The sequence below is a fragment of the Siphonobacter sp. SORGH_AS_1065 genome, from assembly GCF_030818595.1.
GTDB lineage: Bacteria > Bacteroidota > Bacteroidia > Cytophagales > Spirosomataceae > Siphonobacter.
Window position 1 is genome coordinate 2,893,774 of sequence record NZ_JAUTAM010000004.1, and the last position, 115,343, is coordinate 3,009,116.

Consider the following 115,343-nt stretch of genomic DNA (forward strand, 5'->3'; position numbering starts at 1 on the left):
AGAGCGGAGCGGGCGATGGTGCCCAGTTCAGTGATCACGATTACCAGGAGGCTGGTGCCCGTATCGTGTATTCGCCCGAGGAAGCTTACGCGGCGGATGTCATTCTGAAGGTAGAACCCGTTACCGAAGCGGAATATAAATACCTGAAAGCGGGAAGTACCCTGATTTCGGCCCTGACCTTACCCAACCGTACGCAGGAATATTTTGCGGCTTTGAATGAGAAAAAAGTAACGGCCATCGCGTTTGAATACATTGAAGATAAGTCGGGAGCAAAGCCTATCATTCGTACCATGAGCGAAATTGCGGGGAGTACGGTGATGATGGTGGCGGCCGAGTACCTCAGCGGCGTTCATTCGGGAAAAGGAATTATTCTGGGCGGTATTACGGGTGTCCCCCCAACGAAGGTAGTGATCCTGGGAGCGGGGACAGTAGCTGAATACGCTACTCGAATGGCAATCGGGTTAGGGGCTCAGGTTCAGGTATTTGATAAAGATACCTACCGCTTGCAGCGATTACGATATGCCGTGGGTCAGCCGATTTATACGAGCATTATTCATTCGGATATTCTGTCAGATGCTATTCAGCGAGCGGACGTCGTGATCGGAGCGATTCGGAGCGAAGAAGGCCGTAGCCCGATGGTGGTAACCGAAGAAATGGTTGCCCGGATGCGACCAAATTCTGTCGTTATTGATGTATCGATTGATCAGGGCGGTAATTTTGAGACGTCAGAAATGACCAGTCATAAAAATCCGACGTATAAGAAACACGGGGTCATTCATTACTGTGTGCCGAATATTCCCAGTCGCGTAGCCCGCACGGCGAGTATGGCTCTGAGTAATGTATTTCTGCCTTTTCTGCTAAAGACCGGAACACTGGGTGGCATCGAAGAAATGATGTTTGCTAACAAATGGTTTATGCGGGGCGTATACGTACATAATGGATCGGTAACCAACGCCCACATCGCAAGACTTTTTAATTTAAGATACAAAGACCTAGGGCTACTACTAGCCGCGAGAAGATAAGACGAGTTTAGGGTTTTGTGTTTTGAGTTAATAATGAACCCTAAACACAAAACCCTAAACTCTAAACTTGAAGTAAAATGATCGACGAACCTGAAGCATTATCGAATGCCCCTAACTCGCCTGAGTTGAGCGGGAAATACCTGGGAAGTATCACCGCTGATTTCGTGAAAGTTTCTGAATTCATTCAGGAAGCCGCCCACCAGATTCGTCAGCGGGGCTTTTCAAATTACCCCATTTTTGTAGCCTGTCAACAAACGCAACCCATTGGCTCGGCTTTGATTGGTCGTGGCGAAATGAATGGGAACGAATGGTATTATTATGCCACGTTTCTGGAAGAGTTCTTACAGCGTGAAATCATTGGCGAAGACGGAGAAGAGCTTTTCAAGGAGAATTACAAAGACCCCGCCGAATTCGCTTGTCTTTTCATCATCGACCAAGAATTTACCAAGTTTATCTTCATTCCTTATCCTGAAGATTAATACTATCGTTTGAGGTTTGATGGGTTTGAGCAAAAAAGTTTGAGGTTTGAAAAGATGGTCTAGGATTAGTATACATTCGTTCAAACCTTTCAACAAAACCAAACCGCATCAAACCTCACCAAACTACTTTCCTAAACTCGCTTCCAGGGCTTCCGTTAAGGCTTCCAGATCCTGCGGTTCGTTATAGACGTGTACTGCAATTCTCAGGATTGTTCCCCGGGTTGAAATGAATACCTTTCGCTGACTTAATTCCTGCTTCAATCGTTCGTGATTCAGGACGTTGTGCCGCAGACCAAACAAATGCGAAGCTCGTTGAGACTCCTCGGCGAGTTGAAAACCAAGCTCCTGCCAGCGTTCTACAAAGGGATTAACCAGGGTACGGGAGTAATGCTGTACGGCTTGAGGAGTCCAGTCCAGAAGTTGCTGTAACGCGACTTTCTGCATAGGAATCTGAATGAAGTTACTCTGTTCGCCCATGGAATACCGGCTTGCTCCCGGACGAAATTCCTGCGTATAACTCATCAGCGACCGGAAATTATCGCTGCCTTTGCGATTAATCCAACTCTGTTCGATGGAACGACCTTCATCAAAGGCCGGGCCGTAGTAGGCCAGTCCCATTCCATAGGTGCCCAGCAGCCATTTATAACCCGCCACAATCACGGCATCTGCTTGAATCTCACCTAAATCAAAAGGTATGGCCCCAACGGCCTGTGTGCCATCGATCACTAGAAGCGTGCCCGTTTCCCGGCAACGCTGAGCAATATTTTTCAGATCAAATAACAGGCCATCCGACCAGTGTAACGGAGCTAATAATACCAAAGCAGTACGTTCGGATATGCCCTTCAGAATCGCTTCGTTCCAGCTAGGACCATCTTCGGTTCGATCAATGGTAATCAGTTCCAGTTGCTGCGTTTCGCAAACTTCCTCCCATGCGTATACATCGGAGGGGAATTCCCCTTCCACAAGCAGGATATGCTGACCCGGCTGGGCTTTCAGGTTCTTGGCTACGTTCGCCATTCCGTAGGAGACGGAAGGGATAATGGCGATGCGTTCCATAGGGGCCTGGATGAGCTGCCCAAAGAGCCTTCGAACGGTTTCTACATCCGTGAAATAATCATCCTGAACAATGGATTGGGGCTGCGATTTTCGGAGCAAGCCTTTAATGCCCGCTTCTTCTACACTTTTCAACAAGGGCGACATGGAGGCTCCATTCAGGTAATGAACGGAGTCGTCCAGTGAGAACAAATGCTTCTGACTGGTGAACATCGGCAAAAGGGGAATTATTAAAGGTTTTTCATGGTTGATTAATAAGGAGTTACCGGGCATTAGATCTCCCGAAAACAGGCTGTCTTCGCTTGGCGTTTCGAAAGACAGCAGAAATATAATTGAACACGATTTTCAGGTTTTCTACGTTATCCGTACCGGGTAATCCGTAATAAACTGGGCGAAAGGTACATGAATTTCGAGTTTCAGTTCTGGTCTTTTCAAATTCACCTGAAAGTCTTTGTTTTTTTGTGATTTTCTTTGAAAAAAAGGCCATTTTCTGGCTAAAAAATTGTATTTTTACCAAGTTTATTTCGAATGGAGGGGCGATTATAATAGTTTGCCTAATAGTCTAAAAACCAAGTATTTATGACCAACGAAGTTTTGGAAGAAGATAAGGTCGTAACGGCCCGCAATGACTATGGTGCCGATAATATTCAGGTGTTGGAAGGGCTCGAAGCCGTGCGGAAACGTCCTTCCATGTACATTGGAGATGTAGGGGCAAAAGGGCTTCACCACTTAATCTGGGAAGTAGTAGATAACTCGATTGACGAAGCTCTGGCGGGTCATTGTGATACCATTCGGGTTACCATCAACGAAGACAATTCGATTACCGTTGAAGATAATGGCCGGGGTATTCCTACGGGAATGCACTCGAAAGAGAAAAAGTCGGCTCTTGAGGTAGTAATGACCGTTTTGCACGCCGGTGGTAAGTTCGATAAAGGATCTTACAAAGTATCCGGTGGTTTGCACGGGGTGGGGGTTTCCTGCGTGAACGCCCTGTCAACGGACCTGAAAGTGAACGTCTACCGCGAAGGTAAAATCTTCGAGCAGGAGTATAAAATCGGGGTTCCTCAATATCCCGTTCGCGTGATAGGTGAAGCTGGGGATCGCACCGGTACCACGGTTCGTTTCCAGCCAGATGCTACCATTTTTACGGTTACGGAATACAAATTTGAAACCGTTGCCCAACGTCTGCGGGAATTAGCGTACCTTAATAAAGGAATCCGCATTTACCTGACGGATATGCGGGATAAAAACGAAGCCGAAGAACCCCTGACCGAGGAGTTTTACTCAGAAGGTGGTCTGATCGAATTCGTTAAATACCTGGATGGAACGCGTGAAGCTCTGTTAGCTGATCCCATTTACATGGAATCATCAGAGAAAGCTTCGATTCCGGTTCAGGTATCCATGGTTTACAATACCTCTTATTCAGAGAACGTATTCAGTTATGTAAATAACATTAACACAATTGAAGGCGGTACTCACGTAGCTGGTTTCCGGGGTGCATTAACGCGTACACTGAAAAACTACGCGGATAAGAACGGAATGCTGGCGAAGGAAAAAATTGAAATTTCCGGCGAAGATTTCCGCGAAGGTCTGACGGCAGTTATTTCAGTGAAAGTAGCCGAGCCTCAGTTTGAAGGCCAGACAAAAACGAAATTAGGAAATGGCGAGGTAGCGGGTGCGGTTTCTCAGGTGGTAGCGGATATGTTACAAACCTGGCTGGAAGAACATCCGAAAGAAGCCAAAGTCATTGTTGATAAAGTAATCATTGCGGCCAAGGCCCGGATTGCCGCTCGCAAAGCTCGTGAAGCCGTTCAGCGTAAAACGGTTCTTGGGGGCGGTGGCTTACCTGGTAAGCTGGCCGACTGCTCAGAATCGGATGCGGAACTGTGTGAGTTATTCCTCGTTGAGGGGGACTCGGCAGGGGGAACGGCTAAGCAGGGTCGTAACCGGAATTTCCAGGCCATTCTTCCATTACGTGGTAAAATCCTGAACGTAGAAAAAGCTCAGGAATACAAAATCTACGAAAACGAAGAGATTAAGAACATGATTACCGCCCTGGGCGTACAGTTTGGAAAAGAAGGCGATGAAAGAGCCCTCAATCTGGACAAGCTGCGTTACCACAAGATCGTAATCATGACCGATGCCGACGTCGATGGGAGTCACATTCGTACACTGATTCTGACCTTCTTCTTCCGTTATATGAAAGATCTGGTCGATCAGGGATACGTGTACATTGCTCAGCCGCCGCTGTATCAGGTGAAAAAAGGTCAGCAATTCCGTTATTGCTGGACGGAGCAGCAACGCGAGCGGGCTACGCTGGAAATTGGTGGAGATCGCCCGGATTCAGTAAGTGTGCAACGCTATAAAGGTTTGGGTGAAATGAACGCTGAACAGTTGTGGGAAACAACCATGAACCCCGACACCCGTACGCTGAAGCAGGTAACGATTGAAAGTGCGGCTGATGCTGATCATGTGTTCTCGATGCTGATGGGTGACGAAGTTGCTCCCCGTCGGGAATTCATCGAACGCAATGCGAAGTACGCGAAGATTGATATCTAGTCCATAAACGGATGATTCATAAGGGTGGTGGGTGATGAAAACATCCACCACTTTTTTTATTCTTTTCGTAGAGATGTCGATTTATCGCGTCTGGGTAAAAGGTATTTTTGTTACTTGAAAAGTACGCCGTGGTTGGTGAGACACCAACCACGCAACCACGGTTTGCGTACAAATGGCTGGTAAGACACCAGCCATGGCAGGGAAAGCTAGACGCGATGAAGTCGCTTCTCTACGTGGGAAAGTGCTTTTGAATTTATATTCCAGCAGTCGGATCGACGTATGCAACAGCGTATGTGTCAAATGAAGATGAAAACTTAAACGACTCGAACCATCAAACCTTATACAAGCATGACCTACGATTTTAAATCCTACCATATTCGTTCCATTAAGGCTGAAAATGAGGCCGAAAGAGCCGTTATTAATCAGGAATTGAAGGATTTATATGCCTCGCTTTCGGTGGAAGAAAAGGCCGTTTTTAACGAACAATTGCAGACTTTTCTGGTTAAGGAAATGGCGACAATTGGCTCAGAATATGCCGCAGTCAAGTCTCAGTTGAATAATAATAACTGAGTAAAAAACTCCGTTTCTGATAAGTAAGTATTCTGATCATGCGAATCGCTTATTTGTTAACAAAAGGATAATATTGTTTAAAATAAGCTCAGCGATAAAATAGGTTTGTTTTGTGTCTAGAAGAAACACCATAGTGCACCGTTTATCGAAAGGCTCGCGATCTTCGGGCCTTTTGTCGTTTTTTCGGCGACTGATCCGTTTTCGTAATTTTATGGAAGACCAAAAACGTCTGGCTCGTAGTCAGGAAAAAGTAAGTTCTACTATCGGGCAATCCGCCTATATAAGCCGGGATTTAAGCTGGCTGGCTTTTAATGAACGCGTACTTGACCAGGTTCGTGATTCGCAGCGTACCTTATTTGACCGATTGAAATTTCTGGCTATTACCGCTTCAAACCTGGATGAATTCTTTTCCATCCGGGTAGGAAGTTTATATAACTATCTGGATTATAAGAAAGAACGGGTAGATTACTCGGGTCTTCGGGAATGGCCTTTCCGTCAGACGCTACTTTCGGCTATTCAGCGTTTTCACGAAGAACGTAGCCGCATTTTCCGGGACGAGTTATTACCTCAGTTCCCAGAGCATGAATTACGATTAGCCCAGTGGGAAGATTTAACCGAAGAAGAAGCCGAATCAGCCATCCGTCACTTTGATCGGACGATTTTTCCGATGCTGACGCCAATGGTGTATGACCAGACGCACACCTTTCCCAGTCTTATTCCCAAGACGCTGACGTTTACGGTTGTTACCAAAAACCAGAACGTTACTAAGAAAGATCAGGCCGAGAAGAAACTTTCTTTCATCCAGATTCCACAAAATCTACCCCGTTTTTATGTCATTGACCGGGGTGAGGAAGTGGTTTTCTTACCGATGGAAGAAATCGTTCGTCACGAAATTTATAAGCTTTACCGCAATATTGAAATTCTGAATGTCAGCTTATTACGAATCATTCGTAACGGCGATTTTTCAGTAGAAGATATTGACGACGTAGAAGACGATATCATTGATGAAATTCGTCAGAAAGTAAAAAACCGTCGGTTAGGTCGGGTGGTGAAAATTGCCGTTGAGCCAAACTGTTCCGAATGGGTTATTAATATCTTCAAGAAGAAATGGGAAATTGATGACCTGAACATTTTCTACGCGGATCGGCTCATTGACTTTTCGTCCATGTGGCAAATCATTCGCCATCCCGAGTTCCGCGACGAGTTACCGAAATCGCCCATGCCCGTGGCTCCGTTGGGTATGCCTCGGGGAGGGGTGGACGGAATCTTCTCATCGCTGAAAGACCGTGATGTGTTTTTGCATCACCCCTATAATAATTTCGAACCGGTTCTTCAGTTACTCGAACAGGCGGCAGAAGATCCCAATGTGCTTAGTATTAAGCTGACGATTTACCGGGTTGCAAAAAATTCCCGGGTAACGGCAGCCTTACTGAAAGCCGCTGAAAATGGCAAAAACGTAGCCGTATTATTTGAAGTAAAGGCTCGTTTCGACGAAGAGAATAACATCCGTGAAGCAGAGCGTCTGCAAAAGGCGGGTTGCTTTGTGATTCACGGTATTGGTCGTTTCAAAACCCACACGAAACTATTACTCATCGTACGGGCTGAAGGGGATGGCGTGAAACGTTATGCTCACTTGTCGAGTGGTAACTATAATGAAGACACCGCCAAATTGTATACTGACGTGGGGTTATTAACTTCCAACGAAAAGTATACAAGCGATGTAGCCGAATTCTTTAACGTGATTACCGGGCATTCACTGCCCAGTAGTTATCAAAACCTGATTACGGCTCCCGGCGATATGCGGAATAACCTCATTGAGTTAATTCGAGCCGAGGCGGCGAACGCTAAGGAAGGAAAAACGGCAGGGATCTGTTTGAAAATTAACTCGCTGGAAGATCGGGAAACCATTGATGAGTTATACCTGGCTTCGCAAGCGGGTGTTCCCATCAAATTGATTGTTCGGGGTATTTGCTGTTTACGACCCGGTCGGGAAGGGTTATCGGAAAACATTACGGTTCGTTCGATTGTCGGGGAATACCTGGAACATACCCGTCTCTTCTATTTCCATAATGATGGCCAGCCTAAAATTTACGGTGGCAGTGCAGACTTGATGGTTCGGAGTTTTGACAAACGGATTGAATCTTTATTCCGCTTAATCGATCCGAAAGTTCAGCAGCAGGCCGTTCTGATTCTGGATTATAACCTGAAGGACAATGTAAATGCCTACACCTTGAAAGAGGATGGCAGTTATAAAAAATGTCCCCGGAAAGCGGATGAAGAACCTTTCAATATTCACCAGAAGTTTTACGAGGTAACGGAAGAAAGTCTGTCGGATCAATTGCTTTTTTAGGTACCCCTCAAGCATAGCATACGAGCGATTAGGATTGTTTAAGCAGATATTCAGAAGGGCTTAAACAATCCTAATCGCTTTTTAGTAAGTATAGGTAATCCAAAATTAAACGACCTATGCGATTAATATTTGCTCTCGGCCTTCTGCTATTCTCTCTCACCAGCTACTCGCAAAATATGCGATACAGCTACGTGGCTCATCCTGATTCGGTGCTTAATGTATTGGTAGGACAACGCGGAACTTTGTATAAAAAATGGGCTCAGGATCAAAAGGAACGTAATGCTTTTTTCGGCGGACAGTCGAAGAAAGATTTACGCAACATCATTGAAACACTGGAGAATATTCTGGCGAAAGACAACGAAATTCTGGCAGAACTGAATCGGATGAAGCAGGGGGAGGTCGCCGAGTTACGTCGCCGGAATTCCGATGTGGCTCAGAAAGCGAACTCTTATTTAGGCGAAAGCGGAGCCTTAATGGAAGAAAATAAATTGCTGCGGCGTGATCTGGAAAATTACCGGAAACGGGTTAAAGAACTGGACGAGCAGCACAATTTACCTTTGCAGATAACCATTGCCCTGCTCGTCCTTTCCTGGATTTTATTCTTCTTTCTGCGAAAAAAACGCACTAGTTCGGAGCTACGCTAGAGTTCTGATTAACAATGGGCCAAACGCCGGGCCGGGGAACGCTGACGCCTTTTGTGCTCCCGCGTTGGCTATTGTCTGGTCCGAAGTAATAAAGGGGCCAGCCCTTGTAAGTTAATTGCGTACGACCAAAGACAGTAATCGTTTTAAAATCATCTGCACTTACCAAAGAAGGAACATTTTTAGCCGAAAACTCAGCCAGTGGCCAGGTGGCGTTATTACTAAAGTCTGATTTAGTGTAGGTGTTTTTTCCGTTTTTATCGGGGGCAAAGGCATATAAGGTGTGTCCTACGCTATCAACCAGATAGATGGTCTGGCCTGTTCCTTCGGCGTAGGCACTAGTATAATTCTTCCCGTCATTACCCAGTAATTGCCCGGCCCCAATCATGAGGCTAAAATGCGGCTTGGCCACAAACCAAACCGATTCTACTTTATCGCCCTTGGTATCTCCGCTGGCTGCATCGCCCTGGAAGTAATACAAAGGCCAGCCTTTATACGTCGTTTGTTTAGCTCCATCCGAGCGGGTAATAGTGGCGAAATCAGCAGCGGCTAATCCATTTCCCAGCGTAGGGTTTTCCCGGTAGAAAGCGGGCCAGGCGGTCAGACAGCCGCCGGTACAGGTAGAAGGCCCGGCTACATCTTTGGCAAAGAGATAAAGCGTTTTTCCCTGCTTATCCACCAGCACGTCTCCCAGACCGGTTTGCTGGATGGAAACGTCCATACGAGGCGTTTCTTCCGATGATTTTTTACAAGCTGACATTCCCCCCATTCCAGCCAGGAACAGCACAGAGAGCATAATTTTTCTGAATAGCATACAAAAAGGAGTCTTGAAGTTTGAAATAGTACCGACTCCTTACTCGTAGAGAAGGGCAGAAAAGTTGCCTGTGCCCTTGGAAAATTCTGAAACGTAAGGAAAATTAAAGAAGCGGTTAACTCACTAATTCGTTTGGTATCAGAGCCAGAATCGGTTATTTTCGCAGGGTTTCATCACACTTAAGCATTATATTTTTCCCCTTACCACATGGATCGATTCACCGGCTTGATTGGCATTGCCGTAATTTTAGGCCTTGCCTTTGCCCTTTCCAATAACCGTAAAGCCATTAATTACCGAACTGTAGGCGTGGGTCTGGCTCTACAAATTGGTCTGGCCGTTTTCATTTTGAAGACATCTTTGGGCCAGCAAGTTTTTGGATTCGTAGGTGAACTGGTTAAAAAATTACTGGATAAAGCCAGCGAAGGAGCCACTTTCGTGTTTGGCCCTTTAGTCAATTCTCCCTTATTGACGAGCGTTTTTGGTGCGTCCAATAACTTCATTTTCTTTTTTCAGATTGTCCCCACCATCATTTTTGTGGCAGTACTGGTAAACATGCTTTATCACCTTGGACTGATGCAGCGGATTATTTCGGTATTAGCCCGGGGAATGTACTGGCTAATGGGCGTGAGTGGAGCCGAGGCTCTTTCGAACGTTTCCAGTGCTTTCGTAGGGCAGGTTGAGGCTCAGATCATGGTGAAGCCTTACCTGAAAGACATGACTAAGTCGGAGTTAATGGCTTCCATGACGGGTAGTTTTGCCTGTATTGCCGGGGGCGTTATGGCAACGTATATCAAGTTGGGCGTAGAAGCTTCGTACTTACTGGCCGCTAGCTTAATGGCGGCTCCCGGAGCTTTGGTGATCTCAAAAATCGTATTTCCTGAAACGGAAGAATCCGCTACCAAAGGTGTAGTAAAGCTGGAAGTGAAAAAGCACCACGCCAACTTGCTGGATGCCATTGCGGCGGGTGCGGGCGAGGGTCTGAAAGTGGCTTTCAACGTGGTGGCGATGCTGATCGGTTTCATTGCTCTGATTGCTCTGGTCGATTCGATTTTCTGGAGAATTGGTTACTATATCTTTGGCATGGGTGACTTGAGCCTGAACTGGTTTTTAGGAAAAATCTTCTCCGTTTTTGCCTGGTGTATGGGGGTGCCGAGTCAGGATATTGAACAAGCGGGTGCGTTGATGGGTACTAAAATGGTAGTGAATGAATTCGTGGCTTACCTGGATCTGATTAAAATGAAAGGCGAGCTGGACCCCAAAACGATTGCAATTACCAGTTTCGCTTTGTGTGGATTTGCAAACTTCAGTTCCATTGCTATTCAGGTAGGGGGAATTGGAGAGTTAGCTCCCACCCGTCGTTCGGATTTAGCTAAATTGGGCTTTAAAGCTCTTATTTGCGGAACGCTGGCTAGTTACATGAGTGCAACCATCGCCGGATTACTTCTATAATCCCTGATTAATTATGATACGTAGAAGGCTGGTTTTGACCGGCCTTCGCTGTTTAATATCCTTTCTATGCATCAGTTTCTCGAGACATTTAACTTCCAGCCGAACGAAAAAATAGGTAGCTTAGGTTGCGGCGGGGGAATCTGGGAAATTGGCTTGGGAGTACTGCTAGGGAACCTGAACTTCGTTTTGATGGATATTAATCCTGAAATTCTTAATGAAGAAGAAGTGCAGGCGGCGGTTGGTTATTGGGAAAAGCATTACTCGAAACTCAATACGAGTCGCTTTCAGGTTATAATCAACACCCCGCAGAAAATTCCATTACCCGACCAAAGTTTAGATAAACTCATCCTGAGTAATGCCTTTCATGAGTTCTCCGAACAGGCAGCGATGCTTCAGGAAATCAGACGGGTTATGAAGGAAAATGGTTCTGTTTTTGTCGAGGAACAAATCGCTCAGTTTTCGGGCGAACGGCATGAAGGCTGTGGTAAGCCCTTGTTTACCGCATCAGAACTAAAGCAAGTGTTTGAAAAGGCTGGATTTACGTTGACTCAGGCCGTACCTTCCTCAGAAATTGCTCAATTATTTACATTTTCAGTAGCTATGATTATAGTTCGTTCTCCTCAGACTCCCGAAGAGTGGAAAGCTTATTACCAACTGCGATTTGACGTCCTTCGCGATCCCTGGAATCAGCCGCCGGGCAGTGAAAGGTTAGCCGACGAAGATCAGGTCATTCACGCCGCTGCTTTTGGTGAAGGCGGAAAAATACTAGGTGTAGCCCGCTTACAAACCAACGAACCCGGTGTAGGGCAGGTACGCTGTGTAGCGGTGTCAACGGCTGCCCAGGGTAAAGGGGTTGGAAAAAAGCTAATGAGTTACCTGGAGGCATTGGCTTTAGGGCAGGGGTTAACCGAGATCATTCTGGAAGCCCGCGAAAATGCCGTGCCTTTCTACCAATCCATCGGTTACGAAATCACAAAAACGAGTTACCTGCTTTTCAACGAAATTCAGCACTATACCATGCGGAAGGCTTTGGTTTGAGGAGGTTAGATCAGGTTTGAGGAGATTAGATCAGGTTTGAATCGGTTTGAGAAAGTGTGATCTGGTCATTAATAAACTACCCTCACTGTTCTTTCGAAGGTAGAGAGAGCTGCTGTAGATTAGGGGAGTAAAGCTTTGTTAAAGCCGAGTACGTTCGCAAAAGGAATAGGTTCCTTCGCTTCGCTCTGGATGACAGACTTGGAGTGGGAACGGCAGGTTCTACCTGCCGTTGGGGTAGGAACGAGATGGAATTTCGCTCCAGTAGTCAGGGTTTGAATTAGTTTGAGCAAGTATGATCTAGTAGGGTAAGACTCTCTAATTGGCCCAAACGTTTTCAAATGCTCAAACGACAATCAAACTTTCAAACTAACTCAAACATATCCAACCCCATCACTCCCATACTGGCACATTTATTTTTTGGGGATGTTTTGAATTAATCAAAACATCCCATGATAAACCGATTTCATTCCAGCTTTTCAGCCTTAACGATAATAGTCACGGGTTTCTTCATTATTACCTGTGTGCAGTGTGCTCAGAAATCTTCGAACGATAAAGCCGAAGCCGATTCTACCCAGACGGTGGCAACGGAAGAGGTGCCGCAAAAAGTAAATTTACCGGAGCCATCCAAGCCTAAAAATAAATACAGTAATATCATTGGCTGGTCTGATGGGCAGATGCCCAAGGCTCCCGAAGGCTTTGTGGTAACCGAATACGCTGGTAACCTCAAAAGCCCACGCTGGGCCTATCAGTTACCCAACGGAGATGTACTGATTGTAGAATCTAATACCGAAACCAAAGGTGCCAAACGCGTACAGGAGCAGGTTTCCGGCAAGATTAAATCCCGTTCGGATGACGGACTGAGTGCTAACCGCATTACCCTGCTCCGCGATACTAATAAAGACGGCCAACCGGATGTGCGTGAAATTTTCCTGAAAGACCTCAATCAGCCATTTGGGATGTTGTTAATCAAAAATGATTTTTACGTAGCTAATACCGACGGCATTCTGAAGTTTCCTTACAAAGAAGGAGATACCAAGATTACAGCTAAAGGGCAAAAAATCCTGGATTTACCCGCGGGTGGTTATAACAACCACTGGACGCGTAACCTGCTAGCCAATAGTGACGGCTCGAAAATCTATGTTTCTGTAGGTTCAGGAAGTAACGTAGCTGAACACGGCATGGAAAACGAAGTGCGTCGGGCTAGTATCCTGGAAATTAATCCCGATGGTTCCGGCGAAAAAATATACGTGAGCGGCATTCGTAACCCCGTTGGCATGGATTGGGAACCTAACACGAAAAAACTCTGGTCGGCAGTAAATGAGCGGGATGAACTGGGCGACGAACTCGTGCCTGATTACTTGACTCAGGTAAAAGAAGGTGCTTTCTACGGTTGGCCTTTTGCCTATTGGGGCCCGCACGAAGATCCCCGCCGCAAAGGTGAAAATCCCGAAGCCGTGAAGAAAACGGTTGTGCCCGACGTAGATTTGGGTTCGCACACGGCCTCGCTGGGCCTGGCGTTCTACAAAGGAGATAAATTCCCGGCGGCCTTCCGTCAGGGAGCCTATGTAGGGCAACATGGTTCCTGGAATCGCTCGGAACTGGTGGGTTATAAGGTGGTATTTGTACCCTTTAAGAATGGAAAGCCTGCTGGAAAACCCCAGGATTTCCTAACCGGATTTATTGCTAATCCTGAATCAGGAGAAGTGTACGGTCGTCCGGTAGGAACGTTCTACTTGAAAGACGGTTCTATGCTGGTAACTGACGATGGGGGTGGTAAAGTCTGGCGGGTAGCAACCAAGTAATGTTCACATAAAAGGACGATTGGCAAAAGCTAATCGTCCTTTTAGTTTTATGAAATCAGAACGTATAGTTAATCGTTAACAGCGAATTGGACGGAGCACCGGGGAAGAGGCGAATATAGTCGTAACCACCTACCCAATACGTCTTATTGGTAATATTATTCAGGTTGTACTGAAGCTGAACCCTACCCACATTGTAATACACGGCTGCGTTGAACAACAGATACGAAGGAATCGTCTGCGTGAGGTTAATGGAAAGATTACGCTTGTCCACAAAATTGGCTCCTAAACCAACACCCAAGCCTTTGAAGTCACCGTTTGCGATGGAATAACGCGTCCAGAAGTTAGCCAGATTGCGGGGAGCATTTGGCTTCTGAATATTACGTTCGGCTTCGATTAATGTCTCTGTAATTTGGGCTTTGTTATAGGCATACGAAGCAATGACACTCCAGTTCGGCAGAATTCGTCCGATTACGTCAAATTCAATGCCACGAGACACTTCTGCTCCGACCTGACGTAATAACTCTGGATTTTGAGTGTCATTGGCGTTGTAAAGCGTATTCGTTTGTCTGATCTGATAAACCGCGAAAGAAGCCGTTAGCCGATCTTCCAGCCAACTGGATTTTGCTCCGGCTTCGATCATATTACTTTCCATGGGTTTAAACGGTCCGCCAGCGTTCGGATTGGCAATGGATGAAGCAGTCTGTGGATTATATCCCTGAACGTAAGTAGCATACAGGTTAACGTTTGCATTCGCGGTAAACACTAAACCAAAACGAGGTAACCATACCGACTGGTTGGTCTTCTTCTGGCTGGAAGTTTTATACTTATCAAAGTCCGTGTAGTTTTCATAACGAACACCTAACAAAGCCTGAAAACGACCAAATTTGAGTTGTTCCTGAATGTAAGCGGCGTTGAGGTAATAGTACGTGGGATCAAATAACTTTTGTAAGTAGAATAATTTACTATCATCCTGTATTCGTTGAGAATTAAGAATATTTGATAAATCAAAGTGAGGAACATTAGGCACTGGATTTCCCTTTGCATCTAGCAAATACTTTGATTTTTCAGCAGGAATATACGATCCAATAAAACCATTATTAGCTGAATTGCGATAACCACTAGCTGTTAACTGAGAACCTCCCACAGGTAATTTTTCACTTCCATAATCATAACCTACTATTAGACGGTGTTCAATAAGACCGGTGGTGGTTTCGACGTTAAAATAGCCAGAAAAATTGTCAATAAACCGAGTTCGTTTACGGTTGAAAACTTGCATGGCAACCTTAGCAGGAAGGCTAGCTCCAGTTGCGTCTACTCCATATCCACTGGCCGAACGATGTTCGAAAAGATCTTCTGCATAGCCCGTTTTCATGTAAGCTGCGTTGAAGCTTAGCCAATTAGTGAGCTTACGACTTAAGGATAACGAAACATTATACGTCTGTTCGTTCAAATAATCACTAGGTGTAGCAAGAGATAGAGAGGTTGGCGTAGAATATAAATCACTGTTACCAAACACCGACTGTCCGCGATCCAGACGACTTCTTGAATCATTATACACCAGATCAAAATTGATACGGGTCTTATCATTGGGCAGGAAAGAGAAGGATGGGGCAATGATCAGGTTTTTGTCAAACTGTAAATCACGGAAAGACTGGGCATTCTCATATCCCAAATTCAGACGATACAACAAGGTACTATCCTTGCTGGCGGGGCCGGTAAAGTCGGCTAAAGCCCGGAAATTATTAAAACTTCCTAAGGATAGACTCAGTGATTTACGATTTTCATCCAATGGCTTTTTAGTGACACGGTTGACCGTACCGCCGGGGCTGGCGTTTCCAAATAGAGCAGAAGAAGGGCCTTTCAGTACCTCTACACGTTCCAGGTAATTGACCAGGGGTTGTTTCCAAAATCCCGTGCTGGTGCGTAGACCGTTGATTAACTGAGTATTAGACTGTCCATTGATTCGAAAACCACGAATGGTTAAGTCGTCATAAAAGGTAAATTGAGTAACGCCGCTGAAGTTCTTGACCACTTCACCCACTCGTATCGCCCCCTGATCAGCGATGAGTTCTTTACTGGCGTAGGAAACCGATTGAGGCAGATCCTTGAGGTTGGTAGCGGATTTACTACCAATGAAGGTGGTCGAAGTTTTGTACGTCGTCTCTTTCCGACCAATGATTTCTACCTGTTGCAAAGCAGTACTGCCAGAATTCAGTGTGAACGTATATGCTACGCCGCCTGAAGTTGAGGTTTTAATGTGATGAACAGCAGATTCATACCCTACGATGGAAAGATGTAGCGTATAGGATTTGCCGGGTTCCAGCGATAACTGAAAATGACCCGTTTCGTCAGTAGTCGTTCCTGTTTTAGAAGCAGAAACCATGACGTGAACGCCTTCCAAACCTTCGCCAGCGGCAGTTTTAATGACTCCGTGAATCGTTCCGGGAGCCAAGTCCATTTGCTTTTGCTGCGAAAAGGCGGCTTGAGTCAGAAGCACTAATAATAAGCTGAAGTAGACAAATGGGAGATATATTTTTTTGACCATAGAGTTTAATTAATTTAGATTAATTAAAAACAAAGGTATGTCAGCTCATTTCTACTAAAGATAAGTTGGCTTATTAACTGCTAGTTTTTAATCTGTTTTTAATAATTGAATAGGATTACTTAATAAAAAAGGGTCGTGCATGAGGAATGCACGACCCTTTTGATTGGTGAAAATTTTTAGTCTTAACGAATATTGATTTCGTAAGGCAAACGAGCCTGTAAACCATTCATGGTCTGTAATTTTTTCAGTTTCTGAACGTAAGGAACTAGATCACCAAAAGTTGAATTCATAAGGCGGGCTTCCTGCTCGGCATCTACGGTATCAAATAAGGTTTCGAAGAATTCCTTCTTAGCAGGGTAACGAACCCGGTATTCACCCGATTTCAGTTTTGCCTCCGAAGCTGCCAGTGAGATAGCTTTGTCCAGACCTCCTAATTCGTCAACCAATCCGTTTTGTTTGCCTTCCAAACCAGACCACACGCGGCCACCCGCAAGAGCTCTGAGTTTTTCAACGGGCATTTTACGGCCTTGAGCTGCTTTGTTGGTGAATACCTCGTAAAAGCGATCCGTTGAACGCTGGAAATGAGCTTTCTCGAAATCGTCCATTTCGCGAGTCAGCGTAGGGTAATCCGAGTGAGCGTTCGTATTAACGCGGTCGAAAGTGATTCCTAACTTATTCTTCGTGAATTCGTCCACGCGGAAAAACAGCGAGAATACGCCGATGGAACCCGTAATCGTCGTGGGCTGAGCTACGATTTTGTTACAACCCATGGCCAGGTAATAACCACCGGAAGCTGCATAATTAGACATCGACGCAATGACTGGTTTTTTCTCACGAGCCAGTTGAATCTCCCGCCACATTACTTCTGACGCCAGACCAGAACCACCGGGGGAATTGATTCGTAAAACAATGGCTTTCACGTTTTTATCCTTACGAGCCTTACGGATTTCAGCGGCTGTTTTCTCGGAAGCAATTTGTCCGTCGCTGTCGTCGCTCCCGTCTACGATGCTACCTTCGGCAACGATAACGGCAATTTTATTATCTGTATTCGGAGCGTCTTTATCCGCAGAAATCGTTTTCTGGTATTTGTCCAGATTAACGTAATTAACCTTCTGGTCTTCGTTAATTTTCAGGGCTTTACGAATGGCGGTATCAAACTCATCGTAGTAACCTACGTTAGTGACGATCTTGTTCTTCAGAGCGTCCGTTGGTTCGTAAGCTTTCAGAGAATCGGCAATGGTTTTCAATTCTGCCACGGACACGCCACGACTTTTGGACACTTCATCCAAAACCTGATTGTAAATGGAGTTCAGGAAAGACTTGGTCTGCTCGCGGTTTTCTTCACTCATGTTTTCACGAAGGAAAGGCTCCACGGCACTTTTATAGTTACCCACACGGAAAACTACAGGTTTGATATCAAGCTTATCGAAGGTGCCTTTGTAGAATTCGTATTCGGCATTCAATCCGTTAAAATCAATTCCCCCGGATGGATTCAGGTAAATTTTGTCGGCTACGGAAGAAAGGTAATAACCCTGCTCGGTGTATGTTTCGCCGTAGGAGTAAACAAATTTTCCGGATTTCTTGAAGTCAATTAAGGCATTACGAACTTCTTCAAGAACGGCCCATCCTGTGCTGGGGGAGTTGGCCTTCAGGTAAATACCCTTGATTTTTGAATCCGTTTTAGCGTAGGCTAAGGCTTGCTTTAATTGGACTACGCCCACCTGACTTTTGTTGCTGATGAAAGGGCCACTAAAATCAGATAAGGGATTCGATACGTTATCGTGTTCGGTAAAGCTTTTGTTCAGGTCTAGTTTTAAAACAGAATTATCATCCAGCGTTACGCTTTCGCTAGCCGAGCCAACAACCGAGGCAATGCCAATAATTAAGAAAAACGCAACGACCGAAAAGAGTAACAGGCCCACAATGGTAGCAAGTACATATTTCAGAAATTGTAGCATAAGGTGTGTTATAGAATGTTTTGGAAAAGTAGTAATGAGCTATTGTTATTCTATAAAAATAACAAGCCCGTCTTGCAACGGGCTTGAAATAAGTCTGAGCGGGATTTCCCGCGGATGAAAGGACGTGAGAACGGTTATCCTTAAATAAGGGCCGTTTTCGAAGTCAGGGTTTGGTAATCCTGACGGCTCTTACGAATTACTTCGTGAGCCACATCACGACCATATACCGTATCAATTTCGATTACAGCTTTGGCTTCGCCCGGAATATTTTTGTACGTCAGGAAGTAGTGAACCAGACGATTTAATACGCTTTTAGGGCAATCGTTTAGGTCAGTCCAGCTACCATAAACGGCATCATTTTTCAGAACGGCGATGATTTTATCGTCCGCTTCGCCTTTGTCGATCAGACGAATACCGCCGATGGGAATGGCCTGAAGGATGATATTACCGTGAGGGATGGTTTTTTCTGCCCATACACAAATGTCCAGCGGATCTCCATCACCTTCAGGAATGTTACGACCTGACTGCTCTGTAGCGTACTGAGCGATGGCATCGCCGCAGTAGGTTTGGGGCAGGAAGCCATACAAACAAGGCATATAGTTAGAGAAAAGCTGAGGACGGTCAATTTTCAAAAAGCCCGTTTCTTTGTCAATTTCATATTTAACCGTATCCGTGGGTACAATCTCAATGAAGGCGGTAACAACTTCAGGGGCATTTTCCCCGATGGGAACCCCGTGCCAGGGGTGTGCAATTTGGGTCGAAAAACTCATAGGATAATAACCGATTTAATGCGGTTTGACAGACAATAGTCGCTAAAAATAATCAAATATGTTTTATAAATAACTCAGCACTAGAACACTTATACTTTTTCTTCCATTCCTACTTTTTCCCGAATCTTGTATTCGGTAGTTCGTTCAGCATTGGAAGCCATTAACTCACCGAGAAAGCCGGCCAGAAATAATTGTGAGCCTACAATAATAGCTGTTAAGGCCAAGAAAAACTTCGGATCGTCAGTCAGGTTGCGAAATTTATGCCCTGCAGCAACGCTGTAAATCTTATCAATACCCAGCCAAGTCGTAGCGACAAACCCAAGTAAAAACGAAATTACTCCAAAAGTACCAAATAAATGCATGGGTCGCTTCCCAAAACGATTGACGAACACAATCGTGAGCATATCCAGCAATCCGTATATAAAACGCTCTAACCCGAATTTGGTTTTGCCATATTTCCGGGCCCGGTGCTGCACTACCTTTTCTCCAATTTTTGAAAAGCCATTCCATTTGGCAAGAATGGGAATATTGCGGTGCATTTCGCCGTACAAACGTACGGATTTCGCCACAGGAGCGTCATAGGCTTTCAGTCCACAATTGAAGTCATGCAACTGAACACCCGAAACCCAGCGGGAAACGGCATTGAATAATTTAGTTGGAAGCGTCTTGGAAAGTGGATCGTAACGCTTCTGCTTCCAGCCCGAGATAAGATCGTATTCTTCGACAGTAATGAGGCGATACAGTTCAGGAATTTCCTCGGGACTGTCCTGTAGGTCAGCATCCATTGTGATGATTACCTGACCTAAAGCGGCCTGAAAACCCGTATATAAAGCGGCTGATTTCCCATAATTGCGGCTAAAACGCATGCCCCGAATGTGCGGATTCTGGAGGGAAAGCTGGCGAATCACCCGCCAGGAGTGATCGTTACTACCGTCATCCACCAGAATGATTTCATACGTAAACTGATGTTCATTCATTACCCGCTCAATCCAGGCACAAAGTTCAGGAAGTGATTCCTCTTCATTGTACAGGGGGATGACAATGGATAACTGATAAAGGTATGGTGGCATTCTCGTAATATCCTGTGAATGAAAGTTTTCTAAATAAACTCAGCGAAAATTCAGATGTAGAGTAACGTGAACAGGTACAAATTTGATCTACTCTGAGGGTTTATTTAGAAAATCAGGTAATAATCTTTTAGCAAATTTACGAATTCCGGCGTGTACTCGTCCGCTTCATTGCGGATACAAAGCGTTTCTGTTGGAATTTCCTTCCGATTTTGACTTTTGCTAAAGGTTGAGACCAGTCGGAAGGGAGCTTTAGCCGGGGAATTTTTCAAAACTAGCTGTTCCTGTAGATAAAAATTCAAAGGGGCTAATTCTTTACTTAACAATTCAGTTTCGAAAACGGGTAATAAAACCGTAAATCTTCCTGAGGGTAATAAATGCCGATGAACCGCCTGAGCTAATTCCGCAAAACTTAAACGTTCGTCGTGAGCGGCTCGATTACGTCCTTCTTTCGGTGAGCGTAAGGAATTTTGAAAAAAAGGAGGATTTGAAATGATTAATTCATACTTCCGGTCTACTTCTAGTGTCTGAATTGCCGATTCAATGACAGTAATCTGCGAGGGAAAGGGACTCAAAGCAATATTTTGTCGAGCCTGTTCGGCTGAGTTTGCATCAATTTCTACGGCATCAATCCGATATTCTGCTTCATGAATGCGTTGAGCCAGCATGAGCGGTAAAAGGCCGGTGCCGGTGCCAATATCCAGAATGGAATGTGTGTTCGTAACTTTTGTCCAGGCTCCTAACACGCAGGCATCCGTACAGACTTTCATCGAAGTCTGGTCCTGATGAATGGTAAATTGCTTGAATGTAAAGAAAGAGTTACGGGCCATGACGTAAGTGCGTACAATGAAAAGGGAATTATTTACGTCCGAAATCGGCGGGATTTTCACCCCAGTATTCGGTTTCCCATTTGAGTACTCTGGTTGAATACGTATTATTTTTCAACCAGGTTTCAGCCCGATCAATTAATTCAAACAGGATTTTGTTGGCTTCCGTTTCTGGAAGTTTGGTATTGGCGACTTTGTTACGAACCCAGCTAATGGCCGTTCTGGAGTCGGAGTATATCGGCAGCTGACTGTTTACTTTTTTGAGGTAAGCCAATCCGTGGACAATCGCCAGAAATTCGCCGACATTATTCGTGCCGTCGGCAAAAGGTCCCATTCTAAAAATCAGCGTGCCGGAAGGGTATTCAACGCCCTGATATTCCATAACGCCAGTAGCCGTATTCCAGGCCGCATCGACGGCTAGGGAAGGGGTAATGGGCTTTCCGACCAGGGCCGAATTCTTGGGGGTTGACTCGACTTTTTTAGCCGTACCGATGTACTTCCGGGGATTTTCCCGAAAGGCCATAACGGCCTGTTGTTTGTCTTCAAAGGATTTATACTGAGCTCCATTAAAGCCCTCAATCTGAGCTTTAGCGTCTTCCCAGTTATCAAAAATCCCCGGATGCCGTCCCTGCCAGACTACGTAATATTTGGTTTTCTTACTCACGAACGCAAAAATACGATAGAGTTTGGAGTTTTCAGTGTAAAACGCTAACCCCGGCAGTGTTGATTTATTGGTAGCTCTGTTCTGGATACATCCGAGTGACCATGCAGAAAGACAGGGGTAGTAATAATCTACTTGTGTAAAAACTAACGTTTTGTCCTATTTACAGTTACCCCAGATTAGCATCCGGGGCTATTCGTATTTAACCCCGCTGGGGTTGTTTTCAAAGCCATGGCTGGTGTCTTCACCAGCCATTTTTGTAGTTAGGCAAGGATTGTTATGAGAAGGAGTGATGGTTGGTGGTGACACCAACCATGGCGAAAAAACTAACGTTTTGTCCTATCTACAGTTACCCCGGATTAGCATCCGGGGCTATTCGTATTTAACCCCGCTGGGGTTATTTTCAAAGCCATGGCTGGTGTCTTCACCAGCCATTTTTGTAGTTAGGTAAGGCTTGTTATGAGAAGGAGTAATGGTTGGTGGTGACACCAACCATGGCGACAGAAACGTTTACAAAAAGCTATGGCTGGTGTATTCACCAGCCATAACATAAACCCCTAACTCAAAACCCTACACTAATTCCTTATACTGCATCCGGTGCAAGTTCGCATAATGCCCCTCTTTTTCCAGTAACTCTTCGTGATTACCTGCCTCGACGATCTTACCTTTTTCCAACACCAGAATCTGATCAGCGTTTTGAATCGTGCTCAGTCGGTGGGCAATAACGATAGCCGTTCGGCCTTTCATCAATTTCGTGATGGCATTCTGAATCAGTTCTTCGGTTTCGGTATCGACAGAAGCGGTGGCTTCGTCCAGAATCAGGATGCGGGGGTTACGAACCAGTGCCCGAACGAACGAAATGAGTTGACGCTGACCCACCGAAAGCGTGGCTCCGCGTTCCATAACGTTATAGCTGTAGGTACCGGGTAACTTCTGAATAAATTCATCAGCTCCGACCAGCTTGGCAGCCTCAATCACCTGTTCCCGGGTAATGCTCGGATCGCCGAGGGTAATGTTACGTTCAATGGTATCCGAAAACAGGAAAACGTCCTGCAAGACCACGCCAATCCGGCTTCTGAGCCAGCCTAGTTCATAATTTTTCAGATCGACATTATCAATGAGAATCTGCCCCTTCTGAATTTCGTAAAAACGGCTTAAGAGGTTAATCGTTGAAGACTTACCCGCTCCCGTAGCCCCGACTAAAGCGATGGTTTTACCCGCTTCAACGGTAAAACTAATGTCTTTCAAAACAAATTCCGGTTCATTATAAGCAAACCATACGTTTCGGAATTCTACTCTACCGTGCAGTTCTTCGGGTGTATAGGTACCTTCGTTCTGGGTATACTCATCCGAATCCAGCAGTTTCAGAATCCGGTCGGTACTGACTACGCCCATTTGAAGGGTGTTGAAGCGATCGGCCAGCATGCGAATGGGGCGAAAAAACAGGTTAATGAACATGATAAAGGCCGTAATTGTACCATAACTTGTCGTCAGGCCAATAACCTCTTTCGCTCCGTACCAGACAATTAAACCCGTCGCCATGGCCGAGATGACTTCTGCAACCGGATAATACACCGAGTAATAAAGAATGGACTTAATGTTGGCATCTTTATGCTCTTTGTTGAGAGCTTCAAACTTCTGGTGTTCAATGGGCTCAGCACTGAAAATCTGCACGATACTCATGCCCGTAATGTGCTCCTGAACAAACGAGTTTAGATTAGAAACGGCTGTCCGAACAATATTGAAGGACTTCTTGACTTTTTCTTTGAAGATATAAGTGGATACCAGCATCAGAGGAACGGTACTCAAACTGATCAACGAAAGCCGCCAATCGGTGTAGAACATAACGCTGATAATCAGGATCAACTGAAGAATATCACCGGCAATATTGGCCAGGCCTTCCGAGAAAACGTCGGCCAGGGTTTCAATATCAGAAATGGTGCGGGTGACGAGCCGACCAATGGGGGTATCGTCAAAAAACTTTAAACGCAGGTAAAGGATTTTTTCATAAAGTTGTACCCGAATGTCTCGAATAATGGTCTGGCCTAACCAGCCGGATAAATAACTGTTGGCAAACTGAGTAATACCCTGAACCACCAATACAGCAATCATGAGGGCCATCATGGTAGTTAAGCCCGCGTGATCGTCTGTAGTGATGTGATGATCAATGGTATAACGAATCAATAGTGGGGTTAAAGGAGCCAGAATTGCTCCCAATAATATCAGAGCCACCAGGCTGATAAATCTCCTTTGGTAAGGCTTGATAAACTGAAACAATCGTTTGATGATGTCCCAGTCTACGATCTTACCACTAACTTTTTCTTCCGTCACGTTGAGAAAAGATTATTTTTACTCAAATTAATACTGGCGATACCGGCAAAAGTACTTTGTTAGATCAATAACTAGGGCCGTGAAGCGGGCGGAAGAGACCGACCGCTCTGTATGATTTTTTATGTATGCAACCAGGGATATAGCTACAATCACATTGTCCTCATAAAAGTTTCAGCGAATGAATTCCAATTGGGTTTTGATCATCAGTAGTAGTCTGATATTGATTTCTTATCTGTTCAATTTTATTACAAAGAAAACTAATATTCCGTCGGTATTATTGCTGATTGGCCTGGGAATAGGCATGCGTTTGTTTGCCGATAGCAAAGGGTTTACGCTAGGCCGAATCAATGATATTTTACCCGTGTTGGGAACAGTTGGACTGATTCTGATTGTGCTCGAAGGAGCCATGGAGCTAGAACTCGACCGGAAAAAAAGTAAGTTAATCTGGCAGTCGCTGGCGGCGGCTCTGGGCATTTTGCTGGCTACCGCTTTTACCATGGCCACTCCGCTGGCCATAGCCTACGGGGATTTTCATCGGGGCTTACTCAATGCCGTGCCACTGGCCGTAATCAGCAGTGCCATTGCCATTCCCAGTGTAGCTCATTTGGCAGATCCGCATAAGAAGGAGTTTATTACCTATGAAAGTTCTTTCTCGGATATTCTGGGGATCATGCTGTTCAATTTTGTCTTGGTTAACGACGATTTCACCTGGGGGTCTTTAGGACACTTTTTGGGTGAAGTCGTTTTAATTCTGGTCATGTGTACGCTGGGCTGCATTGTTCTGGTGTACCTCACGAGTCGCATTACCCAGCACGTTAAATTCTTTTTGATTATTGCTCTGTTAATTCTGGTTTATTCACTGGCCAAGCTCTTTCACCTTTCACCATTGTTACTGATTTTGGCTTTTGGTCTGATGATGAACAATATAAATCTGGTGATTCCATCGTTCCTACAGAAATACCTGGCTCAGGAAAAACTGGAGGAAGAGTTACCGATTTTTAAATCCATTACGGCGGAAAGTGCCTTTCTGATTCGAACTTATTTTTTCGTTCTCTTTGGCTTCTCTATTGATCTGGCTTCGCTGACCAACCCCAAAGTCTGGCTGATTGGCGGTATTATGGTAGTGTGTTTGTACGCCATGCGGGCCATGTATCTGAAGTGGATACTTAATATTCCTCTGTTACCAGAAGTATTCATTGCACCCCGGGGTTTGATTACGGTATTAATATTCTTCGGTATTCCGGCAACAATGGTGTTACCGGATTTCAGCGGCGTATTATTATTTACGATCATAGCCACAAACGTTATCATGTCTGGCGGACTTATCTGGTATGGTCGGCAAACGGGCAAAATCATTGCACCGCCCGAATTATCAGATACCAGCGATTTGCCCGCAGTAGGGGAATCATGATCCTTACCGTTTCATAAAAAGCCCCCGGTTACTTCAAATAACCGGGGGCTTTTTGTTTTGGACAGGACTATTCGCTCAGGTAATTACCATAACCTACAATCATGACGGAAAGAATAATAACGCCAATGCCCGTCAGAATGGTGCGGAACGTAGCCGGACGAACGCCTTTCCATTCTTTTAGGTATAGGCCCCAAAGATTAGAGATAATGATGATACTGGCCGTATGCAAAATCCAGGAACTGGCTCCGTTACCCAGTTTACTTTCCCCCATTCCATAGAAGAAGAACTGTAAAAACCAGGTGATACCAGCCAGAGCTGAGAAGATATAGTTGTTTAGTAAAGGCGTTTTTGAATCAGTATAGTTACCGTACGTTTTGTTGCGAATATTCAGCAAAACAGACCAGATGAGGTTAGTCGTCAGACCGCCCCAGAGTACGACAACGAAAATGACGTTATTTTGAAATAAAGGATTACAACCCGCCGCAACGGCCTTGACGGCCATGGGTTTTCCGGCTTCAATCCCGAAGTTAAAACAGGCACTTAGGATACCAGAGAAGGTAGCAACGACGAGGCCCGTCCAGAGGTTAAATTCCTGAATACTGGCTTTCTTTTCTTCCTCAGAAAGTTCACTTTCCTTCATCACCCCTGCTTTGCCACAAATCACAATACCGATTACGCAAACTACCACGCCCAATAATACCACCTGGCCACCCGTAGCGTTCATCATTTGAGTGATAGTGCCCTCGGTAGTGGAAGTGAACAGGTCACGGTAAATGGGAGGAATCAAAGCCCCGAAAACGGAACAGAAGCCTAATACTACGGACTGCCCCAAGGATAAACCCAGGTAACGAACAGATAAGCCAAAAGTAAGTCCGCCAATTCCCCAGAGTAACCCCATCACATACGTCCACAAAAGCGTATCCGAATCAGTACTTTTAATAATCGACATGAAATCTGGGATAGTCAGCCAGGCAGCTACGTAAGGAGCGATCAACCAGGAAAATAAACCGCCAATAATCCAGTAACTTTCCCAGGCCCAAGCTTTCACCCGTTTGAAAGGAATATAAAAACTACCGGAAGCGAAACCGCCAATGAAGTGAAAAATAACACCTAAGAGAGCCTGCATAAATTAAGATGTAGAGGTATACTTAATGCTCAAAGCTAGGGAAGTTCCGGGGTTTTCACCATCCCGTACTGTCAGGGGAATAGGGTTTTTCGTGTGTTTGGTTGAATTTTTCGAGTAATAAAAAATGCCACCTGTCATGAACAAGTGGCATTCCAACGAACCTTCAACCTTTTTCTATACTTCACGCAAAACGAATACGTGTATCTGCACCCGAAAAGAATGCTGTGCAAACTGTAGTAAGAACGCGTAGAAAGGCACGAAGTAATACTTGTGGCTAAAGAGAGTAGATAGAGACGCAGCAAAAAGGGATGAATAACCGCAAAATGTAGAATTTTATACAGTTTCTAAGGTAGAGACGCGATTCATCGCGTCTGGGTTAGAAATGGAGATCGCGAAGGGATAACCTATCGGTTTCATTTTTTCCTCGCAGTCGATCGACTTCAGCCGAGTGACGATAAAACTTGGTAGGCCTCTGACCGATGGTTACAAGCCTGGTTTTGTTGGGAGAAGGGTATTTTCTAAGCAGCCAGGGGTTCGCATTCTGCCGGCCAGAGGCCTATAGCTAGGTAGTCACTCGGCTAGAGCCGAGCGACTGCGGTGGTAGAGACGCGATTGATCGCGTCTGGGTGAGAAACGGAGATGGCTATTCAAACAAAAACTGATAGTTATGTTTTTCCGAGGCAATCGCTCCTAAGTTTTTCTTGAATCGGATTAACCCTTCGTTACGAACACCATTTTCGGTAGAAATACCCAAATCCAGAATCTGATATTGATTAGTAAGGCAATACTGATACAGTCCGGCGTTGACCAAAATTAAAGGACTTAAATCCAGAAATTCAGCAGCGTCGGCTGGGTATAAGGTGTAAAGAATTCTTTCATTAATCCGAACGGTGACCACCAGGGCAGCAAGTTTTCCCTGAAAGCGAGCCGTAAAAACCTGAAAAACGTTTGGTAACTGAGTTACAGATGCGAACAAAGTTTCCAGCGACATGGTCATGGGACGCTGCTTCCGTTCGCGGGCGGCGGTAATAAAAGCGTGAACGATGGCCCAGTCCGGGTTCAGCCATTCTTCAAAATGCAACCCTTCCCGAAGGCTTTTCTTCAAACGACGATGCGTAGAATTGTGTAGAAGGTGGTCAATAGATGGTTCGTTAACGGGAAGATGCTGATTTAGCTCAGTCGTGATGACCGTAAAACCCGCCTGAAGGTAAGTACGGTGTAAGAGAGTGGCTAATTCAGGATTTAATCCATCGGGTAAAGACCTGATCAATAGACGAGTCAGGCCTTGTTTTTTTAAATGATCGAGAACTCCCTGAATAAAAAATAGAAGCGTTTCCGAAGGAATTTCCGGGTAACTTTCAATCCCGCCGAAAGTAGCTCGTCGGGGGCTCATGCCCTTGTCATTAACTATGAAAATGACTAGTCGGGCGTGTGTAAAACCGTCTCCTTTTAATAAAAAAGTAAGCACCTGATCGCCGGGTTGGGCCTGAGTTTTTAGGTGGGATGTTTCGTTAAAAAGAAATCGTTCGAAGAGTGGTTGCGAAACGGTTTCTGGAAATGGATATACATGAATGGAGTAGGTGGAATTCATGGTAGCAAGATAAAAACAAGCTATCCTTTTTTACTAACGAAAGCATTATTTCTGATGTAAAACCGATAGGGCAACTCTACGCCAACCTTAATACCGATACGGGTCGTTTGCACGACTTCAAAATCATGAAGAATCGCTGGTTCGATACGAAGTGGACTGTCCTGAATCATCCAGTAATTCATTTCCTTATGTATGCCCATGGCGTGTACCAGACTGGCCGGGCCTTTGCATAACTGCGTGGGTTTCAACGTTCGTTCGGCGTAAGTTTTTCCGAAAAATTGTTGAATACGCTGCTGGGCAGCAATGCGGCGATGAGCCATCAACTCCAGTCCTTCGGTAGGTTGCAAAGCCCGAATCAATACCGCTTCGCCTATGCCTTCTCCACCACTGGAAATATTTACGCAATAATACTGACCGTAAATCTGATAAACGTAAATCATGCCCACGGGACCAAACATAGGAGCATTCCGGGTGGTTTTGTTACGATAGGCGTGGCAGGCTGGATCACCCGTAAGATAAGCTTCTGTTTCAACAATAATACCCGCCGTACGGCCCTCTGGACTTTCATGGACCAGTACACATCCTAATAAATTTCGGGCTAAATCCAGCGAGGGTTGTTCATAAAATTCGGTTGACAGCGGCATAAGAAGTACTTTAAAAAGGCTAAAAGAAAACGCGGAGTAAGGAATAAAATTCCGTACCCCGCGTTTCTGTAAATCGGCTTATAATACGTTTGCCGTCTGTTCTTTTATCTTTTCGAGATCATCTTTCATTCCCACTACTAAATGCTGAATCGTAGCGTCGTTGGCCTTTGAACCGATGGTATTAATCTCTCGGCCAATCTCCTGAGCCATGAAGCCAAGCTTTTTGCCGTTACCTTCTTTCAGTACTTCCCGGAAGTAATTGAGGTGGGTCTGAAGGCGAACTTTTTCTTCGGCGATGTCGTATTTTTCAACGTAATACACCAATTCCTGTTCAAAGCGATTTTTATCGAAACCATCTTCGCCGAGCAGGTCGGTGATACTCTTGAGTAACCGCTCCCGAACAGCCGGAATTCGCAGGCTATCCTGCTCAGCTACCTGCTTCAAACCATTTTCAATGCCATTGATGCAATCCCCAAAAATGGTTGTTAATACCTGACCTTCCCGGTTTCTGAATTCCTGGCATTCAGTCAGAGCAACGCGAACGGCCTGTAAAACCGTCTGCCACTCGTCATCAGAGGATTCCGTCACGGTTTCCGTATTTAACGCATTGGGCCAGGTCATGGCAATTTTGAACATTTCCAGATCATCGAACGACTCCGTTACGTGGTAAAAACTTTCTCGCAAATCCTGAAAGTAAGTCTTGACCAGAGGGCGGTTCACCGAAACCGAAGCTTCTGCCTGAGCCGTCTTGACGACCTGTACGGAAAGTTCAATTTTACCGCGTTCCAGTTCCGTAGATAACAGGTTACGTAATTCAATTTCCCGGCTGGATAAGCTACGGGGTAATCGACAAAAAATATCTAAACCTTTGGAATTTAGAGTTTTAATTTCGGCAGTAACCTGTAAGCCATCTGCTTCAAGCACGCCCCGACCAAAGCCGGTCATGGATTTTAACATAACAAAACGGATAATAACGGGAACGGCTTATGCTTCAGGGTTCTCGTCTGTTTTAGGTTTAGAGGGCGTTTTTGCAAATAGTAACGACTGCGAGATTTCCAGCAGTTTTCGCTGGGTTTCTTCGGGTGTTTCCTGATTTCGCTGGTAACCCGGTTTGGGTTGACGAGGAGTTTCCCGGCGTTCCTGACGGCTTTGCGGTTCTTCCCGTTTTTCCTGGTTATTCGTATTACGCTGGAAGCGATTTGCACGATTCTGGTTCTGGCGATCTTCCCGACGGGGACGCTCGCGGGGTTGTTGAGAATCTTCCGAATTCGTAGCCGCTGGTGGCGTGGGTTGCTCCGAACGATTCTGACGATCGTTTTGCCGTTCCTGATTCGTATTACGCTGGAAACGATTGTTCCGGTTCTGACGATCTTCCCGGCGGGGGCGATCATTCTGACGTTCCTCCCGACGTGGCTGTTGGGCCTGCGAAGGTGGTTCCGTAACGGGCGTTTCCGCTAGGGTAGGTAAGGTACTTTCGATTACCTCATCAGTCGTAGGCTGAGTTACTTCGATAATCACTTCTTCTGAAGCAGCGATTACCTGTTCTTCGCGAGGCTGACGATCTTCCCGTTTTTGACGCTCTTCGCGGGCAGGGCGATTATCTCGTTTCCGCTCCTCCCGCTGCGGACGCTCTTCCCGACTTTGCGGACGCTCGCGAGGGATCTCATCGTCCAATTTGGGATCGCGTTCTTCTTGGGTCGGGATTTCGATTAGGGGAGGAGTCGCATTAGCCCGTTCGGCCTTATCTGCTTCAATTTCATCCCACTGTTTCCGGTTACGCACGATGTCAAGGGCCGTATAAATGGCATGTAACATCGAGCTGTGATCCGCCAGATTTTTTCCGGCAATGTCATAAGCCGTGCCGTGATCGGGGCTGGTGCGAACGATGGATAAACCCGAAGTAAAGTTAACGCCATCTTCAAAGGCCAGCATCTTGAAAGGCATAAGCCCCTGATCGTGATACATGGCCAGAATGGCATCGAATTTCTTCCAGTTGCTCGCTCCAAAGAAGCCATCGGCGGGGAAAGGTCCGTACACCAGATGGTTATTTTTGCGGTATTGTTCAATAACCGGAATAATGACTTCTTTTTCTTCATTCCCCAGCAGTCCGTCTTCTCCTGCGTGTGGGTTCAGGCCCAGGACGGCAATACGAGGTTTGTTGATTCCAAAATCTTTATGTAAAGACTTGATAATCTGATTGAGTTTCTTGGAAACGGCCTCCTGACTAATGTTGGAACGAACCCTCCCCAGTGGAACGTGACCCGTAACTACACCAATTTTCAGACGTTCTGAAACCATGAACATCAGGTATTCAGAGGACTGAAAAGCTTCCGCCAGATACTCCGTATGGCCGGGGAACTTAAACTCCTCGGACTGGATATTATACTTGTTGATCGGAGCCGTGACCAGAGCCGAAATCAGACCAGCTTTGAGGTCTTCTACCGCTTTGGACAAACTTTGAAAGGCTGCCTGTCCGGCCTCCGGCTGCACCTTACCCGGTTCGACATTGGTCTGACTGTCATCAAAGCAGGTAATCACGTTTACCATTTTATGATTCAACTGATCGGCTGTAGGAGCCGGGTTCAGTTGCCAGTCTTTCATATCGTACAAGTGCTTGTAACGATTCAGAACCCGCATCGATCCGTAAATCACGGGCGTGAAGTGTTTATTGAGGTGATTTCCATGCAAGGCCTTGAGAATTACCTCGGGGCCAATGCCGTTATAATCACCCATACTGATGCCGATTATCGGCTTTTGTGCTTGCTCGCTCATATCATTTCATCCGGTCAGATTATTCCATTTTCTGACGTAAATAAGCAGTTCGTAAAGCGAAGTTACACCATCCACCTAAGAATTAGACCAGTTCGCGGATTTTTCGGAAATTCTAAGCCGAATAAAGGGAGATTGATGTAGTTTGAAAAGGTTTAAACGTTTGAGGTAGTTTGAAAGTTTGAGGAAGTTTGACTGAGCGTTTGATAACTCATTGAAAAGGTTTGAAAGCTACTGAGGACCAGGTTTCACTGAGTATCCAATCAATAGCTAGAGGACACAACGCTCACTTATCTGACGTTCAAAAGCTAATCAAATCACTCAAACAATGATCAAACTTTCAAACTTTACTCAAAACTAAATCAAATCTCCTCAAGCAATACTCAAACCTTCAAACTAGATCAAACCATTCAAACCCAACCCCGATTGCTGGTTTTTTTATAAAATCGAGCGAACTTTGGAGATTGCTATTGAGGTTATCCTAAGCAGGCACTTTACTTTTTGAATGTTATGAAAGCTCAGCTCAACGACTGAGCCCCTTTACCATGAAGAAAATTTTCATTTGTGATGAAATGCACCCCAGTCTGTTTGAAATGCTCGAAACGGCGGGGTTTGACTATAGCTATCAACCTAAAGCCAAACGAGAAGAGATTCTGGAGCAGATTGGCTCCTACGAAGGACTGATGATCCGTAATAAAACGCGGGTGGACGAAGCCTTTTTGCAGGCTGCTTCCAGACTGGAATTCATTGGTAGAGCGGGAGCTGGGTTGGATTTGATTGACAAAGAAGCGTGTGACCGTCATCAGGTTCGTCTCTTTGCTGCCAATGCGGGTAATATGGATGCTGTGGGCGAGCATGCCATGGGCATGTTACTGGCTCTGATGAACCACATTCACACGGCTGACCGGGAAGTACGTCAGAAAATCTGGTTACGCGAAGCCAATCGTGGGACCGAGCTGGGCGGTAAAACGGTGGGGTTGATTGGCTATGGACATAACGGTTCGGCCTTTGCCAAACGCCTGAGTAGCTTTAATGTGAAGGTGCTGGCGTACGACAAATACCGCGACAACTATTCCGATGCCTACGCCGAGCAGGCTACGATGGAGCAGATTTTTGAAGAAGCCGACGTATTGAGTCTGCACATCCCGCTGACGGAAGAGACGAATTATCTGGTGAAGGAAGAATTCATTGCTCAATTCAAAAAGCCATTCTACCTGATCAACTGCTCGCGGGGCGAAATTGTGAAACTGGCGGCGGTTTTGAAAGGTTTACAATCAGGAGCGGTGTTAGGGGCGTGTCTGGATGTGTTGGAAAATGAAAAACTGCACCAGTTACCTGCCGGACCGGATGAAGTTTTTGATACCTTAGTCCAGTTACCCAACGTCATTTTTACCCCCCACGTAGCCGGATGGACACATGAAAGTTACGTGAGAATCAACGAAGTGCTGGTACGGCAAATTGCTGATTCAGTTTTGAATAATTGAGTGAGAGAATGATTGAATAAAATAACTACTTAAGCGATGCTTCATTCCTTAGAAATTAAAAACTACCGAAACCTACGCCATCTGGTTATTCCGAAATTAGGACGGGTTAATCTGGTGATTGGAAAGAATAATACGGGGAAGAGTAGTTTGTTGGAGGCGGTAGCCATTTCAAGATCAAATCACATATTAAATACTCTTACTGGAATACTAGCATCAAGAGGAGAAGAAATTAACTTGAATGATATTGAAAGAGATAGTAAGGTTGAGAAAGTATACTCTTCATTATTTTATAATTCAAATGTTTCGTATTGGGATTATGAATCAGCTATTAAACTGTCTTCAAAAGTTGATGATTATTCGTTGATGATTAGAATAGGATATATGCTGGGTGATTCCAGAACAGGATTTAGTGTTGCTACTAATGAAGAAGATTTAATAAAATACCCGTCAAGAGAAAAGATAATTATTTTTGAAGGTAAAAAGGACAGGAGAACTTATTCATTGACAACTAATAATATATTACGTAATCATTCATTAAATGAAATAGCAACGGATGAGTATAAATATATAGGACCATCACTATCCACTGTCATAAATTCTTTTCTATGGGATATTATATCATTGACAAGTTATAAGCAGCAAGTTATTAATGCATTAGGTATAATTGAGCCTAAGATTTTAGATCTAGATTTTAATAGTAATGGCGAGGTGTTCATTCTGCATGATGAATTAGGTAAGCTACCCCTTAAAAGAATGGGTGATGGTATTAATCGTATCCTTACTATTATTCTAAAAATGGTTACCTGCGAAAATGGCTGCCTATTAATCGACGAATTCGAAAACGGGCTACATTATTCTGTTCAGGAAAAATTATGGGATATTATTTTTCAATTAGCTGACAAATTAAATATTCAGATTTTTGCTACTACGCATAGTGATGATACGATTAAAGCGTTTGAGTCTATTATGAATAGTAATGAAAGCTATAAGGATAGCCAGTTGATTAAATTGATAAACATAGATGGAGATATCAAACAGGAAACCGCCGATGCAGAAGATTTGGAAATAATTGTTGACGGTAATATCGATCCTCGTTAATGAAAATAGAAGAGAAATTTAATCAGAAATTATTAGTTGAAGGGAACGATGATCAACATGTAATCTGGTCTATCTGTGATAAAAATAAAGTTACTGAAAGTTTTGATATTATCGATTGCGGAAGTGATTCTCAATTATTAAGACAATTATCAAGAAGAATTAGATTTAACGCTGATAAGGTCAAAGCGATTGGTATATTACTCGATGCAGATACAAGTTTGCAGAAAAGATGGAATGAGATAAAAAAACAAGTCAAGGATTTAGGTTATGCTTTACCTGATGTTCCAGACGCAAATGGCACCATTATTGAATCTTCCAGTTACTATCCACGTTTAGGTATATGGCTGATGCCTGATAACTTACAAAGTTCGGGGATGCTTGAAGATTTCGCTAAAGTATTAATACCTGAACAGGATCAATTATTAGTGGAAGTAGAAAGAGTATTATCTGAAATAGAAGCAATTCCCCGAAAAGCTATCTATAAAGATGTTCACAAAGCAAAGGCTTTAATACATACCTGGTTAGCCTGGCAGGAAGATCCCGGAACGCCAATGGGTTTGGCTATTACTAAATCGTATCTGAATCACAACCACGAATTAGCCATTCGTTTTGTAACCTGGCTAAATGCCCTTTTTAATCCAACAACAAACAACCAGTAACAAACAACTCAACTACGTTGCTTTATCCTAAAAACATAGAAGAAAAACTCGGATTCGACCGGATTCGTCAGATGCTTAGCGAGGCTTGTCTGTCTTCGCTGGGGCGGTCGTTTGTGGAGAAAATACGCTTTTCTGACCGCTTTGACCAGATTCAGAAGATGGTCGGGCAGGTAGCAGAAATGAAGGAAGTCGTGGCTCACGAGCCCGATTTTCCGCAGTCAAATTACATTGATGTTAACCAGCAAATTGCCAAAGCTCGTATTGAAGGGGCTTTTTTAACCGAAGAAGAATTCTTTGATCTTAAATTATCGCTGCGAACGATTCAGAGCATTCAGCGATTTTTTGAGACTAAAGAAGAACCCAGTTTTCCGCATTTACGGGAGCTGACCACGCAGGCTTTTCAGGAGCGTAAAACAGACGATGACGACAAACCCCGTCGCAGCAAAAGCGATGAATTGTCGCAGTTACTGAAAGAGATTGACCGGATTATCGATGATCGCGGTCGCCTGCGGGATAATGCTTCGGCGGAGTTGCAGCACATTCGCCGGGAGTTAATTGCCGAACAGAGCCGTCTGCGGCGAACGCTCGACTCCATGCTTCGGACAGCTCAGCAAAACGGCTGGGTGCCCGAAGGGGCTACCATGACGGTGCGGAATGGCCGGATGGTAATTCCACTGGTGGCGGAGCATAAACGCAAAATTCGTGGTTTCGTGCAGGATGAATCCGATTCAGGAAAAACGGTCTTTCTGGAGCCTGCCGATGCCTTAGAATCGAATAACGAAATCCGGGAACTGGAATCGCGGGAACGTCGGGAAATTGTGCGGATTTTAATGGAGTTAACTTCTAAAGTCCGGCCCTATACCGAAGAACTCAAGCGGGCCTACACCTTCCTCGGGATTGTTGATTTTATCCGGGCCAAAGCAAAACTGGCTTTGGAAATGGACGCGAATGCCCCGCATTTCGTGCAGAAACCGCTGGTTGACTGGCACGGAGCCCGGCATCCTTTGCTACTGATGAGTTATCAGAAACAGGGCCGGAACGTAGTGCCTTTGCACGTAAAACTGGATCACGAAGAACGGATTTTGCTGGTTTCCGGCCCCAATGCCGGGGGTAAATCAGTAATGCTGAAAACCATTGGTCTGATTCAATACATGTTCCAATGCGGATTACTGGTTCCCGTAGATGATTTCTCTACGATTGGACTCTTCCGCAATCTATTCATGGACATCGGTGATGAGCAGAGTCTGGAAAATGACCTCTCGACGTACTCGTCACACTTAACCAATATGAAGCATTTTCTGCTTCATTCGGATAAGAAAACGTTGTTCCTGATCGATGAATTTGGAACGGGAACCGAGCCGAGCCTGGGCGGAGCCATTGCTGAAAGTATTCTAAACGAAATCAATCGTTCGGGAGCCTATGGCGTGATTAACACGCACTATTCCAACCTGAAAACCTTCGCAGACCGGACGGATGGCCTAGTGAATGGAGCCATGCGTTTTGATGCCGAACACCTGGAACCTCTTTATCAACTGGAGACGGGCAAGCCCGGCAGTTCGTTTGCCTTTGAAATTGGTCGGAAAATTGGATTACCCAAGCCTGTACTTGATGCGGCCCGCCAGAAGCTGGATCGGCATCAGGTTAATTTCGAGAAACTTTCGAAAGAGCTGGAGATCGAGAAAAAGGTATTTCAGGATCGAAATGCTCAGAATTTACAGCGGCAAAACGAACTGGATAAGTTAACCGAACAATACCAGACGCTGAAGAATTACCTCGATACCGAGAAAAAACGTTTACTCAACGAGGCTAAGGCTCAGGCGAAGGAGTTGCTGCGAGAAGCTAATGCAAAGATCGAAAACACGATTCGTGAAATTCGGGAACAGGGAGCTGAAAAACTGGCTACGAAAGAAATTCGTCAGCAGTTAACGGATTTCTCCAGCAAACAGCTCAAGGAAGAAGTGATCGTTCCCCCGAAAGTGGCTCCGGTGAATGAAGTGGAAGTAGTGGGTGGAGTCATTACGACGGGTTCGCTGGTTCGAGTGAAAGGGCAGAATACCGTGGGTGAAGTACTGGAGCTGAAAGGCAAAGATGCCGTCGTAGCGATTGGTGATTTACGAACTACGCTCAAGGTTAATCGCCTCGAAAAAGTGAGCCGTAAAGAATTCAAGGCCGCTACGGGTGAGGAAAAACCCCGGGCCAAGCTGACCGGCGTTGACCTCAATGAAAAAGCAGTAAACTTCTCGTTTAATCTGGACATTCGCGGACGACGTGGCGAAGAGGCCATGGTTGAAGTTGATAATTTCATGGATGATGCCATCATGCTGGGTTATCCTGAGTTACGAATCGTTCACGGAAAAGGAGATGGTATTTTACGCCAGCTCATCCGCAATCACTTGCGTACGTATTCGCAGGTAGGCCGCATGACCGACGAGCACCCGGATCGGGGTGGAGCAGGGGTTACCATTGTTGAAATGAAGTAAGAAGGTCATTACAAGGACAAAATTGTAATGACAATAGTTACGCAGGCTTGTTTGGCTAACCACCTCGAAGCAGTTAACTGGTTAGCCAACTCTGGGTAAAACTAGGGCCACTTGTTTAAGAGAGGGCGGGGTTATTTCGACTCAGAAATAACTTCGCCCCCTTTTATTTGGCACAACCCAGAAGATTCACAGGAAAGTGCTATTTTGCAGCTTTACAAGTGGAAATACTGGTTCAGCGTTTTTAAGTAACCAGACGATCATACAAAGAGAATGATGCATTTTTAACCAAAGCGATTCATTTTAGTTACTTACACTGGAAGTAGAACCTACGCCGGTCGGTAATGCTATCTTTTTCATCCCAAAGATTCGTTTATTCATTTGCAGCCCATCCTTATGGCGAAGTCAAACACTAAACCTCAACCTCAGGAGATTATTCCCGAAGTTTCGGCAGAAATACCTGTAACTTTCAAACCAGTAGAACCCATCAGTCGGTTTACGGAATTTGATATTCATCTGTTTGCTTCAGGCAAACACTTTAAACTCTACGAAAAATTCGGCTCACACGTAATGGAGCATGAGGGCGTAACGGGAACGTATTTCGCCGTTTGGGCACCCAACGCCCGTTACGTATCAGTCATTGGGAATTTCAATTACTGGGATCGCGGAACGCATCGCTTATATGTTCGTCTTGATAGCTCAGGAATTTGGGAGGGATGGATTCCAAACGTAGGCAATGGCGAAGTATATAAGTATTTCATTGTAGCCAACTCGGGCGAAGAAATGGAAAAAGGCGATCCCTACGCCCTGCGTTGGGAAGAGCCACCCTCTACCGCCAGTGTGGTTTGGGATACCTGGTATGAATGGAAGGACTACCAATGGCTGGAAGAACGGGGAGAAAAGAATAAACTGAATGCCCCGATGTCCGTGTATGAGGTGCATTTAGGTTCCTGGCTTCGGGACCCGAACGAACCCGATCGTCGTTTACGCATTCCTGAATTTGCCGATCGTCTGGTGGAGCATGTTAAGGAATGTGGATTCACGCACGTGGAGTTCATGCCCATCATGCAACACCCCTACGAACCTTCGTGGGGTTACCAGATTACGGGGTATTACGCAGCAAATACCAAATACGGTTCTCCGCAGGAAATCATGATGCTAATTGAAAAACTGCATCAGAACGGAATCGGCGTATTGCTTGACTGGGTACCAAGTCACTTCCCCGGCGATTTGACGGGTCTGTATCGATTTGACGGGTCACACTTGTACGAGCACGCAGATCCTCGTCAGGGGTATCATCCCGACTGGAAATCGTATATTTTCAACTATGGAAGAAACGAAATTCGAAGTTTCCTGCTTTCAAACGCCATTTTCTGGCTGGACCGTTACCATGTCGATGGCTTGCGGGTTGATGCAGTAGCTTCGATGTTATACCTGGATTACTCACGGAATGCGGGCGAGTGGATTCCCAATGTCTTTGGTGGAAGAGAGAACCTGGAAGCGATTTCGTTATTCAAGGAACTAAATACTATCATCTACCGGGAGTATCCTGACACTCAAACCATTGCTGAAGAATCAACTGCTTTCCCTGGGGTTTCACGTCCTACTTATACCGGCGGGTTAGGTTTTGGAATGAAATGGATGATGGGCTGGATGAACGATACCCTTAAATACTTCGAAAAAGATCCCGCTTACCGGAAGTACCACCAGGATCAGTTTACGTTCAGCACGGTGTATGGCTTTACAGAAAACTTCATGTTACCGCTTTCGCACGATGAAGTGGTGTATGGGAAAAAAGCTCTGGTTTCTAAAATGCCCGGCGATGAATGGCAGCGTTTTGCAAACCTTCGGTTGCTGTATACGTACATGTTCACGCACTCTGGCACGAAGCTGATTTTCATGGGTGGAGAATTCGGACAAACCAGCGAATGGAATTTCACGCAATCGCTTGACTGGCATTTATTGCAATATGCTCCGCATCAGGGCATGAAAAACCTGATTTCGGAAATTAATGCTCTCTATAAAAAAGAGCCAGCCTTATACGAGAAAAGCTTTACTGCCGACGGCTTTGAATGGATAGATACGCAGGATAAAGAAAACACAGTAGTAGTCTATTCGCGTAAAGGCAATAGCCCGAAAGAAACGCTGGTAATAGCCCTCAACATGACGCCCATTCCGCGTACGAACTACCGGGTGGGTGTACCCATGCAAGGAATGTATACCGAAATCTTCAACTCAGATTCAGTTCGTTTCTGGGGTACGGGTCAGTATGAAAATGGAACGTATATGGCCGAAGAAATTGCTTGGCAGGGTAAAGCTTATTCCATCGGTATCAACATCCCTCCTTTATCAGGCGTAGTGTTTAAAGTATGGTAATGGAGTGTTAATGTTTTGAGTTTTTTGCTTTGAGTTGAATAAGAGAGAGGCTCGGTTCAAGAACCGAGCCTCTCTCTTTAATGCCGCTGCCAGCCTTTTTGCTGGCAGCAATGACTTGGTTACCTTCCACTAGCTTATGCTGCCAGCGAAAAAGCTGGCAGCGGCCACGTTGGCAGCGGCTAGGCCGAGAGGTTATAGCAAAGAAATCGAGAACAGACAAACAGAAAACGAGCTTAAAATCAAGTCTATCTCTTCGCTGCCGCTGCCAGCTTTTTTGCTGGCAGCAATGACTTGCTTACCTTCCAGCTTATGCTGCCAGCGAAAAGCTGGCCGGGCCACGTTGGCAGCGGATAGGCCGAGAGGTTATAGCAAAGAAATCGAGAACAGACAAACAGAAAACGAGCTTAAAATCAAGTCTCTCTCTTCGCTGCCGCTGCCAGCCTTTTTGCTGGCAGCAGTTACTTAGTTATCCAGCTTATACTGCCAGCGGTCAGGTCAAGTGTTCAGGGTAAAGAAAGCCGAAGACGAACAACTATAATGGATTTTGCTTCAGATTCGGGTTCAATACGATTTCTGATTCAGGAATTAAGTGCACGACTTGTTTATCCGTGGGAGGAATCGTTTGCTGGCCGGTTTGGGTGTTGTGATACCCTGGATAATTCCGCACCAAACTTCGGTTATTGCGATACAAATCAAAAGCCCGATGTCCTTCAAAAGCAAGTTCTAACCGACGTTCCTGCAATACGACGTCCAGAACGGTAGCTAAGCCTTTCAGATTACCTGTCGTAAAAAGCTCATTACCCGTCAGCCCCGCCCGCGTGCGGATTTTATTAACGTCTGCAATGGCCTGTTCATTCTGCCCTTTTTTTGCGTACGCTTCGGCTCGATTGAGATACATTTCCGATAAACGTAACACTACGGGAGAACTTAAAGTCGGAATGCCGCCCTGATTGGAAAACTTGGTAATGTAAACCTTATCAATCCCATTTCGCTTTTCCTGAGCACCCGTAGAAGTTAACTTCCGAACCAGAAATGAACGACGTTTATCATTAGAAAATTGATTAATCAAATCCTGATACGCCTGTGAGGCATATACCTCTCCCCAGCCTACGCCGCCCGGCGAGGTATAATACATCGAACCGATGGCACTCCAGGTTCGATCGTCTTTCAGCGTATGCGTTATCGCAAAAATAGTTTCTGGATTTTGCTGATTTTCAAGGGTATAATAATCAGGAACCTGCGTGGGCGTAGCCAAGGTATATCGTCCGCTGTTAATGACTAAATCCGCTTCCTGAATAGCCAGATCGTTTTGGTTTTGATACAAATAAACCCTTGATAATAAGGCGTGAGCTACTGCTGCCGAAGCATAACTACTGGTTTTATCAACCGTCATCAGCGTTGCCGCTTTCTTGAGGTCCGTTACAATAAAGTCGTATACTTCCTTTACCGTAGCCCGGCTGGCGTTATCATCCGGCGTTAAATCCGTTTTGATAATAACTCCGGGATTACTTTCGGGACTTTGGGTATAAGGTCTTCCGAAAAGCCGTACCAGATCGAAATGAATCATGGCCCGCAGGAAAAGATTCTCCCCAAGAATTTGATCCGTTTCCGTCGATTGCCCTTCGCGAACCGCTGTGATCACTTTATTGCAGCCAATAATGGCGGCATAGGCTTTCCGGTAAATCTGTAAGGCATTCGCCTGATCAGAAGTATGGCGATACGTGTAAGTCAGAAACAAAGGATCCGTCGTCGTTCCGCTGAGCGTAATATTATCCCCCTGATACTCATTCATGATGTACAGGTTTCGGGTATAATCCTGTTGCTTGATGATGGAATAGTTACCATCCGTAGCGGCCCGCAAGCCTTGGGTGTTGGTTAATAACTCCGACTCTGAAAGGCCGTCGTAAGGCTTTTTGTCAATGCTGCATGAACTCAGCAGGACCAGACAAAGAGGGAAGATTCGTAAGGTATGAAAAGTCTTCATCGCTGAATTAAAAACTAAGTTGAACACCAAAGACAAACTTTTTGCTGAAGGGATATTTCGTCCCTACTTCGCCCGTGCCGGGAACGTCAGGATCAATTCCTGAAAATTTCGTGAGGGTAAATAAGTTATCCGCCGAGGCCGTCAGGCGAATACCCGCCAGTTTGGCCTTCTGCATGAGTTCTGACGGGAAATCGTAACTCAGGCTAATGTTACGTAACCGCAGGTAATTACCACTTTCAATAAACCGCGAAGAAGGTCGCTGCGAGTTATTATTACCACCCAGCACGTATTTAGGATGCGTGGCGACATCGCCTGGTTGTTGCCAGCGGGACCATCCGTTCGATAAAGCCATCAGGCTGTACCGATCATAAGCTCCGTCACTGTCAAATAACTGGCGGTCGCCGTTGTAAATCATGGCTCCGGTTGAGTAAGTAAAGAAGACGTTCAGCTCCAGGTTTTTCCAGGTAAGAACTTCCCGAATCCCGCCAAATAGTTTGGGGTTCGCATTCGTACCAATGAATTGCAGGGTGGCTTCGTTATAGTTTGTGGTAGAGCTGGTACTACCGTCCGTATTTCGTTTTTCCCAGGTGGGGCTACCCGTTTGTGAATCCACGCCGAGCCAGCGACGGGTGTACCAGCTATTCAGCGGCTGATGCAGAGCAAAGGGGCGTAAGCCATTCGCAACGAACGTGCGATCGCCGTAAAGCTCTGTTAACTCATTGCGATTCATGCCTGCGTTTACTTCCATGAGCCATTTAAAATCCTTTTTCTGGATAATGTCGCCCGAAAGAACGAGCTCCAGACCCCGGTTACGAACGGCTCCGATGTTTTCGGTGATGTAGGCATAACCACTGGTTCCCTGCAAAGGCCGATTAAATAAAAGATTATTGGTCAGTCGGTTATAGACATCGGCGGTGATCGAAAGGCGTTTCCATAGCGTTAGATCTACCCCCAGGTTAGCGTTATTGGAGACTTCCCAGGAAAGATTCGGATTTTCGATGCGAATAGGATAAGCTGAAGGAACGCCCGCGTATTGATCCGTCAGATCATACAAACCCTGAGCGGCATAGTCACTGATACCGTCGGCGTTACCCGTGGTTCCATAACTTGCCCGAAATTTCAGTAAGCTAATGGTTTGATTATTACTTAGAAAAGCCTCGTTACTGGCGTTCCAGGTTAAGCCGACGGCGTAGAAATTCCCGAATTTCTTACTTCGGCCAAACTTGGAAGAGCCGTCCCGCCGGAAAGAAGTCGTTACGATATATTTGTCGTTGTACCCGTAATTAGCCTGAAAAAGATAGGAGGAAAAGGCGTTATCGGTCTTAGTTCCTTCGATGCTTTCGGGCTGGGAGGTGGCATCTAGAATGTCGAGACCCGAGTAAATACCCTTACCCGTTGCTCCGAGCGATTGGTAATAATAGGTTTGGTATTCATAACCCGCCAGTCCGTCGAGGCTGTGACCACCCGCAAACTCATGTTTGAAGCGTAATAAATTAGAGGTTAATAACGTGTAATTCCGACTATTGAACTGACTCAGACGGCCTTGCACGTCAGCCGCACTATTGCCACGGGCATCCTGGCTACTTTCACTGTAATAAATGCTGGTCTGGGCCCGATTGGTTGTAGAAAGCGTTAGCCAGGGTAATAATTCATATTCAGCTTTGAAAAGCAGATCGCCTGCCAGAGTGTTTTCATTGAATTTTTCAAACTGCTGGTTATAAATGAAGTTAGCGTTGTCGCGTCCGTACCAGCGTTTGGCCCCGGTGATAGGATTATAAGGCTGACCTTCGTAATAAGGATCGTCGTAAGGCAAATACGTGTATGCTCCGTACAGCGAACCACCGCTGTTGTCGTACCCACGGGTATACGTTCCGGCGGCATTAACGGTGAAATGCAGTTTATGGGTTACGTCATGGTTGAAGTTCAGCCGTGCTCCGAAACGATCCAGACCCGTTTCTTTCAGAATACCTTCTTCCTGATAATAGTTACCACTCACAAAAAATCGACTTTTTTCTGATCCGCCCGAGGCGTTGAGTTCGGCTAACGTATTAGAAGCCGTCCGAAAAGCCTGATCAAACCAGTTGGTATTCGCATTGGCTTCGGGAGTAGGCAAGAAGTCATTCACATTCTGACCGGGGCGGTCGCGTTCAAAAGCCTGTTTTTGTAGAGCATATAATTCCGGGCCATTCATCAACCGGAAATTTCCCAGACTCAACTGGCCCACGCCTTTATTGAAGCGGGCGGTTACTTTTGTTTTTCCCGCTGCCCCGCGACGGGTAGTTACAACAATGACGCCATTGGAAGCTCTTGCTCCGTACAAAGCGGTGGCGGAGGCATCTTTCAGGACCGTAATGGATTCAATATCACTCGGGTTCGGAATGCCACCGATAACGCCGTCTACCACGTATAAGGGGTCAGAGCTGGCCGTAAGCGTCCCCACCCCGCGGATGATGATCTTGGGAGCACTTCGTGGATCCCCCGAGTTAGTTCCCACCTGCACTCCCGCGGCTTTTCCCTGTAGCATCTGTGAAACGCTGTTGGCCGTTACATCTTTCAGGTTCTTGGGCGTGATCGCCTGAGCCGAACCCGTCATGTTTTTCTGCGTCGTGGAGCTATACCCCATTACCACAACTTCATTCAGTTGCGTATCTGATTTTTGCAGGGAAATGTCCAGCGAAGTGCGATTTTCGACTGCTACAGACAACGTCTGGTAACCCACCGAGCTGAATTCCAGCGTAGCTACCGGACTGACCTGAAGCGTAAACTGACCGTTGGCGTTAGTTGTTGTACCCTGCGTGGTGCCCCGAACCAGAATATTTACACCCGGTAAAGGCTGTCCGGTATCGTCACGAACGGTTCCTGAGAGTGATAACTGCTGAGCGTAACTGCACAGACTTATCATCAGCCCAAGTAAAACAAGGGAGAATTGTTTCATGGTTTTAAGTAGATCAGTGAATAGAACAATCAGAAAAATTGGGATATAATCTTCCCTTAAGCACACTTCTGGATGGGCTTGGTAATGGTACATTTCAAGTACGGAGGCGTGAATGCTGCAGACAGTCAGCACCAGGGTGAAAGCGGAGATACCCATCAGAGCAAAGTTCTATGTGTATCTCCGGTACTAATTAAATAAGGTTTAGAGTAGAGTAATTTCCCGCATTAGTTTTATTAATAACAAAGCAAATGAATGGCAATTGTCAGGTGTTTCTGCTATGAAATTACGAAGCAAAAGACGGAATGCAATAGGCCCTGAGAGCTCAGAAACGGCGAAAAGCAGCTTCGATGAATGTGCAAACGTTTGTTATGGGATGAACAACCGTTTGCACAAATAATAATAATTTTTCGATGCCTACGCTAAGTACAAAGTAGGACTTGGTTATAATCTGGCTGTTTAAGAACTTCCTGAAATAATAGATCTGTTTTAAGAAGATAATGCAGAATAATATTTGGTATCAGTGATTTAAAATAGGTTTTAGAAGGGTTAATGAATGGGCTTTTTATAAATAGGTTCTATTTGATATTAATTTGACTGAATCAAAGTGGATAAGGTCTTTTCTTTAGGCGAATGACTATTCCTGAAAAACTTTACCGAACTTTGCCGGCCCCTGACGCGTTTGGGGGTTTGGAAACAATACACACGAATGTTCCTGACTATTATGAAATCAAAGCTTCACCGCGTTCGGGTAACGCAGGCGGAGCTGAATTACGTAGGTAGCATTACCATTGACCAGGATTTAATGGAGGCTGCTAACCTGCTGGAAAACGAAAAAGTACAGATTGTTAATAACAACAATGGCGAGCGTTTTGAGACATACGTCATTGTTGGCGAACGAGGAAGTGGGACCATTTGTCTCAACGGAGCCGCTGCTCGACGGGCCCAGGTGGGAGATATTATTATCATCATGGCTTATGCTCTGATGACGCCCGAAGAAGCAAAAGTGCATAAGCCAACGGTGGTATTCCCAGATGCTAACAATCGTTTGGTTAAATAAAAAGGAGCTTTTCAGCGAAGAATCTTTTCTTCTGATCATGAAAAGACCGCAAGAGTTTTAGGGCGAGGTGATTCGGAAACGGGTCACCTCGTTTATTTTTGCCGGAAACCTGTCGATAGTAATTAAGAACAATGAAGAAAGCACTTCAATATTTAGTATTTGTAGGCCTGGCTGTGGGCTTGATCTGGTTTGCCATTCACTCCGGCACCATTAACCCGCAGCAGCTTTGGGCGGATGTTTCGCAGGCCGATTTTCGCTGGGTTGGATTAATGATTCTACTAACCTTTGTGGCCCACGGTAGCCGGGCTGCCCGTTGGCGTATTCTGCTGGAACCCATGGGATATACACCTTCGTTCTTTCACACCAATACGGCTGTCTGGCTGGGGTATTTTGCGAATAACCTCGTCCCTCGTCTGGGTGAAGTAACCCGTTGCAGTTCGCTCTACAAAAGCGATGGTATTCCCATTGAAAAGTCTTTGGGAACGGTCGTTACCGAACGGATTTTCGACGTGGTTTCTCTCTTTTTATTACTAGGCCTGAATCTCCTGCTGGACTTTAACCGATTACTGACATTCATTCAGGGGGCAACTTCGTCTACTCCAGAATCGGATTCGGGCGTGCCGGTGTTGATCTGGATTGTATTAGGAATCGTTGTGATGGGAGGAATAGCCGTCTTCTTTCTTTGGGAGCGTCTGCTTCAACTGGCTGTTGTTCAGAAACTTGCCAAGGCAGGCCAAGGGCTGTTATCGGGGTTATTGAGCATCCGCAATCTCCGTCAGCCGGGCTGGTTTCTGTTCTATACCTGCATGATCTGGGGCATGTACTGGCTGATGGGTTACGTTTTGTTTTTCGCCATTCCCAAGTTTGCTGATCTGTCGCCGATGGTCGCCCTAACTACGTTAACGACCGGAGCCTTAGCCATGATTTTGCCTACACCCGGCGGCGTGGGTTCGTTTAATGCGTTTGTAGCTTTTGCCTTGCATTCCATCTATCAAATACCCGAAGCTGACAGCGGTACTTTGGCTACCTTTATCCAAAGTTCGCAAATGATCAGCACCCTGGCGATTGGCTTAGTGTTCCTGGTTGTATCGCTTTTAACGCGGTCTAGCTCGAAAACAATTGCTGAGGAATAGTTATTATAGAGTTACTTAAGGAATCAGAATCGTGATTTAATCCACGAGTATTGTCCATAGAAAGCAAGCCTTATGAATACCGCTTCCAAGATTAAAACCGTTGCCGAAGCCATTCCCCAGTTAGTAGAATGGAAAACGAGCGGACAGAAAATTGTTTTTACTAACGGTTGCTTCGATATCGTTCATTTGGGTCATGTGGATTACCTGGAAAAAGCCCGCAACCTGGGGGATCGTCTGGTACTGGGGTTAAACACCGATGCATCGGTTTCCCGAATCAAGGGACCACTTCGACCAGTAGTTAATGAGTATGCCCGTGCCCGGTTGATTGCTTCTCTGGCTTTTGTGGATACTGTCATTTTGTTTGATGAACCCACGCCAAAAGAGCTGATTGAGGCCATTAATCCTGACATTTTGGTCAAAGGCGACGATTACAGCGTAGAAACTATCGTTGGTTCGGATTTTGTGTTAAGTAATGGAGGAGAAGTGAAAACGATACCTCTAGTACAAGGTTTTTCGACTTCTTCGTTAATTGAGAAAATCAAGAATAACTTTTGATGAGTTTGAAGAAGTTTGATTGAACCCCGGGTTTGATATAGTTGGAGAAAGTATAATCTAGTTGGCTAACTTTCTGTGATTGATTCAAACGTTGTTACATTAGACTCAAACTTCAACCAAAATCAAACCCTCAAACTCAAGCAAAGCAAGTTAATAAATCACTATAACTATGGCAGGAGCATATTTAATTGGTATAGTCGTGATGATTGTCAGTTCGTTAGTGAGTTGGCGACTGCGAAGTAAATTCACGGAATACTCTCAGGTAGGATTGGCTAATGGCCTTTCAGGAAAAGAAATTGCTGAAAAAATGCTGCATGATAACGGCATTTACGATGTTCGGGTGTTGTCCGTAGAAGGGCAGTTGACGGATCACTACAACCCCGCCGATAAAACGGTAAATTTGAGTAATGACGTTTATTACGGAAGAAGCGTTTCTGCCGCCGCCGTAGCTGCTCACGAATGCGGTCATGCTGTACAGCACGCAACGGCTTATAGTTGGCTTCAATTCCGAAGTTCAATGGTACCTTTTCTGAGTATTGCTTCCAGTTGGATGCAATGGATCATTTTGGCGGGTATTTTTTTACTCAATACCACACCCATCCCGTTGGCTATTGGGGTAGCTTTATTCGCAGCCACCACGCTGTTTAGCTTCATTACTCTTCCCGTTGAGTACGATGCATCGAACCGGGCTCTGGCCTGGATTGAACGCACCGGGACTGTAACTCCTCGGGAACACACGATGGCGGCGGATGCCCTGAAATGGGCGGCTCGCACCTATGTAGTAGCTGCCATTGGTTCTTTGGCCACTTTACTGTACTATGTTAGCTTATTAATGGGTGGTCGCCGTAATGATTAATCCCTGAGGTAGCTATCACAAAAAAGTCTGACTCGCGAGAGTCAGACTTTTTTTTATGGTTTTTCGTCGATAAAAAGAGCTTTGGCATAGTATTTTAGTTATGTGAAGAATACTATCAGACGAGCTAAAGACGTTCATTGATATTATAACCATTCAATACCGTAAAAGCCATGAATTATTCCTTCGCTACTCGTCGCTTATTTATCAAACTTGGTTTAGTTTTTAAACCAGTTCGAAACACCAAGGTTCTTCGTAAGCCCAGCTTACCGATGAGTGTTTCGGGAGATAAGTTCTTTAACGACTGGAAACTTCTTAACGGTTAGGAGAGGCTTTTGGCCTTAGCCGAAAGAAAGAAACTTATAAATTATAAAAAAGACGACTGGGTAGATTCCAGCCGTCTTTTTTTGTGACCTCTTTTATTTCATTCGGGCAGCGATAACCGTAATTTCTACATTTGCTCCGGCAGGTAAATCAGACACACCGACGGTGGTACGAGCGGGATAATTACTTTGAAAATACTTTCCGTAAAGCGTGTTAATTCGTTGGAAATCGGACAAATCTTTGACGTAGATGGTCGTATTAACAATGTTTGTATAATCCAGGTGGGCGGCTTTCAGAATGGCTAAAATGTTCTCCATAATCTGAGGAACTTCGGCTTCTACGCCACCCGTTACCAGCTTTTTAGTGTTCGGGTGGATTCCGATTTGTCCGGCAACGAACACCAAACCATTGGCTTCCACGGCCTGGCTGTAAGGACCGATGGGGGCAGGGGCCATTTCTGAATGATGAATTTTCTTTTGAGCCCAGGCAAAGCTGGAATACCCAAGAATAGACGTAATCAGAAGCAAGCGACGAATCATACGTTCAGCGTTATAGGGAAAGAATAAAACTTACTTCGCCAGTTTTGAATGCTGACGGCCATAACTAAAGTAAATCACCAGACCAATAATAAGCCAGGCCACAAACGCTCCCCAGTTCAGAATGCCGAGTTCGGTCATCAGGTAGAGGTTGGTAAGAATGCCTAAAACGGGAAGTAATGAAAAGTTATAACGGTAACTCATCACCGAAAGCGTAGCAAAAACCAGCCAGAATACGAATAACAGCGGTTTCTCTTCCATCGCCAGTACAAAATGACCCGAGTAAATGGCAAAGGCCAGGGCCATTACAAAGCCAATTCCTACGATAAATTTCCCGTTCACGTAAGGCACTCGAAACTTGGAATACGTGCTTAAGCCCTGATAATCCATGTACAATACCCCGCCACAAACCAGGATAAACGCGAAGAACGTACCCACGCTGGTCAGGTCAATGAAGAAACCCATGTCGAAAAACATGGAAGGAATGGCAACCACAAAACCGGTTACAATCGTAGCAAACGAAGGCGTATGAAATTTGGGGTGAATTCTGGAGAACATGGGCCATAACAGTCCATCGCGGCTCATCGTCATCCAGATACGGGGCTGACCTAACTGATACACTAATAATGCACTGGTAATGGCAATTACTGCTGATACGGAGATAACCCCGGCGATGAAATCAAAACCTACTTTATGGAAAACATACGCCAGCGGATCGTCAACGTTCAATTCTTTATAATGCACCATTCCCGTTAACACCAGCGTAATCAGGACGTACATAATCGTACAGATAATCAGACAGTAAATCATCGCCCGCGGCATGTCGCGTTGGGGATTTTTACATTCTTCGGCGGTGGTCGAGATCGAGTCAAATCCGATGAAAGCGAAGAAAACGGCGGCTACTCCGCTAAGCACACCACCCACGCCGTTCGGGGCAAAGGGCGACCAGTTTTCGGGTTTTACGTAAAAAGCTCCGGCTCCGATGACCAGTAGAATAACCGCCATTTTCAGAGCTACAAGCATATTACTCACGTTCTTGGATTCCTTAATACCGATGTAAACCAGAGCGGTAACCAAGACGGTAATCAGACCAGCGGGAAGGTCCAGAATCAGCTTTATGCCGCCCAGGGTAGGGGCCGAAGCCTGAGCTGCCTCGCTGGCCGAGAAGGGATTAGAGGTTAACCAGTCGGGAAGATGAAGACCGAAGCCCGCCAGCATGGAAGTAAAATATTCCGACCAGGAAATGGCAACTACCATGTTGGAAACGGCGTATTCCAGAATCAACGCCCAGCCGATAATCCAGGCGAAAATTTCACCGAAAGACACATAAGCGTACGTATAAGCACTGCCCGAAACCGGAACGGTCGAGGCAAACTGAGCGTAACTTAAAGCCGTAAAAACGCAGGCAATCGCGGTAAAGACGAAAAGTAAGGAAACGGCAGGGCCGCCGTCAAAACTGGCTCGACCGATGGTACTGAAAATCCCGGCTCCGATGATAGCCGCAATACCCAGCGAGGTTAAATCCCGGACACCGAGGATTTTGGTCAAGCCGTGTGACTCGCCCGTGGCGTCGTTGTTCAGAACTTGTTGAATTGATTTTTTACGAAAAAGGGAGTCGTTGGCCACGGCTGCTAAAGGTGTTTCGTGATAAGGTATATGGGAGCACTCGACTGTTTCAATGCCTTAGGGTCTGAAAATGAACCTATTCTTTCCAGAAAAAGTAGAAAATTGCTCGCGACGAAGTGAATATTCAGGTAAAAATAGGTAATCCCGTTAAGCATTCAAGACTGGAGGTCGACGAAATGCCGAGATTCTGGGAATTGTGGAAAGATATATCAGTTTTTACAGGCTTCGCGTTTTACTTTGCATCCTTAATTGATTTAGAGAACATTTCATTTACTAGAGCCTTCTCGCGTGTCTATTCTTGTCAAAGATCTAACCAAAATATACGGTCCGCAAAAAGCAGTGGATCAGCTCAGTTTTGAAGTGAAGCCGGGCGAAATCGTCGGTTTTCTGGGCCCTAACGGAGCTGGAAAATCCACGACTATGAAAATTGCTACGGGTTATCTGCACCCTACCAGTGGAACGGTGGAAGTGGCGGGCTATGACGTTACGCAGCATTCCATGGACGTTCGGAAGCATTTGGGATACCTGCCCGAGCATAATCCGCTGTACCTGGACATGTACGTAAAAGAGTTTCTGCGGTTTGTTGGCGAAATGTACGGATTGAAAGGGGAGGTACTGACGCACCGGGTAAAAGACGTAATTGAGCAGGTAGGCCTGGGGCAGGAGCAGCATAAACGCATCGGGCAGCTCTCAAAAGGCTATCGACAACGGGTAGGGTTGGCTCAGGCTCTGGTACACAATCCGCAGGTATTGATTCTGGATGAGCCCACGACGGGGCTAGACCCGAATCAGCTCGTGGAGATCAGGTCGGTTATCAAGGCCATCGGTCAGGAAAAAACGGTATTATTTTCAACGCATATCATGCAGGAAGTAGAAGCCATCTGTGACCGGGCCATTATCCTGAAACGCGGAAAACTAGTGGCGAACGATACCATTGAATCGTTGAAACAAACGGGAAAATCGCTGGAAGCACTGTTCCGTGAATTAACTGTATGATACAATAACTATTTACTACGTGGAAAGCCTTTCTAAGCCAGAAAGGCTTTTTTTGTTGTTTATGGGTTTTGATTGTTAGGTTTCAATAAGCCTATATTAATGCTAGTAATTTTAAAAATGGCTTTAGAGTGGTTTTTAAATGATGCATATGTTTAAATAATTATACAATTATTCTAAAAAGAGGTTTAAAAATATAAATTAATGGATTGGAATAATATGAAAGTGTATGTGGTTATTTTGAATTTTTATTCTGTATAATGGTATTTATGGTGTGCTATATGTGGCAAAAGTCAATATTTACTGAAATATTATTTGAAAATAGATGACGTTGTCGTAATATTGGCTTGCGTTTTGAGGTATTTGTAGTCAGAACGCCTTTCTTCCATTCAGTTTTAACCAAAATTATGCAACAATTTTATATTAATTCTCTGCCTCTTCTAAGTTAGGCTTCTTCTCTTTTTCTGCTTTGATTTTCTGATTCTGCTTCTCAGGTGAGAAGCGGGCTGACTCCTTATTTTCCACTTAAAACGAGTAGCATATACTTATGAAGAAACGTTTATCTTTTTTATTATTTCTGCTGACTAATCTCTGGTTGCAAGTATCCGCTCAGGATCGGCAACTGACCGGGCTGGTTACTTCGATAGAAGATGGTCAGCCGTTGCCCGGAGTTTCCATCTCGGTAAAGGGAACGAATAAAGGCACTACGACCAATGGAAGCGGAACTTATCAGCTCAACGTGGGATCTGGTAGTGTACTGATTTTTAGCTATGTGGGTTTTGTTACGAAAGAAGTTAATCTGGGTAACGAAAGCGAGCTAAATGTCTCGCTGCAAATGAATGCCAGCAGTTTAAGTGAGGTAGTGGTAACCGCTTTGGGTATTGAGCGAGATAAAAAGGCCTTAGGCTATAATGTTCAGGATTTAAAGAACTCAGAAATTACGCAGGCCCGGCCTACCAACCTGGTCAATGCTCTTTCGGGGAAAATTGCGGGTATTCAGGTTACAAACTCGAATGGCCAGCCTGGAGCCTCCTCCCGGATTATGATACGCGGAGCGAACTCCATTGGTGGTAATAACCAGCCTTTGTTTGTGGTGGATGGTATTCCCATTGATAATGGAAGCTACAATACAGCCGCTAATGCTTCAGCTACGAATACGAATAACGTAACGGTAGACTACGGAAACGGAGCTTCTGCCATTAACCCTGATGACATTGATAATATTTCTGTACTGAAAGGTGCCAATGCGGCGGCTTTGTATGGATCGCGGGCTGCGAATGGAGTTATTTTGATTACTACCAAATCAGGAAAAGGCTCCAAAGGAATTGGTATCTCAGTAAATTCCAACGTGACATTTGATCGTCCGTTTCGCCTCCCGGACTGGCAAAATGAGTATGGACAGGGATTTGGTAAATTAAATTCCGATGGAACTTACGGCGGCGGCGTTTTTGAATATGTAGACGGCAAAGGTGGTGGAATAAATGATGGCGTAGATGAAAGCTGGGGTCCTAAAATGGACGGTCGACTCATTGCTCAGTTTAATTCACCCATTGATCCGGCAACGGGTAAACGTATTCCAACTCCCTGGGTAGCTCATCCTGATAACGTAAAGAATTTCCATGAAACGGGTTTAACCACAACCAATAACGTAGCCATCACAGGTGGCAGCGATAAAGGGGATTTTCGCTTATCCTTTACCAATTTGTATCAAAAGGGGATGTACCCCAACACCAATTACAAGCGGAAAAACCTGTCATTTAACGCGGGCTATAACCTGACTCCGAAACTACACGCCAGAGCTGCGGTAAACTACATCAAAGACGGTTCGGATAACCGTCAGAACCTCAATCTCTACTGGATCTGGTTTGGGCGTCAGGTAGATCTGGAAGACCTGAAACAGGATGTGGTGCCGGGAACAGATCCCAGCCAATGGCCTGTACAACGAAACTGGAACTCCAATTACTGGAATAACCCCTACTACGTTTTAAATCGTCAGACGTATGCCAACGATAAGGATCGAGTGGTAGGGAACGTGCAGTTAACGTATCAGTTATTGCCCTGGCTTAAAGTAATGGGTCGTTCGGGTACTGATTTTGGGATGGATCGACGCATCACTAAACGTGCGAAGGGAGTAGGACTGGTTAACGGTGAATTTGCGGAGGATAATGTATACGTTCAGGAAACGAACACGGATTTCTTGGTGACGGGTGATCGTAAATTCGGTGATTTTCAGGCTACGGTCAGTGTCGGAGGGAACCATCGTTACAATTATTTCCAGCGGGATTATTTACAGGCTCCTGAGTTAAGAATTCCTAACCTGTACAACATTGCCAACTCTGCGGTACGTCCAAACGTTTACAATCGTAACACGAAGAAAGTGGTTAACTCTGTCTACGGACAAGCTAGTTTCTCCTTCCGCGATTACCTGTTTATGGATCTGACGGCCCGTAATGACTGGTCTTCCACATTACCCGCCAATCCTAGCTATTTCTATCCTTCCATTTCTGGAAGTGCGGTCCTGACGGATGCTCTCAATTTGCAGTCTCCAGTGTTGTCTTATCTGAAGGCTCGTGCCGGTTGGGCTCAGGTAGGAAACGACACAGATCCTTATGCAACCCAGCAGGTATACCAGGCTGAAGACGCCTGGGGTTCAGTTACTACTTTCTCGGAAAACAACTTAATCTATAACAGTAATCTTAAGCCGGAAATGACGAAGGCTTTTGAGGCTGGGATTGAAACCCGTTTGTTTAAGAACTTAATCAACCTGGAGATTACCTATTACGATAAGTCTACGTCTGACCAGATTTTACGGGCGAACGTTCCTCAAAGCTCTGGCTACTACAACACGGTAATTAACGGTGGAAAGATTCGTAACTCAGGTATTGAAGTTGAACTCTCTGCTTCACCGATTAAGCTGGACAACGGTTTTCGCTGGGATGTAACGGTGAACTACGCCCGTAACCGCTCTGAAGTAGTGGATTTAGGGGGGCTTAGCAGCTACCAAATCAACACCGGATCTTTGTTGCGTAATGTCATTCTGGAAGCTCGTCCTGGGTATGCATACGGAAATTTCTACGGTACCTATACACGTCGTGCTCCTGACGGACAGGCCATTATCGATGCTAGTGGTTATCCTGTTATGTCTTCCGACCGCAAAGTAATTGGCAACATTATGCCTAAATGGACGGGAGGTCTTCAAACGGCCATTACTTACAAAAACTTCTCGGTTAGCACCCTGTTCGACATGCGTTTCGGCGGTCAGATTTTCTCGCAGGGAATTAACATTGGTCGTTACACAGGTGTGCTGAAAGAAACCTTACCCGGCAGAGAAACAGGTAATATCGTAGCTCCTGGGGTTACTGAAACCAAGAATGCAGACGGCTCAACCACTTATACCAAGAATACGAAGGCAGTCGTACTTCCCGAAAACTATTACCACAATTTCTATAATCGCAATAATAACGAGAACTACATGTTTGACGCCAGTTACGTAAAGTGGCGTGAACTGCGGATAAGCTACACCATTCCTAGCCGTTGGGTTAGCAAAACACCCTTCCGTAACATTACAGTATCGGCAGTAGGACGAAATCTCGCTCTGTTGTACAGTAACGTACCACACATTGATCCTGAAACCAGCTATTACGGAGACGGAAACGTTCAGGGCTTTGAGAATGGTAACCTGCCTTCAGCCCGGAGCATTGGATTCAATGTCGGATTCGGTTTGTAAAAGGGAGAAAACGTATTTCAAAATCAGGAAATACTGGGAACTTATTCGAATTAACAGTACTCGAAACATCGTATTTATATGAAATTTTTCCATAAACTTTCGTACTCAGCGGCCTTAATAGCAGGGTTATTTCTGGCAAGCAGTTGCGAAAAAAACTTTGATGTAATCAATACCAACCCTAATGATCCTACTTCTTTACCCCCCGAATTGTTGATGCCACACGGGATTCGCGTAGGCGTGAATACGATTTGGGGTGGATCACTCGGACAGGACGTAGGATCGGGATGGTCTCAGCACTGGGCTCGTATTCAGTATACGGAAATTGATCAGTACAACTTCACTACGGACGTACAAGACACGCCCTGGCAAAACCTGTATATTGAAGCGAATGCTGATTTCGAGAAGATTATTGACTTGGGTAAAGCGGGTGGGAATGAAAATTATCAGGCCATTGGTTTAATCATGCGGTCATATTTCTTTTCCCAGTTAACGGATATTTACGGCGACATTCCTTACTCGGAAGCATTGAAAGGCACCAAGGGTACCACTTACCCTAAATACGATGCTCAGAAAGATGTCTACGCGGGATTAGTGAAAGATTTAAAAACCGCCAGTGAGTTAATTAATACCAAAACGGTGAATACCGCCGCAGATTTAATCTACGCAGGAGACATGACCAAATGGAAAAAATTTGCCAACTCCCTGAGCTTGCGTTTATTGAACCGAATGCTTGCCAAGTCGGATGCTCCTATTGATGTAAAAGCTGAAATGACCCGCATCTTGAGTGACCCCACGAAGTATCCGGTGATGACTGCGGTGAGTGATAATGCGAAACTGGTGTATCTAACGGATGCTCCCAACAACAACCCGATCAATCAGAACCGTAAAACCAGAGATGATCATCGGGTTTCGAAAACACTCACGGATAAACTGCAAGCTCTGAATGATCCTCGTCTGGCGGTTTACGCCAATAAAGTCAACGGAGCTTATGTGGGCGTTCCGAATGGCTTATCTAATACGGAAGCCGGTGCCCTTGGGTTAGCCAAAACTTCTAAAGTAGGGGATTATTTTGTAGCGGCCACTTCGCCTTCGGTTCTCATGACCTTTGCTGAATTAAATTTCATCAAGGCCGAAGCGGCCCTGCGGGGAGTGACGGCTGCCGGAACTGCTGAAACAAACTATGCGGCGGGAATCAAAGCCTCTATGGATCAGTATGGGTTGAGCATCCCTTCCACCTATACTACTACCTTGAGCTCTGATACTAATCAGGCAATCAATCAGGTTTTAGAGCAAAAGTGGATTGCTTTGTTCGGTCAGGGTATAGAAGCCTGGACGGAATTTCGCCGAACGGGCGTTCCAGCTCTCAAGGCTCCTGCCATTAATTATAACAGCAACATGATCCCTACACGTTTACCTTATCCTTCTTCGGAAGAGAACCTAAACGGTGCCAATATGAAAGCGGCTTTAGCTAGCATGGGAGGAGGTAATACCATGCAACTTAAACTCTGGTTTGCGAAGTAATTTTAAAAAGAGTTCTGTTTAAAAATCAAAGCCCGGCACTTTTGTGAAGTGCCGGGCTTACTTAGTATTATGCATTCACTAATACATTATCAATCAGCCGAACTTTCCCCAAGTGTGCTGCCAGACACAACGCAGCGGGTTGTCCGGGAGTATAAACTTCCAGCGGAAGTAAGTTTTCGATATTGGCTACTTCAAAATATTCCAGACTAAATGCGGGCTGCTCGGTAAAAGCGTGAAGTAAGGCTGCTTTTACCTGGGATACGCTCAGTCCGGCCTCCAGGGCACGTTTGGCGTTTTGTAATTCCGCCTGAATGAACGGAGCCAAAGCCCTTTCTTCTTGCGTTAAGTTGCGGTTGCGGGAGGACATGGCCAATCCGTCAGCTTCCCGAACGGTAGGAGCAATGATTAACTCAATCGGAAAACTCAGGTCATTAATCAGCCGACGAACGATGAGACATTGCTGCAAATCCTTCTGCCCAAAATACGCCCGCGTAGGTTGCACCAGGTGGAAAAGTTTGGAAACCACAATGCCTACGCCATTGAAGTGACCGGGGCGAAAGGCCCCTTCCAGCACTCGTTCCAGCGGACCAAAGTCAAAAGTCATAACGGGAGCGGAGGGATACATTTCCTCGGCTGAGGGAGCGAAAATGACGTCGCATCCAGCGGCTTCCAGCAAGGCAGAATCCTGCTCCAGAGTACGGGGGTAACGGGCTAAATCCTCAGCGTTATTAAACTGAATGGGGTTTACAAAAATGCTACAAACCACCCGTTCATTTTCCGCCCGGGCTTTTCGGATTAATTGTAAATGTCCTTCGTGTAAAGCTCCCATGGTGGGCACAAATCCGATGGATTGGGGCTGCTGGGCGAGAAAGGAACGTAACTCGGCAATAGTAGTAAAGAGATGCATGGACTGCAATAAATTTCAAAAGTGCGTATGCCTGAAGTCCTGAGAGTCAGGTTTAATGAAGAAGTGAACTTATGAACAGGGTACAAAAGTTCAGCTCGTCAAAAACTTGCAAGTATAGTTTTTTATAAATTAATTCATGGATTTTAGGCGTTTTTTTTATATTTTTGCAAGCGAATTTGGAATATCCTTACCCATTTCGTAAACTCTTGAAGCCCCATGAGTAAACTCCGGATTTTGTACGTTGCCAGTGAGATCAATCCCTTTCTTCAAATCACAGACGTTGCCGAATACGTGCGAAAACTTCCCCAGGCTATGCAGGAGCGGGGCATGGAAATCCGAATACTGGTTCCTCGTTTTGGACTGATCAATGAGCGTAAAAATCGCCTTCATGAAGTCGTTCGTCTCTCCGGGATCAATATTTCGGTAGGCGACGATGAAAAACCACTGGTGATCAAAGTAGCGTCCGTACCAAGTGCCAAGTTGCAGGTCTACTTTATTGATAACGAAGACTATTTCCACCGGAAATCAGTGTTCTTCGATAAAGATGAGAAATTCTACGAAGATAACGACGAACGTGCCATTTTCTTTTGCAAAGGCGTCATTGAAACGGTTCGTAAATTAGGCTGGTCACCCGATATTGTTCACTGTAATGACTGGATGACGGCTCTGATTCCCCTGTATCTGAAAACAACGTATCGAAAAGATCCGATGTTCAAAGATACCAAGTCAGTGTTCTCGGTTTATAATAATTCATTCAATTATAAATTTACCGAAGAATTACTCGACAAAGTAAAAGCACTCGACATTAATGACGACATGCTTTTAAGTCTTAGTTCTTTAGATTACGATGGCTTTATTAAAATCGGAGTTCAATACGCTGATGTAGTAATTAAAGCCGTTGAAGATTACAGCGAAAGCGTTAATCAAATCCTGAACGATAATCCTGAGAAGAAGGTAGAGTTACCCGAAGAACAGGAAGAAATGTCAGACAAGTTTTATTCACTCTATACGGAGTTGATGAACTAGAAAGAAGGGTTGATCTCCTATACAGGCAAAGCCGCCCGTCGTCACGAACGACGGGCGGCTTTTTTATGCCCCAAACCTAGTACTTCGGCTATATGCGGGGCTTTTTGTATCTTGCCTCTTCCGCTTTGTTTAGATTTCCACTCAAGCACTTTATCACGCATGATTAAAAAAATCGTTGGGCTGTTCAGCTGCGTTCTTTCGCTGACGGCTTCCGCCCAGATTCCTGAATCTATTTTAAATGATCTTTCCAGTGTTGATTCCAACCGGATTAAAGCTCACGTCGCCTACTTAGCTAACGATCAATTGCTGGGCCGGAAGGCCGGTTCGCCGGGGTATAAAATGGCCGTTGATTATGTCGTAGAGCAGTATAAAAAGATGGGTTTACAGCCCGCTGGAGAGAAAGGCGGATATCTTCAGGAAGTGTACCTGCGAAACTCAAAAATTAACCCTGCCACGGCGGCCTTAACCCTGACTTTGCCTTCGGGCGAGGAGAAACAATGGCAATGGGGCGTTGATTATGTGTTCACGCCACATCCCGAAAAAGAATCCGTAGACTTCAATGCTCCACTGGTTTTCGTTGGGGCGGGTTTTGATACACCACAAATCAATTTTGAAGATTACCGGAATATTGATGTGAAAGGAAAAATCGTCGTCGTTTTGCGTAAAATTCCGGAAGATGCGGCGGCCAACGTGAAACTTCACCTGAATTATCCGGCTACGGCTCAGGCCTTTGCAGCCAAACACGGAGCTATTGGTGTGCTGGTTTGTAACTACACGAACAACCCGGTCGTTTTTAAAACGTCAGCAACGAATTATAGCCTGAATGGCATCAATGCATCGGTTTCAAAATCCGGCGAACGGGTAAGTTCGGCGGCGGCTTTGGGAGGAAAAATTCAGGTAGCAGGGGGCCTTTCCGTGCAGGCTTTGCAGCAACTCATGCAGGCCGAAAACATTGCTCTGGATGAACTCTGGCTAAAATTGGAACGGGGCGAATACGTAAGTCGACCGCTAAAAAGTAAAGTGAAAGGGCATTATGAGAACAAATTTACTAATCTGCTGAGTTACAATGTCATCGGGAAAATTGAAGGTTCTGACGCGAAGTTGAAGAAAGAATATGTCATTCATTCTGCCCACCTGGATCACCTTGGGGTAGGAAAACCCGTTAACGGCGATTCCATTTACAATGGGGCTCACGACAATGCTTCGGGCGTAGCCTGTGCCCTGGAAATTGCCCGAATATATGCGAATCTGAAGGAAAAGCCCAAGCGTTCATTGTTGTTTTTGATGGTAACCGCCGAAGAAATGGGCTTGCTGGGCTCGGGGTATTTTACGGCTTTTCCAACTGTTCCCCAAAAACAAATCGTAGCAGATATTAACACCGATATGCCTACGCTATTAGCTCCACTGGAATCGGTTGCTCCGTTGGGAGCTGAACATAGTAGCCTGTTAACAACTGTAGAAAACGCCGCCCAGGCTCTGCATTTACAGGTAGAAACCGATCCTGATCCCAGCGAGGGTCGCTTTGTGCGGAGTGATCAGTATAATTTTGTGAAAGCAGGTATTCCGGCTTTGCACATTAAATATGGTTATGCGAAAGCAAATCCGGCTTTGAATCTGGCTGAGAAGGTGAGAATCTGGCGGGATGCCCATTACCACAAAGTTTCTGACAATCTAAACGATTCGTTTGTATGGTCAGCCGGAGTTACATACGTGCAGGTTAATTTTCTGGTTAGTTACCAAATTGCTCAAAACCCAGTCCGACCAACCTGGAATAAGGGCGACTTTTTTGAAGTCAGAAAGTAATATTAAGTTTAATAGTTCCCCTATGCCCGCTGCCAGCACTAGTTTCTAAGGGAGTTGAACTTGGTTAACATTTCATTCATTGTCATAGGTATCTTAAGTGGGGTTACATTAAAAGACAAGCGTAGCCTAGCCAGCTTTTCCACCGGCAGCACTAGCGTCTGGGAAACATGAACCTTTTCTACTCAATTGGGATAATCCAGTAAAGCTAAGCCATTACTGGTCTGATCTTTTCCGTTCTTTCTGTAAAATCAGAGCTATTATGATCGAATGGACAACTGTAGTTACACGCATTGCCGTGGCAGCTTTGTGTGGTGGATTGGTAGGAATTGAACGCGAACGCAAAGAATGGACCGCTGGCCTACGCACCCATATGATGGTTTGCGTAGGTTCCTGTCTGGCGATGATGGTATCTACGTATGGTTTTGAGGATGTTCGGGGTGTTGAACACGTTTCGCTGGACCCTTCGCGGGTGGCGGCTCAGGTCGTGAGTGGGATTGGCTTCATTGGAGCAGGTACAATTCTGTTTTTAAGAAACGAAATTATACGGGGGCTAACTACTGCGGCTGGCTTATGGACCGTTTCGGCGGTAGGGTTAGCTGCGGGAGGAGGCATGTATTTCGCGGCTTTTCTAACTACTATTACCATACTGTTTATTTTATTGGGATTAAAGCCTCTGCAAAAACTATTCTTCACCAAACATCACCAGCAGGTGATCAAAATAAAAGCAGAAGCTGGGCCAGCAGTACTAGATCAACTGCAACAGCTACTAACGGATCAGGGAGTTACGATCTCTTACCTAAGCACTGAGAAAAAATCAAAAGAGGTAATTATTTATTTGAAAATCAAAACCTTGGCTTCCGGTCAGGAAATGTTTGGGTTGATTCGTCAGATTCAGACTTCTCCACTGGTTAAAGATATCGTCTGGCATGAAAACGGATAAGGAAATTCAGAAAAAGCGAGTTGAACCAACAAATCGCAAGTTTCGTACGTTGAACTTATACCGAACATACCTTCCTTGACTACATGAAAATACATTCATTAGCCTTATTTATTTTATTAGGAGTAACTCCCCGCGTTGATACCTGTACGAATTCTTCCGAGCAAACTACGCAGTATACAGCGGCTACTTTTCAGCCCGTCAATGCCCTGCGGTTGACGAAACTAAGTTTGTCCGAAATTCCTGATTTCGAAATGCCCAAAGGTTCTTTCTGGGCTGCCATGAAACTCTCGCCGGATAAAATCGACCAACAAAGGGCGTTTGTATTAAAAGGAAATACCTTTTTTCCCATTCGGACACTGGTTGAAAAGGAGGCGTATCAGCAGATTACGAATGCTCAGGGCAGAGCGTTTCTGAAGACCCTCCCACCGGGAACGGGATTGTATGAAATGCTAGGCGATGATGATTTATGCAAAAGCCAGGGGGCTTTACACGGGTTATGGACGAATCCAGTAACGGTGACGCCCGTTGATGTGAAAAACTACCTCATGGGCTGGTGGTATTCAAGGGCGGAAAATTATGGTTGGGGAAACGCCAGAATCATGTTCGATCTTGATTTAGAGGGTTTTCCAGCAGCCTGGAAAAACAATCAGGTGTTGGCGGAAGGAGTGAAACTATTACGTCAGGAACATCCTAACGTTGAATTTGGAATGTATGCTTCAGGGATGGGTAATCTGTACCCGGAAGGGAATGGCGGCCCTGCTAATCCTTACGGCCAAATCGGCGGCACTTCCCGTTATAATCTGTATAAGCAAAATGGATTTACCTACTTCGAGATGATGCCTTATGCCCATTACGAGGAAGTATTAATTGGGCAGGGAAAACCCTATGCTAATTTTCAGGATTACGCTAAACGCAGCAGTCTGCACATAAAAAAATGTCTGGAATGGCTTGATCCCAGAGCTCCTTATGCTGCTGATAAAAATTACCGGGGTTTCAGTTGGGTAATGACGCGTTACGAAGGGGGAGGATTGGAAATGATTGCTCCCCACATCTGTGAATCTTTACCATTATTGATGTTAGTAAGCGGAGCTGCTCGCTCGGGTGGAGGGCTATGTAACTGGAATCCAGGCGTAGACTTAAATGCCGCTGATTATGCTCTGGAAGCAGGAAAGTGGCGGGCTTCGCAGTTTAACAAGTTCTGGGAAAATCCGAAAACAGAGTATAACCTACACATCGAATTTTCGCTGGACAACGGTGAAACCTGGACCAACGATATTGAAAACTGGCAGGCAAAAGCTCAGAAACTAGGCATCAGTTGGTTTGATTATATGTATAAAGATCCCAATCCGATGGGTGTTCGGGCCGCAGTGCTGGATAATAAGTTAGTAGTAGTAGCCGCCCATCGTCCTGGTCTGGAAGAAGGGAAAGTCCAGAACATCCTGTGTCGTTATAAAAACAAAACCTGGAAAATGAGCCTGCCGTATCATCAGGTCGTGGCTGGAACGGTTACGCTTTAGGGTTTGGAGTTTTGGGTTTGGAGCGGCCGCCGCTGCGGTTTGGAGTTTGGAGTTTGGAGTTTGGAGTTTGGAGTTTGGAGTTTGGAGTTTGGAGTTTGGAGTTTGGAGTTTGGAGTTTGGAGTTTGGAGTTTGGAGTTTGGAGTTTGGAGTTTGGAGTTTGGAGTTTGGAGTTTGGAAAGGTAAAAACCGGTAAAGTTAGGGGAAAGGTTTTGAAATGGGAGATATAACCCCGGAGGGGTTGAATATGGATAGCCCTGGATGCTAATCCGGGGTAAACGTTGGACTGGCCCATACGCCAATCTCCCGCCCTGGCTGGTGTCCTCACCAGCCCTTACTAAAAGCATAATGGTTGGTGGGGACACCAACCAGGGCGGAGTTTTTGAGTTTACAACCCCAATAGCAGATGATCATTCAAGTAGAGACGCGACTACATTGCGTCTGAGTAAAAGACGGTTAGTGTTACTTTAAGGATTACAAATCCCTTACAGACGGCTTTCGGATTACAAATCCGAAAGAGCGTAGGTTTTGGGTTTTGAGTTGAAAAGAGAAAAGCATAAAGGTAGGGGAGGTGTTGGAAATGAGAATCATAACCCCGGAGGGGTTGAATATGGGTAGCCCCGGGTAAAACCCGGGGTAAACGTTGGAAGGGCCCATACGCCAATCTTCTGCCTTGGCTGGTGTCCTCACCAGCCATTACTAAAAGCATAATGGTTGGTGTCCCCACCAACCATGACGGAGTTTTGAGTTTACAATCCCCAATAACAGGCGATTATTCAGGTAGAGATGCGATGAAGTCGCATCTGGGTAATAGACAATTAGTGTTACTTTAGGGATTATAAATCCCTTACAGAAGGCTTTCGGATTACAAATCCTAAAGAGCGTAGACCTCTTTAGGGTAAGGTTTCCTTTTCAACGATATGCCTACTTGTATTTCTCTAGAATCTGCAAATGGAGGTTATCAATCTGAAAAGCATACCTCATCAACCCAATTATTCTCACCAGTTTACATTGACAGTGCAGGCCAGCTTTGATAATTGTATCAATTTATACTAAGGTTACTCTGCCAGCATTTAGGTCTGTTTCTTTAGACCACAATAAAAAGTAGTAAAGTAAAAAACATGCGGAACTTTCAGGTGACGACAGGTCTTGTATAAATAGCCTTCCAATAGTTTATACCTTCAGATTACCTTTTGTTTCCATGGAGATACTTGAACCTATCTTAATCTTAATGGCTATCCTGGCGGGTCTGTCAGCTCTGGCTCCCAAACTGAAAGTCCCTTACCCAATTGTGCTGGTTATTGGTGGACTATTAGTCGGAATTACACCTAGTTTGCCTAACGTTCGCCTTGAGCCGGACGTCGTCTTTCTAATCTTCCTGCCACCTTTACTATACGAAGCCAGCTGGAAAATTTCCTGGCAGGAACTGAAAACCCACCGAAAACCCGTTTCCAGATTAGCCATCGGGTTAGTTTTTTTAACAACCTCGGTTATTGCCGTTGTGGCTCATTACTGCATTCCCGGCTTTAGCTGGCCGCTGGCTTTTGTGCTCGGAGCCATCGTCTCGCCACCCGATGCGGTAGCCGCTACCAGTGCCACCAAGGGATTAGGATTACCTCGCCGAACTACAACAATTCTGGAAGGCGAAAGTCTGGTAAACGACGCGTCTGCCCTAATTGCGTATAGATATGCCGTGGTAGCTGTTGCTAGTGGAACCTTCGTGCTCTGGCAGGCCAGTATTCAGTTTTTTATACTAGCCATTGGTGGCGTTCTGGCCGGTTTGGCCATTGGTTACGCCTTCGTCTGGGTTTTTCGGAAAGTACAGGGCAACGCCACAGTTGAGGCCAGCCTGAACATCATGATTCCCTTTGTATCCTACCTTTTTGCCGAACACATTAAGGTATCAGGCGTATTATCTGTTGTGGCGACGGGCTTGTTTGTTTCTTGGCGTTCGTCGGAAGTGTTCTCTTTTCAGGGACGTATTCTGAGTAATAACTTCTGGGAATTGCTGGGCTTTCTGCTCAATGGATTCGTTTTCATTTTAATTGGGCTACAGCTCCCCTGGATTTTACAAGACATTCCCAATCAATCGCTAGGTACCCTGATTCTTTATGGCTTATTAGTAAGTGCTGCGGCCATTTTTATTCGTATGGCCTGGCTGTTTGTTATCGCCAAATTTCCCTTTGAGTTTGGTTATCGAAACGGAGCCAAGCAAAGCAAGGGCGAGTTATTCATCATTGGCTGGGCTGGCATGCGGGGCGTGGTTTCTCTAGCAACGGCCCTGGCTTTGCCGTTAACCCTGGCAAATGGGGAGCCCTTTCCCAATCGGAATATTATCCTCTTCATTACCTTCATCGTAATTCTGGTAACGCTCGTTTTACAGGGACTTACCTTGCCTTATTTTGTGAAGCGACTGAAAGTCAGTGAAGACCCTGATAAGGAAGCTGCTCTGGAGCGAAAACTTCGTCTGTATATGGCTCGCTCGTCCATCCAATTTATTGAGCAGGAGCTGCCAAAACTCATTGATCAGGAGGAAATTGGTGCTGGACTACGGAATCGTTTTGAACAGCAAATTCGTTATTTATACGGGTCCATTCCGACGGATGGCGTAGAACCTTCGCTGAAAGAAAAACGGGAGAAATTCAAAAAGTATATTTTTGGAGAACTGGAGGTGATCAACTTCCAGCGAAATCAAATGGTCGAGTTAATCAAAGAAAATAAATTTCCCGAAGAGTTAGTTCGGAAACTGGAAGGTGAACTTGACGTCTGGAATGTTTCGGTACAGAGTCGATTGAAGATTATGAAGTAGTGAGTGATGACCATCAGAATTGATGTTTTCATCTCCGTTAGCTTCCCCAAAGTTTTAAAACTTTGGGGAAGTTTTTTATGTATAGACTAGTAATCTATGAATTTAGGAAGCTATCAGATTAAACTCAGAGAACAGTCTTTGGCAGGGTTGAATGATAGTGGAAGAATCAATGGACAGGTAAAAAGGAAAGTAACACCCCCTGGCCTGTCATCTCGACCGAAGGGAGAGAGCTTCTGTCGAATGAGATAGTGCCAAGGTTAGTAAATTTTCCTTATGACCGCTATAAGTTCGCAAAGTCGTATGAGATTCTTCGTTCGCTCTGAATGACAGAAAAGTAGTAAGAAAAAAAACGCTCTGACCTACTAAATGCCAGGTAGATAAGGTATTACTTTCCCAGAACTTAGTACCAACAGTAAACGCCCCCAGCACAGCCGGAGGCGTTTGACGTCAAACTCTATGTATAAAAAAACGACTATCGTTTAGGGGTAGAAACGGGAGGTTTGTTACCCGCGGGAGCACCGCCCGCAGGAGCTGCTCCGCTACTGCCTGAGCCCTGAGTATTGTTCATGTCGGCACCACCGCCGTCACTTTTAATGTCATCGTTTTGAATCGACTTCGTTTTCTTACGGGGAGCCTGGATATTCATTTTTCCAATTTTATAACTGAAGGTTAAGCGAACGCCACGATTGTACATGTACATATCGCTAACCTGAGTAAACTGAGGCGATGTAAGTTCCGTACGCATCCGAATGTTGGAGGTCAGGAAGTTCTCGGCTGCAATACCAATACTTCCTTTCTTGTTCGCGAAGTCTTTTTTCACACCTAAAGAGTAAAATCCAAAACCAGCCATTCGACCTTGTAGCTGTACCTGAGGACCTTTCATCATCCCGAAGGCCTGTAGGCCCCAGCCATTTTTGAAGGTACTCTGAATACGACCTCCCACGTCGAAGTTAACTCCTGAATTCTTCACGTCAAGGGATAATCCGTCTACGCCTGTGGTAGTGCCTTTCAGTTGAGTATAGAACGTATTAGTGAATAAGTCAAAGCTGAAGCTGGAGCTCACGTCGTATTTGGCGAAAAGGTTGATTCCGGCAGCGTGTTCCGAACCAATATTCTGATACGTCGTCAGGATGGCACCGGCAAGTGTATCCAGTGGCGTCCGAACCTGGGTAATGGAGTTGTTCGTTACCCGTCCAAACAGAGCTGCATTAATGTAAGCTTTGTGAATGGTTTTACTTAAAGCTAACTCCACGTTATCCGTTAATTCCGGACGGAGCAAAGGGTTACCCATCGTGATATTCTGGGGGTTTGCTGCGTTGAAGTTAGGGTTCAACTGCTGAATACCTGGACGCTGAATCCGGCGGTTGTAAGCCAGTTTAATCATCGAGTTATCTTTCAGCATTTTCGAAAGATTTAAACTCGGTACGAAGTTATTGTAGTTGGGAATGGCAATGCTGGAACTGGTATTCGATTGAGCATCAATGACGGTATGCTCGAAACGGGTACCCGCTTTAATCGTGATTTTATTTTTTGTCGTATACGTGTAAGAAGCGTAACCAGCAGCGATATTCTGACTATAATCAAGGAAGCCAGAGGGATTATTTTCCTGTTGATAATAACCACCCGTTGGGCCCGCCAGGAGGTATTCATAGTTACTGTTCACCTTCCGCATGATGCCTTTCAACCCAAATTCCAGCATCTGATTTTTCTTAATTGGCGTCTGGTAATCCGTTTGCAGAGTAAACTCCTGGTTCAGGTTATCGTTCAGGTTTCGTTGACGACCCGTTAATTCATTGACATTTAATAAATTAGCATCGAAGTTATTAATCAGGTCATTACGGCTATACAGAGCAGAAATACTCCATTCCTGTTGAGGCTTGAACGTATGGATGTAATCCAGGTTCATATCAATCGTGCCGGAGTTATTTTTAGAAGTTACGTCTCGATTCTTTACGGTTCCTGCTACACCGTTGGTAAAGATTTGAGTCATATAATCCTGGTCAGTCGTTCGGTTGCGAACGCCGTAATTAATGCCCGCCGAAAGGCTCTGGTTTTTCGAGATATCAAAATCCCAACCCAGACTATAACGGCCCATTAACCCCCGGTTCATACCATCACCCGTCTGACGGGTAAGGATTGAATTATTATCAATGATGCTAGTCTGATCCAACGAAGAGCGGGTTTTTACATTATATTCTGCCCGACCAAAACCACCGAGTGTAAAGCCCATTTTGCCCGTCCGGTAATTCCCACGTAAACCCAGCATGGAGCCCCGGTTACCCACGCCCGTATCGAGGTTCAGGTTAAAGCCCTGAAGGTTATTTTTCTTGGTAATGATGTTAATAATCCCGCCAGAGCCTTCGGCATCATATTTGGCGGAGGGAGAAGTAATCACTTCCACCGTAGCAATTTCGTCGGAAGGAATTTGCTTGAGAGCGTCGGCTACGCTACCAGCCACGATGGTGGAAGGCTTATTGTTAATCAACACCCGAATGTTACTACTTCCCCGCATTGAAACATTACCATCCAGATCGACGGATAGCATAGGGACTTTCCGCAGAATGTCGGAAGCATCGCCACCTTTGGAAGTAATATCTTTTTCAGCGTTATAAACGAGACGGTCTACCTTCTCTTCAATCAGAGCTTTTTGCCCGGTAACGGTTACTTCCTGTAAAGTCTTCGAATCAGATTTTAACCTGATAACTCCCAGTGCCAGCGGACCGCTTACGGTAACTGGGTCAATCCGTTTGCTTTCGTAGCCTACAAAGGTTACTTCTAAGCGATACCGTCCGGGAGTAACGTTACCAATGGCAAACTGGCCTTTGCCATCGGCTACAGTTCCGGTAATAAGTTGATTGGTTTGTCTGTTATACAGAGCGATGCTGGCGAATTCAACGGGTTTACCAGAAGTAGAATCTACGAGAGAACCCGTTACCGTAGGGTTTGTCGCAACTAGTGGAGCGGGTGTTGCCGTTTGTGCCGAATCCTGAGCAGTGGTTTTCAACGAATCAGGGGCTGGTGTCACCACCTGAGCGGAACTCTGACTGAAACTGGCAAGTCCAAGCAGAGCCGAAAGTAAGATTGAAGAAATATAGTATCGTTTCATCGCTTTTGTCGTACGGGAAATAGAACGATACAAAGGTGCCACGAAGCCGGATACTGACGAAATGAAACTTACCGAGTGCCCAATAACTAGCGACGAATGACGGGTTTTGGGTTTGGAGCGGCCGCCGCTGCGGTTTGGGGTTTGGGGTTTGGGGTTTGGGGTTTGGGGTTTGGGGTTTGGGGTTTGGGGTTTGGGGTTTGGGGTTTGGGGTTTGGGGTTTGGGGTTTGGGGTTTGGGGTTTGGGGTTTGGGGTTTGGGGTTTGGGGTTTGGGGTTTGGGGTTTGGGGTTTGGGGTTTGGGGTTTGGGGTTTGGGGTTTGGGGTTTGGAAAAGAGAAAACCCGTAAAGATAGAGAAGACGTTTTGAAATGGGAGATATAACCCCGGAGGGGTTGAACCTGAATAGCCCCAGGCTGGATAGCCCCGGATGTCAATTTGGGGTAAACGTTGGACGGGCCCATACGCTAATCTCCTGCCCTGGCTGGTGTCTTCACCAGCCATTCATATAAAGCATAGTGTTTGGTGAGGACACCAACCACGGTGGAAACCTGGGCGAATGATTGCCAATCCGGAAAAGCATACCAATCAAGCATTTTAGGTAGATACGCGACTTCATCGCGTCTGGGTAAGAGGCGGTTAGCGTTGCTTTAGGGATTATAAATCCGAAAGAGCGTAGTTGTTTATCGCTAATCATTATTTCCAATAGTTCATTAAATAGTCTTTAATTTGGATTTTGTCTGTTAAGTCTATTAATTCAGAACTGTTCCAATTAATCAGAACCATTTCACAACTTTCACCTAATTCGTAAAGTGCTTCTTCAATTTTGCTAAACCAATCTGCTGAAGTAATTAGAGAAGTAGAAATCCAAATATTTTTTACAAACTCGTCTTTGCAGTCGTAAAAAAAATTGAAGCAAGGTAAACTGAACGCATTAAAAGTAGTAGAAGAACAGCTAATTATCGTATATCCATCATAATGAATTTGTTTAGCTTTTTCAAATCTTTTTTCCGTTAGAAAATTTTCAAAAAAGTCAATTCTTAATTCTTTATTTACCGTTGGAAAAGGTAAGTCTTCTCTTATAAAAATGTCAGTAACCCCATATTCAGTTCTTGTCTTTTCAGTGAAATCGCCTATGTTTAATTGGGTTTATAGTATTTTCAATATTCTTTCTTGGAACTATTTCAATTTGACAATAATCGTCTTCCCAAAATGAAGGCAAATTTTCTTCATTCATTTTGGTATTTGTTTTTCGTTTAAATATTTTGTCAAATAATTCCATTGTCATTTGAAATATGTCGCTCTATAATAGTAGGTAACGGTTTAAATATTCCCGAAGGCGGGGATTTTTAGTACAAAAGTAGAATCGAAGAACGAATGTTGAACTTGGCACAAATGCCCAATCGAAGCCGTTCAGCCTCGCTTTTGACCATACCTTGTTGGCAGTAGAGTAGTTATTTTTATTTCATTTTTAAAGTCCATCTTCTCGTTCTGATAGCCATTGTCTATACTTGTTCTTATAATTCTCTTTTGTTGTAATATCTTTAAGGATAAAGTCAACGCCACCATCATACGGTGCAACAATTACATTCTTGTCAAACGAAATGAAGAACGCCCTGATATTGTCATTGGTGATTTCTCTTAAAAGGTTGTCATGATACTTTGGTTTCCAAATTGTCAGTGCAAAGGCAGGTCTGTAAATGTCTGGCTCGTCATATTCTTCAGAGTCGATTTTATTCAATTCAATATTGTCAAGCCGTACAAAAGAAAACGGTTTGAATATGTCTTCTTCGTCAGTAATGTGTATTTGTCTGTTGTCGCCACAATTATATTCTCCTGCTACAATTAAAATTGGCGTTTCAAGCCCAAATAAATCTGTAATTATTTCGTTTTGTCGTGAAAGTAGAATTTGCCATTCGCTTTCGTCTTCTGCATAACGTTTAGAATTGGGTAAATTATGAATTCTAAACCATCTTTCAGAATAGTCGTGTTTAAACAGATACGAAATCGGTACAGTGTCTGGGTAATTTAAAGTCCATAATTTTTGAAAACCTTCTTTCGTCATCGGGTCGTTTTACGATTACTGCTAACTCCCAAATATACGCAAGTTTTTGTCTTGATTTTTGAATTTATTGTTTATCCCGATATAGATAATTACTACCCTTAGGGGGGCAGTCTTATATGCCTATTATTCCTTGATCTGTTTTATGCTTAAATCATTAAAAGGGCTTTTGACTTATTCTAAAGAGCGACGGCTCACGTCGGTATATGGTAGGGTTGTCTTTAAGTTGTTGTGACCCAATAACTCCTGAATGAGCTTAATATCAGTTTCTCTTTCGTGTAGATGGGTCGCATAGCTATGCCTAAGACTGTGAAAGGTGACCCTTGTCGAATTGCAGCTATTGTCTTCGCTCGATGAAAAATCTGTTGCAAACTTCGAGTACTATAGGGTTGGTTCCCATATTGTCCTTCAAAAGCCATTCTTTGGGTTGATAGGTACGGTAATACTTTCGAAGAAGCCTAAAAGGCCTTCTGATAAGGTTACCATTCTATCCTTTTTACCTTTAGCTACCCGAATGGTTTACCATTCACTCTGATCTGAATGGATGGACGTCTTCACTCCCTGGCTGGTGTCTTCACCAGCCAATTGTAGGGATGTGGTTGGTGAAGACACCAACCACGGCGGAAAATCGAAGATGGCTGGAACTAGGAATTGTAAATCCGAAAGAGCGTAGGTTGGTGAAGACCTCCGCCCCGGCAGGTGTCTCACCAGCTGATTGTCAGAAAGAAGTGTTTGGTGAGGACACCAACCACGGTGGAAGCTCGGGCTAGGGCGTGAATCGATGCGTTACTCGACTTAGCCCCTTCTACCGCTGCTTTTTTAAAGGCATAACTATACTTCTTTTTCTTTCCCATTGCTCCTTTCAATTATTGTCTAACTTTTCGGGGGCAATCCATTGATCGCGTCTGGGTTAAAAGGCGTTCCCCTATCTTTTCACGCCACGGCTGGTGTCTCACCAGCCGATTGTAAAAGAATGTGTTGCATGAGAACACCGACCACGGCGGAAGCGGCTTCACAGAATCATTGAAAACAGCCAACTAAAAACCGAAAATCAAACTGACAGAATTTAGACAGAATTGTTTTTTTACTTCGTCCTTTAGAAATTGAATGATTATGAAAATTTTACTGGTTGAGGACGAAAAGTTGCTTTCCGACAGCATTCGCTCGGCTTTGGTTCAGGAAGGTTTTTCCTGCGAAACGGCTTTGTCCTTCTTGGAGGCCCGCGAAAAACTGACGGATAAGATTTATGACGTAGTCGTCCTGGATATCAACCTGCCCGGTGGCCTGGGCTTCGACCTCTTCGCCGATATTCAGAGCATGGATTCGCACCCCGGCGTGCTCATTATTTCGGTGCGTAACAGTCTTGATGATAAACTCAAAGGACTCAATCTGGGGGCGGATGATTACCTCGTGAAACCCTTTCATCTGGATGAATTAATCGCCCGAATTCGAAGCATCATTCGTCGTCGGCATCCGCAGGAAGAAGAGGAAATGATGTACTATAACCTGTCCTACGATCTGATGAATAACCAGGTGAAAGTCAATGGGCAGGAATTGAAATTAACCCACAGCCAGCTTCGGATTCTGTATTACTTACTGATGAACAAAAACCGCACGGTTTCCAAAGAATCGCTGTCGGACTATGTATTAAAGGATAATATCGACATGGTTGATTCATTCGATTTCATTTATACCCACATCAAAAATCTCCGGCAAAAACTGAAGAAAGAAGGCTGCGAAGTCAGTATCGTCACAATGTACGGAATGGGTTATACCTTAAAGAAAGCAGATGGCAACCAGTCAGTATAGCAAGCGTTTTATCACGAAAATCAAAAAGGTTTACATCGTAGCCTTACCCATTCTGCTGGTATTAACCATCTTGTTTAATAACTACGTTATCGATGTTTATTACCGGGTTTTTTATCGAATTCGATTTAAAAATCAGGTCGAAGAAATTGCTTCTGTGGTTAAGAAAACCGGGAAACTGCCCATTCGGGATGGCGTTGCGTATCAGTTATTACCCCCGGATGCCAAGCCGTATTCCTACTTTACCTATCAGTTTTACGACCTGGAAGACGTAAACAGTTCGTTTAATTTCTGGACGATTTTTTCGCTGAATCAACACCTGAATAATAAACGGATAAAAGAATACATCCGCACTGTTCCGGTCAAAAACCGATTGTATGAAGTAACGGTTACGGAAGTAACCATGAATGAGCCGGGAGGGCCAGAGAGTGAGGCCGTAATTTTTGCGGTGGTCTTTAGCTTAGTGCTGTTTTTTATTCTGAACTGGGCCTTTTTTCAGATCAACCTGAATCGCGTTTCGTATAACCTCTGGCGACCGTTTTATAATAATTTACGCCGGATCAAGTCCTATAATATTCGCAATAAAGAACCTCTGCTTTTACAGAAAACCAGCGTTCGCGAGTTTGAATTATTCAATCAGGCCGTGCTTGATTTTACGAATAAAACGCAATCTGCTTATAATGAGCTACGGGAATTTACCGAAAATACGGCCCACGAACTGCAAACGCCGCTAAGCATATTGCTGGCTAAGGTAGAATTGATTTTGAAGCAAACTGAGCTGAAATCCGAAGAAAGAAAAGAATTACTGGACATTAAGAAAACCATCGTCCGGCTTTCGGGCATTCATAAAGGATTGAACCTGCTTTCCCGCATTCGCAGCATTCAGTATGCCGGAAAAATTGCCAAAACGGAGCTGGAGGTCAATGACATCATCAGCGAGAGTCTGGAAACTTATGAAGAGTTAATTGAATACAGAAACCTCGAAGTCCAGCACAACAACGGCATCCAAAACCGAATCTCCTCCAATGAAGAACTGGTGCGAATCATGGTTGATAACCTGATCCGAAATGCCGTTCAGCATAATGTGAATGAAGGGAAAATTTCAATTACCCATCAGAAACAGGGCTTCGAAATCAGTAATACAGGCGTAGTCAACGAACCTATGGGGGAAGACATTTTTTCCAGATATCATACAAAATCTACCGATGATGGCCGACTGGGTCTGGGACTGGCTATTGTCGAGGCCATTTGCGAAACGCTGGAGTTTTCCTGTGTTTATGAATATCGGCATTTGCAGCATTGCATCCGTATTAGTTGGGGATAATAAAATTATAGTCTCCTGAAAATTAATAAGTAAGCAAAATCTGTCGAGAAGCGGCAAAATCCGTCAGAATCTCGACAGATTTTGTTTTTTTATTTGAACGCTGAAATCAGTGAAAACTAGTTTTAGCCGACCTGGCGAAACAAATTTTAAAGACGCTCGGTTGTAAGTCACAGAATAATACAAGTTTAATAGCCGAAGAGTAATGCATTTTATCCCATTTCGATCGCCATTTGCAAACCGTAGGATTGCCGCAGGCATTGGTCTGTTTATGTTGATTTTTGCTTTTTCCTGTGGGAAAAAAGATGAAAAACAGCAAGCGGCTCAACAGCCAGCCGCTCCTAAAGAATACCCGGTCATGACCATTGAGGCTCGTGCCACGGATATTTATACAGATTATCCGGCCACCTTGCAAGGCCAGGAGAACGTAGAAATTCGTCCCAGAATTGACGGATATATTGAACGTATTTTCGTAGATGAAGGAGCATTAGTTCGGAAAGGTCAGGTGCTGTTTCAAATCAGTGCTCCCCAATATGAACAAGATTTGCGTACGGCTCAGGCCAGCATCAAAATTGCCGAAGCTGACGTAAACGCCGCTCAGATGCAGGTAAATAAAGTAAAGCCGCTGGTAGAAAAAGATATCATCAGCCATTACGAACTGGAATCGGCGGAGTATACCCTTCAATCCAGACAGGCTGCACTGGCTCAGGCAAAAGCTACACTCGCTAATGCTAGAATTAACCTTGGCTACACGCGAGTAACCAGCCCTGTCGATGGCGTAATTGGTCTGTTGCCCCTGAAGTTAGGAAGTCTGGTAAGTCAGTCTACCACAACGCCCTTAACGACCGTAGCCAACATTGGTAACGTTTACGCTTATTTCTCGCTTAACGAAAAACAATTACTTGATTTTTTCCGGGATACCAAAGGCAACACGCTTCAGCAGAAACTGGCGACTTTACCTAGTGTGTCACTTGTGCTTTCCGATGGTTCGGTATACTCAAAGCCAGGTCGCGTAGAAACGGCCAGTGGTTTGATCAGTACTGAAACGGGTTCGGCCAATTTCCGGGCAACGTTCCCTAATACAGATGGTTTTCTACGGAGTGGGAGCACGGGTCAGGTTCGGGTTACTTCCCACATTGAAAACGCCTTGATTATTCCTCAGAAAGCTACTTACGAGTTACAGGGTAAACGTTTGGCCTATCTGGTAGCGGAGGGTAACAAAGTAAAGAGCGTGGAGATTCAGGTGAAACCAACCACCGACGGGAAGTCATTCATTGTTACGCAAGGAGTGAAAGCGGGCGACAAGATCGTAGTAGAAGGAATTACGGCTCTCCGGGATGACATGGAAATTAAACCGGGAGCAGTGAAGGCAGACACCACTGCCAACGCTCAGTAGGTTAGGAGGTAAAGGGATTCCCTGGCTAACAAGCCCAAAATCAACATTTTTATGCTTAAGAGATTTATTGAACGGCCGGTATTATCCACCGTTATATCCATCATTATTGTCATGCTGGGGATATTGGGGCTGGTAACCTTACCCGTTTCTCAATATCCTGAAATTGCTCCGCCAACGGTTCAGGTGCAGGCAACCTACACTGGGGCTAACGCGAGTGTAGTATTAAGTAGTGTGATTGTACCGCTCGAAGAGCAGATCAACGGGGTAGAAGACATGACTTACATGACTTCTACGGCTGCCAACGACGGTACCGCTACGATTACCATCTTCTTCAAACTAGGAACGAACCCTGACCTGGCGGCAGTAAACGTGCAGAACCGGGTGTCGCGGGCAACGAGTTTGCTGCCTCAGGAAGTAACCCGGGCGGGGGTTATTACCAGCAAGCGTCAAAGTAGTAACGTGTTGATTTTCACACTTTACAGCGAAAACAAAGCCTACGAACAGACGTTCCTGCAAAACTACGCCAACATTAACATTGTGCCTCAACTCAAACGGGTAACTGGGGTAGGGGATGCCAGTGCATTTGGTTTACGCGATTACGCCATGCGGATCTGGCTGAAACCTGATGTGATGGCAACGTACGGTCTGATTCCTGACGACGTTTCGGCGGCTCTGGCGGAACAAAACGTGGAAGCAGCTCCGGGGCAGTTTGGCGAAAGCAGCGATCAGTCTTTCCAGTATATTATCAAATATCCCGGTCGTTTGAAAGATCCGGCTCAGTTTGAGAATATGATTATCCGTTCAACGTCCGGCGGCCAGGTCTTGCGTTTACGGGACATCGCCCGGGTTGAACTCGGTGCTCAGAGTTACGCCAGTATTACAACGTCACAGGGGTATCCATCGGTAGCGTTGGCGATTAACCAAACGGCGGGTTCAAATGCTCAGGAGGTAATCGAAAACTCACTGAAAGTAATCAAGGAAGCAGAAAAGTCATTCCCTCCCGGGGTACATTATGCCGAGCTGCTGAATGCCAATAACTTCCTGGACGCCTCGATTGAGAAAGTAATTCACACGCTGATCGAAGCCTTTATTCTGGTATTTATTGTCGTATTTATCTTCCTTCAGGACTTCCGTTCGACGCTGATTCCCGCTATTGCGGTGCCGGTAGCGATTGTCGGTACATTTTTCTTCCTGAACCTGTTCGGATTTACGATTAACCTGCTGACGCTATTCGCATTAGTATTGGCGATTGGTATCGTAGTGGATGATGCCATCGTAGTAGTAGAGGCGGTGCACGCCAAGCTGGATGAGGGCTATACTTCCGCTCGCAAAGCATCCATTGATGCGATGAGTGAAATCAGTGGTGCCATCGTTTCGATTACGTTGGTGATGGCGGCAGTATTCGTTCCGGTAAGTTTCATCAGTGGTTCAACCGGGGTGTTTTATAAACAGTTTGGTCTGACGCTGGCGATTTCCATCATCCTTTCGGCCATTAACGCCCTGACGCTGAGTCCGGCTCTTTGTGCTATGTTCCTCAAACCGCACGATAAAGAGCATAAAAAAGGATTCATGCAGCGGTTTTATACGGCCTTCAACACGGGTTTTGATGCTGTAACTACTAAATACGCCCGTTCGGTCACTTTCCTTTCCGGTAAGAAATGGGTGGCTCTGGGTGCTATTGCGGTGTTTGCCGGAATTTTCGTCTGGTTACTTCGCACCACGCCTTCCGGTTTCGTTCCGAACGAAGATCAGGGAACCATCTTTGCTAACATCACTTTACCCCCTGCTTCTTCCGTAGAACGGACAACGGCCATTGCTAATGAAGTAGATAAGATTGCCCGGGAAATGCCCGCCGTTCGATTCACGACGCGTCTGGCTGGTCGGAGTATCATCAGTGGTAACGGGAGTTCGTATGGGATGGTAATCATCGGTTTGAAGGACTGGAAAGAACGTCCCGACCAGGATATTAACGCCGTAATCCGGGATCTTTTTGCCAAAACCAGCCATATCCGTGGGGCCGAAATCGTATTCTTCTCGCCCCCAACCATTCAGGGTTTTGGTACCAGTAACGGTTTTGAGTTACAGTTACAGGATCGAACCGGTGGAACCATTGACCGACTTTTTGAAGTGGAAAAAGACTTCATGACGGCCTTACTGAAACGTCCTGAAATTCAGTTTGCTACCACGACTTTCAACCCAACATTCCCGCAATACATGGTGAATGTAAACGTGGCCCGGACGAAAGAAGCCGGACTGACGGTGAACGCAGTATTGAGTGCCTTGCAGGGATATTTCGGTGGGGTGTATGCGTCTAACTTTAACCAGTTTGGTAAGCAATATCGGGTCATGATTCAGGCCGATCCTGCGTACCGGGCTAGCCCGTCCAGTCTGAACTCCGTTTACATTCGGAATGCGAATGGAACGATGGCTCCCATCTCGGAATTCGTAACGATGGATCGGGTTTATGGTCCAGAAACAATTACGCGATTTAACCTCTTTACTTCGGTTTCCATCACGGGTACGCCCAAAGCTGGTTTCAGTTCCGGGGATGCAATTAAAGCCATTCAGGAAGTGGCGGCTGAGAAGTTACCCGCCGGTTATGGCTACGAATTCTCGGGTATGACGCGGGAAGAAATCCAGAGTGGCGGACAGACGATTTACATCTTTATGCTTTGTCTGGCCTTCGTTTACTTCCTGTTGAGTGCTCAGTATGAGAGTTATATTCTGCCCTGGGCGGTATTGCTTTCACTGCCCGTCGGTCTGGCCGGAACGTTCATCTTTGCCCGCATTTTTGGCATTGATAACAACATTTACCTTCAGATTACAATCATCATGTTGATTGGTCTGCTGGCGAAAAATGCCATTCTGATCGTAGAATACGCCGTTGAACGCCGACGACACGGGATGGACATTGTGACGGCCGCCGTGGATGGGGCCGAAGCTCGTCTCCGACCCATTTTGATGACTTCGTTTGCCTTTATTCTGGGTCTGGTGCCTTTGATGCTGGCTTCTGGTGCGGGTGCCCTGGGGAACCGTTCCATTGGTACAGGAGCCGTTGGCGGGATGTTAATTGGTACCTTACTCGGGGTATTTATTATCCCGGTGCTGTTTATCATCTTCCAGACCTTGCAGGAAAAAATCAGCGGTTCTCCCAAGCAACTGCAAACCGAGGAAAAATCACACGCGGATCTGATGGCCGGTCAGGGACGTTAATAAGAATGAAAAAGCAGGCGAGGCGATACGTGAAAAAGGAACCTGCTTTTTCGGTCAACCATTGACATTTTAATAGATATGAATAGGAAACTTTTGTGGCAGTCGTTCGCGGTCTTCATTCTTCTGCAAGGGCTTGCTGCCTGCAAAATAACGCAGAATTATAACCGGCCTAATGTAAGTACAGAGGGCCTGTATCGGGACGGAGGCACGGATACTACCAGCATGGCAAATATGCCCTGGCGAAACATGTTTTCCGATACTACGTTACAAAACCTGATTCAGGAAGGTTTGAATAATAACCTGAACTTAAAGTCAGCAATTACCCGGATTGAAGTAGCGGAAGCAAACCTATACCAAAGCCGGATGAATTTTTTCCCGAACGTGACGGGGAATGGAACGGGGGTTTTTGCTAAGGTACCTAACGTACCCAGTTCAGCGACAGGTTTTGCCAGACGCCAGTTTCAGTTATATGCCAACGCCAGTTGGGAAGCAGATGCCTGGGGTAAATTGAGAAGTGCCAAACGTTCAAACCTGGCTTTATTACTGCAAAGCGAGGCTACGAAACGTGCGGTGCAGACACAGTTAATTGCGGACATTGCCAACGCCTATTATTCGCTTTTGGCCCTGGATGCCCAGCTCGCCATTACGCAGAGAAACGTGGACATCTGGGTATCGAACGTAGAGACGATGAAGGATTTGAAAGAGGCCGCCGTAGTAACCGGAGCCGCCGTCGTGCAAAGTGAAGCCAGCCAGTATGCGGCGGAAGTAACGATTCCTACCCTGAAGCAAACCATTCGGGAAACTGAAAATGCATTGAGCGTATTGCTGGCTCGGGCTCCCGGTGCCATTACCCGCACCACGCTGGAAGCTCAGGTACCCATGGAAACGTTAAATACGGGCGTTTCGGCTCAGTTGCTGGGTAATCGTCCGGATGTACAGGCGGCGGAATATTCGTATCGGAGTGCCTTTGAAATAACGAACGTAGCCCGGACGTACTTCTATCCATCATTAACCCTGACAGCCAACGGAGGTCTTTCGGCTCTTTCACTGGGCGGTTTATTCTCAACAACATCCATCTTTGGTAACCTCGCGGCGGGTATAGCTCAGCCTATTTTTGCCCGGGGAACCAACAAAGTGCGTTTACGGACAGCCAAGGCCGATCAGGAAAACGCTTTGCTGAACTTTCAGGGAACCTTATTAACCGCAGGTCAGGAAGTATCTAATGCATTATTTGCCTATCAAACGGCTACGGAGCGTGCTATGATTCGCGGTCGTCAGTTGAATTCCCTGCAAAAGTCAGTGGATTATACGAAAGAGTTATTAAAATACAGCTCAGCCAACTATACCGAAGTTCTGGTAGCTCAGCAAAGCCTGCTGTCGGCAGAATTGAGTAGCGTCAGTGATCGGCTACAGCAATTGCAATCAGTAGTGTCGCTATATCGGGCACTGGGCGGTGGCTGGAAATAGAACTATTAGTTTTATAGGTGTATAGTTAAAAAGTCTGGTGGTTTTCCGCCGGACTTTTTTGTTGAAAAGGCCTAATAACAACCAGGTAGAGATGCGATTCATCGCGTCTGGGCAGCAAACAGTTTTGCTAATTATGGGCAGTTCGTGATTAGTTAGTCCACGTTTCCAACGCGGATCCTGAGAAAAGCGTCTGCGACGTCTCCAGCATCCTACGGTTAAACCCATTCACTTTTCAGCTTCGAGTAAACCACAATATCCACGTATTGCCCGTGGAGAAATTCTGCTTGTCGGGAAATGCCTTCTTTGGTGAACCCTAAACGCTCAGGAACGGCCTGACTTTTAGTGTTCCCTATCGCACACTTAATCTCGATTCTATTTAATGGTAACTCCTCAAAACCGAACTTCAACAAACGCTGGGTAGCCTGAGTAATGAGGCCCTTACCCTGGCTGGAGGGGGCAATCCAGTACCCGATTTCTCCACTATGGTTTTGTGTATCAATCTTATAAATCCCGATTCTTCCGACTACTGTATCGTTTTCTTTAATAACAAAGGCAAATTCTCCTCCGTGTTTGCTTCGTAGCTGGGAAGCGTCTGCGTAGTTATCAAAAAAGGAAGGAGCCCGGACCAAGCCGACCCAGGGTAACCAGGGACTGAGATAGTTTTTGTTTTCCGTTACCAGTTGAAAAATAGATGAGCTATGAACCCTATCGAGTGACTCAAGGGTAAGGTCTTGATTAATTTGAAGAATCATCGATAGTGTTTTCAAAAATGAAAAAAGAATGTAAAATAAAAAGTTGCGATAACGTCTCAATGTAACAAATATTGGAAGTAATCGCTATACTTGTTAAGTATCAAATACGGTAAAAGGTGTTTGTCTATTGAACGAATAAGACGTAGCAGATTATGGCAAAGACAGATCAAAAATTAACCTTTATTATAAGGAAATCATGTCTGGAAGATAGTATGGAAATAGTAAGCCTATACAAAAATGTAGCACGAAATAAAGGAGGATTAGCTCGAGAAGAAGATGAGATAACGCAAGCTTACGTAGAAAATTTTACGAGGAAATCGATTGAAGATGGGTTACAATTTGTGGTGATAGACCAATCGAAAGAAAACCGGGTGGTTGGAGAAATTCATTGTTACAAGCCAGAACCTAAGGTATTTAAACACATTTTAAGTGATCTCACAATTGCGATAGATCCTGATTATCAGGGTATGGGGTTAGGTAAAAAGCTATTTGAAACCTTATTGGAGTTTGTATCTAACTATAAACGAGATATACTAAGAGTAGAACTATTTGCCAGAGAGTCTAACTCGAAAGCTATTGATATGTATACGAAAATAGGGTTTGTCAGGGAAGGACGTTTGAGAAACAGAATAAGGATAGACACTCATACTTTTGAATGTGACATCGTAATGGGGTGGACCAATCCTAAATTTGAATGAAAAATTAGGTAAGGGGATTTCAAATTTGAAAAATTGCTTTGCTGTAAAAGCTTTCGGGTTACGAATGATTACTAGCAAAATCTACTGTTTTTCTGGCCTTGTCTGCTAAGTAATCAACAGATTATGGATGGATTGATAAGTGATCTTTTATAACATACATAGCTGTTATACACTATTCTGTCTGATAGGACGTGCCTGGTTAATTCCTTGAATGGAGGTATTTTATCGCCCCAGCCAATTCTTAAAATCAGTAATGCGGTCACCGCTCACAAATACTTCTGCCCGTGCTTCGGGTTTTAACTCCAGTTTTAGTTTGCCCGCTGAGTAGGTATGAATGGAGTCAATGGATTGAAAGGCTACCAAAAACTGCCGATTCACCCGAAAAAAACGAGACGGGTCCGTTACCTGTGTCAGTTTGTCGAGACTCAGTTCCAGCGGTAACTTTTGTCCGTCGTGGGTAACCAGAAACGTGATTTTTTCTTCTGAAAAAAAGTAAGCAATCTGATTGATCTCAATACTATGAATTTTCGTACCGATGGACACCATGAAGCGGGTTTTATATTCCGTTTCCTGGGGTTTCTGAATCAGTTGAAGAATGTTCTTCAGATCGGGGGCGGGCTGGCGTAGCGATTTAAACTTATCCAAAGCCGCTCTTAGCTCCTCAAAATCAATAGGTTTTAATAAATAATCTACACTGTTTACCTTAAAGGCCTGAATGGTATATTCGTCGTAAGCCGTGGTAAAAATGACCGGGACTTTCAGCGAAATCTGATCAAAAATGGCAAAAGCCAGCCCATCTTCCAGGTGAATATCCATGAAAGCCAGATCGGGAGCAGGGTTTTCACTAAACCACTCTACCGCCTCTGAAACCGAAGGAAGTTTCGTGATAATTTGAATCGACGAATCGTATTTATGGATGAGATTTTCCAGCCGATCAGCGGTCAGATACTCGTCTTCAATAATGACTACGTTCATGCTAATAAGGGAATTTTAACGACAAATGAATCTCCAATATGTCCGTACCAGACCGCGTGGGTTGTTAGCAGGCTATAACGAGCCGTAATGTTTTTTAGCCCTAACCCGGTAGATACTTCCGGCTGTAGGCGAGGGCGATAGCCATTTTCAACGATCAACTCCTGATTTTCAATTTTGATAGAAACCGTTAACGGCTCTTTGCTGGACATGCGAGTATGCTTGACGGCATTCTCAATCAGTAATTGCAAGGTCAAGGGAGCAATTTTATAGAGTTGCTGAGCGGATTCCGGCACGTCAATCTGGACGCTAAACTTCTCCCGAAAACGGATTTCCAGTAAGAAAGCATACGACTGAATGAACTCAAGTTCGGTCTTCAAAGACACCAAATCGTTATCCTTCTGCTCCAGAATATAGCGGTACGATTTGGAGAGCTGGGCAATGAATTTCTCTGATAAGTTGGCATCAATGTGTACCACTGAAGACAGAATACTCAGGCTATTGAAGAGAAAGTGAGGATTAACCTGATTTTTCAGAGCTGCAAACTGAGCCTGCACGTGTTCTTTTTCCAATCTCTCGGAACGAAGCTGTATTTCCTGCACCCGCTGAGTAGCCCGCACTGCCGCGATAAGGTAAAAAGCAGTAAGCATAATCATCACCGAAAGCCCGTTGTTTGCCCGAACTACCAAGGCCCACATTTCGGCAGAACGTTTGGGCATGGGTGTGTTTTGTGGAGGGAAGACATGAAAAATGGCTTCCATCGCGATGCGAAGACTTTTATGGAGGAAAAAATTAAAAAGGAAGGCTAGCACCAGCGACACCAGCAACGAAATGATTTGGGGCTGAAGCTTAAATTCCAGTAGGTAATTTTCACCAAAATAATTAAAAAATTTGAGCTGAAGCCAATCGGTAATGCTCAGCCAAATATAGAAGAGACCGAAAGAGATCGTGAAAAAAGGAAGAGCGAACCGTAGTTCATGATAGAACCGATCCATGGTTAACAGTGGGTCGGTCGTAGTCGCGTAAATCACGGTTAATGTATAGATTAACGCGAGACTCAGCGATAGCTGCCACTTTTGGATGGATGTCAAACGATTCGCCATGGGGTTGCTTTCAAAGTTTTGGGAGATTAGAGGAAGTCCGACCTTACTCCCCTACAAAAATCAGGTACAGCAGATGTATTTGAAAATCATAACCGACGAATGACGAGTTGAGTCGGATGAATCGGGAATTTAGAGGGTTCGGAGTTTAGCGTTTTGAGCGGCCGCCGCTGCGGTTTTGAGTTTTGAGTTTTGTGTTTTGTGTTTTCAGTTTTCAGTTTTCAGTTTTCAGTTTTCAGTTTTCAGTTTTCAGTTTTCAGTTTTCAGTTTTCAGTTTGGGAAGAAAAACCTGTAAAGGTAGGGAAGAGGTTTGTAAATGAGAATCATAACCCCGGAGGGGTTCAACATGAGTAGCCCCGGATGTAATCCGGGGTAAACGTTGGAAGGGCCCGTACGCCAATCTCCCACCGTGGCTGGTGTCCTCTCCAGCCACGGTGGAGGTAGGGGAGTTGATTGAAAAGGGAGCCAAAACCCCAGAGGGGCTCAACCTGAATAGCCCCGGATGTAAGCCGGGGTTACCTACGGATTGACACGGTCTGATCCTGAGAAAAAAGCCTAGTGGTCGGTGAGGACACCCCCCTCGGCGGAAGATTGCCAATCCGAAAAAGCCTAGCAATCCAACGATCCAGTAGAGACGCGACTTTATCGCGTCTGGGTAAGAGGCTGTTTTTCTTGAGCAGAGGTGACTTTTCTTGTGATTTAAATGACCGACCATTGCAAACAAAAAGCCCCTGAGTGTATGATTACTCAGGGGCTTTTTGCGGGTGATTCCTAGATTTTCTTATTCAGTACTTTATCCAGGCTAAAATCGCCAGGGCCAAGAATCAGGATGACAACATAGGCAATCAGGTAATGAAAGGCCATCTCTGCTTCACCGAAAATATCACCCCCGTGGACCATGAAAGCTGCTACCAGCATGGTAATAATCAGAGGAATAGTAGCTATCCGAGTAAAAAGGCCCAGAGCAAGCAAGATCGAGCAGAAAAATTCAGCAAAAATGGCCAGAGCTGCTGACGTAGGAGCTCCAAGACCCAGGAAATTCATAAATTTTTGACTCATCTGGTCATAATTCGACAGCTTTTGATACCCGTGCGGTAGCATGGCCAGAGAAAATCCTACGCGAAGAATCAGCGTAGCCCAGTTGATGGAAGAGAGTGTGTACGAAATAGAGAAAAGTCTTCTCATAAACGATTATGATTTCAGTAGAATGAAAGTTGAGATGAGTTGGGTGTCAGGAATTTTAATTGAAGCTTCGCCGTAGCAAACGGCCCGTTTTTCAACAACAATCCTGACTGGAAACTAAACTCTTTCTAAATAAGAATAATCAAATATAAAATGGAATGATTACTTATCCTTAAAATCATACGTATAGATTACCGCTTATTACTTTGAAAATTGCACAGCAATTAATCTGAACTAATTATAGAGTATTGATTTATAGATACTTAATACTTATGGATTGCGTAGGTAATCGTAAATTTTTATAAATATTTATTGATCTACTTGTTTGATAGATTAATAAATATTTATTTTGTCTATAGAAATAATAGTCTATTTGAAGCCATGAATTACTGTGTACCTTTTTTGCTTTCCGTATCCCGATCGAGTCTACTAAAAAAAGTAATTCTTTCGTACTGGTGTTAGGGGACTTTGTTATTAAAAGTCTGACTAACCGTTAGTTAATTGACTGGCCTTTTGAGCTTTCGCGTTCATTAACTCCTTTCTTCATTCTATACTTTATTACTTTTTATGCAACAACTTTTAAAAGTGCTGTTGCCAGTACTCTTATGGGTACAGGTACAGGCTGCTTTAGCCCAACAAATAACGGGCACAATACGGTCGCAAGCTGATAATCAGCCTTTAACGGGAGTCACTGTGCAGGTGAAAGGCACAACCCGCGGAACAGTTTCCAACGCAGAAGGAAACTATACCGTTACTGCTCAATCGGGCGAAACCCTTCGTTTTTCATTTATTGGCTATAAAGCCGTCGAACTGGCGGTACCGGCTTCTGGTGTATTGAACGTTACGCTGGACGCAGAAGAATCGGCCTTAAAAGAAGTCGTGGTTACCGCTTTGGGGATTGCCAAAGAGAAAAAATCACTGGGTTATTCCGTTCAGGAATTAAAAAGTAACGACGTAGCTCAGGCTCGCGAACCTAACCTGGTCAATGCTTTATCTGGTAAAATTGCCGGGGTTAACATCACCAATAGCCAGGGTAACATGGGTTCTTCCCGGATCGTCATTCGTGGAGAAACGTCTATTGCAGGTAATAACCAGCCCTTATTCATTGTCGATGGAATTCCGGTTGATAACTCACAGTTTGGAAGCACCGGCACGAACCGCGATTATGCCAATGCCATCGCGGATATTAACCCTGATAACATTGAAAGCATCAGCGTACTGAAAGGCCCCAACGCGGCGGCTCTGTATGGTTCTCGAGCGGCTAACGGTGTGATTCTGATCAAAACTAAAATCGGTCGCAGTGGTCAGCAAAAAGGCTTAGGAGTTACCCTGAACGCTGGTCATACGGTAGAAAGTTTATTAGTATTGCCTGATTACCAGAACGTATACGGACAGGGAACGGGCGGTTTGTTTTCGTACAAAGACGGAAAAGGCGGCGGGCTGAATGACGGTACCGACGAAAGCTGGGGGCCAAAAATGGATGGTCGTTTATTACCGCAGTTTTTTTCGAAAGGGCAGGCAGTACCCTTCGTCGCTCACCCCGATAACGTAAAGAACTTCTTCGTGAAAGGGCATACGACGAACTTAGGCGTATCCGTAGCGGGATCTGATGAGAAGTTTGATTACCGCTTTTCGTTCAATAATACCCGTCAAACCGGGGTGATTCCAAACACGGATATTACCAAGAATAACTTCGCGGTTAATGCGTCCTATCGGTTAAATGATCGACTTACCATTAATACCAGTGCGAACTTCATTCGTTCAGAATCGGATAACCTTTCGGCTTTGGGTGGACGTGGTTCCAGCGTAATGCTGCAATTCCTGTGGTTCGGTCGTCAGGTTGATACAGAGTTACTCAAAGATTACCGGGCCAATGGAGAGCGTGATTTTAACTGGAACCACAGTTATTACAGTAACCCATATTTGTTACTTTACGAAAACACCAACGGACAGCGTCGGGACCGTTTCTTCGGAAATGTGAACGTTACTTATAAAATCAACGACTGGCTTTCAGCACTGGTGCGGACGGGTAATGATTTTTACGTTGATAAACGTAAATCCAAAATTTCCTATGGCACGAATGGTACGCCTTTCGGCTCTTATGCGGAAGATGCCTACATCGTAAACGAGAATAACACAGATTTTGCACTGAATTTTAATCGTAAACTCAGCGATGATTTTGATCTGGAAGGTCTGGTGGGTGGTAACGTTCGCAGTAATTTCTTCGAGCGAAACTATCAGCAGGCTCCACGTCTGGCGGTTAGCGATTTGTATACGCTGATGAACTCACGCGATCCGCTGGTTTCGAGCAACCAGTTTACGCGTCGTCGGGTGTATAGTTTATACGCTTCAGCTCAGCTCGGTTTCCGTAATTATGCCTTCTTAAACTTAACGGCCCGGAATGACTGGTCATCGACGTTACCTGCGGCCAATAACTCGTATTTCTATCCTTCGGTAAATGCGAGTGTGGTCTTAACGGAAGCCCTGAACATCAGAACTAATTGGCTGTCATTTGCGAAAATTCGCGGAGGTTGGGCCCAGGTAGGTAAGGATACCGATCCTTATCAAATCGTGAATACCTATCCTTTCAATCAGCCTTTTGGAAGTAATCCGTTACTGACGGTATCGGACGTATTCCTGAATCCAAACCTGAAACCAGAGATTACGCAGTCGAGCGAAATTGGTCTGGAAATGGCGTTTCTGAAAAATCGGGCTCGTTTTGATGTAAGTTACTACAATACGGACAGTTTCAATCAGATTTTGCAGGCCGATATTAGCCCGGCCACGGGTTTCAAGCAACAGTTGATCAATGCGGGTAAGATCAATAATCGTGGCTTTGAAGTACAGTTAAGCGGCACGCCCGTACAAACTTCTGGTGGCTTTAAATGGAATGTGACGGTTAACTTTTCACGGAACGTAAGTAAAGTGGTGGAGCTGGATAAAGCGGGTTTACTGAAGCAATATGTATTAGGTAGCAACGGTACTACGCGGGTATTAGCCAGCGTGGGTCAGCGTTACGGAGCTTTATATGGTACCGCCTATCAACGTAACGAACGCGGTGAAGTGGTCGTAGGAGCGAATGGGTTACCTCAGAAAGATCCAAACCAGAAAACGCTGGGATATTTCACGCCGAAGTGGATTGGCGGTATTACCAATGCATTCAGCTACAAAGGTTGGAATCTAAGTGTTCTGATTGATACCAAACAGGGCGGTCAGATTTACTCGGCCACCAATGCTACCGGACGTTATACGGGTGTGTTGGAATCGACCTTACCCGGTCGGGATGCTGAGCACGGTGGACTTTCGTATTACTACGCCGGAAATAACACCTCCTCTACTCCGATTCCAGTGACGGGTTCGACGGCTCCGGGTGGCGAACGCGTGTATTCAGACGGAATTATTTTCAATGGCGTAGCGGCCGATGGTTCGGCTAACAAAGTGATCGTTCCCGCCGAGCGTTATTACAAATATCTGTATAGCAACAGTGCTGGGGTAAATGAGGCCAGTGTGTTCGATGCTTCATTCATTAAGCTTCGCGAAGTACGCCTGACGTACGCCATTCCTCAGGATTTTGTGCGTCGTCTGCATTTGCAGGGAGCTTCGGTATCGCTGATTGGTCGTAACCTGGCTTTCCTCCAGAAGAATGCTCCCAACATCGACCCTGAAACAGCTTTCAATACGGGCAATGCTCAGGGGCTGGAATCATTACAGTTGCCTTCAACGAGAAGTTACGGCGTTAATCTGAACATCAATTTCTAGGGAAAATCATACGTAAGCTCAGCCTTACTTCAACATATTCATTGTTATGAAAATCAAGAGTTTCACGAAACTGATCCTTCCGCTGACGCTGGTAGCGGGGTTAACGGCCTGCCAGAAGGAACTGGAAGATATTAATCGAAATCCCAACGAAGCCACGGTGGCTCAGCCCGACTACCTGTTAACGAATGCCCTGAAATCCAGTGCCGATTTAGTAATGGGTTCGGATGCTTCGATGGAAACGACGACGCTGTTTGTACAATATTGGGCGAAGATTCAGTATACTGACGTAGATAAATATACGACGAGTCCAACAAATATTCAGAACATCTGGACAAATACGTATACCCAGGGGATCAATGACTTTGCGGAGGTCATCAAGCTGGGAGAACGGGCAAATAATCCGAATTATCAGGCCGTTGGTATCATCATGAAGTCATGGTCATTTCAGATGCTAACGGATTTATACGGAGATATTCCTTACAGCCAGGCTTTGAATATTAACGACTACCTGACGCCGAAATACGATGCTCAGAAAGACGTGTACGCTGGCTTATTGAATGATTTACAGAAAGCCATTTCGTTGATTGACGTTAGCGGAGCGAATACGATTTCGGGGGATGTGGTGTATAATGGTAACATGACTCGCTGGAAGAAATTTGCAAATTCCCTGCGTCTGCGGATTGCCCTGCGTCTGGCGGATCGGGATGCTACGGCAGCCCGGACGGTTATTGCAGGCTTAGCGAAAAGTGACTTGATTGCCAGTAATGACGAAAACGCGAAGTTCACGTATCTGACTTCTCCGAACCAAAACCCCGTGAGCCGGGATCGGGAAACGCGGGATGATTACCGGGTGAGTAAAAGCATCGTTGATAAGCTATTGCAGTTGAACGACCCTCGACTGAGCATTTACGTAAACCGCACGGTAGATGCTACACCACTAGGTTATGTAGGCGTAACGAACGGCTTACCCGCCGACTCAGCCGCCCGATTAGGTTTTACCCGAACGTCAAAGCTGGGCGATTACTTCACAGCTCCTTCGGCTCCGGCGGTATTTCTGAATTATGCCGAAGTATTATTTAACCTGGCCGAAGCCGCCCAGCGTGGCCTCATTCAGGACAACGCGGCAACTTTATACCAGCAGGCTGTTACGGCATCTTTACAGCAATACAATGTAGCTTCTACGGCTATTACTACGTATCTGGCTCAGCCTTCGGTGGCGTATAATGCGGCAAATTATAAGAAGTCAATTGGCGAGCAGAAATGGCTGGCTTTGTTCGGCGAAAGTCAGGAAGCTTTTGCGGAATGGCGTCGTCTGGATTATCCGCAGTTAACACCAGCGTATGCGGGTGTTCTGAATGGAAAGATGCCCGTTCGTCTAACGTATCCGACGGGAGAACAAGCTTTGAATAATGCCAGTTATAAAGCCGCTGTAGCCAACCAGGGAACGGATCTACTGACGACCAAACTTTGGTTTGACGTAAATTAGTTTTTCGTTGTGGGTTTACAGCTTTCAGTGAATGAGCGGGGTCATACCCCGCTCATTTTTAGTTAATGACCTGCACTAACGAAAATACGGCTGAGTTACTTCGCTTTTTCCAGCGTTCCAATTTTTTCCCAGGAAGGATCGGGATTCATAGTTACCAGAATATAAACGCCGTCTTTTTGGTGCTCAACCGAAGTAGTTTGCGTATCTCCTCCTGCTAATCGGGCTTTGATTTCCTTTGGCGTAAGCTTATACATGGAACCCGTAGAAGCATCGATAATTAAGCCAATAATTCCTCCGAAAATGATATTACCAAACACCCAACCATCCAGTTTACGGGTAAGGCCCACTTCGTAAGGCTCATAACCGTCCATCACTACTCGGATTGCATGACCATTTTTCCGTTTCACATTCGCATACATGGGCGTTTTCCCGGCCAGTTGCCCATCCACATATACGTCTGCACCCGTAGGGCGACTAAGAACGCTAACGGATTGCTTGGATCCATTGATAATTGTAGTACAGTTGGTTAGGCTAATGCTGAGCACTAGAAGAGGTACTAGAAATTTTTTCATGAAAGAGATTAAATTAGGTGGTTTTTTTGAGAATGGTTTAAGACTCTCAAAAGGGTTCAACTCGGTGGACTAACCGTAATTTGTTTTACAATAAGGGTACAGGCAAAAATATCATAAAAATGGATTCAAACTATTCCTTTCGTTTGAAGTAAGGGTAGTTTAATTAGTCTTGCCCTGAGCATGAGCCCATTATAAATGAAATTTGGCTTTGTTATTTTAATACAAGGCCTTTTGTATTACTTTTGCAGCATTATATCCAACTTTTCTTTTTGTATGTGAGATCTAAGTAATAGATGGTGCTTGCCGTCTTTAATTCTGAAGAACAGAATGTTTTGGTAACAATACCAATTCGCCGACGCCTCTTAATCTGGCGTGGCTAATACTTAGATCCATGTGATATTCCTTCTTTTAGAAACACCCCTTGGTGTCGTTTCTAGGTTAATTCCTGAGAATTAATCAATATACTTTCTTTATTGTTCAGGCTTTAAATTTCTCACATCATGAGTATGATCGTGAATGCTCTTTCCTATATACATCCCGATTACCAACCTCTATTTTATAACCTTCATTTCTCGCTGCAAACGGGAGGAAAAGCCGCTTTAGTAGGCAATAATGGGTCGGGAAAATCTACTTTATTACAAATCATTGCGGGCTATTTAAAGGCCTCGGCAGGCGAAAGCATTTTTCTGGAAAAACCCTATTACGTACCGCAACAACTAGGGCAGTACGATGCATATACCGTTGCGGAATTATTAGGCATTGACCAAAAATTGAAGGCTCTTTATGCGATTTTAGCAGGCAATGTCGAAGCAGAAAATTTCACGGAGTTAGGAGATGACTGGGAGATCGAAGAACGGGTTCAGGAAGCAATGGCGTATTGGCAGATAGAGTATCTGGCTCTTTCTGAGAAAGTTAAAAACCTGAGTGGAGGTGAGAAAACCAAGGTTTTTCTTGCGGGAGCTTCTCTGGCTAGCCCCAAAGTTATGCTACTTGATGAGCCCACTAACCATCTGGATTCACAAAGCCGGGAGCTGCTTTATGAGTTTGTTAACCAGAGTAAATCCACTATGCTGGTAGTTAGTCACGATCGAACGTTGTTAAATCTGCTCGATCAGACGCTAGAATTAAGTGCAAACGGAATCGAAGTGTATGGAGGGAACTATGCTTTTTATGAAGCTCAGAAAGAAGGGAAATTAAATGCTCTTCAATCGAAGTTAGAAGAAAATGAAAAAACGCTAAAACAAACCCAGCAAAAAGCCCGCGAAGTAGCCGAACAACGCAATAAAAAAGAAGCCCGTGGGAAAGCTCACGGACAAAAACTAGCCTTGCCTAAAATACTTGCAAATAGAAGAAAAAGTCAGGCGGAACAAAGTACGGCTAAACTGAAGGAAGTACATCAGGAGAAAATGAATGAATTGACGGATCATCTGAGAACGATCAGAACTCAAATTCAGCATTACCAAACCTTAAGGATTGATTTGGGAAGTTCCGATTTGCATCCGGGTAAGCTACTGATTGAGGCCAAAAGTATCAATTTCAGTTATCAGGATCAAATGCTTTGGCTGAAGCCTTTAACTATTCAGATTCGTTCGGGGGAACGAATTCGAATTTCGGGGAACAATGGTTCTGGCAAGACTACTTTACTGAAGCTGTTGATGGGTGATTTAGTACCCGCTGAAGGTGAAATTTTTAAAGTCGATTCTAAGTTTCTTTACCTCGATCAGGAATATGCTATGATTGACAACGGCTTGACGATTATTGAACAAATAGAAAAATATAACAGTCGCCATGTACCCGAGCATGAACTGAAGATGATACTGCACCAACATCAATTTCCAAAAGAAGCATGGGATCGGAAATGTGAGGGCCTAAGCGGTGGGGAAAAGATGAAACTGAGCCTGTGTTGTTTATCGGTTAGTACAGAGACGACAGATCTTTTAATTCTGGATGAACCGACAAACAATCTGGATGTGCAAAGTCAGAAAGTACTGACGGAATCGTTAAAGAGTTTTAAAGGAGCCATGCTCATCATTTCTCACGACCTTTTTTTCATCAATGAAATGCAGATTGATTCTACAATTTCGCTGTAGTCAAATTTGCGTAGTCGCGGGAATGGGTCTGGTAAGGAGAGTACCGGCATAGCCCCATCGATTTTAAGTCATTTTAACGGGAGAGGTTGAACGAAATGGGGTAGTTTTGGTCAAAATGAAAAGAAGCCTTTACAGCCATGAGAACGAAGAAATTAATTGTGTTTTCTGCCTTGCTGGCAATGCTCAGTTGGAGCAATGCCTTTGCGGATGTGGAATTTTTTCTGGAAACGCCCATCGGTGGGCGGCTAACCGTTATGGTTAATGATCAGTCCATTACCAACGCAACGGGACGCTATCGCTTTTTTGATCTGGATCCCGGACGAGCTCAGGTTACGGTTTATCAGGGCCGAAACGTGATGTTTCGGCAGGTCGTAATGCTGAATCCCGAAACCCGGACGATGGCAATTTTACACCCGCAGTACGGCTTTCGAATTCAGAAAACGATACCCGTTCATACGGATGAAATGAACCGTCCCTACCAGTATCAACCTCAACAAGAGCCGGATCAGATGCGGCAGCTACCGGATGAAAATGTGAATCCAAACGCGAATCGGTTAATGCCAGGAAGTAAGCCCACGGAAGAAACTATGAAGCAGAATCGTTCCCAGGAAATGCCAGCTAAGTCTGACGAGGTAATGACTGCCGATCAACTGGAGCAATACCTCAAAGCGATCCAGCGAACTGCGAAGGAAAAGCGGCTGGATTTTATGAAGCAAACGCTGGCAAAACAGGTATTCAATGTGCAGCAGTTAACCGAGATCATGAAGCAGTTTGATACTCCAAAAGAGAGGCTGGAAGTAGCCAAACTGGGCTGGGATTCAGTAGTCGATCGTTCTAATTTCGAAATTATTTACGATCAGTTCTCCTTCGATTCAGATCAGAAAGAGTTAAGAGCTTACTGTGAAGGCATGTAGCGAGCCGTAACGTTTGACCATCTTTTCGCTGTTCCGCTGCTAGTTATGTTTAGTTGGTTTGTGGTTGGTAGAAGGGTAGTGCTAGGAGCGGAGTGGTAGAAAGCTTGACAAACAATTGTCTTCAGGAATGATGTCAAATTTCGCTGCCAGCTTTTTCGCTGGCAGCAGAGTTTAGTGGGCATGTAAGTTAACAAAAGGATAGTGCTGCCAGCAAGAAAGCTAGCAGCGGAGTATAGAAAGTTTGACAACCCATTGATTTTAAGTTTCGCTGCCAGCTTTTTTCGCTGGCAGCAGTGTTTAGTGGGCATGTAGGTTATCAAAAGGTAGTGCTGGCTGCGGAGTAGAGAAAGTTTGGCAACTCATTGATTTCAGGAATGCCGTTAAGTTTCGTTGCCAGCCATATCTACAGGAGAGCTAAGGAATAGGTTAGATAAGTCCTACTTATCCAACCTATTCAATCTGTATCCAACCGCTCAAACCAGGCTTATCCTTCTCAAACAAATCAAACTTACTCAGACCAAACTACTTGTACACACCGTCAGGATTGACGTTTTTTGTAAGAAGTTGTCATTATTAAAAAGACGGTTCCTTGTATATTCTTCGCATTGATTGTCCTGACGAAAAAGGACTGGTTCATAAAGTTTCCGGGGTGTTGTACCACCACGAGCTGAATTTGATTCGTAACGACGAATTCGTAGATCGTACGCACGGCCATTTTTACATGCGTACGGAATTCTCTGGTGAGTGCCAGGAAGAGAAAATTATGAATGCCTTAGGAGGCATTTTGCCTGATTCGGTAACCATTTCTCTGAATACCAATCGTCCGAAAGACGTGGTTATACTCGCTACTAAGGAGCACCACTGTCTAAGTGATCTGTTAATACGGAATGCGTATAAAGATTTGAATTTCAACATTCTGGCGGTAGTGGCCAATCACGATGTGTTGCGACCGCTGGTTGAGAAATTCAACTTACCGTTTCATCTGATTTCGCATGAAGGCCTCTCGCGGGAAGAGCACGAAGCCGCCGTCTTATCCGTGCTGGGAACCTATCCGGCTGATTATGTGGTATTAGCAAAATACATGCGAATTCTTTCCCCTGAATTCCAGCAGCACTTTGCGAATCGGATGGTTAATATTCACCATTCGTTTTTGCCCGCGTTTGTAGGAGCTAATCCATACCGGCAGGCTTTTGAGCGGGGCGTTAAAATCATTGGAGCCACCGCACACTTTGTTAATGAGCATTTGGATGAAGGCCCCATCATTACCCAGGAAGTGATTCCGGTTAATCACACCAAAACCTGGCAGGAACTGGCCGCAGCGGGTCGTGATGTGGAGAAAATGGCGTTGGCAAAAGCCCTTAAGCTCGTCTTCGAGGATCGGGTTTTTGTGAAGAATAATAAGACAGTTGTATTTGAATAAGGACTTCCCATGACGATTGATTTGCGTTCCGATACCCTTACTCGTCCTACGAAAGAGATGCTGGAAGCCATGTTTGCGGCTCCGGTAGGGGATGATGTTTTTCAGGATGACCCAACGGTGAATGCTTTGGAAGAAAAAGCAGCCCGACTTTTTGGTTACGAGGCGGCTTTGTTCTGTCCTTCCGGCACCATGACCAACCAGATTGCTATTAAAGTACATACCACGCCGGGTGACGAAGTGATCTGTGATGCTCTGTCGCACATTTATCTGTACGAAGGGGGTGGAATGATGAGTAATTCGTTGGTTTCGGCAACTTTATTAACGGGCGATTACGGCAGAATTAATGCCGAACAAGTCCGCGATAGCATCAAAGCGGATGATATTCACGCTCCCATTTCCCGGTTAGTTTCGCTGGAAAATACGGTAAATAAAGGTGGGGGATGTTTTTACGACCTTACCGAAATTCAGCGGATTAAGACGGTTTGTGTAGAAAATGGCTTAAGCCTGCATTTAGACGGTGCTCGTCTTTTTAACGCCTTGATAGAAACGGGGGAGAGTCCGGCTCAGTACGGCGAAGTATTTGATTCGATTTCGATATGTCTGTCCAAAGGCCTGGGTTGTCCGGTAGGTTCGCTATTACTGGGAACCAAAGAGTTTATTAAGAACGCTCGTCGGGTGCGGAAACGCTTTGGCGGTGGCTGGCGACAGGCAGGTTACCTCGCCGCCGCCGGAATCTACGCTCTAGATCATCACGTGGGTCGACTGAAAGAAGATCATCAGCGGGCCAAAGTTATCGAAGGAATGGTCCGCCGCGTACCCGAGGTAGTTGAGGTATTACCCGTTCATACCAACATCGTTATCTTCCAGTTGGCCGAAGGTTTACTGGCCACTGATTACGTGCAGAAACTGAACGAAAAAGGCATTCGCTGTGCAGTATTCGGAAAAGATAAAGTTCGCATGGTTACTCACTTGGATTTGCATGATGATCACTTAGAGGAGTTGGAGCGGCGGTTGGTTGTGAGTTGATGGATACGAGTTGTTAAAAAGCTCACTCTTTTCCCATGGCTGGTGTCTCACCAGCCATTTTTTGTGGAAGTTAAGTAAGGCTTGTCATGAGAAAGAGTGATGGTTGGTGAGGACACCAACCATGGTGGTAGATTAACGTATTTTCCCATGGCTGGTGTCCCCACCAGCCATTTTTGTGGAAGTTAGTAAGGCTTGTTAGCTTGTTATGAGAAGGAGTGATGGTTGGTGAGGACACCAATCATGGCGGCAGGTTAACGTGTTTACCATGGCTGGTGTCCCCACCAGCCATTTTTATGTAAGTACCGTTTGATAACTATCAGATTGAGAGAAAAGTACTAATAGATAATGTCAATATATTGAGAAGTTAATCAGTGCAACCTTATTATGACCATAAATAGTAGCAGTTCAGTCACAGAGAAGAGAATATCAAAAATGTACTTAAATGAGGTATATTTCTGGACAGCAAGTATTGTAGGATGGAAGCATCTTCTAAAGCCAGATAAGTATAAAGAATTAATAATTAGTAGTTTAACAACTTTAATTCTTCGCAGAAAAATCAAAGTTTATGGATTTGTAATCATGCCTAATCATGTGCATCTAGTATGGGAAATGTTAGATATGAATGGGAAAGAATTACCCAACACTAGTTTTATGAAATGGACTGCCCATCAACTTCAGGCAGATCTAAGGATTAATCATCCAGTAGTTTTGAAAAGATTTTCTGTCGAAAAAAGAGATAGATGTTATCAATTTTGGCAGAGAGATCCTTTAGCTATAAAGTATGTATAGTAGGGCTGTATGTGAACAAAAGCTTCAGTATATTCATTTAAATCCCTTACAAGCACATTGGAACCTCTCGAAGCATCCAGAGGAGTATAGTTGGTCTTCAGCTAATTACTATGAAAAAGGAATAGATCGTTGGGGAATGTTGACTCATTACATGGACCGCTTTTGAATGCGAATGGCTGGTGGAGAAACCTGCTATGAAGGGAGCAAAGTTGAAAAGTCAAAATAACCTGCTGAACTAAATTCATTTTCAATAATCAATAGCTAACTATCCAACTGTCATCCAGATTGAAGCGAAGGACCTTGCTTAGAGTTCAAAAAAGGTTCGGTTTTTCATCAAGCAAATTCCAAACGCCCAGTAAGTTCTCTCTCTTCGTTCGAGATGCCAGAGAAGAGAAAATCTATTTTGCAGTCGTTTGGCAGAGCCGAGCGACTGCAAAAAAAGACCGTTTCCCCTCATTCACTTGGTTCTGCCAAGTGAATGAGGGGAAACGGGTAAGCATCCGTGAAAACTTTCCTAAAGTTGAATAGATAAACCTACACCAACTCCAAAGGAAACTTCCGCTGCCGTTTTCCCGTCAGGTTAAATAGGGCATTGGCTAGAGCGGGAGCGATGGGCGGTAAGCCGGGTTCGCCCACGCCGCCGGGGGCTTCCTGATTTTCAATGATATGTACTTCCATCTGCGGAATTTCGTTGATTCGAAGTACCGGGTAATTATGGAAATTACTCTGCTGAACGGCTCCGTTGGCAAAGACGATGGGGCTTTTTAAAGCTGCCGTTAGACCATACACTACGTTACTTTCAGTCTGAGCCTTGATGTTATCTGGGTTAACCGTCATACCGCAGTCGATTACCGATACTACTTTCTCAATCTTGATTCCATCTGCCGTTTTTGCCACCGTAAACACGTGGGCACAAATGGTGCTGAACGAACGGGCAATAGCCATGCCGCGAGCTTTACCCGAAGGCAACTGTTCGCGATATCCCGACTTTTCGGCCACCGTCTCCAGAACTTTCACGAAACGGGGTGAGTCCTTAAATAACTCCAGTCGCAGGTCCAGCGGATCTTTCCCAGCGGCGTGAGCCAACTCATCTACAAACGATTCATGACCGAATACATTGGTAGACGCATACACCGAACGCCACCAGAGAATGGGTAAATCCGTGGAAGCATTCAGATAACTCCGGCGGATGTTGGGAATAGCCATCGGGCTGTCCTTGGCTCCAACGCCTTCTTCCGCCCAGCCATCGGCCTTACCCGTGATGTTTGCTTTGAAAACCTGTTTTTGAATAGACTCAGAGATGATCTTATGGTGCAGGGCCGTTACTTTGCCGTTTGCATCAATGCCGCCTTCCAGCACGCTCAGCATGGCCGGACGGTAAGGTCCCTGGGTCATGTCGTCTTCCCGCGTCCAGATGAGTTTTACCGGAGCTTTCGCCTGTTTGGATAAATAAGCAGCCTCTTTCACAAAGTCTAGATACGCTTTCCGGCCAAAGGCTCCACCCAGGAAAGTTACGTTGACATTCACCTGTTCAGGTTTCAGGCCGAGGTACTGGGAGAGTTCACCAATGGTTCCGTCCGGTCCCTGCACGGGAGCCCAGATTTCCACGGAATCATCCTTTACCCAAACCGTAGCATTCACGGGTTCCATCGCAGCGTGAGCCGCGAAGGGGGTTTCGTAAGTCGCCTGAATTTTCTTAGTTGCTTCCCCGTAAGCCTTCGCAAAATCGCCCTGATTTCCTTCAAAATCATGCCCGTCCTGTTTCGCCAGTTCGTGCATCTGGGCGGAAAATTTCTCGGTTGATAATACGTTGTTGTCAACCGCAGCCCATTTGATTTTTAGTTTCTTACGTCCCTGCAAAGCCGCCCAGTAATTAGTAGCTAATACGGCTACCGTTTCTACCGTCTTATGAGGCATGGCCCGCTCGGCTTTCAATACTTTCTTCACGCCGGGTACTTTCAGAGCGGCGGCTCCATCAAACGATTCCACTTTTCCGTGGATGGCAGGACAACGTTCGATACTGGCGTATAGCATGCCCGGTAGGTCTACGTCAATCCCGAATTCAGCCGTTCCTGTGACCTTCAACGGCACGTCGGGTTTCGGCATGCTTTTACCGAGTAGTTTGAAATCTTTTGGGTCTTTCAGTTTAGGATTTTTAGGAACGTCCAGTTTGGAAGCATCCCCTACCAGTTCGGCATAAGTGAAAGATTTGCCGGAAGGCTTATGAAACACCTTTGCCTCCTTCGCATAGCATTCTTCGGGCGAAACCTGCCATTTGTTGGCAGCGGCCTGAATGAGCATTTCCTTGACCGCCGCCCCAGCTTTCCGCATGGGTAACCAACGTGTACGAACCGACGAACTGCCGCCCGAAAGCTGCGAACCGTATTTACCCTGCCCATTGGTCTGGCTGATGTGAATCTGATCCATGGAAACTTCCAGCTCTTCTGCCACCAAAGCGGGCATGGACTGGTACGTTCCCTGGCCCATGTCGGGGCGTGGATTCAGAATGGTAATTTTTCCGGTATCGTCAATAAGGATATACGGACTGAATTCCAGACCTAACGTCGTCTGAGGGATTTTATGGAGGACAACGTCCTCAGAATGAGACGGAATTGAAAAGCCCAGAGCCAGGAGCACACTGGCTGAGCCTCCGGTTTTAAGAAAATTCCGACGATTGATTGCTAATGATTTCATTGCCTGAAGCGTAAGGGTGGAACGAGCGATTATTTTTCCAGACTAGCCGTCTTTTTACTGGTAGGAGCCGTCGTGTTTTGAACGCTTTCCGCCGCCCGTTGAATGGCTTTCCGAACCCGCTGATAGGTGCCGCAACGGCAAATGTTACCCTGCATGTACAGGTCAATGTCTTCGTCGGTGGGTTTGGGCTTTTCTTTTAATAAAGCTACCGCACTCATAATCTGGCCCGACTGGCAATAACCGCATTGGGTTACCTGCTCATCAATCCAGGCTTGCTGAACGGCGTGTAAATGATCGGGGGTACCGATGCCTTCAATTGTCGTGATTTTCTGACCTTTTACTACCGAAACGGGAGTGGAGCAGGAGCGAATGGGGGTACCGTTCAGGTGAACTGTACAAGCTCCGCACTGAGCCATACCGCAACCAAATTTGGTGCCTTTCAGACCTACAAAATCGCGAATAGCCCAGAGAAGTGGCATCTCAGGATCGACGTCAATGGTATAAGCTTTACCATTGACCGTAAGTTTCGTTTGTGCCATAATGAATTAGATAGTAGGGGATTAGCTCGCAGTGATAAATCAAAGATAAGTAATATTTCAGGGATCGGCACCTAGTAAGGGAGGGTGTTTGATTTTCATAAGTTTGAGAAGGGTGCAGGAGGTTCGAAAGCGTTAGATGGTGTTTGAGAAGGTTTGAAATGCCTTAATAACCCCAGAGTAATTAACCTCTATTAGTAGTTCCAGTCTGGATGGGGCCATTCTAGGTAAGTCCGAGTACTAACCTAGGTGGTACGGTTAAACTCGATGATTTAGCAACTTCCCTCCAATAGCTCATGTTGCCAGCAAAAAAGCGGGCAACGGCAGGGCTGCCATCTGCTTTAAACACCAGTGTGGTCAAACTCGATGATTTAGCAACTTTCTTCTAATAGCTCATGTTGCCAGCAAAAAAGCGGGCAACGGCAGGGCTACCACCTGCTTTAAACGCCATCGTGGTTAACCTTATTAGTAGTTCCGGTCTGGAGGGACCCGGTTTGGATGGACCCGGTCTGGAGGGATTCAGGTGATAACCCGGGGCGTGTGGGGCTTTCGCTAACCTATTTAAACGTCCTCAAACTCAATCAAACTTCTCAAACTTTATCCAACTAGACCAAACGCTCATACAAGTAGCCGAAATCGGGAAACTAGTCGCAAATGCTTGAGAGATTGCTAAAGAGTTAGTGATTTTTGTGAGTTTGATTTCCATTAGTTCATCAACAAATATGAAAAAACGTAACGTTCTGGTACTGGGCCTGGCGGCCTTGAGTGCGGCGGCTTTCGTAGCAAAACCCGTGGATGACCCCAAGCGTAAAGGCCTGGACATTTCCGGTATGGATCAGTCGGTTAGTCCTCGTGAAGATTTCTTCCTCTATGCCAATGGCACCTGGCTGAAGAATACGGAAATTCCGGCTTCAGAAACGGGTTGGGGTTCGTTCAACATCCTGCGGGATGAAAACAATAAGCACATTCACGAAATTCTGGAAGCCGCAGCAAAAAGCAAAGCAGCCAAAGGAAGCATCGAGCAACGCGTAGGAGATTTCTACGCCTCGGGCATGGACACCGTAGCCATCGAAAAGCGTGGATACGAACCCATTAAGGCGACACTGGTAGCGATTGACAAGATCAAAAATTACAAAGATTTACTAGCCTATTCAGCTACGCACCCGCTCGAAGGTGGAGGAACGTTCCTGGGCATTGGCGTTGGAGCTGATGCTAAAAATCCCGATGCATACATCGTGAGTATGCGTCAAACTGGAACGGGCTTACCCGAGAAGGATTATTATACCAAGGACGACGCGGCGACGCAGAAAGTGCGGGCAGCCTACAAAAAATACATTGCGACGCTCTTTACCTTAACCGGAACGGAAGCTTCCGCGGCTCAGAAAACGGCGGATGATATTCTGGCTCTGGAAACAAAAATTGCGGCTTCTCACCTGGGACGCATCGAGATGCGGAATCCCATTGCTCAGTATAATAAGTTTGCAACGAAAGATTTTGCCGCAAAAATCCCGAATCTGGATTTACCGATGGTATTAACCAAACTTCGGATGAAGACCGATACCATCATCGTAGGTCAGCCAAAGTATTACGAATACCTGAACACCATGTTACCCGCTGAAAACATCGAAACGCTGAAAGCGAAGATGAAGTTTTCGGTCATCAGTTCAGCAGCTTCGAATCTGAGCAGTCCTTTCGTGAATGCCAGTTTTGAATACGTAGGTAAAACCCTGAATGGCCAGAAAGTACAACAGGATCGTTGGAAACGCCTTTCAAGCCAGACCGACGGGATGTTAGGAGACTTACTGGGTCAGTTATACGTTGCCAAATATTTCAAGCCCGAATCCAAGAAACGGATGGACGAGCTGGTAGCTAATCTCCAGAAAGTATTCGAAACGCGTATCAATGCTCTGGAATGGATGACGGCGGAGACCAAGCAGGAAGCCCTCAAGAAGTTACATTCCTTCACGCCTAAAATTGGTTATCCTACGAAATGGAAAAACTACGAAGGCGTAACGGTGAAGCGGGATGATTACTTCGGTAATATCAAGGCTCTGAGTAAATGGCGTTACGACGAAATGATCAATCGTCTGGGAAAACCCGTGGATAAAACGGAGTGGGGCATGACACCCCCCACGGTTAACGCCTATTACAGCCCCGTTCGCAACGAAATCGCTTTCCCCGCTGGAATTCTGCAATGGCCTTTCTTTGATCCTACAGCGGATGATGCCTTTAATTACGGGGCTATCGGAGCCGTAATTGGTCACGAAATGACGCACGGGTTCGACGATCAGGGCCGCCAGTATAACTACATGGGTATGCTGAAAAACTGGTGGAAAAAACAAGACGCCGATCAGTTCAAGCAACGGGCTCAGTTGGTAATCGATCAGTTCGATGGCTATACTGTTCTCGATAACCTGCACGTGAAGGGGCAGTTAACGCTGGGCGAAAATCTGGCGGATTTGGGTGGTTTGTCTGTTTCTTATGCAGCCTTCAAAACCTACACGAAGCAGGGTAAATCCAACGAAAAAATTGACGGTTTTACGCCCGACCAGCGGTTCTTCTTGGCTTTTGCTCAGATCTGGCGTACAAAAACGCGGGATGAAGCTCTGCGTTTACGCGTCAATACCGATCCACACTCCCCCGGCGAGTTCCGTACCAATGGCCCCTTGTCCAACTTTGAGCCTTTTTACGAAGCGTTCGGCGTGAAACCTGGTGATAAGATGTATCGTCCAGAAGATATTCGGGCGAAAATCTGGTAATAGAGGGAGATGCTAATGTAAAAAAGGGAGCTGGTATCAGCTCCCTTTTTTGCTAGGGAATAACTACTTCCGGGTGCTGTCTGGTGTAATGGGTAGCACGCGGTCAATCGTTTTTTTACGATTCCAGGGAGCCGTCGTTCGGCGGGCCATGTCTATGGTAATCGCAATGACGATTAAGGTAAAGACAAGTAAGCCAATGAAGAATATTTTTTTCTGACGATTCATAGCGTATGCCACCCCGGAAATAAGTGCGAGGAGCCGGGCAAAGGTACGGCTGACCGAAAAAATGTACTTTCTTTTCGAAGAGAATTCGTGGAAATTTTAAGCATCGCCGTCGCTTTTTAGGGATTCGTTAACGTTTGAATCTAAAAAATATTTTACCGCTGTATTATTTTTTCAAGAAGAAACGCATAGTTTTATCCCAGATAAACTGCCGAATCCCTTAACTGAAACAGCAAGGCCCGTTCCATTGGACGGGCCTTGTGCTTACTAGGGGATCAATAATCAAAACCTGCTAATTTTTCCGGGGAATCATAGAAAAGTAATTTTCCCGTTCGGTTAGAAACCTCGGCCCAGGTCAGGTTTTCAAAAGAAATGGCAATGATGCTACACGTCGGAACCGTGCCCAGAATTTCATGGCAGAGGTATTCCGACAGATAGGTAATGCTGGGATTATGCCCCACAAGCATGGCCGAATCAATATCCTCTGTAATCTGATTAATCGCCGCCAGATAATACCGGGGTGCTCCCTCGTACAGGTCCTGAATGAACTGTGTTTTTTCGAAAGTAAAGCCCAGTTGCTCGGCAAAAACCTGGGCAGTCATGCGGGTGCGTTCGGCAGGGCTGCTGATTAAGGTCTGAATAACAATCTGTTTTTCAGCCATCACCCGCCCCATCCGGGTCGAGTCAATTAAGCCCTGAGCGGTTAGGGAACGTTGAAAGTCGTAGGCTCCACCTGCCGGTTGTTCGGCTTCGGCGTGACGAACCAGATATAGCGTTTTAGTCATTGGATAAGGTTATACTACTTAATCAAACCTACGATTTTTCTGAAAGAAAGATAAGTTACCACTACAAATTCATGGCGATTGAACGCAATTTTCCAATAATACCCCGGAAAATGGTTAATTTTGTAAAACGGCTCGAGCAGAGCCGTTTTCCGTTTTCGAATCGAAAGAAAAGAGGGACACAGGCACTGAACCTGTCGATAGATATAGGGTAATCCTATTGATTATGACCAAGATAGAACAAGAAATTGCGAAACGTCGCACCTTCGGGATTATTTCTCACCCCGATGCCGGGAAAACAACGCTTACTGAAAAATTACTGCTTTTCGGGGGAGCCATCCAAACCGCAGGAGCGGTAAAGTCCAATAAAATTAAAAAATCGGCTACCTCCGATTTTATGGAAATTGAGAAGCAACGGGGAATCTCCGTGGCTACTTCGGTGATGACATTCGAGTATAATGACCTTAAAATCAATATTCTCGATACGCCAGGTCACAAAGACTTTGCCGAAGATACCTATCGTACCTTAACGGCGGTCGATTCGGTTATTCTGGTTATTGACTGCGTAAAAGGCGTAGAGGAACAGACCGAACGTTTGATGGAAGTATGCCGGATGCGGAATACGCCGGTAATCATTTTCGTCAATAAGATGGACCGTGAAGGACAAAATCCTTTCGATCTACTCGACGAACTGGAACAAAAACTGATGATTAAAGTACGTCCGCTGACCTGGCCTATTAACATTGGACAGAACTTCAAAGGCGTTTATAATCTGTACGATAAATCACTGAACTTATTCAGCGTAAACAAAACCCGGATCGAACGGGATATTGTGGCGATTGAAGACCTCAATTCTCCTGCTCTGGACAAACAGGTGGGCGAACGCGATGCCAATCAGTTACGCGAGGACGTAGAATTAATCGAAGGTGTTTACGACGAATTTAATGCTGAACCTTACCTGAAAGGCGAAGTAGCTCCGGTGTTCTTCGGTTCGGCGGTGAACAACTTCGGCGTGCAGGAATTGCTGGATACCTTCTGCGAAATAGCCCCGGCTACGCAGGAACGCCAGACGGACGTACGGATTATTGAACCAACGGAGAAGAAATTTACGGGCTTCGTTTTCAAAATTCACGCAAACCTGGACCCTAAACACCGCGACCGGATCGCATTCTTACGCGTATGCTCAGGTACGTTCGAGCGGAACAAGTTTTACCACCACGTTCGGCTCGATAAGGGCGTTCGTTTCTCGAACCCCTATAACTTCATGGCTCAATCGAAAGACGTTATTGACGAGGCTTTCCCAGGCGATGTAGTAGGTCTGTACGATACGGGTAACTTTAAAATTGGTGATACCTTAACGGAAGGAGAAGACTTATTCTTCCAGGGAATTCCAAGTTTCTCCCCCGAGATTTTCAAGGAGTTAATCAATATGGATCCGCTTAAATCCAAGCAATTGGAAAAGGGTATCCAGCAGTTAACGGATGAAGGCGTAGCTCAGTTGTTTATGATTCAGCCCGGTAACCGGAAAGTAGTGGGAACCGTTGGTGAATTACAGTTTGAAGTAATTCAGTACCGTCTGGAGCATGAGTACGGAGCGAAATGTCGCTTCGATAACATGCCTATTTCGAAAGCCTGCTGGATTACCAGCGATAATCCGTTGAAGCTCAGCGAGTACATTCGCCTCAAAGGAACGCAGATTGCTTACGATAAAGACGATCACGCGGTATTCCTGGCTGAATCGGAATGGATGTTGCGGATGAATATCCAGAACAATCCCGATATTAAATTCCATTTGACTTCTGAATTTAAACTGGCCGTAGAAGCGTAAAGTCATCTAAGTACAATTCATATAAAGCTAAAAAGCGGGTACCTGATTCAGGTATCCGCTTTTTTAGTAATGGCTTGATTTATAAAGTCTAAAACTTATTCTGTACTTCAACAGTTAAGTATTTTAATACACTAATTTTAGTGAAGGCGTTGCATGGAAAAGGGAAAATCCCTAATTATGTGGCGGTGTTCAACCTATAAAACAAACTCCAAAAATGAAAAAACTTCATTTACTCGCTTCGGCTGTCGGCCTGATGGCCCTGTCTCTTACCTCTTGTCAGCGTACTCAGTACACGACCTTCCAAAAGTCAAGCACTCCTGCAGTTGAGCACGTAGCCAAGGCTAAAGCTCCTCAGGCTGAGGTGGTTGCCCCTGTGGAAGTAGCTCCTGTATCTGAAGAAGTAGTGGCTCCTTCGTTGGTAGAAGCAGCAAAACCTGTAGAAACGGCTGCTAAAGTAGAAGCTCCTGTGGCGGTTGCTTCCACAAAAACGGGTGTGGTAGCTAATAAGAGAGCTGCAAAACTGATGAACAAAATTGCGTTCAAGAAAGACGAACAAGGTCACGTGAACGTAGTGGCTCAGGCTGGCAAAAAACTGACGGCTGTTGAGAAGTTAGTAGTTAAGAAAGTAAACAAGCAAATCTTAAAGGCTGAAAAAGCTCAGGCAAAAGGTAAAAAGCCATTTTCTGATTGGAATAAATACCTGCGTATCGGGGTAATTATCCTGGCGGCTGCTTTGATTTTGAGTATCATCAGTGCCGCAGCTGTTTGGAGCAGCGGTCTGTGGATTCTGATTTCTCTAGCTTGGGTTGCTGGCTGGATCCTGACGATCTACGGTTTAGGTCTGGAATTAGCCTGGTGGTAAGATCTAACTAGCTTAGAATATTCTAAAACCACAGCCTTCGGGTTGTGGTTTTTTTCGTTAATTCCCCAGCTAGTACTTATAAATTTGGTATATTTCGGCTTTGTCTCTATCCTGTGAAAATGAAAAAACTCTTTACTAACCTGACTTTCTGGGTACTTACTGCGATTACTTTAGGGATTTTGCTCGGGCATTTTTTTCCAGAAGTCGCCTTATACCGAATCATGGAAGAGCCCATTAAGGGGCATTTCATGGGTCAGGAATTAAGTCTGGGCGTAACTATTAGTGAGTTTTTGAGTGGTATATTCATCAGCACTGTCAAGCTCTTTATTAACCCCATTATTTTCCTGACGATTACCCTCGGCATCGTTAGCATGGGGGATTTAAAGAAAGTCGGCAAAGTAGGAGCCAAGGCTCTGATTTACTTTGAAGTTGTCACTACGTTTGCTCTGATCATTGGCGTAGCGTTGGCTCAACTCTTACGCCCCGGTGACGGAGTAGTGACGAATCAGGTAAAAGGCGGAGATATTTCCAGATATACCAATTCAGCCAGTGAATTCAACTGGTGGACCTTTTTTGGTGATAACGTTACCTTGCAAGTACTGGTAGTTGCAATTGTGCTGGGAGCATTGCTGAGTCGTTACTCGGGTCGGGATACAATCGTGAATCTGTTACAAAAAGCCTCCAAATATATTTTCTGGGGATTGCATAAAGTCATGCTGATGGCACCCATCGGGGCTTTTGGCGGAATGGCTTATACCATCGGTAAGTACGGCATTCATACGTTACTTCCCCTGGGCAAACTCATGGTAACGGTCTACCTGACTATGGCCTGTTTCATTTTTGGGGTATTGGGCCTGATCCTGCGTACGTACAAGATCAGCATTTGGCGTTTTTTGAAGTTCATTAAAGAAGAGCTACTGATCGTGTTAGGCACGTCCTCTTCAGAAGCTGCCTTGCCTTCCATCATGGAAAAGCTCGAACGCATGGGCTGCTCGAAACCCGTGGTTGGTCTGGTTGTTCCGGCGGGTTATTCCTTCAACCTGGACGGCACTACGATTTACCTTTCTATGGCGACTATTTTTCTGGCTCAGGTATTTCAGGTGCACCTGACCTGGGAACAGATTCTGACGATTATTGGTATTCTCATGGTGACCTCCAAAGGTGCCGCCGGGGTTACCGGAAGCGGTTTCGTTGTCCTGGCTTCTACCTTAACTGCGGTGAAAGTAATTCCCGTGGAAGGGCTGGCTTTGTTACTGGGCGTAGATCGCTTCATGTCCGAGGCAAGGGCTATTACCAATATTATTGGAAATGGCGTAGCTACGATCTGGATCGCGAATAATGAGAAAGAGTTCAACCGCGAAAAAATGGAGTTAGCTATGCATGTCAGCGAAAAATAAGGTCCGATTTCCCCAAAGCAGCACAGGAAAGGAGGGTTAGAAGAAGGGAGTATTTGTCCGTTGTTCCGCTTTTCACCACCTTTGATGAAATAAGGCATTCCCCACAAACCTGATGTTCATGAAAGCGGAAAAAACCGTTGATTATCACATTAAAACCGTCTGGTACGCCATTAGTCGGATGTATAATACCAACGCTGCCAGGTCGGACATGAGTATGGCCGTTGGATATGTACTGCTGAATATCGATAAAAATGGCACGCCCGCTACTAAAATCGCTCCATTACTGGGATTAGAGCCCCGTTCACTCACCCGGATGCTGAAAACGCTCGAAGAGAAAGGCTGGATTTTTCGAAAAATGGACGAGCACGACAAGCGGGTGGTTAATGTTTTTTTGACGGAAGAAGGAAAACTGAAACGAGACGTGGCTCGGCAAGGGGTTTTACGTTTCAATTCGGTTGTATATCAACGGATTGGTGAAGAGAAGCTTCAGTTTTTTTTCGAAACCATGAAAGAAATTCAGCGACTCGTTGATGCTGAAAACAACAGCCTTCGGGCCGAGAGTAACTAATTTTCAAATCAAAACCATGGAATTAGCTTTATCCACTCCAGCACTTTTGTTCTCAACGGCATCGTTGCTGCTGCTTGGATTTACCAATCGCTTTACGGCTACGGCCAAAGTAATCAGAGACTTACACGCCGAATATCGGGTTAATCCGACTTCCCTGAATAATATCGTACTCATCGAGCAAATTCGCTCCCTGCAATTTCGGGTTCTGCTGATTCGTAATATGCAATTTCTGGGGGTTAGTAGCTTGTTCGTAAGTATCTTATGTATGATTGCTATTTACCTGGAATATCAGGTAACCGCAGGCTGGCTTTTCGGCATTGCCCTTTTTATGCAGGCCGGAGCTCTGGCCATTTCCGTTTTTGAAATTACTATTTCCATTGAAGCCTTAAAAATCGAACTGTCGGACATGGAGCACGTTCTAGGCCACCAGTCGACCGTAAAACGTTTGCGGGATGTTATGAGCTGGATCGACCGCCGGAAGAAACAGAGCAAATCCAGCGAATCTTGATAGTATGCATCGTCTTATCCAGAAAATAGCTGTTTTAGGCAGCAGTGAGTTAAGTATCCAGATTGCCTTTCAAATGGCTAATGCCAACCTTGAAGTGTTGTTACTGGGTACGACTGCTCCAGATATTAATCCTTCTGAACGAACCTCCGTACTAAGGGAGGCTTTACAGCGGGTTAGCAAAACCAAGCCTCATCCGTTGTATGCCCGAAGTTTTTCGAAGCGGGTCCTGGTGGGAACGGTGGAAGATGATTTTCAGAAAATTCAGGACTGTGACTGGGTTATTGAAGCCGTCGAGGAAAAACTGGAGACCAAGAAAAACATTTTTGAGAAAGTAGATACGCATCGAAAACCGGGCAGTATCGTCAGTTCGGCTACGCAACAGTTGCCCATTCAGGGATTAATTGAAGGGCGTAGCGAAGACTTCCGGCGAAATTTCTGCGGAACACACTTCTTTCAGCCCGTTCGTTACGTAAAGCTACTGGAACTCATTCCAACACCGCAAACAGCCCCTGAAGTAATTGATTTCCTTCAGCATTTTTGCGAGTATCACTTGGGAAAAACCGTAGTGCTGGCCAAAGACACGCCCGCTTTTATAGCGAATCGGGTTGGGATGTATTCCTTGCTTCAGAACATTCGGGCAGCCGAAAAACTGGGTTTATCCGTTGAAGAAGTAGATCTCTTGACTGCCGCTCCGCTGGGCAGACCCAAAGCCGGCACTTTCCGGGCGGCGGATACGCTTGGTATTCATACGCTGGCCTATGCCGCACAGGGCTTGGCTCAGGTATTGAGTAAAGATGAATCCCGAAATGGTTTTCAGCTTCCGGGCATTTTGCAGACCTTGTTGCAGAACAAATGGCTCGGAGATTCGACGGGTCAGGGGTTTTACAAGAAAGAAAAAACCGAAAAGGGGGTGTCCGTTATACAGGCCCTGGACCTTCCCTCGCTTGATTATCGTCCTGTCCAAAAGCTGAAGATACCCGTACTGGAAGCCATCAAAAAAGCTCCCAGTCTCGAAGCCCGACTTTCGATATTATGGAAGGAAGAGGGGAAAATCGGTGAGTTTTACCGAACGATTTTTGCTGAAAACTTAGCCTACGTAAGTCACCGCATTCCTGAAATTGCGGACGGATTATACCAGATTGACCAAGCTGTGAAGGCGGGTCTGGACTGGCACTATGGCTGGTTTGAATTATGGGAATCCATAGGTATTCAGAATGGGATTGAACTCATCGAAAGCGTGGGTAAAAAACCAGCGGATTGGGTGTATGCGTTAGTTAAGGCAGGAAAAGGTCGTTTTTATACCCTTGAAAATACGAAGCGTTATTACTACGACATCGTTTCCCAAACGTATCAACTCATTCCTGGTCAGGAAGGAATCATTATCCTCGATCATTTACGAAATAATAAAGAAATCTGGAGTAATGCCGAGGCTCATCTGTGGGACTTAGGCGAGGGTGTGATAGGTCTGGAAGCTCATTCCAAGATGAATACCTTCGGTCTGCCTCTGATGGATGCCCTGGAATATGCCCTTACACTCGCCGAGAAAAATCATCGCGGTTTAGTCATTGGGAACGATTCGACCGAAGCTTTTTCGGCGGGGGTTAACCTTGGACTGCTATTCGTTTACGCTTCCCAGCAAAAATGGGAGGAAGTAAATCAGATGATTAATCGCTTCCAGCAAACGATGATGCGGGTGCGTTACTCCTCTATTCCGGTGGCGGTAGCTCCGCACACGCTGGCTCTGGGTGGCGGCTGCGAAATCAGCCTTCACGCCGATCAGTTAGTAGCAGCGGCCGAAACCTATATGGGGTTGGTAGAAGTAGGGGTGGGTCTGATTCCGGCGGGGGGAGGCACGAAAGAAATGGCTCTTCGCTGCTCGGATTTACACCAGCAGGGCGACGAAGAGGCTCTGCAACGAGCGTTCACTACTATTGCCACCGCAAAAGTTTCGGGTTCGGCTCAGGAGGCTTTGGAAATGAATTTCCTGCGACCCACGGATCAAATCGTGCTGAATCGTTCCCGGCTGATTGCCGAAGCTCGTAATGCGGTAGTGAAGCTGGCCGATCAAGGTTATACCCAGGCTTCGCCCCGAACCGATGTTCAGGTTATGGGGAAAAAAGGAATAGCGGCTTTCGAAGCGGGGATTGCCCAAATGCGGGCGGCTCATTTTATTACTGAACACGATCAGTTCATTTTACAAAAACTGGCCTATGTCATTTCGGGTGGAAATCTGGATCGGCCCCAGCTTGTTTCTGAACAATATTTGCTCGATCTAGAAAGGGAAGCCTTTCTGAGTTTGAGTGGTGAACTTAAAACCTTGGAGCGAATCCAGCAGGTATTAACGGGCGGCAAAGCTCCTCGTAACTAATAGCTTAGAAGCTAAAAGCGAACAGGTTCCCGATGATCTCGGGAACCTGTTCGCTTTTATAGAGAAACTTGCCAGATGTTGCGGAAAAATTTCCTCCCACTACGGACTCAGAATCAATAGAATTGGGTGTTTAATAGGATTTTAATAATCAGGTACGGGATTTTTAGAAGTTTTTAAGTATTCGAATTTTCAACCGAAGAGACTAACTCTTAATTAATTGCTACACACGATGAAAAAGGTAACGATGTTATGCATGCTAGCGGCTAGTGCCCTGGCATTCCAGGCTTGTGAAAATAAATCAAACACAGAGAAAGCTTCTGAAGAACAGGCTGATGCTTCCATGGATCAGGCTGAAAATATGAATGATAGCCTGCAAACGGTAGACAGTAAGGATTCTGACTTTGCCATGAAAGCGGCAAGCGGCGGTATGTTTGAAGTAGAAGCTTCTAAACTGGCTGAGCAAAAAGGAATGAATCCTAAAGTGAAAGAATTTGCTGCCATGATGGTAAAAGATCACGGCAAAGCTAATGAAGAATTAATGGCAATCGCTTCGGCCAAAGGAATTGTTCTGCCTCCCCAAATGGGTGAAGATCATCAGGAAAAATACAATGAGCTGAGCAAGCTTTCAGGCAAAGAATTCGACAAGAAATACGTAAGCCTGATGGTAGATGCCCACGAAATGGATGATAAAGCCTTCAGCGATGCCGCTACCGAATGTAAAGATATGCAACTGAAAGAATTTGCTACCAAAACTTCAGGCGTGGGTAAAAGAACACCTGAACCATGTGAAGCAAATTAAAGATAGCATGAAATAGTCAGATTAGAATGCTCTGATCTGTTATCAAAAAAGCCGCTGGAACTAATTCCAGCGGCTTTTTTGATATAATAACATTCAGTTATAAAAATCTGAATATTATTATATTAACTAACAACTACAGCGGCGGCCGCTAACAACCTATTATTTCCGTAAAGTAAACGTCTTGGGCTGTTGATTATGAAGGGTGAGTAACAAGCCTTCACGGGTACATTGTTGCAGCAATTTATCAGATCGGTATTCGGAGATGTTTACCAACTGGGCAAACTGTTTTGCCGAAATCTGTTTATGCTTCTGAAGATAAGTGATCAACCGTTTGACGTTGTGCTGTTGCAGTAATTCAGAGGAAACTTCTCCCTGTTCCTGCAACCATTTGCCCATCTGCTTGGTCGCCGGAACTGATTTATCCCGGGCCCGAACGTACACCTGCCATTGTCCCTGATGATCTTTTGCCTGGTGAGGTTTATCCTCGCTTTCATCAACCCGAACAATCAGCACGCGGCGTTCATGATGCTCAACGGCTTTGTAACGGAGCAAAACGCCTGGCTGAACGAATAAATCCGAAGCCGCTTCGAGTTGCTGAACAATGTCTTTTTCCGATTCAATGCCTTTCACCGATCGATCATCGTTCACACCGATCACCAGCCAGCCACCCGAAGTATTAGCAAAAGCCGCCAGCGTTTTGGCGATGCGACCGGGAGCTTCAATGGTGCGTTTAAATTCAAGAGTAGAGCCTTCCGATTGGCTTAATAAATCCGTGAGTGTTGGAAATGGCATTCAGTAGAATAAGGGGTTTTAGTACAAGTATGGACATAACAAGCGGTCCTGGTCTTCGGTTCAGAAAATCTTTTGCCAGAGCCTATCCTGGAAGTAATTTACTCGGTTTTGAGTAAAATGCAAGACATCCTCAGCGGGTTTTTGGCAAAGATTAACGTCCACGGGGGTGATATTCCGTAATGACCGTTTTCAGATAATCCCGGTCAAGGTGAGTGTAAATTTCAGTGGTGGTGATGGATTCATGACCCAGCATTTCCTGCACAGCTCGTAAATCGGCCCCGCCTTCAATCAGGTGTGTGGCGAAACTATGGCGAAAGGTGTGCGGAGAAATGTTCTTCTGCAAGCCAATTTTAGCCGCGAGATCCTTAATAATCAAAAAGATCATAATTCGGGTAAGGCTTTTCCCACGACGATTGAGGAAAAGCATATCTTCCGAACCCTTCTGAATATCCAGATGCCGACGAATTTCATCCAGGTAAATCTGCGTATACTTGATCGCGTCGCGACCAACGGGAATCAGCCGGGTTTTGCCCCCTTTGCCAAAGACCCGAATGAAGCCAATGTCAAAGTACAGTTCACTAACCCGCAGATCGGTTAACTCTGAAACCCGTAATCCGCAGCCGTATAATACCTCGATGATGGCTCGATTTCGGGTACCTTCGGGCGTAGAAAGGTCAATGGCTGCCAGTAACGCTTCCACTTCTGGGAAACTTAGGGTATCTGGTAACTTTCGACCTAGTTTAGGCGATTCAATCAACGAAGCCGGATCGGTGGGAATGACCTGTTCCAGCAACATAAATTTGAAAAAGGCCTTAATACCGGATAAAATACGAGCCTGGGAGGTAGAAGCGATGCCTAATTCACCAAGGTAATATAAAAAATCCAGCAAGTGAACGTCGGTAACCTGTTCCGGCGAAAGCTTCTCCTGTCCAGATAGTTGCAGGTATTGAATAAACTTTTGAGCGTCGTGTAAATACGCCTCAATCGAATGTTCAGAAAGAGAGCGTTCGAGCGTCAGGTAAGATTTGAAGTTTTTAAGATAGCTTTGCCAAAGCATTGATGAACCGTTATTTTCCTAAAGGGTTGATAGTAGTGAGGTGTTACGGCGGGAATAACTCATTTTTCGCACCGAACATTTTTAAATATAACACCGGAAATAGGGGTTTGACTCTAAACAAAAAGAAAAGGTGAAACGCATCCTGATTATCAACGGCCCTAATTTAAATTTACTCGGACGCCGGGAACCCGAAGTGTACGGTTCGCAGACGTTTGAAGACTATTTTGCTACCCTGTTACCAAAATTCCCAGAAGTAACACTGGAATACTTTCAGTCGAATCACGAAGGAGCATTACTGGATAAAATTCATGAAGTGGGTTTTTCCTATGACGGAATTATCCTTAATGCTGGAGCCTATACACACACCAGCGTAGCCCTGGCCGATGCAATTTCAGGGGTGAAAACACCCGTGATTGAAGTGCATATTTCGAATGTTCACGCCCGGGAAGCTTTCCGTCATCATAGTTATATCAGCCCCAAAGCCGCCGGGATAGTGATTGGCTTCGGTTTGAAAGGCTACGAAATGGCGATTCGGTCGCTATTATAAAAAAGCAATAATAGACGAGGTTTCGTCACGTCTTTAGTACCAGAAAAAGCAAATACAATGATTCTTTCTTTTTATCCAGGACCATCGAAAGTCTATCCGCAAGTAGCCACGTATTTGCAGGATGCGTATCAATCGGGGATTTTGAGCGTAAACCACCGCAGTGCGGAGGCTATGGAAATGGTAAAAGAAACGTATCGTCTGTTGCATGAAAAGCTGGAAATTCCGGCGGAGTACTCCATTGCTTTTATCTCTTCGGCTACCGAATGCTGGGAAATCATCGCCCAATCGTTAACCCGCCAACAGTCTTTACACGCTTATAATGGAGCATTCGGACAAAAATGGGCGGAGTATACGCAGAAGCTGGGAGTAGAGGTCATTCCTAAACCCTTCGACCTAAACGATGCATGTGAGCTGACGGAAGACGCAGAACTCATCTGTTTAACTCAGAACGAAACCTCTAATGGAACACAGATCCGAATGGCTACGCTCGAAAAAATTCGGGAGCAAACCACGGGATTAATCGCTTTGGATGCCACTTCCTCTATGGCCGGAGTAGCCTTTAACTGGCAGCTCGGCGACCTCTGGTTTGCTTCCGTGCAGAAATGTTTTGGCTTACCCGCTGGTTTAGGAATTATGATTTATAGTCCACGAGCGTTGAGGCGGGCTGAAGAAATAAACGAGCG

85 protein-coding genes and 1 pseudogene (2 of these 86 only partly in view) are annotated in these 115,343 nt (G+C 45.3%); 52 read left to right on the forward strand and 34 right to left on the reverse strand.

Annotated elements, in window-relative coordinates; genetic code table 11:
* A protein-coding gene (locus tag QE390_RS12625; protein ID WP_106636313.1) for an alanine dehydrogenase crosses the window boundary here: on the forward strand, window positions 1–1,022 show its 3' portion. The gene continues 211 nt to the left of window position 1, outside the view; 1,022 of the gene's 1,233 nt are visible here — the last part of the coding sequence; its start codon lies off the left edge, out of view; it ends in the stop codon at window positions 1,020–1,022.
* A 77-nt stretch (window positions 1,023–1,099) separates the two neighbouring features.
* Window positions 1,100–1,501 carry a hypothetical protein gene (locus QE390_RS12630; RefSeq protein WP_106636314.1) on the forward strand — a complete coding sequence of 134 codons (402 nt, stop codon included), beginning with the start codon at window positions 1,100–1,102 and terminating at the stop codon, window positions 1,499–1,501.
* A gap of 123 nt (window positions 1,502–1,624) precedes the next feature.
* On the opposite strand, the gene QE390_RS12635 is transcribed toward QE390_RS12630, so the two are convergent.
* Window positions 1,625–2,767 carry an aminotransferase class V-fold PLP-dependent enzyme gene (locus QE390_RS12635; RefSeq protein WP_307142392.1) on the reverse strand — a complete coding sequence of 381 codons (1,143 nt, stop codon included), beginning with the start codon at window positions 2,765–2,767 and terminating at the stop codon, window positions 1,625–1,627.
* 366 nt (window positions 2,768–3,133) lie between these two features.
* Between QE390_RS12635 and gyrB the strand changes: the two genes are divergently transcribed.
* From gyrB to QE390_RS12655, 4 genes are all read left to right on the forward strand, one after another.
* On the forward strand, window positions 3,134–5,113 hold the full coding sequence (gene gyrB, locus QE390_RS12640) for a DNA topoisomerase (ATP-hydrolyzing) subunit B (RefSeq protein ID WP_106636315.1): 1,980 nt from the start codon (window positions 3,134–3,136) through the stop codon (window positions 5,111–5,113).
* 348 nt (window positions 5,114–5,461) lie between these two features.
* Window positions 5,462–5,683, forward strand: coding sequence for a hypothetical protein (locus QE390_RS12645; RefSeq protein WP_307142393.1), 222 nt, complete (start codon window positions 5,462–5,464; stop codon window positions 5,681–5,683).
* Between the two features lie 211 nt (window positions 5,684–5,894).
* On the forward strand, window positions 5,895–8,033 hold the full coding sequence (gene ppk1, locus QE390_RS12650) for a polyphosphate kinase 1 (protein WP_307142394.1): 2,139 nt from the start codon (window positions 5,895–5,897) through the stop codon (window positions 8,031–8,033).
* Window positions 8,034–8,149: 116 nt separating this feature from the next.
* Window positions 8,150–8,677 (forward strand): hypothetical protein, encoded by a 528-nt coding sequence (locus QE390_RS12655; RefSeq protein ID WP_307142395.1) that lies wholly within the window; start codon window positions 8,150–8,152, stop codon window positions 8,675–8,677.
* Here QE390_RS12655 and QE390_RS12660 read toward each other — a convergent pair.
* Window positions 8,658–9,488: a hypothetical protein gene (locus QE390_RS12660; RefSeq protein WP_307142396.1), complete on the reverse strand. Its 831-nt coding sequence runs from the start codon at window positions 9,486–9,488 to the stop codon at window positions 8,658–8,660. The two genes, QE390_RS12655 and QE390_RS12660, sit on opposite strands and share 20 nt — an antisense overlap.
* 207 nt (window positions 9,489–9,695) lie before the next feature.
* Here QE390_RS12660 and QE390_RS12665 point away from each other — a divergent pair, with 207 nt between their 5' ends.
* Window positions 9,696–10,937 carry a NupC/NupG family nucleoside CNT transporter gene (locus QE390_RS12665; RefSeq protein WP_106636319.1) on the forward strand — a complete coding sequence of 414 codons (1,242 nt, stop codon included), beginning with the start codon at window positions 9,696–9,698 and terminating at the stop codon, window positions 10,935–10,937.
* Window positions 10,938–11,003: 66 nt separating this feature from the next.
* Entirely contained in the window at window positions 11,004–11,975 is a 972-nt protein-coding gene (locus tag QE390_RS12670; RefSeq protein WP_307142397.1) for a GNAT family N-acetyltransferase, read from the forward strand.
* Window positions 11,976–12,094: 119 nt separating this feature from the next.
* On the opposite strand, the gene QE390_RS12675 is transcribed toward QE390_RS12670, so the two are convergent.
* Window positions 12,095–12,265, reverse strand: a complete 171-nt coding sequence (locus tag QE390_RS12675; RefSeq protein WP_307142398.1) for a hypothetical protein — start codon at window positions 12,263–12,265, stop codon at window positions 12,095–12,097.
* A gap of 159 nt (window positions 12,266–12,424) precedes the next feature.
* On the opposite strand from QE390_RS12675, the gene QE390_RS12680 reads away from it, so the two are divergent.
* Window positions 12,425–13,777, forward strand: a complete 1,353-nt coding sequence (locus QE390_RS12680) for a sorbosone dehydrogenase family protein (RefSeq protein WP_307142399.1) — start codon at window positions 12,425–12,427, stop codon at window positions 13,775–13,777.
* A 55-nt stretch (window positions 13,778–13,832) separates the two neighbouring features.
* Here the strand turns inward: QE390_RS12680 and QE390_RS12685 are convergent, their stop codons facing one another.
* The 7 genes from QE390_RS12685 to QE390_RS12715 form a co-directional block, all read right to left on the reverse strand.
* Window positions 13,833–16,322 carry a TonB-dependent receptor gene (locus QE390_RS12685; protein ID WP_307142400.1) on the reverse strand — a complete coding sequence of 830 codons (2,490 nt, stop codon included), beginning with the start codon at window positions 16,320–16,322 and terminating at the stop codon, window positions 13,833–13,835.
* A 182-nt stretch (window positions 16,323–16,504) separates the two neighbouring features.
* A complete protein-coding gene (sppA, locus tag QE390_RS12690; RefSeq protein ID WP_307142401.1) occupies window positions 16,505–18,280 on the reverse strand; it encodes a signal peptide peptidase SppA in 1,776 nt (591 codons plus the stop codon).
* Window positions 18,281–18,420: 140 nt separating this feature from the next.
* The gene (locus tag QE390_RS12695) at window positions 18,421–19,050 is read right to left on the reverse strand and encodes an inorganic pyrophosphatase (protein ID WP_106636323.1); all 630 of its coding nucleotides are present in this window, start codon (window positions 19,048–19,050) and stop codon (window positions 18,421–18,423) included.
* 89 nt (window positions 19,051–19,139) lie between these two features.
* Complete coding sequence (locus tag QE390_RS12700) at window positions 19,140–20,120, reverse strand: glycosyltransferase family 2 protein (protein WP_106636324.1); 981 nt, start codon at window positions 20,118–20,120, stop codon at window positions 19,140–19,142.
* A 104-nt stretch (window positions 20,121–20,224) separates the two neighbouring features.
* The gene (locus QE390_RS12705; RefSeq protein WP_307142402.1) at window positions 20,225–21,007 is read right to left on the reverse strand and encodes a tRNA1(Val) (adenine(37)-N6)-methyltransferase; all 783 of its coding nucleotides are present in this window, start codon (window positions 21,005–21,007) and stop codon (window positions 20,225–20,227) included.
* Window positions 20,976–21,608 (reverse strand): viroplasmin family protein, encoded by a 633-nt coding sequence (locus tag QE390_RS12710; RefSeq protein ID WP_106636326.1) that lies wholly within the window; start codon window positions 21,606–21,608, stop codon window positions 20,976–20,978. The genes QE390_RS12705 and QE390_RS12710 overlap by 32 nt, the downstream gene beginning before the upstream one ends.
* Window positions 21,609–22,175: 567 nt before the next feature.
* Window positions 22,176–23,936, reverse strand: coding sequence for an ABC transporter ATP-binding protein (locus tag QE390_RS12715; RefSeq protein WP_106636327.1), 1,761 nt, complete (start codon window positions 23,934–23,936; stop codon window positions 22,176–22,178).
* Window positions 23,937–24,114: 178 nt separating this feature from the next.
* Between QE390_RS12715 and QE390_RS12720 the strand changes: the two genes are divergently transcribed.
* On the forward strand, window positions 24,115–25,347 hold the full coding sequence (locus tag QE390_RS12720) for a cation:proton antiporter (protein ID WP_106636328.1): 1,233 nt from the start codon (window positions 24,115–24,117) through the stop codon (window positions 25,345–25,347).
* Between the two features lie 67 nt (window positions 25,348–25,414).
* On the opposite strand, the gene rhaT is transcribed toward QE390_RS12720, so the two are convergent.
* From rhaT to pdxA, 5 genes are all read right to left on the reverse strand, one after another.
* Window positions 25,415–26,473 (reverse strand): L-rhamnose/proton symporter RhaT, encoded by a 1,059-nt coding sequence (rhaT, locus tag QE390_RS12725; protein ID WP_307142403.1) that lies wholly within the window; start codon window positions 26,471–26,473, stop codon window positions 25,415–25,417.
* Window positions 26,474–27,116: 643 nt separating this feature from the next.
* Window positions 27,117–28,064 (reverse strand): hypothetical protein, encoded by a 948-nt coding sequence (locus QE390_RS12730; protein WP_307142404.1) that lies wholly within the window; start codon window positions 28,062–28,064, stop codon window positions 27,117–27,119.
* A gap of 20 nt (window positions 28,065–28,084) precedes the next feature.
* Window positions 28,085–28,708, reverse strand: coding sequence for a DNA-3-methyladenine glycosylase (locus QE390_RS12735; RefSeq protein ID WP_106636331.1), 624 nt, complete (start codon window positions 28,706–28,708; stop codon window positions 28,085–28,087).
* Window positions 28,709–28,786: 78 nt separating this feature from the next.
* Window positions 28,787–29,665 (reverse strand): YicC/YloC family endoribonuclease, encoded by an 879-nt coding sequence (locus tag QE390_RS12740; protein WP_106636332.1) that lies wholly within the window; start codon window positions 29,663–29,665, stop codon window positions 28,787–28,789.
* A 27-nt stretch (window positions 29,666–29,692) separates the two neighbouring features.
* Window positions 29,693–31,480 carry a 4-hydroxythreonine-4-phosphate dehydrogenase PdxA gene (pdxA, locus tag QE390_RS12745; RefSeq protein WP_307142405.1) on the reverse strand — a complete coding sequence of 596 codons (1,788 nt, stop codon included), beginning with the start codon at window positions 31,478–31,480 and terminating at the stop codon, window positions 29,693–29,695.
* 542 nt (window positions 31,481–32,022) lie between these two features.
* Here pdxA and QE390_RS12750 point away from each other — a divergent pair.
* The 6 genes from QE390_RS12750 to QE390_RS12775 all read left to right on the forward strand — a co-directional run bounded on the left by QE390_RS12750 (window position 32,023) and on the right by QE390_RS12775 (window position 40,037).
* The gene (locus tag QE390_RS12750) at window positions 32,023–32,961 is read left to right on the forward strand and encodes an NAD(P)-dependent oxidoreductase (RefSeq protein ID WP_307142406.1); all 939 of its coding nucleotides are present in this window, start codon (window positions 32,023–32,025) and stop codon (window positions 32,959–32,961) included.
* A gap of 36 nt (window positions 32,962–32,997) precedes the next feature.
* Window positions 32,998–34,059: an ATP/GTP-binding protein gene (locus tag QE390_RS12755; protein ID WP_307142407.1), complete on the forward strand. Its 1,062-nt coding sequence runs from the start codon at window positions 32,998–33,000 to the stop codon at window positions 34,057–34,059.
* Window positions 34,059–34,718 carry a DUF3226 domain-containing protein gene (locus QE390_RS12760; protein WP_307142408.1) on the forward strand — a complete coding sequence of 220 codons (660 nt, stop codon included), beginning with the start codon at window positions 34,059–34,061 and terminating at the stop codon, window positions 34,716–34,718. The genes QE390_RS12755 and QE390_RS12760 overlap by 1 nt, the downstream gene beginning before the upstream one ends.
* A 17-nt stretch (window positions 34,719–34,735) precedes the next feature.
* Window positions 34,736–37,198, forward strand: a complete 2,463-nt coding sequence (locus QE390_RS12765; RefSeq protein WP_307142409.1) for an endonuclease MutS2 — start codon at window positions 34,736–34,738, stop codon at window positions 37,196–37,198.
* Window positions 37,199–37,591: 393 nt separating this feature from the next.
* The gene (gene glgB / locus QE390_RS12770) at window positions 37,592–39,571 is read left to right on the forward strand and encodes a 1,4-alpha-glucan branching protein GlgB (RefSeq protein WP_307142410.1); all 1,980 of its coding nucleotides are present in this window, start codon (window positions 37,592–37,594) and stop codon (window positions 39,569–39,571) included.
* Window positions 39,572–39,707: 136 nt separating this feature from the next.
* Window positions 39,708–40,037 (forward strand): hypothetical protein, encoded by a 330-nt coding sequence (locus tag QE390_RS12775; protein WP_307142411.1) that lies wholly within the window; start codon window positions 39,708–39,710, stop codon window positions 40,035–40,037.
* Between the two features lie 66 nt (window positions 40,038–40,103).
* Here QE390_RS12775 and QE390_RS12780 read toward each other — a convergent pair whose 3' ends face one another.
* Window positions 40,104–41,555 (reverse strand): RagB/SusD family nutrient uptake outer membrane protein, encoded by a 1,452-nt coding sequence (locus QE390_RS12780; protein WP_307142412.1) that lies wholly within the window; start codon window positions 41,553–41,555, stop codon window positions 40,104–40,106.
* Between the two features lie 7 nt (window positions 41,556–41,562).
* A complete protein-coding gene (locus QE390_RS12785; RefSeq protein WP_307142413.1) occupies window positions 41,563–44,490 on the reverse strand; it encodes a TonB-dependent receptor in 2,928 nt (975 codons plus the stop codon).
* A 706-nt stretch (window positions 44,491–45,196) separates the two neighbouring features.
* Here QE390_RS12785 and panD point away from each other — a divergent pair.
* From panD to QE390_RS12810, 5 genes are all read left to right on the forward strand, one after another.
* Window positions 45,197–45,547 (forward strand): aspartate 1-decarboxylase, encoded by a 351-nt coding sequence (panD, locus tag QE390_RS12790; protein WP_106636339.1) that lies wholly within the window; start codon window positions 45,197–45,199, stop codon window positions 45,545–45,547.
* 131 nt (window positions 45,548–45,678) lie between these two features.
* Window positions 45,679–46,680: a lysylphosphatidylglycerol synthase transmembrane domain-containing protein gene (locus QE390_RS12795; protein WP_307142414.1), complete on the forward strand. Its 1,002-nt coding sequence runs from the start codon at window positions 45,679–45,681 to the stop codon at window positions 46,678–46,680.
* Between the two features lie 72 nt (window positions 46,681–46,752).
* Window positions 46,753–47,235, forward strand: a complete 483-nt coding sequence (rfaE2, locus tag QE390_RS12800) for a D-glycero-beta-D-manno-heptose 1-phosphate adenylyltransferase (RefSeq protein ID WP_106636341.1) — start codon at window positions 46,753–46,755, stop codon at window positions 47,233–47,235.
* Window positions 47,236–47,404: 169 nt separating this feature from the next.
* Window positions 47,405–48,091, forward strand: a complete 687-nt coding sequence (locus QE390_RS12805; RefSeq protein WP_106636342.1) for a zinc metallopeptidase — start codon at window positions 47,405–47,407, stop codon at window positions 48,089–48,091.
* Between the two features lie 170 nt (window positions 48,092–48,261).
* The gene (locus tag QE390_RS12810) at window positions 48,262–48,414 is read left to right on the forward strand and encodes a hypothetical protein (protein WP_157830284.1); all 153 of its coding nucleotides are present in this window, start codon (window positions 48,262–48,264) and stop codon (window positions 48,412–48,414) included.
* Between the two features lie 93 nt (window positions 48,415–48,507).
* Here QE390_RS12810 and QE390_RS12815 read toward each other — a convergent pair whose 3' ends face one another.
* Both QE390_RS12815 and QE390_RS12820 read right to left on the reverse strand, forming a co-directional pair.
* Window positions 48,508–48,951, reverse strand: coding sequence for a Rid family detoxifying hydrolase (locus QE390_RS12815; RefSeq protein WP_307142415.1), 444 nt, complete (start codon window positions 48,949–48,951; stop codon window positions 48,508–48,510).
* Window positions 48,952–48,981: 30 nt separating this feature from the next.
* A complete protein-coding gene (locus QE390_RS12820) occupies window positions 48,982–50,574 on the reverse strand; it encodes an amino acid permease (protein ID WP_307142416.1) in 1,593 nt (530 codons plus the stop codon).
* Between the two features lie 288 nt (window positions 50,575–50,862).
* Between QE390_RS12820 and gldA the strand changes: the two genes are divergently transcribed.
* From gldA to QE390_RS12835, 3 genes are all read left to right on the forward strand, one after another.
* Window positions 50,863–51,570, forward strand: a complete 708-nt coding sequence (gene gldA, locus QE390_RS12825; RefSeq protein WP_106636344.1) for a gliding motility-associated ABC transporter ATP-binding subunit GldA — start codon at window positions 50,863–50,865, stop codon at window positions 51,568–51,570.
* A gap of 544 nt (window positions 51,571–52,114) precedes the next feature.
* Window positions 52,115–55,294 (forward strand): SusC/RagA family TonB-linked outer membrane protein, encoded by a 3,180-nt coding sequence (locus QE390_RS12830; RefSeq protein ID WP_307142417.1) that lies wholly within the window; start codon window positions 52,115–52,117, stop codon window positions 55,292–55,294.
* A 78-nt stretch (window positions 55,295–55,372) separates the two neighbouring features.
* Window positions 55,373–56,815 (forward strand): SusD/RagB family nutrient-binding outer membrane lipoprotein, encoded by a 1,443-nt coding sequence (locus tag QE390_RS12835; protein ID WP_307142418.1) that lies wholly within the window; start codon window positions 55,373–55,375, stop codon window positions 56,813–56,815.
* Between the two features lie 67 nt (window positions 56,816–56,882).
* On the opposite strand, the gene panC is transcribed toward QE390_RS12835, so the two are convergent.
* Window positions 56,883–57,722 (reverse strand): pantoate--beta-alanine ligase, encoded by an 840-nt coding sequence (gene panC, locus QE390_RS12840; protein WP_307142419.1) that lies wholly within the window; start codon window positions 57,720–57,722, stop codon window positions 56,883–56,885.
* Window positions 57,723–57,938: 216 nt separating this feature from the next.
* Here panC and QE390_RS12845 point away from each other — a divergent pair, with 216 nt between their 5' ends.
* The 5 genes from QE390_RS12845 (at window position 57,939) to QE390_RS12865 (ending at window position 65,815) form a co-directional block, all read left to right on the forward strand.
* Window positions 57,939–58,748 (forward strand): glycogen/starch synthase, encoded by an 810-nt coding sequence (locus QE390_RS12845; protein ID WP_106636348.1) that lies wholly within the window; start codon window positions 57,939–57,941, stop codon window positions 58,746–58,748.
* Between the two features lie 159 nt (window positions 58,749–58,907).
* Window positions 58,908–60,551: a M20/M25/M40 family metallo-hydrolase gene (locus QE390_RS12850; protein ID WP_307142420.1), complete on the forward strand. Its 1,644-nt coding sequence runs from the start codon at window positions 58,908–58,910 to the stop codon at window positions 60,549–60,551.
* 259 nt (window positions 60,552–60,810) lie between these two features.
* Window positions 60,811–61,491 (forward strand): MgtC/SapB family protein, encoded by a 681-nt coding sequence (locus QE390_RS12855; protein ID WP_307142421.1) that lies wholly within the window; start codon window positions 60,811–60,813, stop codon window positions 61,489–61,491.
* Between the two features lie 83 nt (window positions 61,492–61,574).
* Window positions 61,575–63,008: a hypothetical protein gene (locus QE390_RS12860; protein WP_307142422.1), complete on the forward strand. Its 1,434-nt coding sequence runs from the start codon at window positions 61,575–61,577 to the stop codon at window positions 63,006–63,008.
* Between the two features lie 1,199 nt (window positions 63,009–64,207).
* Window positions 64,208–65,815: a Na+/H+ antiporter gene (locus QE390_RS12865; protein WP_106636352.1), complete on the forward strand. Its 1,608-nt coding sequence runs from the start codon at window positions 64,208–64,210 to the stop codon at window positions 65,813–65,815.
* A gap of 472 nt (window positions 65,816–66,287) precedes the next feature.
* On the opposite strand, the gene QE390_RS12870 is transcribed toward QE390_RS12865, so the two are convergent.
* From QE390_RS12870 to QE390_RS24765, 3 genes and pseudogenes are all read right to left on the reverse strand, one after another.
* Window positions 66,288–68,921, reverse strand: coding sequence for a TonB-dependent receptor domain-containing protein (locus QE390_RS12870; protein ID WP_373424560.1), 2,634 nt, complete (start codon window positions 68,919–68,921; stop codon window positions 66,288–66,290).
* A 1,466-nt stretch (window positions 68,922–70,387) separates the two neighbouring features.
* Window positions 70,388–70,981 (reverse strand): hypothetical protein, encoded by a 594-nt coding sequence (locus tag QE390_RS12875; RefSeq protein ID WP_307142424.1) that lies wholly within the window; start codon window positions 70,979–70,981, stop codon window positions 70,388–70,390.
* Window positions 70,982–71,152: 171 nt separating this feature from the next.
* Window positions 71,153–71,332 (reverse strand): annotated as a pseudogene (locus QE390_RS24765) (tyrosine-type recombinase/integrase); the annotation flags it as partial.
* A gap of 759 nt (window positions 71,333–72,091) precedes the next feature.
* Between QE390_RS24765 and QE390_RS12880 the strand changes: the two are divergent.
* The 5 genes from QE390_RS12880 (at window position 72,092) to QE390_RS12900 (ending at window position 80,181) form a co-directional block, all read left to right on the forward strand.
* Complete coding sequence (locus QE390_RS12880; RefSeq protein ID WP_198555206.1) at window positions 72,092–72,787, forward strand: response regulator transcription factor; 696 nt, start codon at window positions 72,092–72,094, stop codon at window positions 72,785–72,787.
* On the forward strand, window positions 72,768–74,108 hold the full coding sequence (locus tag QE390_RS12885; protein ID WP_307142425.1) for a HAMP domain-containing sensor histidine kinase: 1,341 nt from the start codon (window positions 72,768–72,770) through the stop codon (window positions 74,106–74,108). The genes QE390_RS12880 and QE390_RS12885 overlap by 20 nt, the downstream gene beginning before the upstream one ends.
* A gap of 202 nt (window positions 74,109–74,310) precedes the next feature.
* Window positions 74,311–75,501, forward strand: a complete 1,191-nt coding sequence (locus QE390_RS12890; protein ID WP_307142426.1) for an efflux RND transporter periplasmic adaptor subunit — start codon at window positions 74,311–74,313, stop codon at window positions 75,499–75,501.
* Between the two features lie 51 nt (window positions 75,502–75,552).
* Entirely contained in the window at window positions 75,553–78,714 is a 3,162-nt protein-coding gene (locus QE390_RS12895; protein ID WP_307142427.1) for an efflux RND transporter permease subunit, read from the forward strand.
* A 78-nt stretch (window positions 78,715–78,792) separates the two neighbouring features.
* Window positions 78,793–80,181 carry an efflux transporter outer membrane subunit gene (locus QE390_RS12900; RefSeq protein WP_307142428.1) on the forward strand — a complete coding sequence of 463 codons (1,389 nt, stop codon included), beginning with the start codon at window positions 78,793–78,795 and terminating at the stop codon, window positions 80,179–80,181.
* A gap of 215 nt (window positions 80,182–80,396) precedes the next feature.
* On the opposite strand, the gene QE390_RS12905 is transcribed toward QE390_RS12900, so the two are convergent.
* Window positions 80,397–80,933 (reverse strand): GNAT family N-acetyltransferase, encoded by a 537-nt coding sequence (locus QE390_RS12905; protein ID WP_106636363.1) that lies wholly within the window; start codon window positions 80,931–80,933, stop codon window positions 80,397–80,399.
* Window positions 80,934–81,085: 152 nt separating this feature from the next.
* On the opposite strand from QE390_RS12905, the gene QE390_RS12910 reads away from it, so the two are divergent.
* Window positions 81,086–81,631 (forward strand): GNAT family N-acetyltransferase, encoded by a 546-nt coding sequence (locus QE390_RS12910; RefSeq protein WP_307142429.1) that lies wholly within the window; start codon window positions 81,086–81,088, stop codon window positions 81,629–81,631.
* Between the two features lie 222 nt (window positions 81,632–81,853).
* Here the strand turns inward: QE390_RS12910 and QE390_RS12915 are convergent, their stop codons facing one another.
* From QE390_RS12915 to QE390_RS12925, 3 genes are all read right to left on the reverse strand, one after another.
* A complete protein-coding gene (locus QE390_RS12915; RefSeq protein ID WP_106636365.1) occupies window positions 81,854–82,606 on the reverse strand; it encodes a LytTR family DNA-binding domain-containing protein in 753 nt (250 codons plus the stop codon).
* Complete coding sequence (locus tag QE390_RS12920; RefSeq protein ID WP_106636366.1) at window positions 82,603–83,706, reverse strand: sensor histidine kinase; 1,104 nt, start codon at window positions 83,704–83,706, stop codon at window positions 82,603–82,605. The genes QE390_RS12915 and QE390_RS12920 overlap by 4 nt, the downstream gene beginning before the upstream one ends.
* A gap of 768 nt (window positions 83,707–84,474) precedes the next feature.
* Entirely contained in the window at window positions 84,475–84,888 is a 414-nt protein-coding gene (locus QE390_RS12925; RefSeq protein WP_307142430.1) for a DoxX family protein, read from the reverse strand.
* Between the two features lie 564 nt (window positions 84,889–85,452).
* Here QE390_RS12925 and QE390_RS12930 point away from each other — a divergent pair.
* Entirely contained in the window at window positions 85,453–88,644 is a 3,192-nt protein-coding gene (locus QE390_RS12930) for a SusC/RagA family TonB-linked outer membrane protein (RefSeq protein WP_307142431.1), read from the forward strand.
* A gap of 46 nt (window positions 88,645–88,690) precedes the next feature.
* Window positions 88,691–90,130: a SusD/RagB family nutrient-binding outer membrane lipoprotein gene (locus tag QE390_RS12935; RefSeq protein WP_106636370.1), complete on the forward strand. Its 1,440-nt coding sequence runs from the start codon at window positions 88,691–88,693 to the stop codon at window positions 90,128–90,130.
* A gap of 95 nt (window positions 90,131–90,225) precedes the next feature.
* Here QE390_RS12935 and QE390_RS12940 read toward each other — a convergent pair whose 3' ends face one another.
* Window positions 90,226–90,702: a PEGA domain-containing protein gene (locus QE390_RS12940; protein ID WP_307142432.1), complete on the reverse strand. Its 477-nt coding sequence runs from the start codon at window positions 90,700–90,702 to the stop codon at window positions 90,226–90,228.
* 500 nt (window positions 90,703–91,202) lie between these two features.
* On the opposite strand from QE390_RS12940, the gene QE390_RS12945 reads away from it, so the two are divergent.
* The 5 genes from QE390_RS12945 to QE390_RS12965 all read left to right on the forward strand — a co-directional run bounded on the left by QE390_RS12945 (window position 91,203) and on the right by QE390_RS12965 (window position 96,941).
* The gene (locus tag QE390_RS12945; RefSeq protein WP_307142433.1) at window positions 91,203–92,792 is read left to right on the forward strand and encodes an ABC-F family ATP-binding cassette domain-containing protein; all 1,590 of its coding nucleotides are present in this window, start codon (window positions 91,203–91,205) and stop codon (window positions 92,790–92,792) included.
* A 137-nt stretch (window positions 92,793–92,929) separates the two neighbouring features.
* The gene (locus tag QE390_RS12950; RefSeq protein WP_307142434.1) at window positions 92,930–93,706 is read left to right on the forward strand and encodes a DUF4476 domain-containing protein; all 777 of its coding nucleotides are present in this window, start codon (window positions 92,930–92,932) and stop codon (window positions 93,704–93,706) included.
* A 589-nt stretch (window positions 93,707–94,295) separates the two neighbouring features.
* Window positions 94,296–95,126: a formyltetrahydrofolate deformylase gene (purU, locus tag QE390_RS12955; RefSeq protein WP_307142435.1), complete on the forward strand. Its 831-nt coding sequence runs from the start codon at window positions 94,296–94,298 to the stop codon at window positions 95,124–95,126.
* 9 nt (window positions 95,127–95,135) lie between these two features.
* Window positions 95,136–96,152, forward strand: a complete 1,017-nt coding sequence (locus tag QE390_RS12960; RefSeq protein ID WP_307142436.1) for a low specificity L-threonine aldolase — start codon at window positions 95,136–95,138, stop codon at window positions 96,150–96,152.
* Between the two features lie 384 nt (window positions 96,153–96,536).
* The gene (locus tag QE390_RS12965) at window positions 96,537–96,941 is read left to right on the forward strand and encodes a hypothetical protein (RefSeq protein ID WP_307142437.1); all 405 of its coding nucleotides are present in this window, start codon (window positions 96,537–96,539) and stop codon (window positions 96,939–96,941) included.
* Window positions 96,942–97,475: 534 nt separating this feature from the next.
* Here QE390_RS12965 and QE390_RS12970 read toward each other — a convergent pair.
* Window positions 97,476–99,635 carry a molybdopterin cofactor-binding domain-containing protein gene (locus QE390_RS12970; RefSeq protein WP_307142438.1) on the reverse strand — a complete coding sequence of 720 codons (2,160 nt, stop codon included), beginning with the start codon at window positions 99,633–99,635 and terminating at the stop codon, window positions 97,476–97,478.
* A 29-nt stretch (window positions 99,636–99,664) separates the two neighbouring features.
* On the reverse strand, window positions 99,665–100,174 hold the full coding sequence (locus tag QE390_RS12975) for a (2Fe-2S)-binding protein (protein ID WP_307142439.1): 510 nt from the start codon (window positions 100,172–100,174) through the stop codon (window positions 99,665–99,667).
* A 719-nt stretch (window positions 100,175–100,893) separates the two neighbouring features.
* Between QE390_RS12975 and QE390_RS12980 the strand changes: the two genes are divergently transcribed.
* Window positions 100,894–102,930, forward strand: a complete 2,037-nt coding sequence (locus QE390_RS12980) for a M13 family metallopeptidase (RefSeq protein WP_307142440.1) — start codon at window positions 100,894–100,896, stop codon at window positions 102,928–102,930.
* 63 nt (window positions 102,931–102,993) lie between these two features.
* On the opposite strand, the gene QE390_RS12985 is transcribed toward QE390_RS12980, so the two are convergent.
* Both QE390_RS12985 and QE390_RS12990 read right to left on the reverse strand, forming a co-directional pair.
* Entirely contained in the window at window positions 102,994–103,155 is a 162-nt protein-coding gene (locus tag QE390_RS12985; RefSeq protein ID WP_307142441.1) for a hypothetical protein, read from the reverse strand.
* 272 nt (window positions 103,156–103,427) lie between these two features.
* The gene (locus tag QE390_RS12990) at window positions 103,428–103,937 is read right to left on the reverse strand and encodes a histidine phosphatase family protein (RefSeq protein WP_307142442.1); all 510 of its coding nucleotides are present in this window, start codon (window positions 103,935–103,937) and stop codon (window positions 103,428–103,430) included.
* A 223-nt stretch (window positions 103,938–104,160) separates the two neighbouring features.
* On the opposite strand from QE390_RS12990, the gene QE390_RS12995 reads away from it, so the two are divergent.
* The 7 genes from QE390_RS12995 to QE390_RS13025 all read left to right on the forward strand — a co-directional run bounded on the left by QE390_RS12995 (window position 104,161) and on the right by QE390_RS13025 (window position 112,264).
* Window positions 104,161–105,762 carry a peptide chain release factor 3 gene (locus QE390_RS12995; RefSeq protein WP_307142443.1) on the forward strand — a complete coding sequence of 534 codons (1,602 nt, stop codon included), beginning with the start codon at window positions 104,161–104,163 and terminating at the stop codon, window positions 105,760–105,762.
* Between the two features lie 214 nt (window positions 105,763–105,976).
* Window positions 105,977–106,624, forward strand: a complete 648-nt coding sequence (locus QE390_RS13000; protein WP_307142444.1) for a hypothetical protein — start codon at window positions 105,977–105,979, stop codon at window positions 106,622–106,624.
* Window positions 106,625–106,743: 119 nt separating this feature from the next.
* Window positions 106,744–108,021, forward strand: a complete 1,278-nt coding sequence (locus QE390_RS13005) for a cation:dicarboxylate symporter family transporter (protein ID WP_307142445.1) — start codon at window positions 106,744–106,746, stop codon at window positions 108,019–108,021.
* A 118-nt stretch (window positions 108,022–108,139) separates the two neighbouring features.
* The gene (locus QE390_RS13010) at window positions 108,140–108,589 is read left to right on the forward strand and encodes a MarR family winged helix-turn-helix transcriptional regulator (RefSeq protein WP_307142446.1); all 450 of its coding nucleotides are present in this window, start codon (window positions 108,140–108,142) and stop codon (window positions 108,587–108,589) included.
* A 16-nt stretch (window positions 108,590–108,605) separates the two neighbouring features.
* Window positions 108,606–109,097 (forward strand): DUF2721 domain-containing protein, encoded by a 492-nt coding sequence (locus tag QE390_RS13015; RefSeq protein WP_307142447.1) that lies wholly within the window; start codon window positions 108,606–108,608, stop codon window positions 109,095–109,097.
* 4 nt (window positions 109,098–109,101) lie between these two features.
* On the forward strand, window positions 109,102–111,465 hold the full coding sequence (locus tag QE390_RS13020; protein ID WP_307142448.1) for a 3-hydroxyacyl-CoA dehydrogenase/enoyl-CoA hydratase family protein: 2,364 nt from the start codon (window positions 109,102–109,104) through the stop codon (window positions 111,463–111,465).
* A 229-nt stretch (window positions 111,466–111,694) separates the two neighbouring features.
* Window positions 111,695–112,264, forward strand: coding sequence for a DUF4142 domain-containing protein (locus QE390_RS13025; RefSeq protein ID WP_307142449.1), 570 nt, complete (start codon window positions 111,695–111,697; stop codon window positions 112,262–112,264).
* A gap of 159 nt (window positions 112,265–112,423) precedes the next feature.
* On the opposite strand, the gene QE390_RS13030 is transcribed toward QE390_RS13025, so the two are convergent.
* On the reverse strand, window positions 112,424–113,056 hold the full coding sequence (locus QE390_RS13030) for a helix-turn-helix domain-containing protein (RefSeq protein WP_307142450.1): 633 nt from the start codon (window positions 113,054–113,056) through the stop codon (window positions 112,424–112,426).
* 151 nt (window positions 113,057–113,207) lie between these two features.
* On the reverse strand, window positions 113,208–114,113 hold the full coding sequence (gene xerD, locus QE390_RS13035) for a site-specific tyrosine recombinase XerD (protein WP_307142451.1): 906 nt from the start codon (window positions 114,111–114,113) through the stop codon (window positions 113,208–113,210).
* A gap of 130 nt (window positions 114,114–114,243) precedes the next feature.
* On the opposite strand from xerD, the gene aroQ reads away from it, so the two are divergent.
* Entirely contained in the window at window positions 114,244–114,660 is a 417-nt protein-coding gene (aroQ, locus tag QE390_RS13040; RefSeq protein ID WP_307142452.1) for a type II 3-dehydroquinate dehydratase, read from the forward strand.
* Window positions 114,661–114,717: 57 nt separating this feature from the next.
* On the forward strand, window positions 114,718–115,343 hold the 5' portion of the coding sequence (locus tag QE390_RS13045; RefSeq protein WP_307142453.1) for an aminotransferase class V-fold PLP-dependent enzyme. The gene runs 415 nt beyond the window's last position; 626 of the gene's 1,041 nt are visible here — the first part of the coding sequence; its start codon is at window positions 114,718–114,720; the stop codon falls past the right edge of the window.

Bases quoted from the DNA above. Each gene is read 5' to 3' on its own strand.
- QE390_RS12630 (WP_106636314.1), top strand. From the start codon at position 1,100: ATGATCGACGAACCTGAAGCATTATCGAATGCCCCTAACTCGCCTGAG.
- QE390_RS12635 (WP_307142392.1), bottom strand. From the start codon at position 2,767: ATGTTCACCAGTCAGAAGCATTTGTTCTCACTGGACGACTCCGTTCAT.
- gyrB (WP_106636315.1), top strand. From the start codon at position 3,134: ATGACCAACGAAGTTTTGGAAGAAGATAAGGTCGTAACGGCCCGCAAT.
- QE390_RS12645 (WP_307142393.1), top strand. From the start codon at position 5,462: ATGACCTACGATTTTAAATCCTACCATATTCGTTCCATTAAGGCTGAA.
- ppk1 (WP_307142394.1), top strand. From the start codon at position 5,895: ATGGAAGACCAAAAACGTCTGGCTCGTAGTCAGGAAAAAGTAAGTTCT.
- QE390_RS12655 (WP_307142395.1), top strand. From the start codon at position 8,150: ATGCGATTAATATTTGCTCTCGGCCTTCTGCTATTCTCTCTCACCAGC.
- QE390_RS12660 (WP_307142396.1), bottom strand. From the start codon at position 9,488: ATGCTATTCAGAAAAATTATGCTCTCTGTGCTGTTCCTGGCTGGAATG.
- QE390_RS12665 (WP_106636319.1), top strand. From the start codon at position 9,696: ATGGATCGATTCACCGGCTTGATTGGCATTGCCGTAATTTTAGGCCTT.
- QE390_RS12670 (WP_307142397.1), top strand. From the start codon at position 11,004: ATGCATCAGTTTCTCGAGACATTTAACTTCCAGCCGAACGAAAAAATA.
- QE390_RS12680 (WP_307142399.1), top strand. From the start codon at position 12,425: ATGATAAACCGATTTCATTCCAGCTTTTCAGCCTTAACGATAATAGTC.
- QE390_RS12685 (WP_307142400.1), bottom strand. From the start codon at position 16,322: ATGGTCAAAAAAATATATCTCCCATTTGTCTACTTCAGCTTATTATTA.
- sppA (WP_307142401.1), bottom strand. From the start codon at position 18,280: ATGCTACAATTTCTGAAATATGTACTTGCTACCATTGTGGGCCTGTTA.
- QE390_RS12695 (WP_106636323.1), bottom strand. From the start codon at position 19,050: ATGAGTTTTTCGACCCAAATTGCACACCCCTGGCACGGGGTTCCCATC.
- QE390_RS12700 (WP_106636324.1), bottom strand. From the start codon at position 20,120: ATGCCACCATACCTTTATCAGTTATCCATTGTCATCCCCCTGTACAAT.
- QE390_RS12720 (WP_106636328.1), top strand. From the start codon at position 24,115: ATGAATTCCAATTGGGTTTTGATCATCAGTAGTAGTCTGATATTGATT.
- rhaT (WP_307142403.1), bottom strand. From the start codon at position 26,473: ATGCAGGCTCTCTTAGGTGTTATTTTTCACTTCATTGGCGGTTTCGCT.
- QE390_RS12730 (WP_307142404.1), bottom strand. From the start codon at position 28,064: ATGAATTCCACCTACTCCATTCATGTATATCCATTTCCAGAAACCGTT.
- QE390_RS12735 (WP_106636331.1), bottom strand. From the start codon at position 28,708: ATGCCGCTGTCAACCGAATTTTATGAACAACCCTCGCTGGATTTAGCC.
- QE390_RS12740 (WP_106636332.1), bottom strand. From the start codon at position 29,665: ATGTTAAAATCCATGACCGGCTTTGGTCGGGGCGTGCTTGAAGCAGAT.
- pdxA (WP_307142405.1), bottom strand. From the start codon at position 31,480: ATGAGCGAGCAAGCACAAAAGCCGATAATCGGCATCAGTATGGGTGAT.
- QE390_RS12750 (WP_307142406.1), top strand. From the start codon at position 32,023: ATGAAGAAAATTTTCATTTGTGATGAAATGCACCCCAGTCTGTTTGAA.
- QE390_RS12755 (WP_307142407.1), top strand. From the start codon at position 32,998: ATGCTTCATTCCTTAGAAATTAAAAACTACCGAAACCTACGCCATCTG.
- QE390_RS12760 (WP_307142408.1), top strand. From the start codon at position 34,059: ATGAAAATAGAAGAGAAATTTAATCAGAAATTATTAGTTGAAGGGAAC.
- glgB (WP_307142410.1), top strand. From the start codon at position 37,592: ATGGCGAAGTCAAACACTAAACCTCAACCTCAGGAGATTATTCCCGAA.
- QE390_RS12775 (WP_307142411.1), top strand. From the start codon at position 39,708: ATGCTGCCAGCGAAAAAGCTGGCAGCGGCCACGTTGGCAGCGGCTAGG.
- QE390_RS12780 (WP_307142412.1), bottom strand. From the start codon at position 41,555: ATGAAGACTTTTCATACCTTACGAATCTTCCCTCTTTGTCTGGTCCTG.
- QE390_RS12785 (WP_307142413.1), bottom strand. From the start codon at position 44,490: ATGAAACAATTCTCCCTTGTTTTACTTGGGCTGATGATAAGTCTGTGC.
- panD (WP_106636339.1), top strand. From the start codon at position 45,197: ATGTTCCTGACTATTATGAAATCAAAGCTTCACCGCGTTCGGGTAACG.
- QE390_RS12795 (WP_307142414.1), top strand. From the start codon at position 45,679: ATGAAGAAAGCACTTCAATATTTAGTATTTGTAGGCCTGGCTGTGGGC.
- rfaE2 (WP_106636341.1), top strand. From the start codon at position 46,753: ATGAATACCGCTTCCAAGATTAAAACCGTTGCCGAAGCCATTCCCCAG.
- QE390_RS12805 (WP_106636342.1), top strand. From the start codon at position 47,405: ATGGCAGGAGCATATTTAATTGGTATAGTCGTGATGATTGTCAGTTCG.
- QE390_RS12810 (WP_157830284.1), top strand. From the start codon at position 48,262: ATGAATTATTCCTTCGCTACTCGTCGCTTATTTATCAAACTTGGTTTA.
- QE390_RS12815 (WP_307142415.1), bottom strand. From the start codon at position 48,951: ATGATTCGTCGCTTGCTTCTGATTACGTCTATTCTTGGGTATTCCAGC.
- QE390_RS12830 (WP_307142417.1), top strand. From the start codon at position 52,115: ATGAAGAAACGTTTATCTTTTTTATTATTTCTGCTGACTAATCTCTGG.
- QE390_RS12835 (WP_307142418.1), top strand. From the start codon at position 55,373: ATGAAATTTTTCCATAAACTTTCGTACTCAGCGGCCTTAATAGCAGGG.
- panC (WP_307142419.1), bottom strand. From the start codon at position 57,722: ATGCATCTCTTTACTACTATTGCCGAGTTACGTTCCTTTCTCGCCCAG.
- QE390_RS12845 (WP_106636348.1), top strand. From the start codon at position 57,939: ATGAGTAAACTCCGGATTTTGTACGTTGCCAGTGAGATCAATCCCTTT.
- QE390_RS12850 (WP_307142420.1), top strand. From the start codon at position 58,908: ATGATTAAAAAAATCGTTGGGCTGTTCAGCTGCGTTCTTTCGCTGACG.
- QE390_RS12855 (WP_307142421.1), top strand. From the start codon at position 60,811: ATGATCGAATGGACAACTGTAGTTACACGCATTGCCGTGGCAGCTTTG.
- QE390_RS12860 (WP_307142422.1), top strand. From the start codon at position 61,575: ATGAAAATACATTCATTAGCCTTATTTATTTTATTAGGAGTAACTCCC.
- QE390_RS12865 (WP_106636352.1), top strand. From the start codon at position 64,208: ATGGAGATACTTGAACCTATCTTAATCTTAATGGCTATCCTGGCGGGT.
- QE390_RS12870 (WP_373424560.1), bottom strand. From the start codon at position 68,921: ATGAAACGATACTATATTTCTTCAATCTTACTTTCGGCTCTGCTTGGA.
- QE390_RS12875 (WP_307142424.1), bottom strand. From the start codon at position 70,981: ATGACGAAAGAAGGTTTTCAAAAATTATGGACTTTAAATTACCCAGAC.
- QE390_RS12880 (WP_198555206.1), top strand. From the start codon at position 72,092: ATGAAAATTTTACTGGTTGAGGACGAAAAGTTGCTTTCCGACAGCATT.
- QE390_RS12885 (WP_307142425.1), top strand. From the start codon at position 72,768: ATGGCAACCAGTCAGTATAGCAAGCGTTTTATCACGAAAATCAAAAAG.
- QE390_RS12890 (WP_307142426.1), top strand. From the start codon at position 74,311: ATGCATTTTATCCCATTTCGATCGCCATTTGCAAACCGTAGGATTGCC.
- QE390_RS12895 (WP_307142427.1), top strand. From the start codon at position 75,553: ATGCTTAAGAGATTTATTGAACGGCCGGTATTATCCACCGTTATATCC.
- QE390_RS12900 (WP_307142428.1), top strand. From the start codon at position 78,793: ATGAATAGGAAACTTTTGTGGCAGTCGTTCGCGGTCTTCATTCTTCTG.
- QE390_RS12905 (WP_106636363.1), bottom strand. From the start codon at position 80,933: ATGATTCTTCAAATTAATCAAGACCTTACCCTTGAGTCACTCGATAGG.
- QE390_RS12910 (WP_307142429.1), top strand. From the start codon at position 81,086: ATGGCAAAGACAGATCAAAAATTAACCTTTATTATAAGGAAATCATGT.
- QE390_RS12915 (WP_106636365.1), bottom strand. From the start codon at position 82,606: ATGAACGTAGTCATTATTGAAGACGAGTATCTGACCGCTGATCGGCTG.
- QE390_RS12920 (WP_106636366.1), bottom strand. From the start codon at position 83,706: ATGGCGAATCGTTTGACATCCATCCAAAAGTGGCAGCTATCGCTGAGT.
- QE390_RS12925 (WP_307142430.1), bottom strand. From the start codon at position 84,888: ATGAGAAGACTTTTCTCTATTTCGTACACACTCTCTTCCATCAACTGG.
- QE390_RS12930 (WP_307142431.1), top strand. From the start codon at position 85,453: ATGCAACAACTTTTAAAAGTGCTGTTGCCAGTACTCTTATGGGTACAG.
- QE390_RS12935 (WP_106636370.1), top strand. From the start codon at position 88,691: ATGAAAATCAAGAGTTTCACGAAACTGATCCTTCCGCTGACGCTGGTA.
- QE390_RS12940 (WP_307142432.1), bottom strand. From the start codon at position 90,702: ATGAAAAAATTTCTAGTACCTCTTCTAGTGCTCAGCATTAGCCTAACC.
- QE390_RS12945 (WP_307142433.1), top strand. From the start codon at position 91,203: ATGAGTATGATCGTGAATGCTCTTTCCTATATACATCCCGATTACCAA.
- QE390_RS12950 (WP_307142434.1), top strand. From the start codon at position 92,930: ATGAGAACGAAGAAATTAATTGTGTTTTCTGCCTTGCTGGCAATGCTC.
- QE390_RS12960 (WP_307142436.1), top strand. From the start codon at position 95,136: ATGACGATTGATTTGCGTTCCGATACCCTTACTCGTCCTACGAAAGAG.
- QE390_RS12965 (WP_307142437.1), top strand. From the start codon at position 96,537: ATGACCATAAATAGTAGCAGTTCAGTCACAGAGAAGAGAATATCAAAA.
- QE390_RS12970 (WP_307142438.1), bottom strand. From the start codon at position 99,635: ATGAAATCATTAGCAATCAATCGTCGGAATTTTCTTAAAACCGGAGGC.
- QE390_RS12975 (WP_307142439.1), bottom strand. From the start codon at position 100,174: ATGGCACAAACGAAACTTACGGTCAATGGTAAAGCTTATACCATTGAC.
- QE390_RS12980 (WP_307142440.1), top strand. From the start codon at position 100,894: ATGAAAAAACGTAACGTTCTGGTACTGGGCCTGGCGGCCTTGAGTGCG.
- QE390_RS12985 (WP_307142441.1), bottom strand. From the start codon at position 103,155: ATGAATCGTCAGAAAAAAATATTCTTCATTGGCTTACTTGTCTTTACC.
- QE390_RS12990 (WP_307142442.1), bottom strand. From the start codon at position 103,937: ATGACTAAAACGCTATATCTGGTTCGTCACGCCGAAGCCGAACAACCG.
- QE390_RS12995 (WP_307142443.1), top strand. From the start codon at position 104,161: ATGACCAAGATAGAACAAGAAATTGCGAAACGTCGCACCTTCGGGATT.
- QE390_RS13000 (WP_307142444.1), top strand. From the start codon at position 105,977: ATGAAAAAACTTCATTTACTCGCTTCGGCTGTCGGCCTGATGGCCCTG.
- QE390_RS13005 (WP_307142445.1), top strand. From the start codon at position 106,744: ATGAAAAAACTCTTTACTAACCTGACTTTCTGGGTACTTACTGCGATT.
- QE390_RS13010 (WP_307142446.1), top strand. From the start codon at position 108,140: ATGAAAGCGGAAAAAACCGTTGATTATCACATTAAAACCGTCTGGTAC.
- QE390_RS13015 (WP_307142447.1), top strand. From the start codon at position 108,606: ATGGAATTAGCTTTATCCACTCCAGCACTTTTGTTCTCAACGGCATCG.
- QE390_RS13020 (WP_307142448.1), top strand. From the start codon at position 109,102: ATGCATCGTCTTATCCAGAAAATAGCTGTTTTAGGCAGCAGTGAGTTA.
- QE390_RS13025 (WP_307142449.1), top strand. From the start codon at position 111,695: ATGAAAAAGGTAACGATGTTATGCATGCTAGCGGCTAGTGCCCTGGCA.
- QE390_RS13030 (WP_307142450.1), bottom strand. From the start codon at position 113,056: ATGCCATTTCCAACACTCACGGATTTATTAAGCCAATCGGAAGGCTCT.
- xerD (WP_307142451.1), bottom strand. From the start codon at position 114,113: ATGCTTTGGCAAAGCTATCTTAAAAACTTCAAATCTTACCTGACGCTC.